General features: G+C 44.4%; 84 protein-coding genes and 1 tRNA gene (1 of these 85 running past the window's edge). 33 read left to right on the top strand and 52 right to left on the bottom strand.

Annotation, left to right across the window (positions count from 1 at the left end; translation table 11 throughout):
• Window positions 1–78 precede the first annotated feature (78 nt).
• Window positions 79–801 (bottom strand): hypothetical protein, encoded by a 723-nt coding sequence (locus K1Y79_RS25670; protein ID WP_220253073.1) that lies wholly within the window; start codon window positions 799–801, stop codon window positions 79–81.
• 306 nt (window positions 802–1,107) lie between these two features.
• Between K1Y79_RS25670 and K1Y79_RS25665 the strand changes: the two genes are divergently transcribed.
• Complete coding sequence (locus K1Y79_RS25665; RefSeq protein ID WP_220253072.1) at window positions 1,108–1,914, top strand: DUF5984 family protein; 807 nt, start codon at window positions 1,108–1,110, stop codon at window positions 1,912–1,914.
• An 82-nt stretch (window positions 1,915–1,996) separates the two neighbouring features.
• On the opposite strand, the gene K1Y79_RS25660 is transcribed toward K1Y79_RS25665, so the two are convergent.
• Window positions 1,997–2,476, bottom strand: a complete 480-nt coding sequence (locus K1Y79_RS25660; RefSeq protein WP_220253071.1) for an SMI1/KNR4 family protein — start codon at window positions 2,474–2,476, stop codon at window positions 1,997–1,999.
• Between the two features lie 241 nt (window positions 2,477–2,717).
• Between K1Y79_RS25660 and K1Y79_RS25655 the strand changes: the two genes are divergently transcribed.
• Both K1Y79_RS25655 and K1Y79_RS25650 read left to right on the top strand, forming a co-directional pair.
• On the top strand, window positions 2,718–3,065 hold the full coding sequence (locus K1Y79_RS25655) for a WYL domain-containing protein (RefSeq protein ID WP_220253070.1): 348 nt from the start codon (window positions 2,718–2,720) through the stop codon (window positions 3,063–3,065).
• Window position 3,066: 1 nt separating this feature from the next.
• Window positions 3,067–4,077: a Shedu anti-phage system protein SduA domain-containing protein gene (locus K1Y79_RS25650; protein WP_220253069.1), complete on the top strand. Its 1,011-nt coding sequence runs from the start codon at window positions 3,067–3,069 to the stop codon at window positions 4,075–4,077.
• A 163-nt stretch (window positions 4,078–4,240) separates the two neighbouring features.
• Here K1Y79_RS25650 and K1Y79_RS25645 read toward each other — a convergent pair whose 3' ends face one another.
• The 4 genes from K1Y79_RS25645 to K1Y79_RS25630 all read right to left on the bottom strand — a co-directional run bounded on the left by K1Y79_RS25645 (window position 4,241) and on the right by K1Y79_RS25630 (window position 8,155).
• The gene (locus K1Y79_RS25645; protein WP_220253068.1) at window positions 4,241–4,858 is read right to left on the bottom strand and encodes an NADAR family protein; all 618 of its coding nucleotides are present in this window, start codon (window positions 4,856–4,858) and stop codon (window positions 4,241–4,243) included.
• Window positions 4,859–4,879: 21 nt separating this feature from the next.
• Window positions 4,880–5,926, bottom strand: coding sequence for a phosphoribosyltransferase-like protein (locus K1Y79_RS25640; RefSeq protein WP_220253067.1), 1,047 nt, complete (start codon window positions 5,924–5,926; stop codon window positions 4,880–4,882).
• A gap of 595 nt (window positions 5,927–6,521) precedes the next feature.
• Window positions 6,522–6,595 (bottom strand) — tRNA-Pro (locus tag K1Y79_RS25635).
• Window positions 6,596–7,063: 468 nt separating this feature from the next.
• Window positions 7,064–8,155 carry an SDR family oxidoreductase gene (locus K1Y79_RS25630; protein WP_317197506.1) on the bottom strand — a complete coding sequence of 364 codons (1,092 nt, stop codon included), beginning with the start codon at window positions 8,153–8,155 and terminating at the stop codon, window positions 7,064–7,066.
• Between the two features lie 213 nt (window positions 8,156–8,368).
• On the opposite strand from K1Y79_RS25630, the gene K1Y79_RS25625 reads away from it, so the two are divergent.
• Complete coding sequence (locus tag K1Y79_RS25625; RefSeq protein WP_220253066.1) at window positions 8,369–9,715, top strand: glycoside hydrolase family 2 TIM barrel-domain containing protein; 1,347 nt, start codon at window positions 8,369–8,371, stop codon at window positions 9,713–9,715.
• A 49-nt stretch (window positions 9,716–9,764) separates the two neighbouring features.
• A complete protein-coding gene (locus K1Y79_RS25620; protein ID WP_220253065.1) occupies window positions 9,765–13,457 on the top strand; it encodes a glycosyltransferase family 2 protein in 3,693 nt (1,230 codons plus the stop codon).
• Window positions 13,458–13,581: 124 nt separating this feature from the next.
• On the opposite strand, the gene K1Y79_RS25615 is transcribed toward K1Y79_RS25620, so the two are convergent.
• The 7 genes from K1Y79_RS25615 to K1Y79_RS25585 all read right to left on the bottom strand — a co-directional run bounded on the left by K1Y79_RS25615 (window position 13,582) and on the right by K1Y79_RS25585 (window position 32,950).
• The gene (locus tag K1Y79_RS25615; protein ID WP_220253064.1) at window positions 13,582–19,080 is read right to left on the bottom strand and encodes a T9SS type A sorting domain-containing protein; all 5,499 of its coding nucleotides are present in this window, start codon (window positions 19,078–19,080) and stop codon (window positions 13,582–13,584) included.
• Between the two features lie 10 nt (window positions 19,081–19,090).
• A complete protein-coding gene (locus K1Y79_RS25610; protein ID WP_220253063.1) occupies window positions 19,091–21,172 on the bottom strand; it encodes a fibronectin type III domain-containing protein in 2,082 nt (693 codons plus the stop codon).
• Window positions 21,173–21,182: 10 nt separating this feature from the next.
• Entirely contained in the window at window positions 21,183–25,607 is a 4,425-nt protein-coding gene (locus K1Y79_RS25605; protein WP_220253062.1) for a hypothetical protein, read from the bottom strand.
• A gap of 80 nt (window positions 25,608–25,687) precedes the next feature.
• The gene (locus tag K1Y79_RS25600) at window positions 25,688–26,059 is read right to left on the bottom strand and encodes a hypothetical protein (RefSeq protein WP_220253061.1); all 372 of its coding nucleotides are present in this window, start codon (window positions 26,057–26,059) and stop codon (window positions 25,688–25,690) included.
• Window positions 26,060–26,067: 8 nt separating this feature from the next.
• Window positions 26,068–29,058, bottom strand: coding sequence for a hypothetical protein (locus tag K1Y79_RS25595; protein WP_220253060.1), 2,991 nt, complete (start codon window positions 29,056–29,058; stop codon window positions 26,068–26,070).
• Window positions 29,033–31,270 (bottom strand): fibronectin type III domain-containing protein, encoded by a 2,238-nt coding sequence (locus K1Y79_RS25590; RefSeq protein ID WP_220253059.1) that lies wholly within the window; start codon window positions 31,268–31,270, stop codon window positions 29,033–29,035. The genes K1Y79_RS25595 and K1Y79_RS25590 overlap by 26 nt, the downstream gene beginning before the upstream one ends.
• A 12-nt stretch (window positions 31,271–31,282) precedes the next feature.
• Entirely contained in the window at window positions 31,283–32,950 is a 1,668-nt protein-coding gene (locus K1Y79_RS25585; protein ID WP_220253058.1) for a hypothetical protein, read from the bottom strand.
• Between the two features lie 420 nt (window positions 32,951–33,370).
• On the opposite strand from K1Y79_RS25585, the gene K1Y79_RS25580 reads away from it, so the two are divergent.
• The 9 genes from K1Y79_RS25580 (at window position 33,371) to K1Y79_RS25540 (ending at window position 41,389) form a co-directional block, all read left to right on the top strand.
• Window positions 33,371–34,630, top strand: coding sequence for a dihydroorotase (locus K1Y79_RS25580; RefSeq protein WP_220253057.1), 1,260 nt, complete (start codon window positions 33,371–33,373; stop codon window positions 34,628–34,630).
• Window positions 34,631–34,644: 14 nt separating this feature from the next.
• Window positions 34,645–35,184, top strand: coding sequence for a DUF4199 domain-containing protein (locus tag K1Y79_RS25575; RefSeq protein ID WP_220253056.1), 540 nt, complete (start codon window positions 34,645–34,647; stop codon window positions 35,182–35,184).
• 50 nt (window positions 35,185–35,234) lie between these two features.
• Window positions 35,235–36,182: a glycosyltransferase family 2 protein gene (locus tag K1Y79_RS25570; protein ID WP_220253055.1), complete on the top strand. Its 948-nt coding sequence runs from the start codon at window positions 35,235–35,237 to the stop codon at window positions 36,180–36,182.
• A gap of 6 nt (window positions 36,183–36,188) precedes the next feature.
• Window positions 36,189–37,322, top strand: a complete 1,134-nt coding sequence (locus K1Y79_RS25565) for a glycosyltransferase (protein WP_220253054.1) — start codon at window positions 36,189–36,191, stop codon at window positions 37,320–37,322.
• Between the two features lie 162 nt (window positions 37,323–37,484).
• A complete protein-coding gene (locus K1Y79_RS25560) occupies window positions 37,485–38,504 on the top strand; it encodes a GHMP family kinase ATP-binding protein (RefSeq protein WP_220253053.1) in 1,020 nt (339 codons plus the stop codon).
• Between the two features lie 27 nt (window positions 38,505–38,531).
• Window positions 38,532–39,107, top strand: a complete 576-nt coding sequence (locus K1Y79_RS25555) for a D-sedoheptulose-7-phosphate isomerase (RefSeq protein WP_220253052.1) — start codon at window positions 38,532–38,534, stop codon at window positions 39,105–39,107.
• Window positions 39,104–39,799 carry a nucleotidyltransferase family protein gene (locus K1Y79_RS25550; RefSeq protein ID WP_220253051.1) on the top strand — a complete coding sequence of 232 codons (696 nt, stop codon included), beginning with the start codon at window positions 39,104–39,106 and terminating at the stop codon, window positions 39,797–39,799. Before K1Y79_RS25555 ends, K1Y79_RS25550 begins: the two co-directional genes overlap by 4 nt.
• 12 nt (window positions 39,800–39,811) lie before the next feature.
• Complete coding sequence (locus K1Y79_RS25545; RefSeq protein ID WP_220253050.1) at window positions 39,812–40,351, top strand: D-glycero-alpha-D-manno-heptose-1,7-bisphosphate 7-phosphatase; 540 nt, start codon at window positions 39,812–39,814, stop codon at window positions 40,349–40,351.
• A gap of 51 nt (window positions 40,352–40,402) precedes the next feature.
• Window positions 40,403–41,389, top strand: a complete 987-nt coding sequence (locus tag K1Y79_RS25540; RefSeq protein WP_220253049.1) for a hypothetical protein — start codon at window positions 40,403–40,405, stop codon at window positions 41,387–41,389.
• Between the two features lie 310 nt (window positions 41,390–41,699).
• Here K1Y79_RS25540 and K1Y79_RS25535 read toward each other — a convergent pair whose 3' ends face one another.
• Genes K1Y79_RS25535 through K1Y79_RS25520 form a run of 4 tightly spaced genes read right to left on the bottom strand, consistent with a single transcriptional unit; the run spans window position 41,700 to window position 47,444 of the window.
• A complete protein-coding gene (locus K1Y79_RS25535) occupies window positions 41,700–44,234 on the bottom strand; it encodes a DNA gyrase/topoisomerase IV subunit A (protein WP_220253048.1) in 2,535 nt (844 codons plus the stop codon).
• A 4-nt stretch (window positions 44,235–44,238) separates the two neighbouring features.
• The gene (locus K1Y79_RS25530) at window positions 44,239–44,637 is read right to left on the bottom strand and encodes a hypothetical protein (protein ID WP_220253047.1); all 399 of its coding nucleotides are present in this window, start codon (window positions 44,635–44,637) and stop codon (window positions 44,239–44,241) included.
• A 9-nt stretch (window positions 44,638–44,646) separates the two neighbouring features.
• Entirely contained in the window at window positions 44,647–45,507 is an 861-nt protein-coding gene (locus K1Y79_RS25525) for a DUF1835 domain-containing protein (RefSeq protein ID WP_220253046.1), read from the bottom strand.
• A 23-nt stretch (window positions 45,508–45,530) separates the two neighbouring features.
• Window positions 45,531–47,444, bottom strand: a complete 1,914-nt coding sequence (locus K1Y79_RS25520; protein ID WP_220253045.1) for a DNA topoisomerase IV subunit B — start codon at window positions 47,442–47,444, stop codon at window positions 45,531–45,533.
• Window positions 47,445–47,870: 426 nt separating this feature from the next.
• Here K1Y79_RS25520 and K1Y79_RS25515 point away from each other — a divergent pair, with 426 nt between their 5' ends.
• Entirely contained in the window at window positions 47,871–48,026 is a 156-nt protein-coding gene (locus K1Y79_RS25515; RefSeq protein ID WP_220253044.1) for a hypothetical protein, read from the top strand.
• A 31-nt stretch (window positions 48,027–48,057) separates the two neighbouring features.
• Entirely contained in the window at window positions 48,058–48,186 is a 129-nt protein-coding gene (locus tag K1Y79_RS29355) for a hypothetical protein (RefSeq protein WP_262903202.1), read from the top strand.
• A gap of 113 nt (window positions 48,187–48,299) precedes the next feature.
• Here K1Y79_RS29355 and K1Y79_RS25510 read toward each other — a convergent pair whose 3' ends face one another.
• Together K1Y79_RS25510 and K1Y79_RS25505 are read right to left on the bottom strand one after the other, a co-directional pair.
• On the bottom strand, window positions 48,300–48,932 hold the full coding sequence (locus tag K1Y79_RS25510; protein WP_044221676.1) for a response regulator transcription factor: 633 nt from the start codon (window positions 48,930–48,932) through the stop codon (window positions 48,300–48,302).
• Window positions 48,933–49,036: 104 nt separating this feature from the next.
• Complete coding sequence (locus K1Y79_RS25505) at window positions 49,037–52,150, bottom strand: ligand-binding sensor domain-containing protein (RefSeq protein ID WP_220253043.1); 3,114 nt, start codon at window positions 52,148–52,150, stop codon at window positions 49,037–49,039.
• Between the two features lie 157 nt (window positions 52,151–52,307).
• Here K1Y79_RS25505 and K1Y79_RS25500 point away from each other — a divergent pair, with 157 nt between their 5' ends.
• The 4 genes from K1Y79_RS25500 to K1Y79_RS25485 all read left to right on the top strand — a co-directional run bounded on the left by K1Y79_RS25500 (window position 52,308) and on the right by K1Y79_RS25485 (window position 57,711).
• On the top strand, window positions 52,308–53,366 hold the full coding sequence (locus K1Y79_RS25500; RefSeq protein ID WP_220253042.1) for a beta propeller repeat protein: 1,059 nt from the start codon (window positions 52,308–52,310) through the stop codon (window positions 53,364–53,366).
• Window positions 53,367–53,604: 238 nt separating this feature from the next.
• Window positions 53,605–55,998 carry a glycoside hydrolase family 31 protein gene (locus K1Y79_RS25495; protein ID WP_220253041.1) on the top strand — a complete coding sequence of 798 codons (2,394 nt, stop codon included), beginning with the start codon at window positions 53,605–53,607 and terminating at the stop codon, window positions 55,996–55,998.
• A 547-nt stretch (window positions 55,999–56,545) separates the two neighbouring features.
• Window positions 56,546–56,929 carry a KGG domain-containing protein gene (locus K1Y79_RS25490; protein ID WP_220253040.1) on the top strand — a complete coding sequence of 128 codons (384 nt, stop codon included), beginning with the start codon at window positions 56,546–56,548 and terminating at the stop codon, window positions 56,927–56,929.
• A gap of 113 nt (window positions 56,930–57,042) precedes the next feature.
• Window positions 57,043–57,711, top strand: coding sequence for a phosphatase PAP2 family protein (locus K1Y79_RS25485; protein ID WP_220253039.1), 669 nt, complete (start codon window positions 57,043–57,045; stop codon window positions 57,709–57,711).
• A 209-nt stretch (window positions 57,712–57,920) separates the two neighbouring features.
• Here K1Y79_RS25485 and K1Y79_RS25480 read toward each other — a convergent pair whose 3' ends face one another.
• The 17 genes from K1Y79_RS25480 to K1Y79_RS25400 form a co-directional block, all read right to left on the bottom strand.
• Window positions 57,921–58,532 carry a toxin-antitoxin system YwqK family antitoxin gene (locus K1Y79_RS25480; protein ID WP_220253038.1) on the bottom strand — a complete coding sequence of 204 codons (612 nt, stop codon included), beginning with the start codon at window positions 58,530–58,532 and terminating at the stop codon, window positions 57,921–57,923.
• Between the two features lie 211 nt (window positions 58,533–58,743).
• A complete protein-coding gene (gene glgB / locus K1Y79_RS25475) occupies window positions 58,744–60,681 on the bottom strand; it encodes a 1,4-alpha-glucan branching protein GlgB (RefSeq protein ID WP_220253037.1) in 1,938 nt (645 codons plus the stop codon).
• A 224-nt stretch (window positions 60,682–60,905) separates the two neighbouring features.
• Window positions 60,906–62,639, bottom strand: coding sequence for a DEAD/DEAH box helicase (locus tag K1Y79_RS25470; protein WP_220253036.1), 1,734 nt, complete (start codon window positions 62,637–62,639; stop codon window positions 60,906–60,908).
• A gap of 120 nt (window positions 62,640–62,759) precedes the next feature.
• A complete protein-coding gene (gene rimO, locus K1Y79_RS25465; RefSeq protein ID WP_220253035.1) occupies window positions 62,760–64,067 on the bottom strand; it encodes a 30S ribosomal protein S12 methylthiotransferase RimO in 1,308 nt (435 codons plus the stop codon).
• A 216-nt stretch (window positions 64,068–64,283) separates the two neighbouring features.
• Window positions 64,284–65,159 (bottom strand): cupin-like domain-containing protein, encoded by an 876-nt coding sequence (locus K1Y79_RS25460; protein ID WP_220253034.1) that lies wholly within the window; start codon window positions 65,157–65,159, stop codon window positions 64,284–64,286.
• Between the two features lie 292 nt (window positions 65,160–65,451).
• Complete coding sequence (gene ftsY, locus K1Y79_RS25455) at window positions 65,452–66,414, bottom strand: signal recognition particle-docking protein FtsY (protein ID WP_220253033.1); 963 nt, start codon at window positions 66,412–66,414, stop codon at window positions 65,452–65,454.
• A gap of 232 nt (window positions 66,415–66,646) precedes the next feature.
• Window positions 66,647–66,820, bottom strand: coding sequence for a DUF4295 family protein (locus K1Y79_RS25450; protein WP_162331139.1), 174 nt, complete (start codon window positions 66,818–66,820; stop codon window positions 66,647–66,649).
• A gap of 114 nt (window positions 66,821–66,934) precedes the next feature.
• Window positions 66,935–67,117, bottom strand: coding sequence for a 50S ribosomal protein L33 (rpmG, locus tag K1Y79_RS25445; RefSeq protein WP_012790733.1), 183 nt, complete (start codon window positions 67,115–67,117; stop codon window positions 66,935–66,937).
• A gap of 31 nt (window positions 67,118–67,148) precedes the next feature.
• A complete protein-coding gene (rpmB, locus tag K1Y79_RS25440; protein ID WP_220253032.1) occupies window positions 67,149–67,385 on the bottom strand; it encodes a 50S ribosomal protein L28 in 237 nt (78 codons plus the stop codon).
• A gap of 250 nt (window positions 67,386–67,635) precedes the next feature.
• Window positions 67,636–68,223 carry a carboxymuconolactone decarboxylase family protein gene (locus K1Y79_RS25435; protein ID WP_220253031.1) on the bottom strand — a complete coding sequence of 196 codons (588 nt, stop codon included), beginning with the start codon at window positions 68,221–68,223 and terminating at the stop codon, window positions 67,636–67,638.
• Between the two features lie 81 nt (window positions 68,224–68,304).
• Complete coding sequence (locus K1Y79_RS25430; RefSeq protein WP_220253030.1) at window positions 68,305–68,859, bottom strand: peroxiredoxin; 555 nt, start codon at window positions 68,857–68,859, stop codon at window positions 68,305–68,307.
• A gap of 989 nt (window positions 68,860–69,848) precedes the next feature.
• Window positions 69,849–70,580 carry a bacillithiol biosynthesis deacetylase BshB1 gene (bshB1, locus tag K1Y79_RS25425; protein WP_220253029.1) on the bottom strand — a complete coding sequence of 244 codons (732 nt, stop codon included), beginning with the start codon at window positions 70,578–70,580 and terminating at the stop codon, window positions 69,849–69,851.
• Window positions 70,581–70,619: 39 nt separating this feature from the next.
• Window positions 70,620–71,126, bottom strand: a complete 507-nt coding sequence (locus K1Y79_RS25420; RefSeq protein ID WP_220253028.1) for a hypothetical protein — start codon at window positions 71,124–71,126, stop codon at window positions 70,620–70,622.
• A gap of 94 nt (window positions 71,127–71,220) precedes the next feature.
• Window positions 71,221–71,844: a DUF4294 domain-containing protein gene (locus K1Y79_RS25415; protein WP_220253027.1), complete on the bottom strand. Its 624-nt coding sequence runs from the start codon at window positions 71,842–71,844 to the stop codon at window positions 71,221–71,223.
• Between the two features lie 1,018 nt (window positions 71,845–72,862).
• A complete protein-coding gene (locus K1Y79_RS25410) occupies window positions 72,863–73,867 on the bottom strand; it encodes an alpha/beta hydrolase (protein WP_220253026.1) in 1,005 nt (334 codons plus the stop codon).
• Window positions 73,868–73,933: 66 nt separating this feature from the next.
• A complete protein-coding gene (gene ccsA / locus K1Y79_RS25405) occupies window positions 73,934–76,444 on the bottom strand; it encodes a cytochrome c biogenesis protein CcsA (RefSeq protein WP_236059840.1) in 2,511 nt (836 codons plus the stop codon).
• 90 nt (window positions 76,445–76,534) lie between these two features.
• Complete coding sequence (locus K1Y79_RS25400) at window positions 76,535–76,927, bottom strand: cytochrome c maturation protein CcmE domain-containing protein (protein ID WP_220253025.1); 393 nt, start codon at window positions 76,925–76,927, stop codon at window positions 76,535–76,537.
• Between the two features lie 318 nt (window positions 76,928–77,245).
• On the opposite strand from K1Y79_RS25400, the gene K1Y79_RS25395 reads away from it, so the two are divergent.
• The 3 genes from K1Y79_RS25395 (at window position 77,246) to K1Y79_RS25385 (ending at window position 80,344) form a co-directional block, all read left to right on the top strand.
• Window positions 77,246–78,289, top strand: coding sequence for an agmatinase family protein (locus K1Y79_RS25395; RefSeq protein ID WP_236059839.1), 1,044 nt, complete (start codon window positions 77,246–77,248; stop codon window positions 78,287–78,289).
• A 108-nt stretch (window positions 78,290–78,397) separates the two neighbouring features.
• A complete protein-coding gene (locus K1Y79_RS25390) occupies window positions 78,398–79,000 on the top strand; it encodes a hypothetical protein (protein ID WP_220253023.1) in 603 nt (200 codons plus the stop codon).
• A gap of 48 nt (window positions 79,001–79,048) precedes the next feature.
• Window positions 79,049–80,344, top strand: coding sequence for a radical SAM protein (locus K1Y79_RS25385; RefSeq protein WP_220253022.1), 1,296 nt, complete (start codon window positions 79,049–79,051; stop codon window positions 80,342–80,344).
• A gap of 76 nt (window positions 80,345–80,420) precedes the next feature.
• On the opposite strand, the gene K1Y79_RS25380 is transcribed toward K1Y79_RS25385, so the two are convergent.
• A complete protein-coding gene (locus K1Y79_RS25380) occupies window positions 80,421–81,659 on the bottom strand; it encodes an MFS transporter (protein ID WP_220253021.1) in 1,239 nt (412 codons plus the stop codon).
• Between the two features lie 395 nt (window positions 81,660–82,054).
• Between K1Y79_RS25380 and K1Y79_RS25375 the strand changes: the two genes are divergently transcribed.
• The 3 genes from K1Y79_RS25375 to K1Y79_RS25365 all read left to right on the top strand — a co-directional run bounded on the left by K1Y79_RS25375 (window position 82,055) and on the right by K1Y79_RS25365 (window position 85,912).
• Complete coding sequence (locus tag K1Y79_RS25375; protein ID WP_220253020.1) at window positions 82,055–82,939, top strand: hypothetical protein; 885 nt, start codon at window positions 82,055–82,057, stop codon at window positions 82,937–82,939.
• A gap of 129 nt (window positions 82,940–83,068) precedes the next feature.
• The gene (locus K1Y79_RS25370) at window positions 83,069–84,538 is read left to right on the top strand and encodes a DUF5723 family protein (protein ID WP_220253019.1); all 1,470 of its coding nucleotides are present in this window, start codon (window positions 83,069–83,071) and stop codon (window positions 84,536–84,538) included.
• A gap of 87 nt (window positions 84,539–84,625) precedes the next feature.
• Window positions 84,626–85,912, top strand: a complete 1,287-nt coding sequence (locus K1Y79_RS25365) for a bifunctional folylpolyglutamate synthase/dihydrofolate synthase (RefSeq protein ID WP_220253018.1) — start codon at window positions 84,626–84,628, stop codon at window positions 85,910–85,912.
• A 194-nt stretch (window positions 85,913–86,106) separates the two neighbouring features.
• Here K1Y79_RS25365 and K1Y79_RS25360 read toward each other — a convergent pair whose 3' ends face one another.
• The 5 genes from K1Y79_RS25360 to fbp form a co-directional block, all read right to left on the bottom strand.
• Window positions 86,107–86,676 (bottom strand): NUDIX hydrolase, encoded by a 570-nt coding sequence (locus K1Y79_RS25360; protein WP_220253017.1) that lies wholly within the window; start codon window positions 86,674–86,676, stop codon window positions 86,107–86,109.
• A gap of 15 nt (window positions 86,677–86,691) precedes the next feature.
• Complete coding sequence (locus K1Y79_RS25355; protein ID WP_220253016.1) at window positions 86,692–87,234, bottom strand: YfiT family bacillithiol transferase; 543 nt, start codon at window positions 87,232–87,234, stop codon at window positions 86,692–86,694.
• A gap of 34 nt (window positions 87,235–87,268) precedes the next feature.
• Window positions 87,269–88,033 (bottom strand): ABC transporter ATP-binding protein, encoded by a 765-nt coding sequence (locus K1Y79_RS25350; protein ID WP_220253015.1) that lies wholly within the window; start codon window positions 88,031–88,033, stop codon window positions 87,269–87,271.
• 1,440 nt (window positions 88,034–89,473) lie between these two features.
• Window positions 89,474–90,004, bottom strand: coding sequence for a CAP domain-containing protein (locus K1Y79_RS25345; RefSeq protein WP_220253014.1), 531 nt, complete (start codon window positions 90,002–90,004; stop codon window positions 89,474–89,476).
• Window positions 90,005–90,104: 100 nt separating this feature from the next.
• On the bottom strand, window positions 90,105–91,109 hold the full coding sequence (gene fbp, locus K1Y79_RS25340; protein ID WP_220253013.1) for a class 1 fructose-bisphosphatase: 1,005 nt from the start codon (window positions 91,107–91,109) through the stop codon (window positions 90,105–90,107).
• A gap of 178 nt (window positions 91,110–91,287) precedes the next feature.
• Here fbp and K1Y79_RS25335 point away from each other — a divergent pair, with 178 nt between their 5' ends.
• The 3 genes from K1Y79_RS25335 to K1Y79_RS25325 are packed head-to-tail and all read left to right on the top strand — an operon-like array spanning window position 91,288 to window position 95,232.
• Window positions 91,288–92,553 carry an aspartate kinase gene (locus K1Y79_RS25335; RefSeq protein WP_220253012.1) on the top strand — a complete coding sequence of 422 codons (1,266 nt, stop codon included), beginning with the start codon at window positions 91,288–91,290 and terminating at the stop codon, window positions 92,551–92,553.
• A 59-nt stretch (window positions 92,554–92,612) separates the two neighbouring features.
• Window positions 92,613–92,810: a hypothetical protein gene (locus K1Y79_RS25330; protein ID WP_220253011.1), complete on the top strand. Its 198-nt coding sequence runs from the start codon at window positions 92,613–92,615 to the stop codon at window positions 92,808–92,810.
• A gap of 4 nt (window positions 92,811–92,814) precedes the next feature.
• Window positions 92,815–95,232 carry an outer membrane beta-barrel protein gene (locus K1Y79_RS25325; protein WP_220253010.1) on the top strand — a complete coding sequence of 806 codons (2,418 nt, stop codon included), beginning with the start codon at window positions 92,815–92,817 and terminating at the stop codon, window positions 95,230–95,232.
• On the opposite strand, the gene K1Y79_RS25320 is transcribed toward K1Y79_RS25325, so the two are convergent.
• Complete coding sequence (locus K1Y79_RS25320; protein ID WP_220253009.1) at window positions 95,229–95,669, bottom strand: CBS domain-containing protein; 441 nt, start codon at window positions 95,667–95,669, stop codon at window positions 95,229–95,231. The two genes, K1Y79_RS25325 and K1Y79_RS25320, sit on opposite strands and share 4 nt — an antisense overlap.
• Before the next feature lie 192 nt (window positions 95,670–95,861).
• On the opposite strand from K1Y79_RS25320, the gene K1Y79_RS25315 reads away from it, so the two are divergent.
• Complete coding sequence (locus tag K1Y79_RS25315) at window positions 95,862–96,992, top strand: glycoside hydrolase family 88/105 protein (RefSeq protein ID WP_220253008.1); 1,131 nt, start codon at window positions 95,862–95,864, stop codon at window positions 96,990–96,992.
• Between the two features lie 847 nt (window positions 96,993–97,839).
• On the opposite strand, the gene K1Y79_RS25310 is transcribed toward K1Y79_RS25315, so the two are convergent.
• From K1Y79_RS25310 to K1Y79_RS25280, 7 genes are all read right to left on the bottom strand, one after another.
• A complete protein-coding gene (locus K1Y79_RS25310) occupies window positions 97,840–99,645 on the bottom strand; it encodes a glycoside hydrolase family 35 protein (RefSeq protein WP_236059838.1) in 1,806 nt (601 codons plus the stop codon).
• 102 nt (window positions 99,646–99,747) lie between these two features.
• Window positions 99,748–101,163: a hypothetical protein gene (locus K1Y79_RS25305; protein WP_220253007.1), complete on the bottom strand. Its 1,416-nt coding sequence runs from the start codon at window positions 101,161–101,163 to the stop codon at window positions 99,748–99,750.
• A 2,177-nt stretch (window positions 101,164–103,340) separates the two neighbouring features.
• The gene (locus tag K1Y79_RS25300; RefSeq protein ID WP_220253006.1) at window positions 103,341–105,038 is read right to left on the bottom strand and encodes a GMC oxidoreductase; all 1,698 of its coding nucleotides are present in this window, start codon (window positions 105,036–105,038) and stop codon (window positions 103,341–103,343) included.
• Between the two features lie 54 nt (window positions 105,039–105,092).
• A complete protein-coding gene (locus tag K1Y79_RS25295; RefSeq protein ID WP_220253005.1) occupies window positions 105,093–105,668 on the bottom strand; it encodes a gluconate 2-dehydrogenase subunit 3 family protein in 576 nt (191 codons plus the stop codon).
• Between the two features lie 160 nt (window positions 105,669–105,828).
• Complete coding sequence (locus K1Y79_RS25290) at window positions 105,829–106,584, bottom strand: L,D-transpeptidase family protein (RefSeq protein WP_220253004.1); 756 nt, start codon at window positions 106,582–106,584, stop codon at window positions 105,829–105,831.
• A 522-nt stretch (window positions 106,585–107,106) separates the two neighbouring features.
• Entirely contained in the window at window positions 107,107–108,243 is a 1,137-nt protein-coding gene (hppD, locus tag K1Y79_RS25285; RefSeq protein WP_220253003.1) for a 4-hydroxyphenylpyruvate dioxygenase, read from the bottom strand.
• 433 nt (window positions 108,244–108,676) lie between these two features.
• Window positions 108,677–109,261 (bottom strand): TlpA family protein disulfide reductase, encoded by a 585-nt coding sequence (locus tag K1Y79_RS25280; RefSeq protein ID WP_220253002.1) that lies wholly within the window; start codon window positions 109,259–109,261, stop codon window positions 108,677–108,679.
• Window positions 109,262–109,496: 235 nt separating this feature from the next.
• Here K1Y79_RS25280 and K1Y79_RS25275 point away from each other — a divergent pair, with 235 nt between their 5' ends.
• Both K1Y79_RS25275 and K1Y79_RS25270 read left to right on the top strand, forming a co-directional pair.
• Complete coding sequence (locus tag K1Y79_RS25275) at window positions 109,497–110,093, top strand: TetR/AcrR family transcriptional regulator (RefSeq protein WP_220253001.1); 597 nt, start codon at window positions 109,497–109,499, stop codon at window positions 110,091–110,093.
• A gap of 26 nt (window positions 110,094–110,119) precedes the next feature.
• The gene (locus K1Y79_RS25270; RefSeq protein WP_220253000.1) at window positions 110,120–111,268 is read left to right on the top strand and encodes an FAD-dependent oxidoreductase; all 1,149 of its coding nucleotides are present in this window, start codon (window positions 110,120–110,122) and stop codon (window positions 111,266–111,268) included.
• Window positions 111,269–111,669: 401 nt separating this feature from the next.
• On the opposite strand, the gene K1Y79_RS25265 is transcribed toward K1Y79_RS25270, so the two are convergent.
• Together K1Y79_RS25265 and K1Y79_RS25260 are read right to left on the bottom strand one after the other, a co-directional pair.
• Window positions 111,670–112,662: an aldo/keto reductase gene (locus K1Y79_RS25265; protein WP_220252999.1), complete on the bottom strand. Its 993-nt coding sequence runs from the start codon at window positions 112,660–112,662 to the stop codon at window positions 111,670–111,672.
• A 261-nt stretch (window positions 112,663–112,923) separates the two neighbouring features.
• Window positions 112,924–114,081 carry a homogentisate 1,2-dioxygenase gene (locus K1Y79_RS25260; protein ID WP_220252998.1) on the bottom strand — a complete coding sequence of 386 codons (1,158 nt, stop codon included), beginning with the start codon at window positions 114,079–114,081 and terminating at the stop codon, window positions 112,924–112,926.
• An 864-nt stretch (window positions 114,082–114,945) separates the two neighbouring features.
• Here K1Y79_RS25260 and thrA point away from each other — a divergent pair.
• Window positions 114,946–115,343 carry the start of a bifunctional aspartate kinase/homoserine dehydrogenase I gene (gene thrA, locus K1Y79_RS25255; RefSeq protein ID WP_220252997.1) on the top strand. The gene runs 2,050 nt beyond the window's last position, so the window shows 398 of its 2,448 coding nt (coding positions 1–398); the start codon lies at window positions 114,946–114,948; the stop codon falls past the right edge of the window.

The following is a 115,343-nucleotide window of genomic DNA, read 5'->3' as shown; positions in this document are numbered from 1 at the left end:
TAGCTGCTATATCATGGTCAGTTACTATTGACATCAGCCATAACAACAAAGTTTTACTCAGCTCGCAGGCTGCACCATTTACAGTGATACCTGCTGTTTCATACCTCCTGTCAGCAGTTGTACGTCTGATAAGCACGTACCTTCCGCTGTAATAGTGGTATAATTAAAAATACATCTTCCGGTAGTATCCGCAGGCGTCAGTATCAACGTCTGCTCCTGTTCTTTGTCGATGCCATTATAAATCGCAACGCCTGCACATCCCGGCACACTTAGCATTGCTGTAATGACATCTCTGGTGAAGAAGAACGCTGCCGGCATTCCGGGGAACTGCTGTTGCCACGCTCCTACCATTATAGTAGCCTTTTCATAAGAAATGCTGCGGCCAATCTCTTTCATGTTCAGGGACGGATCAATCGGACGCCTCCAGAGATATGCTTGTCCGACAGGTGGTTCGTCACAAAACGGAGGACAAGGTACGCCTACATCCCAGATCGTATTATTGACCTGCACAGGACCGCTATCGGTCAGTAACTCATAACTTAAAATACTGGTTCCTGCTGCATTTACAGCAACGAAGACAAACGCCTGTTTATTTCCGGTGTTAATGCCGTTGAAAATGCGGATACCTACGCAATCCGGTGCTGCAAGTAGCTGGTCGAATAAATGCCGGCCATAAAGAATAGAGAAGATACCCTGAGGGTATGTTTGCTGCCAGTCTGCGATAAGAAATTGTGCCTGCTCGGCGTTAACGAAGCTTCCGGCATCATGGACTGCCGGCATTAGGGTTAATGTTTGTTCCATTGTGGTGGGAATATTAATGATTAACAAATAACGTGCTGTTACTAACGGAAGATAATAAATTTTTAAATGCGGAAATAAAATTATCCATGTACAACACAGAGACAGCTGCACGACGTCAGTGTGGAGTTAGGAGCTCTTCACTGCACAAGCTTGAAAAACTGGATTGCCTGTTAATAGAAAACGATTATGTGACGCTTACAACCACTGGAAAAAATATAGTTTAATCAAACCACTACCTGGCCTCTCAGTTCAGTTATTGTCACTTTTTGTACTACCTTGCCATCACTTTGACTTTTAATAATCTCTATGGCACTCATTAATTTCAAACTTAAACATCCAGATAACATCATTCCCTGGGGCGATGATACGGAAACTACCATGCATTGGTTTGGACTTACGGATGGTGAATACTGGCTCGATATAAACAAAGCTACGCTCTACGAATATACAGACGAGATACTGGCCGGCGGAGATCCAGATGATTCCAGATATGTAGCTTATCAGGTTGTGCGCCTGATTGAAGACTGGACCAGTATATTTGAATCTATCGCTGAACCTATTCCTGAAGGATTCTATGCAATTTCCCGCAATTGTAATTACCTATACCGGTTTTACGGAGCGGTGCAACAATGGCTGGAGAAGTTGTCTGAAGACCCTGCTATTGACATGGATGCATATTATGAGAAATACGATAAGACGATTGAGTGGGTCTATAGTAGGACGCTTGTCGCTACGCACCTCACCGGCGGACCCAGTATCAGTTTTTTCAGAAACGGAGATAATATCTCGATTGTCTGGAGAGCAGATCATCAGACAGCTAACGACATTCCTGTATGGACTGCGCAAAACGGAGAAGTTGAAATTTCATACAATCAGTTTGTGAGTGAAATGGAAGATTTTGGTAAGCGCTTCTTCAATGCAATGGCTACTCAGATACAACTAGCGATAGCAAAAGACTGGGGCGCAACCAACATCAACAAAGAAAGGCTGATGCAGGAACAGCAGGAAAGAAAAGCTGCCTTCGAGAAAAATTTGGAGATACTGAAAGGTACGCCAACTAAACATACAGATTGGGACGCTATTAATGTCTTGATCACAGAGATGTTTAGTTAGAAGTATTTTCTATCTATGATAATATTCAAGTGGCAGCTGGCATACTAATGGCAGCTGCCATATAAGATTAGCTGGCGATGAATCAGCCATTGCGTTTTGCAGCCCTATCCGTGAGATAAGCAAGATACCAGTCTTCAAGTTTAATAAACTCAGAAAGATTGTCTAATACTTTGACATAACTATCGGCAGGACTTTCATACATATACACAGGTGGGTCATCACCCTCATCTAATTTAAAGAACCAACATACGCTGGTAACTCCCCAGGCAGCAAAGACAAACACATTCTTATCCTCCAGGAAACTATGACCATCAGCCGATGTTATTTCTTTAGAGAACGCCCACATCTCTTCATATTCATCATATACAAAATCCATGACGGATCGGAATGCAAAAGCGCCAAACACACCTAATATCAGGTACAGTTCTCGGTAACATAATGGGAAACGAACGCCCAATCGCTGCTCTATTTTATCGACATCTTCCGGAGTGCATGCGCGTTTGAAACCGTAGTAGTCAACATATTCCTTGAGAAAACCAAGATATTTATAGTCAGTGTGCATCAGGTAAAAGGTTATTTACTTCAAAGATATAAACCGGTAGCATATATGTTATAAATAGCAAAGTAACATCTGCTAACTGCCCCAGTAAGGTTTTATATTACAGACCGCACATTGTGTCAACCCTATTACATTAACACCGCATTAACCTAAGTATCAATAAGAAAGACTACACTTGTAAAAATATAATTGCACTATGTAAAAGTGCATCACTTAGATTTTCAAACAGCTAATTATATCATCCATGAATGTTCTTGACATCTTAGCAAAGGCAATAAAAAACAGACACCAAATTAGTTTTCAATACAACAAAGAGGGCAAAACTGTAGGAAAACGAATAGGAAATCCTTATGCTATATTTATTTTTACCGCAAAAAACACGAGGATACAAAGTACTAAAGTCCACATTGTTCAAACATCTGGAGTTTCCGATTCGGCTGAAATAAAACCCTTTCCAAGTTTCCGAACGTACAACATAGAGGAATTGTCAGAAGTTCAGGTGCTAGGACAATTGCCTCAATTTACTCAACCATTTCATGAATCATACAATCCGGAATGGGATGGATACAAAGATGTAATTGCAAAAGTTTAATATGAGCATACAATACGACAAAGAGATACTTTCAAACAGCAATTATACACTAAAAGTAAATTTTAGTGGCATAAAGGATAGTATTGCCACTGCTGAGAATTTGAAGATGTCAATATATTCTTACAGTAAAACTGGCGCTCCCTTATTTTCTGAAACGTTGAACTATGATCAAATTAAGCTTTTATATCACCACCTTGAGCAAATATCAATAATTAGAGATTCGTCTTCAACTATTTCTGGAAAATTCATAGAATCTAGCAGTGAAATCGGGGAATTAGTAGCTAAGCTAGGTCTTAATTCTAAAACCAATCTATTAAAATCGCTTCTAATCACATTAGATAAAGATGAAAAGATTAGTAACATTCTATCAGCCTTATCTGACCTGGAAGTAGATACGCTATTTGCTTATCAAAGATGCCACGATTGGAAAAAAGAAATTGAGAATTTACAAAAACTTCTTGAGCTAGAGGACGCTGGAAATATTGTTCAGGAAATCAACAGACATCCGGATCTACATAAATATTCAGCTGGCCAGCCTGAAAAAATATTTCAAAATTGGATAGACAAAAATCACCTTTGGATATTCGGAGTAGAATATGTCAAGAAACATGATGTTCGACAAATTTCATTATATAGTGAAGGGGATTTACTTATGGAATCAATTGATGGTTTTTTGGATCTGATAGAATTGAAAAGACCATCCAACGCGATATTCGGAAAAGTGGATGTAAGCCACAAGAGTTATTATCCATCTTCAGATTTGTCGAAAGTAATTGGACAATGTCTATATTATCTACAAAAAATGGATGATATAAAATTAAATTTGGAGAAGGAATATAAAATCAAAATTATCCGACCCCGAATAAAAATAATCACAGGTAGAACCAATAATTATACGGACGACCAATATAGCGCTTTGAGAATGTTGAATTGTAGTTTAAATAATATTGAAATCATATCTTATGACTCCTTGATTAAATATGGGGAGAAAATGATAGCTTGTTACACCTGATAAATCCTAAAGATAAGACGCTGTAAAATTTCTTTATTACAACCACCTCCGCTGTCAATCCAGCTGATAACAATGCTGATTATCGTAAATTCCTCCTTTTCAGTTGGATACTATCCTTCCTCGTACATAAGAATGTATGTCACCTTCTGGTAATATTTCAGACTTAATATGCGTAGATTTCATCGAGATCATGAATAAAGTAGTCATCATTGTGCACTTCACTGATCTTATTGTTGAATAATAAAAAAGCTGGGATATCTAATGGATAAATGACACTTGCTTGAATAAGCGCGCCAGTTTGAATTTTTGCTCGCAACTCCATTAAAAGCCGTCCTAATGCATTAACTCCAACAAGTATTTCTTTAGATTGAGGAATAGCTCCCCACAATGAATCCTTAGTGGAATATTCGACAATTGGTTTATCACCGGTAGAAAGAAGCAATTCAGAAAATTTTGGGAAATTTTGAATCAATTTAACCTCAAGACACCATCTCATGATTCTAAATCTAACAATATCCCAATCTTGCCTGGTCAATGTAGCGTATTTTCTGCTTACTGATTTGGAGTCCATCGGATTTTGCGTCCTGATGAGTTCCTCTTGGATATGAGGAAATAAAGGGAATCTACACGCCTGATAAAGAATCTCTGAACTCTGAATATTAATTTCATTGACGAACAGATTATAACCGGGTGCCATATTGGAGAGTCCGCCAAACTTTCCATCAGTTTTAGCAAACGCTATTACATCTTGAAGTTTATATTCCCGTTGAGCCAAAATCATACTACAAAGTAACAAAATTTTCTAATTTCCTCTATTTGCTACCGAAAATAATGGCTGCCAATTGTGCCCGGGCACTTCCCACCAATAAACTAAGGGACTATTATTCGGAATATTTCGCCAGGTAAAAAAATGAGTTCCTAGTCCCAAAACTTTGTATCCTGGATTAATCAGTCCCAACGGCCTAATATTAGGGCGAACATCACCTTTAATCCTATTGATGATCTCGATCCCTTTCAATAACAAGATATTTTCAAATTTTATTCTGTTATCCGGACTACTGAAAAAAGTTTCCTGCGCTGGTGTGTTTAATTCTCTAAAAGCGTAATCTTCATACTTCGTGGCCGTCAGTGTACCAAAATATGTATTTACAATCGGATCTATACTTCTCATAGGCTTTGCAACATTTAGGCGCTGGTTGTTAAATTTCGCATGATTTTGGACCTCGTAATCCCATCGCCAGTTTATCCGATTGCTGAGTTTACTGCTGAACATTCTACTAATTCGATATTGTTGAAAAGACAATCCCCATGTATGGCAACAAAAAAGACTAATGGAAAATGTGATTTCACCATCCATGATTTTGTCATGGTTCGATCTCCCTTTAGCATCAACCGCTTGAAGCCATTGTACGGCATGATTTCCAATGGTGCTACCAGATGCCAAAAGGTCGTCAAAATATATAAAGTGTCTTTTGGGAAAGGTTAGATATTTAATGCGAGATTCACCATATTGCTCACCAAGAACCTCTTCCAATAAACTGAGGATAGCAGATTGACTTTTATGAGCTGCCTGCATATTCACAAATTCAGTGTCAGATAGAAAAGCAGCAATAGAGGAATAGCTATATTTTCTTACATAGTGATCTACATGCACTTTAATATAGTTCTTCGCTGTTCTTCGAGAAATATAGACTTGCGGGAGTAGATGTGATAACTCATTAAGCACAAACTCAGCATCATTTCCAAATTGCTCGCCCCAACTTATTATGTTGCTAGTACTTATATAAATGCCATCCTGATTTCTGTAATCTTGAATAACGTCATAGATACTTTGAGCGACTTCTTCCATTTTATTTGTTGTGTTGTCTTAATTGTTAGCCACTATTTTATTACCTGAGTGAATTGGGGGATATGCAAATGTACGAAACTTTAAATATTTTCTGCTGGGGCTGCTGGATGTAATTGAAAGTTTAATTGAATATTCGTCGATAAGCCTTTATTACTTAATAAATACAACTCTCAGCAGACTGGTACGAATTTAGAATTAAACAATTATTAGTTCTCATATTTTCCAACAAAAAACTAACCTGGATTCCATTACAAGTAAAGTACTTGGGCAATTGCTTATTTAACTCCAAAGTTAGGATATGAGCTGTATAACACCCTGATATCAACTCAAGAAAAGCAAACGTATATTATTGTGCATGTTGAATAAATTTATCTTATGCTAAATGGACATCTTTAAGAAAGTATTCATAAATCAGTCTCTCGGTATTTCTATCTCATGTTCAGACTTACACTACTAATTAACAACAATTACTCTCCCAAAATTACCATCAAATACATTGAAATGGGTAGGGGCAATAAAAAACCCGCAAACTCAATGTCTGCGGGCTTTCCGTAATACTTTAGTATAAAATAATATAAAGTATTTCGGCCTAAGGTCGGGACGACTAGATTCGAACTAGCGACCCCTTGCACCCCATGCAAGTGCGCTACCGGGCTGCGCTACGTCCCGAAAACCGGTGTCCGCCGTTAAAAACGACGGGATGCAAATGTAGTAATAAATTTCATCTTTCAAAATTTAAAAATACATATTTTTTAAATTTACTACACTCCATGCAAGCCTCATATCCAACTGATAATCATCTGACTATATCTTCCAGCTATGCGTATCATGTATCGCATTGTTATACATAGAGACACGTAGAATTATTGCCTTAATCAGGGCTAATGTTTCATACCATCTATCTCCCAAAAGGTCACTAAGAGGTCACCTCAATATCCCCGGGATATCCAAGTGACCTCTTAGTGACCTTTTGGTGCTGCGATCATATAAAAGTCAAACCGGGTATCAGCAGACAATCGAAGTAGCCTAGATAAATGACCATAGATCAAAGGCAGAAATACGCTGCCAGCATCCATAGGGTAATAACAAAAAGGGCCGGCGATGCCGACCCTTTAGAGATTTTTATCAGGTGATGATTTATGGTTGTCCACCTCCGCCGGCAGCGCCGAAAATCTGGCCGGTAGAATAACTGGCATCGCTGGCTGCAAGTTGCACGTAGATAGACGCCAGTTCTGCCGGTTGACCAGGACGTTTAAACGGAGTATCGCCGCCGAAGTTCTTCAGCTTTTCCATTGTCGCTCCTCCACTTACCTGAAGCGGAGTCCAGATAGGACCTGGTGCTACGCCATTCACACGGATACCTTTTTCTGCCAGCTGTTTAGCGAGCGATCTCACATAACTGGTCGTTGCAGCTTTGGTCTGTGCATAGTCGTACAATTCTGCAGAAGGATCTGTTGCCTGAACGCTGGAGGTAGCAATAATGACTGCTCCGGGTTTCAGATGAGGCAGTGCTGCTTTGATAGTCCAGAAAGGCGCGTAGATGTTTGTCTTCATCGTCGCATCAAAGTCTTCGCTGGTGATATCAAGTATGCTGGCCTTTGTCTGCTGACGTGCAGCATTATTTACCAGTATATCCAATCCTCCCAGCTGGCGAACAGCTTCTGCTATCATCTTCTGACAAAAAGCTTCCTCCCGCAGATCGCCAGGTATAGCTACTGCTTTCCGACCAGCTTTTTTAATCAGGGCAACTACTTCCTGTGCATCTTCTTCCTCTGCCGGCAGATAGTTAATCGCCACATCAGCGCCTTCACGTGCATAGGCAATAGCAGCCGCTCTTCCCATACCCGAATCTCCGCCGGTGATCAATGCTTTTCTGCCTGCCAGGCGATTAGAACCTTTATAACTGTTTTCACCGTGGTCGGGTCTGGGTTCCATTTTGGATGCCAGTCCCGGCCAGGGTTGTGTTTGTTCCTTGAAAGGAGGTTTTGGATATTTAGACACAGGATCCTCCATTCCTGCCGCTGCCACTCCTGCTACGGTACGCTCTCCCGGTGTGCCAAACGAAGGCGTCGCCACCATCAGAGAAGCCAATCCTGCACCAATGCCACCAATAGCCTGGCGGCGGCTGTATAAGTTATTGTTGTCCATGTTAACTACATTGAATTGATTAAGTGTTTTGTAAATAACATCAGGCAGATCTTCACCGCCTTCTGTTTCAGGGTTTATCATCCATAATCAAAATATCATACCAGTGGCCATGGGCTTACATCTCAGCAATGCGCCAGCTGATTCTGTAGAAAAGTGTACCTATATAACGTTTACAAGCAGCTACACTTCAACGGCCAGGAAAGAGCGGCCGCATGTATTTTTTTGTCCGGATTTTCATATATTTATAGTAACAGTGAATGTCCGAAGATGTTATAAAATTCCATCATCTACCTAATGGCTCCAGCTATTTCCAACAAGTACCTGGTTTTCGCCTGTTTCCTTATGCTATCCCTATACGCCTGTAAAGGCTCTCCTGCTACCAGGAGGGGGAAAGTCTATATTGCCAGCGAGAACGGCAAATACATATTATACAGAAACAATCAGCCCTTCCTGGTAAAAGGAGGCGCAGGTTATACATACATGTCCACGCTCAAAGCAATCGGCGGCAACACCATCCGTACGTGGGATACCACGTACCTGCAGGCAATCCTGGATGAAGCAGCCAACAACGGACTCGCCGTCATTGCCGGATTCTACGTACCTGAAAGCAAATATCTTTACGATTTCTATCAGGATGAAAAACAAGTGACCGCACAATACAACGCTTACAGAGACGTGGTAAAACGGTACCGTTCACATCCCGCCCTGCTCATGTGGTGCCTGGGTAATGAGGTCGATTTCCCTTACCGCCCCACTTACAACAGATTCTATACTGCATACAATGATCTTGTAGAGATGATACACGCCGAAGATCCCGATCACCCGGTCACTACTACCATGATCAATTACCAGTTCAGAAACATCCTGAACCTGCGCATGAAAGTACCCGGCATCGATCTTATCTCCTTCAATACTTTCGGCGATCTGAAACAGCTGGAGCAAAAGCTAACAGATAACAGCTGGTTATGGAACGGCCCATTCCTGATTACAGAATGGGGTATCTACTCTCCACAGGAATCACTTACCACTGCCTGGAGCGCACCCATAGAACCTACCAGCACTGAAAAAGCAAAGTATTATCATGAGTTTTATACCACCTTTCTGCCTGTCAGCAATCCCCGATTCCTGGGGGCTATGACCTTTTACTGGGGGAATAAAACGGAAGTAACGCCCACGTGGTACAGCATCATCGATCAAAGTGGCGCAAAGACTGCCCTCGTGCAGGAAATGGAAGCCTGCTGGACTAACCGCCAACCTGCACATCCGCCTCCGGCTGTTGAAAGATTGCTGGTCAACGGAAAGAAAGCCATGGATAATATCTTCCTGCGTCCTGATACTATACAAACAGCCACACTGCAACTGACAACTCCGGATACTTCGCAGTTACGTATATACTGGAAAGTAACTGATGAAGACTTCGATCCACGGAATATAGTAAGACCCCTCGAATATGAAACGTATATCACCCCTCATAACAGCGCGAAGATCACTTTTCGCTCGCCTGCCAAAGAAGGGCCATACAGACTGTATTCATGGGTCTATGACATATATGGTAATATCGCAACTGCCAATACACCTTTTTACGTAATTGGAACAAAGAGTAACACTAAGGAACCGGGTCACCCGGCCAACGCGCGCTGAATTATTTATCCTGCGGTTTATCATCATAGTCGGGATAATCAGTATGGGAATGCTCCTGTACAACCTCTTCAACCGTGCCAATATCGGGAATAAGATCCTGTACTGGCTGTTGATGTCGGGCATCATCTACTTTTGTCTGAAAGTACTGCATGAATGGTATCATTACTTCAATATCTCCATTCCGAAGCCGCCCACCACTGCCATCGCTCCTACTGTAGATATACTGACTACCTTCTGTGCCGGTGAACCGTATGAGATGGTCATCCGGACGCTCACTGCCATGCAGGCAATTACTTATCCGCACACCTCCTGGCTATGTGATGAAGCAGATGATCCTTATCTGAAAGCAGTCTGTCAGAAACTCGGCGTACGTCATGTAACAAGAGATAACCGTAAAGACGCCAAAGCCGGTAATATCAACAACGCCCTCCGGTTTGCAACAGGCGAATTATGTGTAGTGATGGATCCGGATCATGTTCCTACGCCCGACTTCCTCGACCGCGTAGTGCCTTATTTCGTTGACCCGGAGATAGGCTTTGTGCAGATTGTACAAGCTTATGGAAATATCGGTGATAATATCATCGCCAAAGGTGCGGCACAACAAACCTTCCAGTTCTACGGCCCGATGATGATGACCATGAATACCTATGGTACGGTACAGGCTATCGGTGCTAACTGTACTTTCCGCCGACGGGCACTGGATAGTATCGGCGGACATGCGGCAGGACTTGCAGAAGATATGCATACGGCCATGCAACTACACGCTAAAGGATGGAAGTCTGTCTATATACCTGAAGTACTTACGCTCGGACTAGTCCCCTCTACCCTATCTGCCTACTACAAACAACAGCTCAAGTGGGCCCGTGGTACGTTTGAGTTATTACTCGTTACCTACCCTAAACTATTTACTAAATTCACCTGGCGGCAGAAACTACACTATGCTACATTACCGTTTCATTACTTCTCCGGTATGATGTTCTTCCTCAACTTCCTGGTACCGGTATTATCTTTAACACTGGGTATTATTCCCTGCGAATATGACTTCCTGTCTTTCAGCATGCTTAGTATCCCGTTTATCGCCAGCACCATACTGGTACGCCACTTTGTGCAACGATGGGTGATGGCAGAAGATGAAAGTGGGTTTCACATTGTCGGAGGATTGCTACTAATAGGCACCTGGTGGATTTATATTCTGGGGCTGATATACACGATCATCCGGAAAAAGGTGCCCTACATCCCTACTCCGAAGGATGACAAAGAAGGTACCAGCTGGAAACTGTTTATACCAAATGCCATTATACTGCTTATTTCACTAACAGCAGTTATATATGGCCTATGGCTTGACTGGAATCCCTACGCATGGATCATGGCCGGTATCGCCTTCCTGAATTGCCTGATCATGTTGTTCAATATCCTCGCGGGTATCTGGAAAGGCCGTATCAGCAATCAGCAGCCAAAGACAACAATAGAATTTGTCTATCATCACTATTATGCTACCAAAATACGCCTGTGGAAATTCAGGCATAGCGTATATGTCATGATGCGTAAGTCCGCAATGTCACTGACTATTATTATCTGCGGATTTACCTCCTGGTTCATCTATGAAGATAACAGACCTCCCTCAGCCTACAGAGATGCACCGCAGGCAAAAGAAGCCATATTCTATTCCGGCTTATTCAGTCCGGCAGATACAACAGGCATTACTTCACTGTCCGACCTCCGGCATTTTAATAAGGTCAAGGGAACACCATTCAATATTATATCATTATACATCCCCTGGGGGGAAACAGCAGCTTGCCTGCCTGATGACTCGTTACTGCATGCTATCTACAATGCCAACGGCTTACCGATGATTACATGGGAGCCATGGGCAGCGCTCTTTACAACAGCTGCACAGCAGTCGCCAAAGGCAGTCGAACATAAAATGCTGGCCAGGATCAGTGAAGGGAAGTATAATAGTTACCTGGAAAGGTTTGTACAAAAAATCATATCCATACAACGGCCGGTGTTTATCAGGTTTGCCCATGAGCCGGACAATCCCGGATATCCCTGGTCAATGAGCGGTCAGAATACACCTGCGGAATATGTGGCCGCCTGGAGATATGTACATGACTATTTCGTCCGGGCAGGCGCGCGCAATGTTATCTGGATATGGAATCCCTGGAAGGCGAATACAGCAGACAGCTACTTCCCCGGTACAGCATACGTAGACTGGCTGGCGGTGAATGTATTGAATTATGGTAAGCGGCATCCCGACGGACAATGGTATAGCTTCCATCAGTTATATCAGCCTTTTCATCAGCTATCGCTGTTCCGTACGGGTATACCTGTGATGATAGCAGAAACAGGTTCGCTGGCAGATGAACCAGGACAAAGTGGCTGGTTGCAGGATGCATTTAATGCTATCGCAGATAGTTTCCGGGAAATACACGCGACAGTTCTCTTTAACAGCCGGTTCGATAAAAACACGATAGATCAGATGAAACCTGGTATGCTGAATTGGGAACTGCTGGATCCCTCGGCCCCATTATCACTGCTGAAACGCCTGGAACAACATAGCGCTATTCCGGTAAATGACACCTTGCTATTACCAACCGCTCCTGCCACAGTACGCCCACCAGATACCCTATTGAATAATACCATCCGGGGAGTGGTATATGCGAAGGGCATTCCCTGGTTCAGAAATCATCACACCCTCACGCGTAAAGAAGTGGTGAATGATCTGCAGGAGATGCGTAGTATGGGTATCAATACCATCCGGCGATATGGTCCCGGCGTATACGACCATAACATCTTCGCCGCAGCCGCAGCCCTGGACATGCAGATACAGTATGGATTCTGGATGCCGGCTCCTGAGCAGGAATATGGTTCAGAACAATGGCCGGAAAGCTTTATCCAGTCTGTAGTCCGTACTGTCAAAAAGTATAAAGACAATCAGCAGATCATTGGCTGGCACCTGGGACACAATTACTGGGAAGAGCTGGACAAGATGTATAGTAAGCCGTCACTGCTATATCACCAGGATCAATATATAGTGTGGTTAAAGAAACTGGTATTGCAGATAAAAGCAGCCGATCCTTCCAGACCGGTAACGCTTGATCTGCCAGCGGGCCCGCAATATACACTCGCAGCACAGACGATTGCAGCAGCTATTCCGGAGCTGTCTGCCATTGGTATCACCTCCCTGAAGGATAGTACTGCAGCAGCATTTACAGCTGGAAATATGCCTTGCTTCTTAAGTGGAGTCGATGTAGAGGCATATTTATCCGGAGATATAAAAGGTCCGGTATTCATAGATGCCTGGCAGGATATGCAGACAAGAGACGCTGTCACGTTTAACGGACTGACAGATATAAAAGGTCATTACAAACCGGCAGCGTTACGACTTGCAGCTCACTGGCATGCTCCGCTCAGCGGCCCTTCGCTTCCGGAGATAAAGATTCTGAAGCCCGCCAGGGTTACAGAACCGGGATCAGTACTTTCTTATCGTGCATTGGTACAGGAGAAAGGGCAATGGAACCTGGATGGCTATTTTGATCCATCTTTACAATTTAACTGGTACCTGTATAAGGTAGACAGGTGGGGAAATCCGATCTATATGCAGCACGCCGGTACGGGGGCAACATTGCATTTATCGATACCAGTATCTCCGGCGCATTACCGGTTATACCTGGTAGCCGGAAAAGATAAGTTTGTAACGACAACATCTGCTACATTAAATACCCCCTGGCGTAAGCAATAAAGCTCTCAAAGACATCCCTGATATTGCCGGCCGGCAGATACTCGCAGATCAATTAACCTGTAAAGACAGATTGCAATAAAATAAAAGAGGCGCTTCTTTGTGGTGAAGCGCCCTCTTTTAACCATTATATTTTCAGTAGTTTCCTGACAATGTATTCATCTTTGACTTGTATGCCTATCAGATATATACCCTGTTGTAATCTTTCAGCATCAAAGGATACCTGGTATTTGTCTGCTCCTCCGGACTGCTTCATGTCAACCACCTGACCATTATTGAAGCTGATCACACGCACCTGAACGTCTGCTGTTTTAGATAGCTTTATGTCAACCTTAAACTGGGACGAAGCAGGATTAGGAGACACTACTACATCCTTGATCAGCGACTCCCTGTAGCCTATCAGACTGTCAATATCTGCCTGTTGCTCCTTAGGCAGGATGGTGATCTCTTTGCTGCTGGATGCGGCACATTCGCCTAATCTGGCTACCAGATCAATACGGTAAGTACCCGGTTGATCAAAGATCATCTGGCGAATACTTCCATCAGCATTACTACCGGCATCACGGCCATCAGCAGGCAGGGACCAGGTTACACTTACCGGCTTCGGACGGGATACGTCCATGATAACAACAGTATCTCCGACAGCATTATAGGTAGATACCAGGAACTCAGCCGTTAGAGCTTCCAGGGATGTAGTCAGGGAGAAAGGCGTTTCAGTGAAGCAGCCATATTGGTCTGTCACCTTAAGCGTGTAGTTACCGGTTTCGCCTACAGTCGCCTGTTGGGATACAGAAGTGAATCCGGCGTCCGATTGCCACAGGTAAGTCTTACCAGGATTGCCAGCACTCAGATGCAACTGTTGTCCTACACATAGTACGGTATCGCGGAAGCCCAGGTTAACCAGTATTGCTTCCGGCATAGTAATAATCGTCTGATCGCTCAGCTCACAGCCTTTCGCATCCTTCATTACAACAGCGTAAGTACCTCCATTAAGTTTCTCTACACCGGCAGTAACGGCACCATTAGACCAGTTGTAAGTATATGGCAAGGTACCGCCGTTCATAGTGACAGTCACAGCGCCATCCTCCGAGTAGCTGCATACAGGCTGATGAACGGTCTTGGTATACGTCAGCAAAGCAGGTTGATTGATGCGGGGTGCCAGGTTTCCTGCACAACCATGCGCATCTTTGGCCTGTAGCAGGTACTCTCCTGCGGGCAGATGTTGAAATACCGGAGTGTTCTGCGGAGGCAGGTTGTTTAATGTATAGCTATATGGCAACGTACCACCATCAGCGGCTAAGGTAATAACACCTTCAGAACGACCAAAGCAGCTGACATCTTCAAGACTGGCAACGGCTAGTTTGAACGCCGCGGGCTGGTGGAGGTCTGTTGATAATGTCACCTGGCATCCCTGTATGTCGGTCACTTTCAGGTTATAGCTACCCTGGATAAGTCCGCCGAAAACAGGTGCTGTGCGCACTTCATTGTTTACCTGATAAGTATAAGGCTGAGTACCTCCGATGGCAGTCAGCGCTATACGACCATTGGCGTCGCCATAACAAGCCGGCTCTGATTGTTCGCTTACCCGTGCAGCAAGTATATCTGGCTGGTTGATAGTTAACGGTAACATAGTAATACAACCGTTCGCATCTTTTACATAAGTTGTATAGTTACCCGCAGTCAAGGCCTCAAATGTTGAAGCAGACTGATAGTTTGCTCCGTCGATAGACCATACATATGGTAAGACACCACCGGTAGCACCAATAGTTAGCTGCCCGTTTGCTTCACCAAAACACTTCACATGTACCCTATTAGTTAATGCCGGTGTAAGTTGCGTAGGTTCATTAACAGGTGTATTAATAACAATCCTGCAGGTATATGGTACATCCCGTATCTGCACAGGGTACACACCTGCTTTCAATCCGCTGAATAGCGGAGAAGACTGAAAGTTTATACCATCCACAGAATACTCGTATGTATTATTACCGCCGCTTACATCAGCCACAGTGAGTGTACCATTACTTCCGTTCTTACAAGATACGTCAGTAGCAGTCACACGTCCTCTGATAGTAACAGGGCCATAAGGAGATAACGTCCTGGTGATAGTACAACCGTTTACATCTCTGATATATACCGTGTAGTCGCCATTCAGCAACTGACCAAAAGTTGTCTCAGTAGTATACTGAACATCATCAAGGCTGTAAGCGTAAGGCTGAAGCCCCCCACTGGTACTATTGATAATGATAGCACCTCTGTCTTCGCAGGTAGCAGGTGGATTAGAGGTAATATCGACATGAAGCGGCGCATATAATTCCTTAACAGGCAGTACAAAGCCTGCTGTACAACCATTGATATCTTTGATATGTAGCTGATAGTTGGCAGCTGGCAGGGATGTCCAGTTGCTTTCAGATCTGTATCCTGCATTGTTAAAGTCAAAGGTATATCCACCCGCGCCGCCGTTAGCAGAAAGGTTGATAGCGCCGGTAGAAGTTCCTGCGCAAAGGATATCAGTGGTGTTGATCGCCTCAATGCCAATACTGCTGAATTGAGCAACCGTTTCATCAAGACTTGTTGTACACCGGTTGCCATCTCTGACAGTAATGTGATAGGTACCCGCAGTAAGTTGTTCAAACAGACCAGAGGACTGGTAAGCGCCATTGTTAATAGCATATTCAAATGGCGCTGTACCACCGGTAGCTATTACGGTCAGACTCCCGTTATTGCCGCCAAAGCAGCTTACTTTTACAGCATTGGTCAGCGACAGGATAAGTGGAGCAGGTTGTTCTATCAGGAATGATTTAGATAACTGACAAGCATTACCATCTTTGACAGTGATGGATTTACTGCCAGCAGTCAGTCCGGTTATTACAGCATTTGCATCAAAAATACTACCATCCAGGGAATATGTGTATGTACCTGTACCACCGGAGGCTACTATTTCTATACGGCCCGTAGCGCCACCATTACACAAAGCAGGATAGGCTGCAGCAGTAAAGTCTATGGCAGTTAATTGAGATACCGTAGCAACCGCCTGTGCCCGGCAATCTTTCTGGTCTTTGATGTAAATAGTATAACTATTGGCAGGTAGGTTCTCAAACCGGGCGTTATTGTTAAAGTTGACATTATCAATAGCGTAAGTATAACCGCCATTACCACCGGCTACATTATCCACGCGTACACTACCATTAGACTGTCCATAGCACAGTACATCAATTGATGAAGCCTGTGCAGTAATAATAGCAGGTTCAATTACTGTCGCCACAACACTTGCAGCACATCCATTATCGTCCTTCGCAGTGATGGTATAAGTACCAGCTGCCAGTCCGGTAAAAGTGCCATTAGTTGGTACCAATGGGGCCGTATTGATATAATAACGTACAGTACCAGTACCACCATTTGCAGATACCGTTATCCTGCCATCTGTGAATCCGTTACAGCTTACCGGAGTAATAGCATCCTGCTGCACGGTAAGCAGCGCTGGCTGTCTGACTAATACGTTCGTAACTGTATTCTCACATCCTTTTGCATCCCTGACAGCCAGTGTATAAGTGCCCTGTTGCACAGTAAATGATTCATTTGGCTGCCAGGTTCCACCCTCCAGGCTATAGGAGTATGGCGCAGTTCCGTTAGAGCCGGCAAGTGTAATTACGCCTGTGGCAGTACCGAAACAGGCTACATCCTTCACTTGCGGCGTAACAGCTACTTTCAGCGGCGGTTGCGTTACAGTGACAGCCGGCGCAGTTACAGAACAACCTTTGCTATCGTCTACACGCATGGTATAGACGCCTGCACTTACAGGGAATGTACTTGTTTGTCGTGGCAGACTATTGTTGATATAGTAAGTGTAACCGCCATTACCGCCACCTGCATTGACAGTTATAGATCCATCAGACATATCCCGGCAGATGACGTCTGTAACATTAACAGCGGTAATCACTAGCGGAGCAGGGGCAGCAATAACGGCCGGCTTATTCAGCGTAACGCCGTTAGCATCCTGTACCCATATGTTATAGTTGCCACCAGATAGTTGAGTAAATACAGCCTGGTCTCTGCGGTATGCATCGTTGTTTAAACGGTAAGAGTAGGGAGCAGCACCGCCGGTTACAGCAACGCTGATCTGACCATCAGCTATATCACTACAGGAAGCACCGGTGGTAGTAAAGGTAAAATCAAGCGCCTGCAAGGTTACGTCCAGCGTAACCGGAGAAATACAACCTCTGCTATCGCGCGCATACAACCGGTAGTTGCCAGCCGCCAGTCCGTTAAAAACATTTGACTGCTGCCAGTTGGTACCATTCAGGGAGTATTCATACGGGCCTGCACCACCTGACGCAGCGACAGTTATACTACCATTAGCATTTGTGCCGGAGGGTGCTACCAGGCCGGTGCGGCTGAGGGCAACAGCAGCAGGAGTGGTTACCTGGATGTTTTTGACACAGCCATTTGCATCAGTAACGGTGAATGTATAAAGCGTACCCGGATTAAGCCCGGTAAATGTATTGTTTGCCGGATTGACAGTACCACCGAGACTAAAATTATGTGGTCCCTTACCGCCTGTGGCAGATAAAGTTACAGCAGGCGCACCGTTCACACAGGTAAGTTGCGTAAATGGCATTATTTCAGCAGCAGGATCGATCTTTACCACACCACCGTATTTCCATATACAGGGAGTACTATTTTCCGTATCAGTACTTCTCTCTACCGCAATGGCATTATACTCTCCTACCGGCATGGAGACAGACAAATTTGCTCTGTCAATCATCACATTGGTAACAGCGCCAGTCGCCCTGTTCTCCAGTTTAATATAAAACACCGGACTACCTGTGAAGGGCTGACCGTTAGCAGTTCTTATATCATTGAAATTGACAGTGCCATTCTGATTAAAACAGGCAGGTACGCTTGTGGTAATAGTAGTTGGACGAGGTATATCCGCAGAGTAAGAGAATCCCGGAGCAGACGGTACATCTACTGAGATCTGCCCGTACTGTGCGGTAGCCGAGAATATCAGGTTAGCACCGGAGGGGTTGATACCCATAGCAGATACGAATGCACTTATCTCCTGGAAATTAACAGCCAGGGTTTTACCACCTGTTCTATAGTTAACAGCCCCCCTGCCATTTACATTCAATTTCCAGACTACAGAGGAAGGAGACCCCGGCAAGCCCAGATTGAAAGTTTCTGCAGGGCAGTATGCAGGTTTCAGGTTGTCATTAGCAATAACTACCTGGATAGTAGTATAACCTGCGTTCAGCGTAGATCCTACACGCATACAGTCCTCCCGGGTTGGCTCAATAACATTGTACGCCTTGCCGTTTCCATTTTCATCGATGGTAAAATCCATACTATTGCTAGTATGACCACCCAGGGTGATACTGATAGGTCTTGTCGATGAATAGATGTGATACTGCCCGTCAGTAGCAGCATACTGCCCGCCGAATGAATAGGTATATTCAGGAGTAGATCCCACGACCTGCACCCTGGCATTTACATTTGTCCGGGTACAACCTGAACCAGTAAGTCTTATGGTAGCCCCCCAGCCAATTTCATAGATCGTTTGTTGCGCATACGCACCAAATGATACGAATAACAGCGAAAGGGATAGGATAAATTGTTTATGCTTGAACATAAATTACGAGCTAGTAATTAAGGGTTATTTCTTCGGTAAACAGGGATGAACCATCCGCCTGACGTTGCAGTTTCACTTTATACCTGTATACGGTATTGATCAATAGATCAGTATCTATGTACTCTCTGGCATTACCATCCAGCGTTTTATAGAGTCGCATCGGCGTGGTATCTGCGGCACGGTACACCCATATGCGGGTTACACCTTCAGGCAGCTTCCATCGTAACCGGATGCTTTTATTATCCCGATCTATAGCTGCTTTCAAGGTACGATCTCCTTCAAGGTTACCCATATCGATACGCTGCATACTGAGTACTTTTGAAGTACCGGTCAGCTGACTATCATCGATGGCCACTACCTGGTATTGGTATTTTACCCCTCTTTCGCACGTAGTGTCTGTGAATGAAACAGCGCTATCGCGTAAAAGAAACATTTTAACCCCTACTGCACCTTCTATTGTACGCAGAAGCCTGTAAGCTACAACGTCATCGCTCGTACTTGGCTGCCATTGCAGGAAGATGCCCTCCGCAGAGGCATGGGCATTCGTAAATACAGGCGGTACGGGAGGTACCACGTCTGGGCGCTTCAGCTGTAATACTGCTGAGTATTCAGACGGGTTATAATGCGCATCTAATGCAACTATTTTGTAATAGATATACTTCGTCAGTGTCTTTACTTCAATTGTATCAGCAAAGTGGTTACTGCGTGCCGGAGTCCTTGTTACCTGGACAAATTCAGCGTCAGGACTATTTGCCCTGAACACTCTGTAACCGTATATATCTGCTTCCGTATTAGCTTTCCATGTTAATTGCACATACCCCGAATCACTGATCACCCCAGAAAGGCTATCAGGCACTGCCGGAGGAATACTATCCAGTAGCTGTACAAACTGTGCGAAGGAAGACATAGAGCGCCCATCTGCCAGGTAAGCCTTGACTTTATAGTAGTTGGAAGCTTTTGGTGCATCGTCCATAAATACAGTATCTGCCGGAGAAAGGAGTTGTTTATTGATCCTGACATACTTCTTTTTAAGGCTGCTGCTACGTTCAATGTCAAAGCCGCTGACCTTCACAGGCGAAGGTGGCATCATCCACTTAATAAGTATGCCGTTATTTAAGATCGCTGTACCAGTGATAGAAGGATGGGCATCAACAGCTTCCAGCACCATAGTATGGATAGTGTCAGAAGCCGCGCTGATCTGACCAAACGGCGTAATACCATATATACGGTATACTTTCGGCTGACCAGGTTTAGGCACTGTATCAATGTAGAAGATGCGCTGCTGTGGCTGATCATTTACACCCTTATCAGCGTTCACAATAGGTTCTTTTGTTACACGGGTAAAGGTCTTACCATTATCATCCGAGCGCTCAAGGATGTAGGCATTATAAAGGTTACTGAACATCACCTTATCCCAGCTGAGCATAACTGCCTTGGTTGTTTTTTCAGCACGGAGGTCTCTTGGTGCAGGTAAAGACTGTTTCTCCGCAATGCCGATAAAGGCAAATCCTGTATCCGCTTTTACACCATTGATATATACTCTATAGAGGTATTTTTCACTTTTAGTGACCTCTTTATCTACGAAAGCCAGCCCTGATGCCTTTGCCACTATCCATGACTGATCAGCAGAGAATAATGCGAAGCTGTAACGGTTATCCGCCTCCTTTGACTTCTGGTAGATAGACATCACACTACCACTGCCGCCGCCAGCAGCAGTCAGGTCGAAGTCTTTCCCATACAACGCCTGAGCAGCAATAGCACCCCACCGCTCATCTATTTGGACTATCTTCTCCCATTGTGGCAATGGCAATGGTTTGACAGGTTGTGCAGTCAGCAGTTTTTCTTCCGGCACTGACAATACTTTCCCGTCACGCAGGATGGTATACCGCTTAATTACATATCCCTGCATGTTGGCCTGCTGCCAGAAACTTGTATTGACCGGAGCCCAGCGCAGCAGAATAGAATCTTCTGCTGCAGAAGCCAGTAATGCTACACCCGTAGCTGCTTTTTTCTGTGCCTGCCCTTGTAAGGTAAGTAAACATAACAGCGCAGACACCCCCCATTGACACAAACGCCCAACTACTCTTATCATACTTATCAGTTTATATTCCTGAGAAAGGAATGGTGATTACTTTTTCTGATGTTACCGTATTGGTTCCGGGCAACACATACTTGATTTTAAACTTATAGCTACCAGCTGTAATACGCTTGTAAGGCCTGATCAGTATTTCCCTCATCCGTTCAGGCGCAGCGGCAGGATTAGTAGCCATGACATCAGCAACACGTGCCTGCATGTGTACATAGTCATATGCCATATAGTAAGGTAGATTATATACAAATACCGATGCGCCCTCGCGGATACGCTCATTACTATCTCCTAGCTTGAGCCCCGCAGGATGCTGTCTCAGGTAAATAGCTTTCACCGGTGGCACGCCCATGACAGCAGTATTTCTCCAGTTCAGTTCAAGTGCAGATGATACAGGGTACCCGGCATATACATAAGGATAGAAGTTGTCCATGTACCATGGAATACCTTCAAGTACTGCTTCAAATTGTAATACCTGGCTGTTACCATTCTCGTCTATTTCCTGCGCATCGAACAGCTCATTATTGGTTTGCATGAATCTAAGTTCATCAATACCATTATCGAGCGGCCAGCTGGTAGCAACAGCAGGCAAACGGTCTACCTTTTCGCTGAAGGTGCTGTATATCGAACTTCTAAACTGTAACGTATAGATTACTCTCTCCGTAAGATTATTCAAGGTACCTTCTGCTGTTTTAGTCTGCACAGTAAGACTTCCAGTACCTGCATTGCCGGCACTAGTTTTAGTAATAGTAACGTTCCTGTCTATATCTGCGTTTTCAACAGTTGGCACATGCAATAATTCAAGGGTGTATATCTTGTCATTTTTCAGATGCTGAGGCATAGAGAAACTCACCTTTCCGGTGGTGTAGAACAATGGGAACTCTTGCGGCGTATCACCTTCTGCAGTTAAGCGGCCTATCTGTTTAAAATCATTGCTCTTTGCAAAAAGGTTGTCCTGTCCTTTTTTCAGCAGGATGTATCCATTGCTGCTTTCGCCTTTGTAATAGTTACGCTGGTTAATAACCGGATAGGTGAAAGAGACGTTATCCGGGCGAATCACCAATGGCTCTTTGTCTGTAATGAAGTCATGGTCTATCACTTCAGCATATGGCGCGCCGTCTACCATATACGGCGTCCAGCTACCATTGCTCTCCTGCTCAAAGCTGATGCGCGCAGTCATTCTGAGTGTCTTCTCACCCGGGAGGATATTTGGCGTATGCAGGATTACTACGGTGTTATCGCTGTTCCATTCCATGGTCGCCGGGATATTATTAGCGCCTTCACGTATATTGAAGTATTCGAGTCTGGCGCGGAAGTTCAAGCGTTTGCCAATATCATCAGTAATGTTAAACACCTTTCCTACCGGCATATTAAAGACAATCTGTGGGGCTACGAATACGTCAACCGCGGTAGCACCTTTTGCTGGTGTATAGTCCCCGATCACCTGCACACCTGCTTCTGCGAAGATATTATTGCTAACGATCTTACACTCTTTACCCAGCGTAACTTCAAATTTACAATCGCCGCTGACCATACCGCCCAGTATACTAAACCGTCCACCTACAATACCGCGCATCCAGGTAGGATTAGGCAGTTTTGCCTGTAGTACAGCTGCTGCACCCAGATCAATAATATCAAAGTTGCCCTTCTTGAAGAACAGATTTACCCTGATACCGATCTTCCCCTGGAAGTATGCATATACCTGTCCGTTGGCAAACCAACCGTTGATACCGATAGGTCCGGATTTACCTTCACAATGGAAGTTATCTCCATAATCTTTCATCATCACGTCAAAGCCAAGTCCTGCGGCAAAACGTGCATAGAACATGAGGAAAGACATATCTCCTGTGTCAAAGTTCAGCCCTGCACCAAATGCGAACCCGGTACCACTACTCAGGGAGTTCATATCCCGCATGTAGTCAAGATCCATCCCGCCCAGGATGGACGATACGTTAGCAGGTGGCGGCGGACTACCAGGTAGGTCTTTCCCTACCATAAAATAGGATGATGCCTTTGCCAGATCAAGGATACTGATACTTACAGGATTATCCGGCGTGCCCATATACATATGCCATCCGTCAGGACCAGCATAGATCTCGCCTTCACCAGCTAGTCCGCGGTTACCAGTACCTTTTATTACGCCCGCCACATTGATGTATGCTTTCAGATTGGCATAGAAGATCTCATTTTCAAAGTCTACATCTACCATTAGTCCAACAGAGATAGCTCCTTCCGGCACAATCTGGTTAGGATCGTATTTATCTGATTGTCCGTCATCTGTCTTCAATTGCTTTTCGTACATCGTCTTCATGACATCTGTACCTGTAGCGATTGGAATACTGAGCACATTGCATTGTCCACGGAAGGTGATGCGGTTAACGCCACCCCCTTTATTAAAGGATATCTCAAATGCGACTAGTCCGTTAATAGCCTTTTCGCTGCCAGCAATAAACTTGATAGAAGCTTTGACACCAATGCCGGCGTTAGCATCCGGCTTGTACCTGACACCTGTAGAAGTCGCACCCAATTTATATTTTGAGGCATCATCAGAGAGGGCGATAGGCTTGACGCCATAGTAGAGTCCTCCGCCAAATCCTTTTGCAGCAATAGCCGGAGGAATGATGAGGAAGGCCGTTGGAAAATCAACCATGATATCGGCGTACCAGTATTTATGTTCCTGCACGGCACCAAATAATGCCATGGCATCCATCTTCAGGCTGCCACCGCACATATTGATACTGGCCGCGATACTACCTTTGAAACCATCACCATATACTTCATCGCTATCGAAGTGTTCAAGACTTCCTTTTAGGGCAAAGGCACCCTGGTTAACATCAATTGCAATCCTGCTTATTTTCACATTGCTGAACCGATAACGCTGGCGACCATCTTCCTGCTGCAATACTTTACCTAAGACAGCTAATGAGGCATCTGCAGAGAACCCATTTTTGCTATCCTTCGCATTCATCAGGTTTACGTTCACATCAAAGGAAATACCTCTCTTCTCACCGTCTTTTACAAAATTGATCTTATTAATCGAAATGCCGTATCCACCTATCTTTGGCATTTTCAAACTACCTGTCAGGGCAAAAGTACCACTATGGATAAAGGGTGCTTGTGTAGATACCACCAGCTGTTCAAATCTGATATCAGGAACAGAAAGCATCGTACCGGATTTACCTGAGCTATCGGCAGATGACTTTCCCAGAACAGACATGGTACCTGAAAGATTAGCCATCGCCTGAAACTTCCCATCTTTCACAGCCACCTCCAGGTAAGACGATGGTAGCAGCATGACATTGGCGGTGAAAATGTCGAAGTCTACACTATCTTTAGGTTTAATATTGAATACATACTCTTCTCCTGGGTGAAACACCGCATTATAGTCAAATCGTGTTGTGTCACCTGTAATAGGTACATTTACGCCGCCTACCAGGGAACCAGCCTTTAACTGATTAGCTACAAAGTCCAGCTTCACCTCATCTACAGAAAAAGACCATCCACCCAGATCTCCGTCTTCCAGTGGTATCAGGTGTTTGGCACTTATTTCACCACTAAACCCTTTTTCATCTATAAGGGCATTCCGGACAGCGAAGGCTTTTGCCTTTTTACTTTTTCTGTCTTTCAATTCTGGCGGTAACTCAACTGTAAATGCACGCAGGTAAAAGCCGCGCCAGAAAGACTTGTCATCAGCAGTATATTCCGTGGGGAATACCATGCCGGTACTGTTATTATCATCGCTGAGGTCAATTACTGCATCCTGCACAGTGAACGTTACGTTCTTTACACCTCTCACCTGGAAAGGCTCAATAGATACAGCTGCGAGAATATCATTGAGGTCAGTTACAGTAGTCTCAAACTTTGCTTTTACTCTGTCTTGAAGGTTCTGCGTACCGTCTGGGTTGAGCCTTACCAGCTTTTTAGTCATGTCAATCTCGGCTCCGATACCCAGCTTTTTAAAACCATTACAGTCAAATTCAATGTATGTCTTTCCGGGCATGAAGGTAATAGCAGTACTATCCCCAAATAGTCTTACTGGCACCTGGTTAACCAGCTCCATACGGGCAGTGCCTACTAATCCACCCTGGCTACTCAGGGGGACTCCTCGGGCGGCAAACATGAGTTCTTTATCGCTGCCCGGCAGGGTAACAACCATAAAAGTAGTGATCTCAGCATGGTCAGGCAGGAAGCGGATACTGTCTACGATGACAGGCGGCTTTCCATTATTGCCACCGCCAATACCCAGTGGCAGCTGAAAACCTCCGGAGGTATCTTTTAATTTGTCATAAAGAGATGTACCGTTGAGCGCTTCAGTCACCCTCCGTTCCTGGACAAGCTTCCAGCAGTCATGGATATGCTGTTCCAGTGGCGTGCGCTGCTGGGCAAAGCCAGGCAATGCAAAGCAACAAGCAATGATCAATAGGTATAGATGTCTTATCATAGGATAGGGATGGCTCGTAAGCCTGTATATAAGAATGTGCTTATTTAAATTATATTCAAAAGGCTTTTATAGCATCTGCACTATTTATTTCCAGAGACGCGTTTCTCAAAATCCGGATGTACAAGATATGTCTCGATCTCTTCATCACCATCCTGGATAACGGTATCTATACTATAGACGATACTATATTTTACGAAAACATCGGCCATGCGGGCAAGCAAAAGCTTGTAGTCTGCTTCTGTACCGAGGTACTTTGCCGACATGTAATAGTCATCGGTCTGGTGCTGGCCCGAAGGCTCTATCGAACAACTGAACACATTACCTTCAGAAAGCATAATAGTACCCGATTCAATGAAGCGACTACTGTTTTCCGGAAGTACTTCTTCTATCGTACTGCGTATGTCCTCTAATTTTCCGAGCAATGAAGCATATATGGAGATTTCGTTCGTCATATTTACTGTTATTTCGGTCTTGGTAATGACATGTTAGGTAATAAATCTACTGAGCCGCCCTTCACTTGAAAAGAGATATTTTCAATATTAAGATCAGGGTATGCTGCCTTCATTTTATGATATAAATCCTTGCCTCCGATTAAGATTTCATCATTGGTATAAGTACCAAACTTTCTATCCAGCATTGCTCTTTTAAAGCTCCAGGCCGTATTATTGTAATTACCACGATTGGCATCAATATCTCTGGCTATCTGCATCAATTCGTCCGTACTCTTACCTTCCAGCTGGAGCCCTTCGCCACTGATTTTATTCTTAGCCTTTCCACTGAATCGTTTAATAAGGATATCATTGAACTTCCCTTCTGAGATGATAACAGCAATATCTACATCCTGTGCCGCCTGAGTTCTTAAAGCGGAACCTTGTATAATGACTTCCGCATCGTCCAGACCTATTCCTTTCAGTCCATCATACATATCCTTTCCGAATGCTTCCAGTTCTTCCACACTTGTGAACCGTTCAGGGTATCCGCGTTGCTTGATCTTTATATGATGCTCCATTTGCTGAAGCATTTCTTCTGCACTCCTGGCCTTATCTTTTCTGCAACTTATATAAATAAAGTCTTCAATCAGCTCATCACTGAATTTCAACTCTTTCCCTTTCTGTATCATCCGCATCAATTCCTCGTCAGTATGAATAAGCTCAAAGCGTCCCTCCAGACCTTCCATTCTCTTCAGTAGTCTTGCTTTGAACTGCTGAGCTACTGTAGTCAGCTCAGCTACTGCCTTTCCTGCACCTTCAGTATCTTCCACAATACCCAGGATCGGTTCACCTTCTTTTTTAGCAATTTCTATTAAGCGGGCGGCATCCTGCGTGATGATCTTACTTCCTTCACTATCTGTCATGTAGCGTATAGCACGCCATTCCCCGCTCAGATCTACGGACGGTGGTACTCGTACATTCACAGGTACCCCATCCATCACCAATGCCAGCTGCGGCCAGTCTCCCCAGAATACCTTTTCCAGGTTACCCCCTAATGTTTCCAGAAATATCCTACCATCCCTGATGGTAAGCGAAAGGTAATACTTACCCCACGAATACAATGCCCTTCCACTTACATATACCACTTTGGCCATAAATGCCGTACCGCGCAATAACAGGGCGATAGGGTCTATCCAACTGATAATGTCAGCAATCTTTGCAACCTCTGCCACACCAGCCAACGGTGCTACCAGTATTAATATATTGAATACAATCTTTCCACCTGAGGCTGCATAGGTACAGGCATTTCCGCCACTGAAGGTCTTTTTAATTGCTTTGGCGATCATTGGTGCCAGACAACTACCCAGCTTCATGGCTCCCAGCTGTGGCATGACGATGGTGTATGTAAGTGAATTGGTATTGAGGTCACACTTATCTACGAAGGATGATATGGTTTTTGAAAAGTCGTCCCGTACACCATTTTCATTGGTCACCATCCTTACCATCCAGCCGGCAAGTTTAGGCAGTGACGCAATCATTTCCACGAGACCATTGTATGCTCCACACATGAACGCAAACTCAATCTGCGTCAGGTCAAAGCCGTCCATCTTAATATCTGTACCCAACGCCAGCTGAGCCAGAAACTCGGCTTTTAATATATAGGAAGAGCCGGCAGCCAGATATACATAGTATAATACGGGATTATAATCTTTTACGCCTTTCTCGTTCACCGAAGCAGGGTTGTAAAACCTCTCAGGTATCTCTGCTTTTGATATCAGATGAGACAATCCATCAAAGAACCCTGCGAGTGTAAAGTTAGTAGGAGCCAGTCCGAGTTTTTCCAACACACTGGCTGCTGCCCGCATAAACATGTTCACATGTTCCGGGTTCGGGATATCTTTTCCCAGTTTCAGGTCAGCATGTACTGTCTTATCTGCATCAAGGTACAGGTATAGCAAGATATCCTTCGGTGCAGGATTGCTCATGATGGCATTGATCTTCTCCAGCTTTTCCCTTGGGGTTTTGTAATTGGCGATAAATACACGCGCTGTGTAACCGCCGTTCTGTACCTCAAGGAAGCTATTGATCAGCTGTTGCAGTTCCGCTTTTGACAATACGCCGGCATAGTCATATACCAGGCTCTCAGATGTAGCTGCGGGATCGCCCTCAGGACTCCCCTGCTGGTCAATGCTTCGTTTTGCCAGATCATTCAGGAAAGAGCCCTCCCCTGGTTTATAATGATAGGGCAGTTCGGGATGTGGTGTTAGCACATCCTTGTTAAGCCATGCATTCTTTAATGCCTGCGGATAAGCGATCAGATACTTCTTTACATTTGCCATCGAGGGCAGATACGGATCTATCCTCTCGTTCATTGCCCGCAATTCACCTGCTGTCCAGGTCTCATCACCACGGGCATCCATGGTGACGCTCACATTGTACTTCTGGCCTCCCAGCATTACAATTACACGACCACAAACAATTCCTACCCTCTTCTGATAAGACTTAAAAGCTGCATTTTTAAAGATCTCCAGGTTCAGGGCCTTCATTTCACTGATGATCTTCGTGCGGATGTTGTCGTTCGTCCATGGCTGATAATTCGTCAGATATGAAAGATCAGCATTCTCCGGAATCTCCCTGGTGAGGTTGATATACCAGTTATTGAAAACTATTTCGTATACACCAAATTTATTACTGTCATTGACTTTTACCAGTTCATCATTGACTTCGGTCACCTCCTCGTCACTCAGCAATGGCAAGTCATCATTGATATTGCGCTGCTCAATGAATTTACCATTCCCATCCAGTACGATAACATACTTGTTCCTGGCAGAACGGTTATGCCGGTCATTGTAATCATTCTGTCGTATTAACCTATTTAATGCGATTACTCCTTCATGAATAACTTCCTCATTACCTGACGCAGTTGCTTCTCCTGCAGCAGATGCAGGAATAGCTACCAGCAAAGCCAACAACAGCTGTAGTATATGGACACGATTAATGTATCTTTTCAAGAACTTCATTTACCCAGTTTAATATGGATGTTTTCACATCCGGCAATATTTCTTCCTCTTTGCTGATCTTAAGTGCATTGCTGATAAAGGCGCTAAACGGCTGATCCTTTATTTTAAGCATGTCAACTACTTTCTTCTCATCCTGCTCAGACTTACTGTTGTCGAGAATTTTCACAATAGTCGCCAGGTCCAGTTTCTGTTGTGCAGACTGGAAAGCAGCAATGACATCTGGTAAGGTCTTCAACGCACTTTCCGTTACATCAACAACTTTTGTAACTGAATTATCGGTTTCATCTGAGATCTTGAAGCCTAATTGACTATTATGTTTATCTATAAATTCTTTCGCTTTATTGTATTTCTCATCAAAGTCTTTCCGCAGACTATCAATCTTCTCATCCGTGTATTCCTGGCGTAGTTCTTTCACTCCTCTACGGAACAGGCCAAGCAATTTCTTCACTTCATCCAGTGCTTGCCTGAGCATATCTTTGGCCTGTTCAGAAAGCTTTTTCAGTTGCTCAGCCACCTGCTTTGCCTTTGTCTGCTTTTCTTCAGGCGTGAGCTGCTGGTCTTCTTTCAACTGCTGTAACTCCTGGAGTTTAGTGCCTATTTCACCCAGCTTTTCAAGCGTAGCATTATCTAACTCATCCCAACCTTTCATCTTTTCCAGGTCAGATAACATTGCTGCGGCATCAATTGCTTTCAGACCTGCAGTATCTATCTTTGTGACAATATCTGTGATATTGTCCAGGTAGTTATCCAGCGCTTCATTCATATCCTTCGTCACGTCCTCGATATTCTCCCTTTGCAGCTCTATGACGCCAGCATACATTTTCTTGTCAGTATTCACGCTGATATTCTTAAACACTACCGGCAAGGTGACCATGTCCAAATAAGGCACCTTAATCTTACCTGTCCCGCTGAATGAACCATTAGCGCCTTCTGCTCTCTTAATAGATACTTTAAAGTCTCCCGCAGTGATGATGTCTCCTTCTTTTAGCTGTTCCAGTCCTTTCTGGTTAGTATTTTCTTTCTCAGTGACTACCTTTCCGCATACAAAATCGCCTTTCTCTAGGTTCTCATCAGGCATGTTAAATGACTGTATAGTCGAATAATCACCATATCCCCACATACATTGTGCATTCACCTGGTACTCGTACTTTTTCCCAGCTTTAAGTCCGGTAATAGTATACTGAGGCAGATAACTATTCTCTTCATACCACTGAGAAGGATGATCCCCAGCTTCTCTATACCTGATAGTAAAAGCCTGTTGCGACACACCGGGAGCCCAGGTCAGCTTTAATTCGTGCTTACCTGCAACAGCAGCAATGACATCTGCCGGAACACCACATTTCTCTCCATAGGTAAATCTTACAGCCTCGCTGAAACCGTCATTAATAAACATATCCTTCCCATCTGCTTCTATTGCCTGGATCTGTACTGCATAATTCTTTCCAGGGGTAAGCATGGGCTCTCCCGGGCCATATATCAGTATAGTCTGTGCAGTCATTGTTTCATACACAGGACGGGTAGTGCGTAAGGCATCATTAGGGTCCCGGTTAGCAGGGATTAACTCAACCATCCTGAATTTATAGGCTACATTAAACGCTGCATTAAAGGAAGCAGTATGACGTGGCACCCATTGGAACACCAGGTTCTGAGGTTCCATTGCATCGACTTTGCTGTTGGCCATAGGAAGGTTAATGATAGGTGGGTAGCTCAGGAAGGTAGAGACTACTGCATTTCCCTGATTGGATACCACTATATTCCTGGTGTAGTCCAATACTTCTACCGAAAACCGGTAAATACCTTCGGGCAACTTAGCCCCTTGTCTGCCAAATGCTTTTGTATCCATCCCCTGGATCAGCAGGTTCTGGGGATTGAGATACACAGCCAGGTCGGTACCACTGAGTGTCTGCATTTCTCCTCCCTGTAGCACAACCGGTACTGTATAAAATGCAGGTTTACTCTGCAGTGTAATACCAAACCCTTCAATCTTTATTCTGAGCCTGCACTTATAATTTGTTACTGCAATATCTTTTAGCAGCAGGTGAACCTGCATACGTTGCAGATCCGGCGCTGCATAGTCATTGAGGTACAGACTGTAAGGCGGATTGATCTGCATTGTCGCCATTACGGGATAACTCGTCTGTGCAAAAGCCGTATTAAAACATGACAATATGGTCAGCAGTAACCCAAGTATATATCTGGTACGTTTAAACAAGTTCACTCTGCTTTAAAAATTATAATTATATCCCAGTGTAGTGGTCAGCTCAGATACATTCCTGCTGCTGCCCCTGGTATTGGTACGGTCCAATGCTATAATATTCAGATTCAGGCTATGGACTTTCCTGATGGTATAGGCACTGCCAGCTCTCGCTGTCAGTATGCGGGATGTGTTCTCGCCATTGGTATAACTGCTGTTCCAGGAAACGGTTCCGCTAAGGCGCATTTTCTTCTCCAATATGGTTTTATTCACACCAATAGTTGGCCCCAGTGTAAGAGAAGACATTTCTGTGGAGGAGCTTCTGTTAGCGTTAAACCCCGCCATTACTGACATCTGCTTTGGTATAAGCTGAAGATTATAGGATGTATTAAGGTTGTAAAATGCTGCTCCGGAAGCCTGCTTTACGCCACCCTGCTTATCTGATGACTGCATATACGACAGGTTGCACACCAGCATCTGCATCTTTTCCTTACTGCGGGACAGATTATAATTAAAGCCTGCGGTCGCGTTACTAGACAACTGCGTATAGTTCAGCGTGTCCAGGTTCTCATAAGGGGTAAGCTGATTCAGGTAGTCAAACTCCGACCGTATATTAACGAACGACTGGAAGTTAGAGTAGCTGAGGTTCAGATTAAGCTTTTTGGTAGCTGCCATGCCGATATTCACCGCACCTACAAAACGGCGCATCGTACTCAGCTTATCATTGTTCAGGTTGTTTCTTTGCACACCTGCATTTACAGCGGCAGTCATTCTGTCTTTCAGCATACGTACCTGGAGATTACCAGTGATGTTCTCAAAGTCGTTGGTAAAATAGTATGCACCCAATGTTTTGTATTCCGGTGCCACCCATTCATACCCGATGCCCAGTGTATAATGATCGCCATTATATCCCAGACCTGCCTTGTAGGCGCTATATAAAGCAGTAGAACTGTTACTGCTGATAAGTCCAGCAGTGGGTACCTTTACAGTTCCGGCACTGTCTGTTGCCGCACGGGTGTCCCTGGTGAGGGCGCTTACTGCTACCTCGGCATTGAACAATAGCCTTTTAAAGACCTGCTTCGAGACATTGAGCCCCATAGCTATATTCTCCTGGGGTGTTAGTGTATATATCTCTGGTAGCGGACGAATAGAGTTTTCATCATCTTTCCCTCGGAACAGCATCACTTCTATATTATCTTTTCCTGTACTGTAGCCGGCTTTAAAGCCATAGCCCATTCGCCTGTAGGCAGGTATGATATCGCTTCGCAGCGTATCTGCCTCCACCGACTTTTGCAACCTGCCATACATAACACTGAACTTAAAGCGGCCCGGCGGAGCAAGGTCTACACCAATACCATTAAACAAGTGCCCTGCCAGTGTATAACTGGAGAAATTCATGCTGGAATAGCCGATATGCCCGGTGATCCACTTATAAGTGGGCGTCAGGCCATATTGATTGAAAGGCTGGGAAAATGCGATGTTGCTCTGATTTGAGTAATTAAAACTGAAAGGCACTGACCATCCATACAGGTCGATATTGAGGTTACCATTGAGAAAAAAGTTATAGGGATCCCTCCGTCCGTCGCCCAGTCCGGAGGACCAATAGGCTATCTGTTCCAGTCCGAGACCGCCAGTAATTTTCAATGGCTTTTCTTTGCCAATAGCATCTAACCGCTGTGCTGATAATGTATGACTCATACAGCACAGAACAGCAGTAAACAGGATCAAGGGCCGTAATTTGTTTACGATACGGGTATAGGTCGGGTAAAACTTACGCAACAGTTCGGGTTTTCATTTAAAATCAGGTCCCCAATCAAGACAACGGTATCAATTTTATGCAAATATATAGATAAAATATAATAAATCAGAACCAGTGATCTCTGTCAGCATATTAGAATTAGCTGACATCAGCAAGTATATAGCGCACAAACAAACCTGCTGGAATAAGTCTAAATATATGGTAATCATCTATATAAAGCCTGTATCAGATTTGTATCAGCAGAAGTATCTCTAAAGGAAAATGTACCTAATTGTGCGGCATCAGCCGAATTTCTATTACTTTTGCTGCCGGTATTTTTTCTCAGAAAAGGTATAGACACAGTTAGTACATAGTAAAGCATGCAAATATTACTCAAAAACGTTCAGGTAGTCGCACCATCGTCCCCATTTCACGGACAGCAGCAGGATATTTTAATTGAGAACGGTATCATCCGGCAGATCGGGAAAGGGATTTCCTCTCCGCAGGCACAGGTGGTATCAGGAGATAACCTGCATGTGTCCCTCGGATGGACAGACCTCTTCGCTCATTTCAGCGATCCTGGTCAGGAATATAAGGAAGACCTCCAGAGTGGAGTTAACGCTGCTGCAAAAGGTGGCTATACCACTGTGATGATAGTGCCTAACACCCAACCGGCCCTGCATACCAAAGCACAGATAGAATATGTACTAAGCCGTACCCGTTACGGGGCTGTACAGGTACTGCCTATCGGAGCTGTAACCAAAAACCTGGAAGGCACTTCGCTGGCAGAAATGTATGAAATGAAGCTTGCGGGTGCAGCTGCATTCTCTGATGGCCTCAAGCCTATTCAGTCACCAGGCATTATGCTCAAAGCCCTGCAGTATGTAAAGGCGGTGAACGGTACCATCATCCAGCTGCCAGATGATCATAGCATCTCCGCACATGGTCTGATGCACGAAGGCGTATACAGTACGCAGCTGGGCATGCCGGGAAAACCTGCTATCTCAGAAGAACTGATCATCCAACGTGACATCGAATTGGCTCAATATACCGACTCCCGTATCCACTTCACGGGTATCAGTACACGTAAATCAGCAGAACTCATCGCTCATGCAAAAGGTAAAGGTATCAAGGTTACCTGCTCTGTAACCCCTTACCACATCTCCCTGACCGATGCGCATCTGCTTACTTATGATTCAAACCTGAAACTTAACCCGCCACTGCGTAGCGCAGAAGACGTCCAGGCATTACGGGATGCAGTTAAAACAGGTGTTGTTGATTGCTTTGCTACTCATCACCTTCCGCAGGACTGGGATGCTAAACAAGTTGAGTTTGAATATGCCAAAAATGGAATGATCGGGCTGGAAAGTGCATTCGGCGTACTGCGTAAGCATCTCCCGGATGTATCTGTCGAAAGACTGATCGAAATGCTATCTGCACAACCAAGAAAGATCTTCGGTCTGCCAGAATTAACACTTACAGAAGGCTCAACTGCCAATCTGACTATATTCGATCCTGAGCAGGAATGGATACTCACCACAGCGCATCTGGCCAGCAAGTCTAAAAATTCAGCGTATATTGGCGCAGAATTGAAAGGCAGTGTGAAAGGAATCATCAACGGCCAATATGCCCAACTTTAAATAGTCATTTGTGTATGAGTAATGCAACATATCCTAATCCCGGTCTGAAATGGGGAGTGATCGCTGCTGTAGTAGTTATAGCTACCGGTATTGCCCTCTATTATACGGATCAGCCTACCTTTTTCAGCCTGAAATTCAGCTTTATACAACTTTTTATCTGCGCTATCATCGGTTTGCTTGCCGGTCTCGAAAAACGCAGGCATCTAGGTGGTTTTATTGGTTTTAAAGACGCTATCCAGCCAATCTTTACCACCTTTGTGATCGGCACACTGGCAGGTACCCTGCTTACCTATATCGTTTGTAACTATATAGATCCAGAGCTGCCCGCCCGTATGAAAGCCATGGACCTGAAGATGCTTGAAGAGATGCAGCAGTCCCATAATACCCAGGGAATAACTGATGCAGACCTCAATGATGCACTGACCAAGCTGAAACAACAAGACTATAGCCTGACTTTCGTAGCAAGCATGCTATCCTACTTTACCGGATTATTCCTTGACTTTGTGGTTGCTGCAATACTGGCGGTTATTATCCGTAAAAAGCGTATTGCATAGATTGGCACTTAATTAGATAGACAAGCATCCTAAACACATTGTTATAACACATGGATATTTCCGTAATCGTTCCCTTAAAAAACGAAGAAGAATCACTGCCTGAACTGGCCGCCTGGATTGACCGTGTCATGCAGGAGCATCGATACTCATATGAGGTATGGATGATAGATGATGGCAGCACTGATAATTCCTGGGATATCATCCAGCAAATCGCAGCCGCCAATCCTAACGTAAAAGGGATCAAGTTCCAACGTAACTACGGTAAATCTGCTGCCCTCAATGAAGGTTTCAGAGCCTCTCAGGGCGACGTAATCATTACGATGGATGCAGACCTGCAGGATAGTCCTGACGAAATTCCTGAACTCTACCGCATGATCAAGGAAGATGGCTTTGACCTGGTGAGTGGCTGGAAGAAAAAACGTTATGACAGCAGACTTACAAAAAACCTTCCTTCTAAATTATACAACTACACCACTACCCGGATGAGTGGTGTACACCTGCATGATATGAATTGCGGACTTAAATCTTACCGCCGCAAAGTCATTAAAAGCATAGAAGTATATGGTGAAATGCACCGGTATATTCCTGTTATCGCTAAATGGAATGGATTCAGAAAGATCGGTGAGAAAGTAGTTGAACACCGCGCACGTAAGTACGGCACCTCCAAGTTCGGACTGGAACGCTTCATCAACGGCTTCCTCGATCTGGCGTCCATCATGTTCATCAGTAAATTCGGAAAACGTCCTATGCACCTCTTCGGCGCACTAGGCACCCTTTCCTTCATCGTAGGTTTCGGCATCGCACTGTACCTGGCTATCCAGAAAATTGCCTACGCTCAGTACAAGATGACCGAACGCCCGATATTCTTTCTGGCACTGCTGGCTATGATCATAGGATCTCAGCTTTTCCTGACTGGCTTCATCGGTGAACTGGTTACCAGGAATGCACCTGAAAGGAACGAATACCTGGTAGAAACAATCCTTGATCGTACTAAATAACAGCAGATGGGTAAAAAGAAAATCCTTTTTCTCGGACCTGCCTGGCCTTACAGAGGCGGATTGGCTGCTTACAATGAAAGACTGGCAGAAGAATTACAGAAAGATGCAGAAGTAGAAATCTGGACATTCACGCTGCAATACCCTTCTTTCCTGTTTCCCGGAACCAGCCAGTACTCCGATGCTCCTGCACCAACTCACCTGCGTATCCGCAGACTGATCAACTCAGTGAACCCACTGAACTGGATCAAGGTTGGCCGCATGATCCGGAAATGGCAACCCGATCTCATTGTTACCAAATACTGGCTCCCTTTCATGGGGCCCTGTCTTGGTACTCTGCTGCGCCTGGGCAAAAGCAAAAAGACCAGGGTGGTATCCATCCTCGACAATGTAATACCGCATGAGAAGAGACCCGGTGATGTGCCCTTTACCAGGTACTTCCTCAAACCAGTAGACGCTTTTATCGCTATGAGTCAGTCTGTCCTGGATGATCTGCGCCAATTTGAACCAGGTAAACCCGCTTCTCTGATCCCCCACCCTATCTACGATAACTATGGTCCGGCGATATCAAAAACCGATGCCAGGGAACAACTGAAGCTGGAACAGGATAAAAAGTATATTCTTTTCTTCGGATTTATCCGTAAGTATAAAGGCCTCGACCTCCTGATACAGGCAATGGCCGATGAAAGGATTAAGGCAATGGACATACGGCTGATAGTGGCAGGTGAGTTCTATGGAGATGCTGCCCCTATCATGAAACTGCTGGAAGACCTGCAACTTGGTGATAAAGTGCTTATGCACAATGACTTCATTGCAGATGCAGCTGTGAAAAACTACTTCTGCGCAGCAGACCTGGTCGTACAGCCCTACAAAAGCGCTACACAGAGCGGTATTTCACAGATTGCCTATCACTTTGAAAAGCCAATGGTAGTTACCCGTGTGGGCGGACTGGTTGAAATGGTCCCAGATGATATTGTCGGCTTCCAATGTGAACCAGACCCTACTGATATAGCAACCGCGATCGTCAGATATTATGCTGATAACCGGGAAGCTGACATGTCAGCGGCTGTACGTACTGAAAAGAAACAGTATTCGTGGGAGCGGCTGGCAGGTGAAATTAAACGCCTGATCGCTAATAAGTAAGTTCATTTACACGCTATACTAACCGGAAAGATTTAACCAGATCTTTCCGGTTATTTTTTTGTACAGGCGATATATATAATATTTTAACTTCTTTTAAACAAGATCGCTAAATATGCATGCGCAATTGTTTTATCTTGCAGCACTTATAAAAACGGAATTACTGTGATCTATCGTAGCAAAGCACCATTACGCCTGGGCCTGGCCGGAGGCGGTACAGATGTAAGCCCCTATTCAGATATGTATGGCGGCGCAATACTTAATGCCACTATTTCCCTCTATGCCCGTGCAGCCATCGAACCTATCACTGAAAAGAAAGTGTACTTTGAATGTGCCGACAGGTGTGAAACACTGGTATGCGATGCTACCTTTCCGCTTCCCCTGGATGGTCAGCTGGATATACTGAAAGGCGTAATTAACCGTATCCACCAGGATTACGGTATTCCTTCCGGCTTCAAACTGACGACCTTCGTAGATGCGCCTGCAGGTTCCGGTTTGGGTACTTCTTCTACCCTGGTAGTAGCTGTTCTCGGCGCTTTTGCTGAGTGGCTGAAATTGCCGCTCGGGGAATATGATATGGCTCATCTGGCTTACGTAATTGAGAGAGAAGATCTGAAACAGGCTGGTGGAAAACAGGATCAATATGCAGCTACATTCGGTGGTGTCAACTTTATGGAGTTTTATCATGATGATAAAGTAATCGTAAACCCGTTACGCATCAAAGAGAAATACCTGGATGAACTGGAAAACAACCTGGTTTTGTACTATACCTCTACCAGCCGCTTATCCAGCAGCATTATCTCTGAACAGCAGAAGAACGTGCATGAGAAAAAAGAAGCGTCCATAGAAGCAATGCATCACCTGAAAGAACAGGCTGTTATGATGAAAGAAGCGCTTCTGCGTGGTAGTATTGACAAGATAGGTGATATCCTGGACTTCGGCTTCCAGCATAAAAAGAATATGGCCAAAGGCATCACCAATTCACAACTGGATGATATCTATGAAGCTGCAAAACGCGCAGGCGCTTCCGGTGGTAAGATCTCAGGCGCAGGCGGTGGTGGATTCATGATCTTCTATTGCCCGGGTAATACCCGCTACAGCGTAGTAAATGCATTGAATGGTTTCGGCGGACAGGTTAAACGTTATCACTTCACACATAACGGCATTAACAGCTGGAGCATGTAATTACTCAACTGACAACGACAACATTCTATGAACAATAATATCATTAAAACCATACAGGAAAGCATCGCTGTAAAACAGGCCATCTGTGAAGATGCTAACCTCATTAATACGATACAACAGGTAGCAAATGTTATTACCGGTAGTCTGCAACAAGGACATAAAATCCTTTTCTGCGGAAATGGCGGTAGTGCAGCAGATGCACAGCACCTCGCGGCAGAGTTTTCTGGACGCTTCTACAAAGACAGAACACCGCTCTACGCAGAAGCACTCCATTGCAATACCTCCTATATGACTGCTGTAGGCAATGACTATGGCTATGACCAGGTATACGCCCGTATACTTAGGGGTATCGGTCAGCCAGGTGATGTACTGGTGGGTATATCTACCTCCGGAAACTCTGTGAATATCCTGGAAGCATATAAAGTTGCCAAAAGCAAAGGAATGATCATTGTGAGCATGACTGGTCACTCTGGTGGTAAAATGAAAGACGGCAGCGACTATCTGCTGAATGTGCCCTCCAACGATACTCCGCGTATCCAGGAATCGCACATCACCGTCGGACATATCATCTGCGAAATCGTTGAAAACAACCTCTTCCCATGATTCAGGAATGTATTGTACTTGCCGGCGGCCTTGGTACCCGCCTGCGCAGCGTAGTGGCAGACAAGCCGAAATGTATGGCTCCGGTGAATGACCACCCTTTTCTACATTATCTGCTCCAATATCTGATAAAACAGGGCATTACGCATGTTGTACTGTCCCTCGGATATAAATCTGAACAGGTGATAGAATGGTGTGAACAGGCAAATCTTCCGCTCACACTTACCTATGCAACCGAACCGGAACCATTAGGTACAGGCGGTGCCATACTTAACGCAATTTCCCACATCAAAGGGAACGATTGCATCGTCGTAAACGGAGATACCTTCTTTGACGTTTCCCTAGCGGACTTACATACCTTCCATCAACAGACAGCCAGCAACCTGACACTAGCCCTGAAGCCTATGAGTGAGTTCGAGCGCTATGGCAGTGTACAACTGGATGCTCAGGGACGGGTGACCGCTTTCCTTGAGAAACAGTATTGTAAAGAAGGACTGATCAATGGCGGCGTATATCTGACCTCCAAAGCCTATCTGCAAAGCCTTGGATTGCCACAACAGTTCTCGTTTGAGAAGGAAGTGCTGGAGCCACAGGTGAATAATCAGCAGGTCTTCGGCTTCGTAAGCGACACCTATTTTATTGACATCGGGATACCAGCTGATTATGAGCAGGTACAACTGGATTTCCGCTCATAAGTAATAAGCAATATGCATATTGATGCTTCCTGGACATTGTTCCTCGACAGAGACGGCGTAATCAACAATGAGATCAAAGATGGCTATGTACTAAGCTGGGACATGTTCCAATTTGAAGAAGGTGTATTAGCTGCTTTAAATATCCTGGCGAAAAAGTTCAGCCGTATTGTGCTTGTAACCAACCAGCGTTGTATTGGCAGAGGCCTCCTCACAGACGTAGGGTTGCAGGAAATACATACTAAAATGCTGGAAGCAATTTCGGCGCAGGGTGGCAGGATAGATAGAATTTATTATTGTCCGGACGTTAATAATGACAGCCCATGCCGTAAACCGAATAATGGTATGGCACAACAGGCAAAGGCAGACTTCCCGGAAATAGATTTTACCAAAGCTATTATGGTAGGAAATACGCTGAGTGATATGAAATTCGGAAAAGACCAGGGAATGACGACCGTATTCATCCCTTCTACTAAACCTGAATTGCCATTCCCGCATCCGCAGATGGACTACCGCTGTAGTGGTCTGCTGGAATTTTCCGGGCTCATACAATAAATTTGTATTATATAACGTAATAAGCCTGTAGTTTCAATCTCAACTTAGATTATGATCAGAGTCTGTTTTCTATTGTTATGCTGTACATTTTTTACTACTGCAAGCGTGCGCGCTCAGAAAGTAAGAATCAGTGCTGATAACGAGGCTATTATGCGTGCACAGCAGGATACCCTGCAAATTCTGGCAGAGAAGATTGTCAGAGGACGGGACGAGGCTACCAGGCAGCAGGCCAATGACAGCTTCATTCCCAGGCTGGTACGCGCGCTGAAAACGCCTGCCTCTTTTTACTTCAGGTTTGACTCGCTGAAGACGATCTCTGTTCAATACCCGGCAGATAGCGCATTTCGTATTTTCTCCTGGGGTGTAGAGCAGGAAACTACCTTTTTCAGACACTACGGAGCTATCCAGATGAGGACTGAGGGTGGTGAGCTGAAACTGTTCCCCCTGTTTGATGCGTCGGACTATATCAATAATCCCGACACCATTACCAGCAATAAAAACTGGTATGGCTGCCTGTACTACAAAGTGCTGCACCGCCGCTATTTTAACAAAGACTATTATACCCTTTTCGGATGGGATGCCAACAATATACGCAGCCAGAAGAAAATGATCGATATGCTGACGTTCAAGGAAGGCGAGCCTGTCTTTGGAGGCCCTTTCTTCAGCTTCGCAGAAGATACCATTCCTAAAAAAGCCCGTAACCGCTTCATCCTGGAGTATAAGAAAGAGGCTACTATCAGTCTTAGCTACAATCCGGAAATGGACATGATCGTTTATGACCACCTGATCTCAGAAACCAATCAACCGTCTAAACCATCTACCTTTGTACCAGATCTGGACTACGAAGGATTCAAGTGGAAAGCAGGTAAGTGGGTACATATAGAAAAAGTTTTCCATGACGCGCTCCCCCAAGGTAAGGTTCCGGTAGATCAGCCATTGAATCAGCGGCAAAAAAGGATGACAAATCCACGTACTGCTGAAGAAATAAATGAGAGTATCCAGGATTCCAAAAAGCCGAAAGGCAAAAAGCAGAAATAGACACAATTTCCTGACTTTAATTGTTGCTACTTTTTCAGACATTTTTCCGTCTGATAAGGCTTTATGTTTCATATTATCCGTGCACCAATAGGTCACTAGAAGGGCACTTGGATATCCCGGGGATATTCAGGTGCCCTTCTGGTGACCTATTGGTACCCCGATGGTATAAGACATTAGTAAAGAAATAATCAAAGGAAACAGGTTGGCTCATGAAATCAGGAGAATGGATAGTGCAGGGTTTGATGGATGGTCCAAAAACAAAAAGCCGTTCTGTAAATAACAGAACGGCTTTAAAATCAATATGTTATAACTAGAACAATTGGCCCTGAACACCTTCTTCGTCTGGTTCTTCCTCTTCGGAAGCCAGCTCTGCACTGATCAGTTCTTCTCCGGCGATACGGGTACCGACGGTTCTGTAGTTGGTTATTTCTACAAATTCAGCCAGGTTTACTTCTTCCTCATCTGGATTCCGTTTCTTACCTGTACGCAGTAAAACCACTGGTTCTGAATGCGTTGTGATCATTTCTAGGTAATTGCCGGCACCTTCTTTAATGAACAGGAACTTGTTGTTCATGGTCTGCGTTTCTATCCGGAAACGTTTTGCATTGAACTGTTTCTTGTCGGCATCGAAGTAGATGGCGGATACGACTTTCTCAGGATTGAATTTCTCAATATAGATCAGTTCATTCTGGTCATAGCGGTTAGTGAGTTCAAAACTGGTCAGTTCGTATGATCCGCTTTTGAATGCAACTAATATCTTGTCATCTCCATCAAATGAGCCAATGTAAACGCCTCGTTCTTCTGTATTCAGACGACCGACTTCTGTATCGTACCAGATTTTCTGGCCGGACAGTGTGGAAACACCTTTCTCCTTAAATTTAACGTTACGGATCGGGTATTTGGTAACCTGGTTACCCTGGGAGTTACGTCCCTTGATAGCGATGGTTTCAAAATACAGGTCAAACTCCTTGTTACGTGCGGCACAGTTAGGGCTGAGACGAATGCTCACTACTTCCGCTTCACCGTTAGGGTTGGCTGAGAAGTAATGGACTTTGGAGTTCTTCTCACCTTTCACTGTCAGGTCATATTCTTTATCACGGGTAATACCTGTTACATTAAAGCGTTTGGCGTAACTCATACCAGTCTTGCCATCCACATATATCATGTTATAGGTAGTGCGTTCGTCATTCTTTCTGAATACATCTACATGGATGATATCTTTACCAACGAAGACCTTATCGGCCACTTTGGTGATGATCATTTTACCATCTCTTCTGAATACGATGATGTTGTCGAGGTCAGAACAGTCAGCAATAAACTCGTCTTTCTTCAGAGAGGTACCTATAAAACCGTCTGCTCTGTTAACATAGATCTTGGCATTAGCGATCGCTACCTGTTGTACCTGGATGGTATCGAAGGTTTTGATTTCTGTGATACGTTCACGGCCTTTACCATATTTCTTCAGCAGATTTTCATAGTATGCTACAGTGAAATCAACGATATTGGCGAGATCATGTTTTACGGCTTTGATATCAGCTTCGATAGATTTGATCTGTTCGTTCAGTTCGTTGATGTCTAGTCTGTAGATACGACGTACCGGCTTTTCTGTAAGTTTCAGGATATCCTCGCGGATAATCTCTCTTTTCAGGTTCTTTTTATAAGGGGCAAAGCCTTTATCGATAGCGACAATTACAGCTTCCCAGTCCTTATGTTTCTGCTCGAGTTCTTTATAGATTCCTTTTTCAAAGAAGATTTTTTCAAGAGAGGTATAATGCCATTTGTCCTGCAGTTCATTCAGTCTGATTTCCAGTTCACGTCTGAGGAGTGCCTGGGTAAATTCTGTTGAAGATTTCAGCAGTTCGCTTACTGTGAGGAAGCGCGGCTTATCTTCGATGATCACGCAGGCATTCGGAGAAATGGAGATCTCACAATCTGTGAATGCGTACAGTGCATCGATGGTGATATCCGGGGAGATACCAGGTGCCAGCTGTACTTCAATTTCAACATCTTTTGCGGTGTTATCAACTACCTTCTTGATCTTGATCTTACCATTGTCATTAGCTTTTACGATAGACTCCATCAGGGCGGTAGTCGTAACGCCATAAGGCACGTCTTTGATCAGGAGGGTCTTCTTGTCTTTCTCTTCGATATGTGCCCGTACACGCACTTTACCGCCGCGGCGACCATCGTTATAGTTGGCAACATCGATCATACCACCGGTAGGGAAATCCGGGAATATCTCGAATTTCTTTCCTTTCAGGTGTTTGATGGAAGCTTCCAGCAGTTCTACAAAGTTGTGCGGTAATATCTTGGTGGACAGACCAACGGCGATACCTTCTGCGCCCTGAGCGAGCAACAGCGGGAACTTCATTGGCAGTACCAGCGGTTCATTTTTACGGCCGTCGTAACTGAGCTGCCACTGGGTTGTTTTCGGGTTGAAACCGACTTCCAGAGCAAACTTAGAAAGGCGTGCCTCTATATAACGGGGAGCTGCTGCATCGTCGCCAGTACGTACATCACCCCAGTTACCCTGGGTGTCTATCAGCAGGTCTTTTTGTCCGAGGTTAACGATTGCGTCACCGATTGAAGCGTCACCATGCGGGTGAAACTGCATAGTGGAACCTATCACGTTAGCCACTTTATTAAAACGGCCATCGTCCATCTCCTTCATAGCATGCAGGATACGACGCTGAACAGGTTTCAGACCATCTTCAACGCTGGGTACAGCACGCTCCAGGATCACGTAGGATGCGTAATCAAGGAACCAGTTTTCATACATACCTCCAAGGTGGAGGATGTTATGTAATGATTCGTCTGTCGGTTGTGTATTATCGATGTCGCTCATAATCTTATTTATTGATCATCTTTACAAATTCATCTCTCCAGATACGTACTGAATCTTTGCGTACGTCGGCCAGAGAGTTCAGTTCGATGAAGCAGCAGTCTGTCACTGCTATCAGCTGATGCCAGACGTTTACCTGCACTTCTATTCTTGCGGGTGCTTCAATCTGAGTGGACTCTATTTTATCTCCGTCTAACGGGCACCAGTCTATGGTAGCCTTACCGGTAAGCAGGTAGAGTACCTCTGGATTTTTATAGTCAGCCTTTCCTTCATGGTAATGCTGGCCACTACTGCTACCTGCATTTCTGTAACAGAGAATGAAGTCTCCGCTTCTGTCGGTATTCCATTCATAGTTACTTCCTCTATCATCAGCTCCACTAAGTTGTACATGCGTTACTTTTACCATATCCGGATATTAGGCGTTAGCACCTTCTGAAGGTATTTTTACTTCAAAATCTTTGATTGTCTTCAGTTCACCTTTACTTTCCAGCTTACCCTGTCTGAGTAGCTCTTTAAGTCTCCAGCCCAGGAACTGGTCCATTACAGGATATTTCAGCTTGCCGGTTACGAGACCAACCACTTTAGAGGCTTTCTGAAATTCAGCAGTACTCTGCTGTAACAGGTCTTTATCATAAAAGTTTGCTGGTTCACCTTTGATCTTTTTACCACCTTCCAGCAAGCGAATACCTGCGTTTTCATTCATCATCCTGCTCCATTCATCCCCGTCGATCTCAAATTCAGCCAAAGACACTGGTCTTGCCAGTTTCTTTGCTTTGAGAAATTCCTTTGCCAGTATCTGATGAAGGTGAGTTGGATAGAACACGCTACCTTTTTCATTCAGGAAAGGCAGGTTGTTCAGATAGATGATATGTATGCGACCTGAGAAGTCATACAGCTGACTAATCAACCAGTAGTAACCACAAACATCTCTCGCATTCTGTCCTGCCCAGAGATAAACCTCCTGTTCGGGTGTTGTCTTTAACAAGGCTTTCAGCTGGCGGATTTTCGCCTGATCACCTTTCTCCTCTTCTGGTTCAGGCACAGCATTCTCTTCAGGAATAAGCTCAGGTACCGGTTGGGCAGGTACACCGGATAGCTGCATCCACCATTGCCTGCGGGCAATCTGACCGTCTTTTGTATCCAGGATAAAAAGAGGACCAACAGAAAGGTCATCTTCAAAGTAAAGTATATCTCCCTTCAGTTGCTCATCCAGCTCAAATGCAGCACCCAGTGCTGTAGCGGATGATTCACCGAAAACAATATGTAGCAGTGCCATTGATTGCTGTAATAATACTGATTTTATTTTTCGCTTTCCTCTTCTACCTTATCAATCAGGTCCTTCTCGTAGCGCAGGTTACTGATGATAAATTCCTGTCTGGTCTGCGTATTCTTACCCATGTAGTATTCCAGCAATTTTTGGATATGCGTGTCTTTAGACAGAATTACCGGTTCCACTTTCATATCCTCATTGATGAAATTGGCAAATTCGTCAGGAGAGATTTCACCCAGACCTTTGAATCGGGTGATTTCAGGTTTATTACCCAGCTTCCTTACTGCTTTCTGACGCTCTTCATCACTGTAACAGTAGATAGTCTGTTGTTTATTACGTACGCGGAACAAAGGCGTCTCTAGTATATACAGGTGACCATTTTTTACCAGGTCCGGGAAGAATTGCAGGAAGAAGGTGAGTAACAGTAAACGAATATGCATTCCATCCACGTCGGCATCTGTAGCGACAACGATCCGGTTGTAACGAAGTCCTTCCAGTCCTTCTTCTATATTCAGCGCGTGTTGCAGCAGATTAAACTCTTCGTTTTCGTAAACGATCTTCTTGGTCAGACCAAAGCTATTGAGAGGTTTACCGCGGAGACTGAATACCGCCTGGGTTTCTACGTTACGCGACTTGGTGATAGAACCACTTGCAGAGTCGCCTTCAGTTATGAAGATGGTCGTATTGAGTCGTTTAGTTTCCAGATCGTTTTTATCCTTTCCGGTCACCTCTTCATTCAGGTGGATACGGCAATCGCGCAGTTTACGGTTATGCAGGTTTGCTTTCTTTGCACGTTCATTAGCCAGCTTCTTAATACCGGCCAGTTCCTTACGCTCACGTTCGCTTTGCTCAATACGCTTCTTCAGTGCTTCTGCCGTAGTAGGATTTTTATGCAGGAAATCGTCCAGATGTTTGGACAGGAAGTCCAGCACAAATGCCTTCATAGAAGGACCATTCTCATATACTGTAAGTGATCCCAGCTTGGTTTTAGTCTGTGATTCAAATACCGGTTCCTGTACTCTTACAGAAATTGCTGCACAGATAGAGGCACGGATATCGGTTGCGTCGTAGTCTTTCTTATAGAAGTCACGGATGGTTTTCACGAATGCCTCACGGAAAGCAGCCAGGTGTGTACCACCCTGAGTGGTGTGCTGGCCGTTCACAAACGAATAGTACTCTTCACCGTACTGGTTTTCGTGCGTGATTGCTACCTCAATGTCTTCACCTCTGAGATGAATAATTGGGTAACGCAGCTCATCCTCATTGGTTTTTCGCTGCAAGAGGTCTAAAAGACCATTCTTTGATATGTATTTCTTTCCGTTGAAGTTGATGGTAAGACCAGCATTCAGGAAACAGTAGTTCCAGATCTGATTTTCAAGAAATTCCGGAATAAAACGATAGTTACGGAAGACGGTATCATCGGGTGTAAATGTTACCAGGGTACCATTGGACTCGCTGGTGCTCCCTTCTTTAAACTCTTTCTTGATAACCCCACGTTCAAACTCGGCGGCTTTCACACGACCTTCCCTGTAAGATTCTACCCGGAAATAGCTGGACAAGGCGTTTACTGCCTTGGTACCTACACCGTTCAGACCTACCGACTTCTGAAAAGCTTTACTGTCATACTTGGCACCGGTGTTGATCTTGCTCACCACATCGACCACTTTCCCTAATGGAATACCACGACCAAAGTCGCGGATACTTACACTGTGTTCAGTCACTTTAATGTCTATCTGTTTGCCGAAGCCCATAGTGTGCTCGTCAATACAGTTGTCAGCAACCTCTTTTAACAGTATATAGATACCATCGTCCATACTTGAGCCGTCGCCCAACTTACCAATATACATTCCGGGACGGAGGCGGATGTGCTCACGCCAGTCGAGTGACCGGATCGAATCTTCGGTATAGGCAGCAGAGAGATCTTTCTTATCCGTAGTAGCCATAGTTATATAGAAATTCCAATTTACAGTTGTTATAACAAGCGGACTATCAATACATCATTTATGCCAGTATTCCCCTACACTATAATGATGGGTATTTAGTCCGGGAAGCGAATTTACTAAAACTTTTAGCAAAATCCGGTTGCTGGCAAAAATACAGGTTTCGGCGTATCATCCCAAGTATTAGTTATGCACCATGCTTAAATAAATGAATGACAGTTATTTGAGGACCATGCTACTACACTGTCAGGTTGTCATCCGACCAGTCCGGTTTCGCCAAGATAAGATAAATATACTTTCTTCAGGATATTGCCAGGGCCACAAAATAAATTATCTGTAAAAGTTTAAGGTATGTGATAATTTATATAAACAAATAATCTATATTTACAGATAGTCATCTTTTTTGAATTATAACCTACGTCCTAAACTATGAAAACTACATTTTTTATTACACTGGCAACAGTGCTTTCCATTGCGCTCCTGATTACTTACATGGTAAAAAAAGAGCAACGCTCTATGAGTCAGCTCAGCGCAAGAGTCATCAAACTAGTTCAGAAATTTCATTCGTGGCAAACAATGAAATAGTCAATTTCCATCATCTATCTAATTATTTCCTATGAAAGCGGGTCTGCTATTTAAACTGGCCTGTTTACTGATCGCCTCTATGGTGCTGGCTGCTCATTTCGCGCGCAAAGCATTTCATAAATTGGCAACCAATCCTATTAAAGATAATCCAACAAACTAATTTTCATCAGTAAACAGGAAAAAGGGCGAAAGACATGGTGTCTCTCGCCCTTTTCAATATCGTTAGGATCTATATTCCTCTTTACTGCTTCGGAAACATATTACTATAATCGACTATCGGTTATAATATTTATTAACTGCATCAGTACGGCTTCTTACATGCAGCTTTTCATAAATATTATGTACATGCCTACGTACAGTCTCAATACTGATGAACAGGTTGCTGGCAATCTCTTTATATAGAAATCCTTTTGACAACTGGTCCAGAATTTCCTTTTCTCTGGATGTGAGTGCTTCCAGCGCAGGATTTGGTTTAGCCTGTTTCTGGAAATATGCTACTACCCGGCGTGCAATCTGAGAGCTCATAGGAGAACCGCCTTCATGAAGGTCTCTGATTGCGCTGAGGAGCTCACTGGGAGGAGTTTTCTTAAGAATATAACCACTCGCGCCTGCTTCAAGTGCCTGGAAGATTTTGTCATCATCTTCATATACGGTCAGCATCATAAAATGCATATCCGGATATTCTCCTTTCAGACGAGCTATACACTCGATACCATTCATACCGCCCGGAAGATTAAAGTCCATCAGCACTACATTTGGTAGTAAGCTAGGGATTTGTTCTACCGCAGTTTCCGCATTATTGAAAGCTCCGATACACGCATACCCGTCCGAGCCATTTATCAGCAACTCCATGGCTGTACGTATATCATGGTTGTCTTCTACAATCGCCACAGAAATAATATCCATGTTATCCTGAGATTTCTTTTTCGAGTATACAGTCATTTATAATCAGTTGTTATGTTTACAGAGGTCAACGTGACATCACATTTACGGAATCTTACAAATCTATATTAAATTAACGGGATATCTAGCAAAACTATCGTACCGTGATGGGACGTAATATCAGCTTGTCCTCCGACTGCCTGCATCCTCTTCTGTATATTTTTTAATCCATTTCCAAATAACCTTACTTTTTCCTGATCAAAGCCTTTGCCATTATCTTTTATCATAATCGTCATATTCTTATGCATCTCTATTTGTATTACTACTTCTGATGCCTGGGCATGTTTAACCACATTGTGCAAAGATTCTTTTACTGCCAGATATATATTACGTCTGGTACCACCACTCAGTTTAATGTTAGGGATACTTTCCGGTATATAAAACTGGTGCGTGATGTGGGCATGTTCAAGGAAATCGGCCGCGAAGCTGCGCATATATGCTATGAGGTTCTCGAGCGAGTCATTTGACGAGTTCATGGCCCAGATGATCTCGCTCATTTTATCTACCAGCTCTCCTGCTGCTTCAGAGATACGTTCCAGCTCTTTTGTCTGAGAGGTATCTGTAATCTTACGTTTGGCGATTTCACTCAACAGGCGGATAGTAGAAAGTCCGGATCCAAGATCATCATGCATATCACTTGATATTCTTGCTCTCTCCTGATCCACGGCTTGCTCTTTCTCCAGTTTCAACTTTTCATGACGGATTTTATAGTCGAGGTATAAAGTGGAGAAATAATAAGCTACTCCCAGCAGCAACAGCAATAACAGGAATCTGAACCACAGAGACTGCCAGAATGGTATTCGGATAGTGATCTCAAGCGTTGTAGGTGTTGAGTTCAGAATATCATCATTGTTGGAAGCACGCACATTGAAGGTATAAGTACCTGGGCGCAGATTAGTATACCTGGCCATTCTGAAAGCCCCTGCCTGTACCCAATCTTCATCAGCGCCATCCAGTTTATACTGTACTTTATTCTTAAGTGGATTAGTATACTCTAACGGCACAAATTCTATAGCAATAGTATTGTGGTTATAAGGTAATTCTATCCTTCGCAGTAAGGAAAGTGCAGTATCAGATTCATATGGTTTATCCAGCACCTCCATCCGCATGATAACCACTTTGGGTTTGGAGGTATTTTTCCTAAAATCTTTTGGATAGAACCCGTTTGATCCACGGATACCGCCAAAGAAAAGCTCACCATCTACCGACCTGAAGAAAGCGCCTGTATTAAACTCATTTGACTGTAACCCGTCTTCATAATTATAGGTAGTGATCTCATCATCTACAGGATTGATCTGTGACAGGCCCTTATTATGACTTATCCATATTTTATCCTTCTCATCCAGCAACACGCCATAGAGGTAATCATTGATTAATGCCGGATAGTCATAACTATTATAATGCTTCTTACGGTGATTATTATCATCCAGTACAAAAAGCCCTTTAGCTGTTGCTAACAACAGTTCCTTACCGGCTCTTTTACTAATGGATTTTACAATGGTACCTGGTGGCAGTGTAATGATCTCCCATCTTGCGCTACCGGTTTTCTTTACATATGCTGCCACCTTCGTTCCGACGTACTTATTCCCGAGCAGATCTTCATAATAAGTGGTCAGTATTTCGTCTGGAAACTCATGAACGATCGCCACCTTATAGCCGCCTCGTTCTGCAGGCATAATTTGCAACAGATACCGGCCGTAGTTAAAATATACTTCCCCGCTAGTGCGCTTGAACAGGAACGGGTAGCTATCTTCCTGTGGAGGCAGACCTAATGCGGTAACATATTTCGTAAGATTTTCAAACTTCCGGGTATGCACGTTGAATAATCCGATATGCATATCAGCGAAGTGGAACCATAAATGCTCAAAATCTTCTCTGCAGATAGCGTTCAGGTTCTTGGCCGGGAATACGCCCTTTCTTTCATCATTAGGAAGACGTTCCAGGAACTTCCCTCCTCTTTCGTAAATATCAAGGCCGTCGTTTAGTAGTCCGACGTATAGCTTACCGTCATCATGTTTGTACACGGCTCTGACCATATTGTGCGTGGTAGCAGGCGAGCGGTACAGGTTAAAGACCTTCTTATTAGGCGAATATTTTTTGATACCATCTCCGTCTGTGCCTACCCACATATTATCAGCGGCATCACGGTACAGGTAAGTGACTACGTTCCAGGAACGTGTTTCTGAGCCATTGAAACTAACGATACGTGTTACGATCTCATTACGCTTTAGGTTGTAGATCATAATACCATCAGTACCTCCGATCCAGATATTACCGTTCTGATCAAGCTCCAGGCAAAGCGGTGTAAAGTTTGCGTCTCTAGGGTCGCGCTGATCAAAGGGAATGTCGGTATATTTATTCTGTTTCTTATTGAAGATGATCAGGTGGCCTTTGCAGGCGATGATCAGTGAATCTTTGTTGAGGTTCTTAAGAACAGTATGAGAGGTAATGTTTGGAAGGCAGTAGGTAGTTAGGCGCAGGTTCTTTGTATTCATAGCCAGCAACTCACCGGATTCAAAGTTCAGCCAGATAGTATTGCCGTCTTTGTACATGGAGTTGGCGGCTATGCCCCGCTGCAACATGGCTTTAGGATAGAGAATAACGCGCTTTTTAGCATAAGTGGAATCATCAAGGATATAGAGACCTTTTGCAGGACGCCAAACCCAGAGGCTGTGGGTCAGCGAGTCTTCTCCGAGTATCCTGAATTTATTACCACTGTCACGTTCGCCATTATTTTCATATGTGGTATCTTCCAGCACCGTCTCGAATGAGTTCTTATACTCATCGTAGACACTGATGCCATAGTTATGCGTAAGCATCAGCTGCCGCCTTCTGTTACGGTATAGGGAATACCCTTTGTACCCTTTCAGAGCAAAGCGGTTAATCAATGCACGTCCCCCATTGTTGTTCCGGACTACCAGGCTTCCTTTGCCCTGTCCGGCACGTTCCTTTAAACTAGGATTGAATCTGTATTCATTGAAACCATATCCGTCGAATCTGTTAACGCCATCATGCGTAGCGATCCACATGAATCCCTGGTTATCTTCCAGGATATCGTAAACCGAGTTCTGAGATAGTCCCTCATTCACGCCATAAGAGTCGAAAATGTAGGGCTTATCCTGTGCAAAAAGCACAGATACGGATAAGGTACATAGGAAAATTAGTAATAAGGTCCTCGTCATCTGCGCCCGCGATTGCAATGCTTATTTAGTAATAGAGGTTATAAAAATACTGAGTTCACATAACGCAGTGCTTGCAAATATATAAATCTGCCGCACACTTTCTAATGATTTTGTATTTTTCTTGCTGCAACCTAACCCATTCAAACCAGAAAACAACATGCACAGCAAAACGACACCTGCTACAGTAAAGGTTTCCCACAGTAAAAGATTATTTTTCACCCTCTCCTGTTCATTTTTCTTTTTTACCGGCTTTGCCCAGTCGGGCTATCTGCTTCATCCTGAACAAGCTCCTCCTGTGAAGAGCATCAGAGGATTGAGCGTTGTCAACCATAACCTGATTTGGGTTGCAGGGACTGAAGGAAAGGTAGGACATACCAGCGGACAACAAGGTATCGAGTGGGAATGGACCCAGGTACCTGGGTATGATACCTGCGACTGGCGTTCTCTGGTTGCATTCAGTGATCAGCGAGCATTAGTACTTAATGCGGGAGAGCCTGCGCATATCATGCTGACTGAAGATGGCGGTAAATCGTGGAAGGAAGTCTACAGTAATCATACGAAAGGCATCTTCTTTGACGCTATGGCCTTTAAAAATGCAGCTGAAGGTATCGCTATCGGAGACCCTATAGATGGCAAGTTTACTATTATCAGAACGAAAGACAGTGGTAAAACATGGCAGGCAGACCCACCAGCCAGATTACCTGAAGCGAAAGAAGGTGAAGCGATCTTCGCTGCAAGTAATACCAGTCTGCGGATACTTCCCGACGGACAGGCATGTTTTGTAACAGGAGGCAAACACAGTCGATTCTTTAAAGGATGGGATAAATGGAAAGCTACTAACTGGGATTTCATTCAGGGAGAGGCTGGTCAAGGTGCTTTTTCTGTCGCGTTTGCTGATCACCTGAACGGGGTAGCTGTTGGGGGTGATTATACCAGAGATACGCTTACTACAAGAAACTGTTTGATTACAAAAGATGGCGGACGCAGCTGGCAAGCATCTGTTACACCGCCCTCTGGATATCGGTCCTGTGTACAGCATATATCAGGTAAAATTTATGTAGCCACAGGTACATCCGGAACAGACATTTCAGAAGATGGAGGCATTAACTGGACACGTATCAGTAAGGAAGGTTATCATGTTGCGGGTGTCGATCGTACACTTGTGTGGCTGGCAGGTAGTAAGAAATTAGGAATGTTCAGTATAAGACAAAAATAAGTAGCATCTATAAAAAGGGGTGCTGGAAAAGCACCCCCGGAAAAAATAGGTTAAAGCAAAAAGTACATTTGGCACTCAAGATAGGTTATACACGAATATGTTACATGGGCATTTTAGCGAATGTGTTAATTTTACGAGTAAACGGCTAAGAAACAGCCTCCACCGCTAAAGCGTGTTAAAACAATATTTTTTACCTATTTTGGGTGGTGACAGGGAAAGGGAAATTTAAAAGCGATTTATGCAAGTAACAACCTCATCGGGGAAATATTCGGCCAAGCACTATCCGGATACTATTAAAGAATGGAAAAAAGAAGGTAACTACTTCTACTTTTATACAACCGAAACCATACTGGAAGTAAGGATCATTTCAGACAAGATCATTCGTTTTCGCTATGCGGCGGATGGCAATTTCCAAAGGGACTTTTCATATGCAGTGAGTGACAGGCTGGAAGAGTCGCCTGTACACTTCGGTCTGCACGAATTTGAAGAGAACTTTGAAATATACACTGAAGCATTACGCATATACATCTCAAGAGACGATATGCGCCTCACTATTACAGACCTGGAAGGTTGTATCATCAACCAGGACGAGCTGGGCTTCCACTGGCAATATTATCTCCAGAAGGGCGGTAAAATAGTCTATTGCAGCAAGCAGATACAGGAAGATGAGTACTTCTTTGGTATGGGAGATAAACCAACTGACCTCAATCTGCATGGTAAGCGTATGGAAAACTTTGGTACCGACGCTTACGGCTTTCAGAAAGATACCGATCCATTATATCGCAATATTCCTTTCTATTACGGCTTACATCGGGGAAAGGCCTATGGTATATTCTTCGATAATACCTTCCGTACCATTTTTGACTTTGGTAAAGAAAGAGAAAATGTAACCAGTTTCTGGGCAAGAGGTGGTGAAATGAACTATTATTTCATCTACGGACCAGAACTAATGAAAGTAGCGGAAGGTTATACCAGTATCACAGGAACGGCAGAGTTACCGCCGCTTTGGGCGCTCGGTTATCAGCAATGCCGCTGGAGCTACTATCCTGATAAGCGTGTAAAAGAAATCGCAGCAGAATTTCGCAAACGTGAGATTCCTTGTGATGTAATACACCTGGATATTGATTATATGGAAGGTTTCCGCTGTTTTACCTGGAGCAAGGAAGGATTTCCTGAACCTGCGGGACTGATCAAAGAGCTGGCAGACCAGGGCTTTAAGGTAGTCGTGATTATTGATCCGGGCATCAAGGTGGATCCGGATTATAACATATACAAACAAGGTATTCAAAATAACTACTTCTGTAAGCGCCAGGATGGCGCATTGATGGAAGGAGATGTGTGGCCGGGTAAATGTGTGTTCCCTGATTATACCAATCCTGAAGTACGTAAATGGTGGGCAGGTCTGTTCAAAGACCTGGTAGATGTAGGTGTTAGAGGCGTATGGAATGATATGAACGAACCCGCAGTGTTTGAAATGGGAACGTTCCCAGAGGACGTACGTCATGACTACGATGGCGAAGCAGTAAGCCACCGTAAAGCGCACAATGTCTACGGGCATCTGATGAGCAAAGCAACTGCCGCAGGTATGAGAAAGTTCCTGATGCCTAATCGTCCTTTTGTCATCTCCCGTTCCTGCTACGCCGGCGCTCAACGCTGGACGTCTTTCTGGACCGGAGATAACGTTTCCAGCTGGGATCATCTCTGGCTGGCGTCCGTACAGTGCCAGCGCATGTCTGTATCCGGCATCTCGTTCGTAGGAAGTGATATTGGAGGTTTCATCGGTGAGCCTGACGGCGAACTATATGTACGCTGGATACAATTGGCAGTATTTCATCCGCTGATGCGTACACACTCTGCCAGCAATGAAACAGGCTTTAACCAGGAACCATGGAGCTTCGGAACAGCCTATGAAACTGTTGCCAGGAAATTCATTCAGCTGCGCTATAATTTGCTGCCCTACATTTATACCACTTTCTGGCAATACAGCCGCTACGGCACGCCTATGCTGCGCCCGCTGGCATTCGTTGCGCAGCATGATAAGCAGACATACGACCGCTCACACGAGTTTATGTTTGGCGATTCACTGCTGGTCAGCCATGTGTCTGAGCAAGGCATGAAAGAAAAGGAAATCTACCTTCCTGAAGGAGAATGGTATTACTACTGGAATGACGAATTATACACCGGCGGACAGGTCATTAAAATAGCCACTCCACTGGATGAAATGCCATTATTCGTGAAAGCCGGAGCTGTTCTCCCGAACTATCCGAAGATACAGCACGTGGAGGAACGCAACCAGGAAGAAATGATGTTGCATGTTTATTATTCTACGCAGGAAACAGGTAGCTTCTTGTATGAAGATGCAGGCGATCATTATGGTTATAAAAACGGTCAGTATAATGACATCCGGTTTAAGCAGGTGTCAGAAAAAGATCGTTTTGTACTTAGGAAAAAATACTTTGGCCAGTATAATGCAGCTTACAGAAAGCATAACATAACCGTACATGGTTTACCTTTCAAAGCGAAGGAAATTTTAGTGGATGGAGAAGCTGTAAAGCTTACTGCTGCTAACTTTGGAGAGAATACGGTAAATCTGGTTGTAGATAGAAAATTTGAAACACTGGTGATCCGATAAGATATAATAGCTTTTATCACTGACTATAAATCCCAAATTCTTCATCAGAATTTGGGATTTGTGTTTTAAACCCAACATTAAAAAAAAAGGGCACTGTAGATTGAGATCTTAGTGCCTTTTCATAACCTATGCCAACTTTAGAGTTATCTCAAAATTAGGATGTTATAACTTACACACAAAGCATACAAACGTCGTATAGGCAAAATGAACAAAATGAACGGGACAAAATTTACTGAACGGCTCAGCTTCTGTTAATGCTACGTTACAAACCGATTCTATCAGCCACCAATCTGACATTCGTTAACATTTCATTCACTTTTTACATTGTTTAATTGCCATTGGCGTTGTCACGCTACAGTTTGTCAATTCTACTCCACGTTACTACTAAAAAATGTGAGAAAATTAAACGTGTAAAGCTGTTATACAATAGGTTATACAAAGAAATGCCGATACGCGGCATAATAGTTGTGCCTACTTTCACAAATCGACTCAGTTTCCTACGTTAGTTACATGGAACCCATTTTTTAACCTTTCAAATTTATTTCTTATGGCTGCAGAACAAAGCAATCACTTCACAGAGCAGGAAAAACTGGAAAGGGAAGACCTCAATCAAGACCGTGAATCAAGAGAATCATCAGCAGAGAACAAATCAACTCCCTCAGAAGAAAAAACAACAACAAGCCGCAAAGATAAACGTGGTTTCGCATCCATGGATGCAGCAATGCAACGCGCTATAGCCAGTAAAGGCGGTCGCGCAGCGCATGCACAGGGTGTTGCTCACGAGTTTAATTCTGCCGAAGCCCGGGAAGCCGGACGTAAAGGTGGAGTTGCTGTCAGCAGAAACAGACAGCACATGGCTGAAATTGGTAAAAAAGGCGGAGAGGCTGCTCACAGAAAAAGACAGAAAGACAATTCAAATTCTTCGGTGTAAACTAATACACCAACTCTTTCCAATCACACAAACGCCTGGTAAGTATTATATACATACCAGGCGTTCTTTTTTATACTTTTGTGCGGTATCAATCGTTAAAACAATCATTGCCCTTGCAAACACTTACTGGTAACATCCGCCGCCTCTACCCATTTCTGCTTCCATACCTCCTGCTACTCCTGCTGGTGCTGTTGCTGAAAATCATACACTCCAGAGATGAGATCTATTTTTTTATTAATAGCCTTCACTTTCCGGCAGGTGATATATTCTTTCCCTACATGACTGAACTGGGCAGCCGTGTCACCGCTGTCACTGTATGCCTGTTATTGCTGTTTCTAAGCTATCGTAGCAGCATTTTGATGGCAACAAGTCTAATACTATCGGCAACCGTTAATTTGCTTCTTAAAATGCTCTTTAATGCGCCAAGACCAAGTGTCTATTTTGCAAACGAAACCCGCCCCATATACTACATACCTGATGTGGAAGTACTCTCTAATAACTTCAGCTTTCCATCCGGTCACACGGCCTGCGCTTTTACCATTGCCCTTGTGCTGACCTACATCACGCCCAATAAGAAATGGGGTTACATATATCTCCTCATCGCCCTGCTGGTAGCTTACTCCCGCATGTATATGAGCCAGCATTTCCTGGAAGATGTAACCGCAGGATCAATAGTGGCAACTGTTATTACCCTAATATGGCTCTCCTGGTTCGATAACAGACCGTTCTTCCGCGATCCTCGCTGGAATGCTTCGCTAAGTCTTAAGAAGAACGCTGCCTAAGATAAAAACCTAATATAAAAAGCGCCCTGGCCTCTATAGCCAGAGCGCTAAAAATATGCTCTTCAGATGATTGGTTCTTTGCGTTCAGTTGTAGTAACTCTCTGCTTATATTCTGCTGGCTGTGACTTTTTGCATTGCGCCAAAGTCTTTTCACCTTTCTCCTGCTGATAGCTATTCTTCTATTGAGACCCTTTACAGTACTATTTCAATTAATTCTTACCGCCTTTCTTTTTCTGCTGATGAGGTAAACCTGCTGGTGGAGGAGGTGTAGCTGGCTTTTCAGCTGCTGCTGGCTTTGCAGGTGTTCTGTTATATTCTTCTTCTGTTACTGGTTCTCCACGTCTATAATACTCTTTGATCATCTTGCCTTCTTCATCATAGATCTTCCACATGCCATTACGCTGAGAGCTCCCATCTCTTTTAATCTCTTCAAATCTTTCATCCCCGGTGATTGGATCTACTATTCTGAAATAGTCCACCTCCCCATTGATGTCCATCGCAATAAAAGCTCCTTCGGCGCTGATCCGGCCATTTGGATAGAAATAACGGGAATAGCCATTCAGTTGTCCATGTTTGAAGGTCTCTTCTGCAATCAATGCGCCGGATAAGGCGTACTTCTTCCATAGCCCCTCTTTCAGATTATCAACGTAGTTGCCTTCCCAGGTATAACCAGGTTCTCCGCGAACTTCAGGCATTTCCTCCTGCCATTCCCCCTGTTTGCGCTGCTGGTCATCGACTTTGTTCACCCGTATCTTCGGCATTTGTGCGAACGCAGCCAGCACCATGAATTGCAGCAGTAAAAATACACTCAGTTTTCTCATAGGATTAATTTGCACAAAAGTATGCATAAAAAAAAACCGGTACAACAAAGTTGCACCGGCTTATCAATACCTTATTTACTTATACTTTATTACTGATTCGGGTCGTTCAATTACTCCCGTTCGACTCTGCTTCCGGCTGCACCGGCTATGAGACCATTATCATAAGCACCCTTACCGTATTTTTACTTACCTGCCATCAGTAGTATTGTATCTACTTAGCTCTTTTAAAGATGGCAGCTCCAAGCGGAGGAACACGCATGCTGAGCGAATGGCTTTTTCCATTCAACGGCTCTTCCCGCGTTTGTAGCTTACCTGAATTGGTTACTCCGCTGCCAAAGAACGCAGTATCATCACTATTCAATATCTCTTTCCATCTTCCACCTCCATCAATACCCAGTTCGTAATGCTCATGAGAGACTGGCTTCATGTTCAAGACAATCAGAATATCTTCTTCTGGTTTATAACTTTTTCTGAGGTAAGCTAACACGCTATTATCATAGTCAGACACGTTCACCCACTCAAAACCATAGTACTCAAACTGTTTGATATACAATGCAGGTTCCGATGTATACAGATGGTTAAGCGCTTTTACGTATTGTTGCAGGCCCTGATGAGAAAGATGATCCAGCAGATGCCAGTCCAATTCTGACTTATAATTCCATTCTGTAGTCTGTCCAAATTCATCACCCATAAATAATAGCTTTGTTCCCGGATGTGTGAACATATAGCTGTACATCAGACGCACATTAGCCAGCTTCTGCCAATCATCACCAGGCATCTTGTACATCATAGGCGACTTGCCATGTACAACCTCATCATGGCTGAGCGGCAACATAAAGTTTTCAGTAAAGGCATAGGCAATACTGAACGTCAGCTGATCCTGATGCCATTTACGATGATTAGGGTCTCTTTTAAAATAAGCAAGCGTATCATTCATCCAGCCCATCATCCACTTCATGCCGAATCCTAGTCCGCCCATATAGACAGGCCTTGATACGCCATAGAAATTGGTAGACTCTTCTGCAATTGTCTGCACATCAGGGAATAGCCTGTAGATAGTCTCATTCATGTGCTTCAGGAAAGAGATTGCTTCCAGGTTCTCCTCCCCTCCTAGTTCATTAGGCTCCCATGCGCCGGCTTCACGTGAATAGTTCAGGTGAATCATCGAGGCGACTGCATCTACACGTAGACCATCTACATGAAACTTATCCAGCCAGAAGACTGCGTTACTAAGCAGGAAAGAACGTACTTCATTACGAGCGTAGTTGAAAATATAACTGTTCCAGTCAGGGTGATATCCTTTCCGCATATCGGCATACTCGTATGTATGCGAGCCATCAAAACGGTAAAGTCCATGTGCATCATATGGGAAATGTGAAGGCACCCAATCCAGAATAACGCCTATTCCTTCCTGGTGAAAGGCATCTACAAAGGCCATAAAGTCCTGCGGAGAACCATACCTTGAAGTAGGTGCAAAGTAACCGGTGCCCTGATATCCCCAGGAACCATCAAAAGGATGTTCCATTACCGGCATCAGTTCTACATGGGTGAAGCCCATATCCTTTACGTAGGGTATGAGCCTGGCTGCTATTTCAGCATATGTATAAAATACTTCGTGATTAGATTTATCAGGACGACGCCAGGATCCCAGGTGTACCTCATATACACTCATCGGACTCTCCAGGCTATTGTGCTTATTACGCTGTTGCATCCAGCGCTTGTCTTTCCATTTGTAGTCCAGCTGCCAGGTTATAGAAGCTGTCAGCGGACGCACCTCCCAGTAATTCGCATACGGATCCCCCTTTCTTAACTCTTCACCTGAATTGGAGCGAATAAAATATTTATACAGCGCTCCCTTTTTCACCTGGGGAATAAAACCCTCCCATACACCGGACTTGTCCCATCTGGGGTACAAAGTGTGACTATAATTATCCCACTCATTGAAGTCTCCGATCACAGAAACGTAGGCTGCATTGGGTGCCCAGACAGAAAAATAGGTGCCCTTGACGCCTTCATATTCCACCGTATGAGCGCCGAATTTCTCGTACAAATGCGGATGGACGCCATTCTGGAACAATTCTATATCCCTGGCTGAGAACAGCGAAAAGGGTACTACTGGTTGTATCTTCAACTTTTTTGTTGCTGCCATGTTAGGGTACTGGTAAGAGTAACAATATAGATTAAAAAGTAACACCAGCAAGTATCAGACCGGAGAAATATTATGATGGATAAATCTGAAAGCTGTCATCTGTTGGGGTAGACAGCGGAAGGGGCCGAATGGCTGATATATAGCCAAACCAGACAATAAAAAAAGCCGCCCTTTTACAAGGACGGCTTCTATAGAATCAGTTAGTTATTCCTGTTTCGTTTTGCTTAGTAGCGTTTTCTGAAACCACCAGGACGGCTGTTACCAGCTCCGCCACTGCTGCCTTCCCAACGTCTGCCACCGCTGCCACCTTCACGTGGAGGACGGCTACCGCCACCGGAACGACGTTTATCGCCATCCTGTGACATTTCGATACGTACGCTGCGACCGTTGTATTCCGCTTTCTTGAAAGTCTGCTGGAATTTCTCTACCACATCGTTTTCTACTTCAAAGAAGGAGTAAACACCTTTCAGGTCGATGCGGCCGATCTTGTTACCACGTACGCCACTGGTATCACACAGGTAACGCAGCATATCTCCGCGGGTGAAATCATCTACAGAACCCAGGTTGATGAACAGACGGGTAAATTTACCGTTATTTCTGCGTTCACCACCCTCAGCTGATCTTCTTTCTTCTTTCACGTTCAGATCAGGCGCATCCTGGTAGTACTCCAGGAACTGATTGAATTCAAGAGAAGCGAAGCGTTTGATGATCTCTTCCTTACTCATGGCTGCAAATTCTTCAAATATGCGTTCCAGGTATGGTTCGATCTGCTCTTCGTTTACAGTTACGTTGTGTACTTTATGAACAAGGCCGAACAGTTGTTTTTCACAAACTGCAAAGCCATCAGGTACTTCTACTTTGTTAAACTTCTTACCGATCACTCTTTCAATCTGACGGATCTTTCCAGTATCGCGGCCAGTGATAATAGCGATAGATACACCGGATTTACCTGCACGTGCTGTACGACCACTACGGTGTGTGTAGTTTTCTACATCATCAGGCAGTTCGTAGTTGATTACGTGCGTTACGTTATCAACGTCGATACCACGGGCAGCAACGTCTGTTGCTACAAGTACCTGTAATGATTTCTCACGGAAGCGCTTCATTACCTTATCACGCTGTTGCTGTGTGAGGTCGCCGTGCAGTGCGTCTGCGTTATAACCATCACGGATAAGTGATTCTGCTATTTCCTGTGATTCTATTTTCGTACGGGTGAAGATGATACCAAAGATCTCAGGGTTGAAATCCACGATACGCTTCAGCGCAGCATATTTCTCACGTGGACGTACCACATAATATTCGTGTTCGATATTAACGTTACCGCTGTTTTTATTACCTACGGTCAGCTCGAAAGGATCTGACATGTACTTCTGCGCGATGCGACGTACTTCCTGAGGCATAGTAGCTGAGAACAACCAGGTGGTTTTCTCTTCAGGCGTGTTGGATAATATATTGTTGATGTCTTCCTGGAATCCCATGTTCAGCATTTCATCTGCTTCATCCAGTACAACATAGCGTACATTGGCAAAGTTAACAGCCTTTCTCTCGATGATATCGAGCAAGCGGCCGGGAGTAGCAACTACGATGTGCACTCCTCTTTTCAGATCGCGCAGCTGCTGCACGATGCTGGAACCACCATATACAGCAACGATACTAACGTCGCCGAGGTGTTTACTGAAGTTTTTCAGATCGTTTGTGATCTGTAAACATAATTCACGTGTTGGGCATAAAATCAAACCCTGGGGGTGACGCTGTTTTACGTCGATCTGCTGTAACAGCGGCAGGCCAAAAGCTGCCGTCTTACCTGTACCCGTCTGGGCCAAACCTACAAAGTCCCTGTCTCCGCCCAATAATACAGGAATAGCTTTTTCCTGAATTGGCGTTGGTGCGATAAATCCCAGGTCCTGGATTCCTTTTAAAATGGGCTCCTGTAAGCCTAAAGTTTCAAATGTAGTCATTGATTTGCTTTGATCAGGCTCCGTCGGGAGCCTTGGTATACTATTCAGTTCTGTTAAAACTGATTACTCTTGAAATAATTTTTGTTGCCGGTCAACAATCTTAATGGACACTGGCTGTCATTACACCAGCTCACCTTCCAGGTCATAGTCGTATGCCTTGGTGATCATTACATTAACAAAATCTCCGGGTTTCAGGCGTTTGGTGGTATTGATGATCACCTCGTTATCTACTTCAACAGAATCAAATTCTGTACGCGCCAGATAACGGCCTGATTCTCTTTTATCGACAATTACACGGAACACCTTACCTACTTTCTCCTGGTTCTTCTCCAGTGAGATTTCCTGCTGTGTTTCCATAATATCCTGCGCCCTGCGCTCTTTTTCTTCAGCTGGAATATCATCAGCCAGGTCATGGGCGCTGGTGCCCTCTTCATGACTATATGTAAATACGCCTACTCTGTCAAGACGCATCTTTTCCAGGAAGCGTTTTGTCTCTTCAACATCTTCCAGCGTTTCGCCCGGATAGCCGGTGATCAGCGTAGTACGCAGACAGATACCAGGTACTTTCTCACGGATAGCCGTAATCAGCTCTTCCATTTCCACGCGTGTGATCTGACGTTTCATGGATTTGAGCATATTATCAGCTGCGTGTTGCAGCGGCATGTCAATATACTTACAAATATTCGGGTATTCATTCATTACGTCCAGCACTTCCATCGGGAACTTATGCGGATAAGCATAATGCAGACGAATCCATTCGAGACCCTTCACCTGTGCCAGCGCTCTTAAAAGCTCGGCCAGTTTACGCTGCTTGTAAAGATCCAGACCATAATAAGTCAGTTCCTGCGCTATCAGCATGATCTCTTTTACACCAGAATTAACCAGTTTCTCCGCTTCTGCCACCAGCTGTTCTATAGGACGGGATACATGTCCGCCGCGCATCAGAGGAATAGCGCAGAATGAACAGGTACGGTTACATCCTTCAGAAATCTTTAAGTAAGCATAATGCGTTGGCGTTGCCAGCAGGCGCTCGCCAATCAGTTCTGACTTATAATCGGCATCAAACTTTTTCAGTATCAGCGGCAATTCCATCGTACCAAACCATGCATCCACACCAGGAATCTCTGATTCCAGATCTCCGCGGTAACGCTCGCTGAGACAGCCGGTTACATACACCTTCTCCAGGCGGCCACGATTCTTTAATTCAATCTGCTCCAGTATCGTATTGATGGATTCCTCCTTCGCTTTATCAATAAAGCCACAGGTATTCACAACAACGATATTATGATCCTTTTTAGCGCTTTCATGCACTACATCAATGTCATTGGCCAATAACTGACCGCTGAGCACTTCTGAATCAACCATATTCTTGGAACAGCCAAGCGTAATAATATTAACCTTATCTTTCTTTAAAGTTTTTGTCTTCAAGCGCGAATATTTTAATCTGGCAAACAAGCCTGATGCTTATCTGCTTACCGCCACGAAGACATCCAGACACTAATTGAAGAGAACAGCGAGACTTACTGTTATGTGACTATGAGCCTAAGTGGGGGTTATTTAACTAAAGAATTGCAAAGGTAATATTTAATTGCGAATTGTCAATTACCATTTACGAATTGTATGTTAAAACAATCTTTCCTGCCCCTACCCGGCCACTTCGAGCATTCTATCGGCCCTTTTCCTCGCTACCTTCCTTTTATAGTGGTACCACCATTCCGGAGCCAGCCTGATGAGCAGGTTGTTCATGCCCCGTAGTCCAACCAGGTGATATAACCCGTTCAGCTTACCAGCCAGCGTTTCATCCAGCGCACGGAGACTCATAGCAAACCCGCTATCCATATATTCCATATGATGCCAGTAGCCGCCAGGCATAAACAGTGTATCTCCGTGTTCCAATACCGTTGTATAAGCAGTTGCCTTATCCAGTGCAGGAAACTGCTTCGTATCCAGCTGTTCATGCCAGTTTACGAAACTGGCTGCGCTTTCCACAGTAAACGGCATCCTGTAGATATAAGGAGCCTGGTTGTTTTCCAGCAGCAGCACCCTTTTACGTCCGATAAACTGGGTATGGAAAATATGTGACAGATCAATATCATAATGCATGTGTGCTACAGATCCTGCTCCACCGACAAACAGCATCGGGTATTTCTTCAGAAACCCCGAGGCCAGCTGGTCAGGCCAATAAACGTCTTTTACCAGCTGCGGTGCATGGTGGAAGATATTAAAAAGGAATATACGCAGTTGTACGGGGCCCTTCTTCACCATATCCAGGTACTCCCCGAATAAAATATAAGCGTCTGCCCCATTCACCAGGGTTTTTGCGCCCGCCCTTTCGTTGTTGTATAGTCCAACTGTCTGCTGACCAACAACTGACTTAAAGTAATCCCAGGTCCACTTTTCATAAGCAGGCCAGCTTCGGCTAAGACCTGTAATCACTATTGGCTTCCGCTGTTCGAAATACTGTTTTCTGAATACTTCCGGGGAAATACTCTCTACGCGATCTATGGAGGTTAATTGCATAAAGAAGGTCTGTTATAATAGATAAACAATAGATAGGTATCGGCCGTAACGCCATTCATGGAATATCGAGATACAGCAACCACCGCAATAATTATGCCGCTGGTAATGAATGAGTTGTCTTATAATAGTGTAGAGGAAGGAGAATTTATTTAGGGGCTAAACCGAAGAAAATGCAGCATAATGTATCTGATGGTTATAAGGCATAAGTCAATAACACCCACCAGGTAACCCTCCTGAAACTAAAAAAGAGACCCATCAGGCCTCTTTTCCGTATAACGAATCGATTTGTTTATTAACCTTTGATACTAAACAACGAGTCTACAAATTCTTCTTTTGCGAATACCTGCAGATCTTCCATTTTCTCACCGATACCGATATATTTCACTGGTATCTTAAACTGGTTAGCGATTGCCAGTACAACACCTCCTTTAGCGGTGCCGTCTAGTTTAGTGATTGCCAAGGCGGTAACTTCTGTGGCAGCGGTAAAGTGACGCGCCTGTTCCAGTGCATTCTGGCCGGTTGAGCCATCCAGTACCAGCAGTACTTCGTGTGGGGCTTCCGGCAGCACTTTTTTCATGACACGTTTGATTTTACTCAGCTCATCCATAAGGTGGGCTTTGTTGTGCAAACGACCTGCTGTATCGATGATAATCACATCCACATCTTTCGCAGCTCCGCTTTGTACGGTATCAAAAGCTACAGCGCCTGGATCTGAACCCATCTGTTGCTTAACGATGGGTACGCCTACGCGGTCGCTCCAGATGGTCAGCTGATCTACGGCTGCTGCTCTGAAGGTATCTGCTGCACCCAGTAATACTGACTTACCGGCTTTTTTATAGTTATAGGCCAGTTTACCAATGGTCGTTGTTTTACCTACTCCGTTTACACCTACGACCATGATGACATAGGGCTTTTTACCTGTTGGCGTCTCAAAATCACGGAACCCGCTATCCGGGGCATCTACCAGCAGACCGGCGATTTCTTCCTGCAGTATTCTGTTAAGTTCTGTAGTACCCAGGTATTTATCTTTCGATACGCGTTTTTCTATTCTGTCAATGATCTGTACGGTTGTATCCACACCAACGTCGGCAGATACCAGCGCTTCTTCCAGGTTGTCCAGTACTTCTGTATCAACGGTGGTTTTACCTGCGATGGCGCGGCCTATTTTGTTGAGAAAACTTTCTTTTGTCTTCTGTAATCCCTGGTCCAGGCTTTCCTTCTTTTCCCTTGAAAATAGCTTATTGAAAAAACTCATGGTTATTCTTTTGCGACCGACAGACTGGCATCAATTATATAATGTTGAATTGACTGTAGTCGATTGTTAAGGCGTTAAGTTACAGAAAATACTCCACAATCGCGGCGTATTGGCAATGGGGCTCAACAGTTATGTGACAGTCATATCGGCATACGACGATGTCTGTATACAACCAACACAAAAAGCTGTCCTGATAACGGACAGCTTTTATAGTATAATTGGTAAAGCCGAATTACTTCTGGTTAATGTGCTCCACAACTTTATCCTTGTGCACGATTGCCTCTTTGAAAGAGTATGCACCGGTTTTAGGAGAACGAACAGCTTTAATTACTTTAGTCCAAACTTTGGATTCAGCTGCTGCCTTCGCGTCTTTTACTTTCGAGTTCTTAGATGCTGCTTTTGCCATAATATTTTTAAATTAAAAGTTAAAGTGAATCGTCAAAAGTTACCTGTTAATTGCTAATCGCGACCGAATGCACCAACATGCTACCGATTAACGCTCAACATTAACGATCAATTACTACTTAATTTCTTTGTGTACAGTTACCTTTCTCAGGATTGGGTTGTACTTTTTCAGCTCCAGACGCTCTGGAGTGTTCTTCTTATTTTTGGTGCTGATATAACGGGAAGTACCAGGCTGACCACTGGTCTTATGCTCTGTACATTCCAATATCACTTGCACCCTGTTACCTTTCTTTGCCATTTTGTATACAATTAAAGTTGAATGCTAACAATTAGATTTTCTCTCCAGCTGCACGCAAGTCTTTAACTACCGCATACAAACCATTCTTGTTGATAGTTCTTAAACCATCAGCAGATATTTTCAAAGAAATCCAGCGATCCTCTTCCGCCAGGAAAAAACGCTTTTTCTGCAGGTTAGGCAGAAATCTTCTCTTTGTCTTAATATTAGAGAAGGAAACATGGTGACCCGTAATCGGCTTCTTTCCTGTCACCTGACATACTCTTGCCATGATAGAAAAATTTTGGATTGCAAAAGTCGCTCTTTTTTGTCGATTTTGCAAATAATTGTAATCCGAATTTATTAACAATCATGAAATGTGTAGCTGGAAAGACCCATATCACACCTCATAAAAGACTGAATATCAACGCAAATATTCGGTTTATTTGCTGAAATATTAAGATATCCACATTTTGCAATTTACATAAAATCAGCGATCTATTTTTACAACAGGACCGTTTTATGCCTTCGCTTTGCTGCCTTTACAGCAGTACTACCAGGCTTCTCAATACAGCACCCAATCTCACTCCTTCCAACACACGCTGCTGTGATGTACCATGTTTCAGTAACGCCTCTTCATGAGAAGTTACGCACATCTCACAACCATTCAGAGCAGAAACTACCAGGCTCACCAACTCAAAAAACTCTTTTCCTAATACCGGGTTAGCCATGATGCTCATACGGATACCTGCCGGTGTAGCAGTGTAAAATTCCTTATTCACAAAGTGACGGAAACGGTAATACACGTTGTTTGCATTCATCAGGGACGTACAACTGTAGATTTCGGCAATCTCCTTGTCCGTAGCGCCTTCCTGCGTAGCCAGCTTTTCAAAAGCCGCCTGCAACGCAACATGCTTTTCATTAGACGCTACTGACAGACCCAGCAGGTATGCTTCCTTCTTGGTCAGCGTAGACGCAGTTAATGAATTGGTTACATTGATTTTAAGATCTTTCAGATAACGGGCATCAGTGCTGGCCAGCGTACGTAAGCGATCAGAAAGATGCTCACTCGTTAACCCTACTACCTCCAACAGCTGTACCGCCGTATCTGTATTTGAAGTTGCGAACATAATAATTATTTTTGAAATACTTGTGGAAAATAAAAAATCCATAGTCAGACTACCTAAACAGACTGACTATGGACTAATAAATTAAGCGTTCAGCGTAGCTTCACCTTTCTCCCAGTTACAAGGGCACAGCTCATCTGTCTGCAATGCATCCAGTACACGCAGTACTTCCTTCACATTACGACCTACGTTCAGGTCATACAGAGATACCCAACGTACAATACCCTGTGGATCTACGATGAAAGTTGCACGGTAAGCAATTCTCTCGTTAGCTTCCAGGATACCCAGGTCTTCAGCCAGAGATTTGGAAGTGTCAGCCAGCATCGGGAACTGCAGTCCACGCAGATCATCGTGGTCTCTTCTCCATGCAGCATGCACAAACTCAGAATCGGTAGAAGCACCAATCAAGATCGCATCACGATCAACGAAATCCTGGTAAGCTTTGTTAAACTCAGCAATTTCAGTAGGACACACGAAAGTGAAATCTTTCGGCCACCAAAACATCACTAACCATTTACCGGAATTTCTCAGTTCCTCAGAGCTCAGTTCATAGAACTCTTTACCTTTTTCGATAGATACTACAGCCGTCTTCTTGAACTCAGGAAACTTTGATCCTAAAGATAATGTTACATTCTTCATTGTGCGTATATGATTTATGATTTACGTTATATCCTTTTTATATATCCATCAAGCCGGACCAATATTACATTCACCTGAATTACATATGTCCTTTATGGTTATCCGGGTGCAAAATTGCGGGTATGTTCAGGATTAATCAAATAGATTTTCAAAGAAGCCTGCATTGAAATTCTCTATATCGCCCTAAAAACCGCCCTCCTGCTGGCATCCCGTTAGATTTTTTCTAAAAAAATATCGCATTAATACAATCTTAACGCAAATTCATTCCAGCCGGAACAATTTGGCACGTTATTTAGTTATATAGGGTACAAAAAATCAAATAAAACAAAAAAAGACTGGCTATGAAACTGAAAAATATACTTCTGGTGATCGTTACGATTGGTATTGCACTCATCCCGTTAATTAAAAACGGTCTGGACAAACATGACGAATTTGATGCAACACAAGACCTGTTCATCTAATGGTTAACGTGCAGATGGTGCCGTATCCTGTAATTAAGGACTTTCCCCTCAGGAGAGCTGGTATCGCTGTGCAGGTCAATCAATCATTTCAGATGATCTCCATCTGTAAAACAATTGATTATCATTATATTCCTCTGCCTCTACACTAATAGCTGATTATTAGCTGTCGCGGAGAATATCTTCCCGCACAGTTCTCTGATATATGCGCTCCTTTTATCAAGGCTGATTTATTTGCGATTAGGAATTACGAATTATGGTTAATGAGTAATTCCTAAAGGCATGTCTGCCACTCTCCCCCCTCCTCATCATTTCCTTCATCTTTTTACGATATATCGCGTTATCCGTACTGGCCTATTACATTCAAAGTCCTTCCGGCACCCGCTGACTTACACAAGTATCTTTTTAAGCCCTTCAAAACAAAAAGGCCTCCGCCTGATAGCGAAAGCCTTTCTGAATATACATTGGCCGCACCTGATCTGCATCAATTCCACGGTCGGCTACAAATATTGTTGTCAAACTTCTACAGCATCAGGTAACGTTGTTAATCAAATCTCCGAAGCTACTGATACCTAACATCTTAACGGACTTAAAGCCCTCCGCATACGGCACTCCTACCATTCTGCCGAAAGTCGCATCCCGCGCTATCACTCCCTCAAAGAATGCTGGTGAAGAAATATACGTCTTCGGCTCATTATCCGCTGCCGGGGCCAGAAACTGTGTCTTGTATGCACGAATAGCCTCTTTCTTCCGCTCTATCACCGGTGTAATATCAACAACAAAATCAGGCTCCTCAAAACGGTCCTGCAGGAAATGAAATACCTGCTTCGGCCTCCAGGCTGCCTGCGGCTGACCATCTTCCATCGTCTCAATCCTTCTCAGCCCCGCCAGAAAACAACAATCCGCTATTAATCGGGCCGCTCTTCCATGATCCGGATGTCTGTCCTCAAACGCATTTGCCAATACTATCTCCGGCTGATATTTACGAATCGCCGCAATCAGCTTCATCTGCTCTTCTGTATCATTACGGAAAAAACCATCCGGCAACCCAAGATTGTCCCGCATGCTAAGTCCCATAACTTCCGCCGCATCTGCCGCTTCCGCAGCCCTGATCTCTGCTGTACCACGCGTGCCCAGCTCCCCTCTTGTCAGATCCAGTACGCCTACCTTCATACCCTGTGCGGCATGTACCATCAGTGCGCCGGCACAGGCCAGCTCCACATCATCGGGATGTGCAGCAATAGCCAGTATATCTAATTTCATCTAAAATTTTCTTCTTTTGTTGGAGTGCAAAGATAGCGCTTAGTTCGTTTTACTCACGATCACCACAACCGTCTTATTTTGCTGAGCAAAGATTTTAGCCCTGTCCGGTGTGGCTAATACCACGCTGTCAATGTTCTTCCGCTCCAATGCAGCAAGCATCTGCCCCCTGTTCGCCTCTATCAGCGCGCCGTCCACCACATATACAAAACTGCTGTCACTGCCCGCTTTTGCCAGTTGAGCTTTGTAATCGGCAGAGAAATCGCTGAACATACGTGTATAACGCTTATTAGCAAATGGTAATGTTTCAATAAAGATTACGCCGTTCTCTGCTTCCGGACCATACTTCTCCTTCAACTTTGAACCCCTTACCACATCTATCAGGGCAATGTTGCGAGGGTCTAATCCCTCCATTCCTTTCTTACTCTGCACACTGTCTACAAAGATCAGCGCATCTTGCGGTACACCAGGCACCGAACTCAGGTCTTGTGACATAGCGGCACTTCCACAGACAAGCAGGCATGCCATCATGAAAAATTTTATATGCATCTGTGAATTTACGGCAGATTTGTCAGAATAGACGTAGGCCTGGGGAGAAGGGCCTATTACAATGAGAAGAGGTAATTCATAATGATAAAGTGTGTCAATAGTTGTAAGCCCTGGAACCCCGGTACAATTCAATTTCCTGGACAATCACTTCAATATCCTTATCCTCCTGGGTATCATATTCACTTTTCAGATTGCCACCAAAGAAAAATGCAACCGTCTGCCACATCCGGGCAGAAAAGCCACCTTTCAACTCTTTGATGATCTCATAACAGTTCTGACCGGTTTCCCGGTTAATTAACTTCATCAACACCTTGCCCTGGTAAACAGACAGATTTTCCAGCTTATCGCCAAACTGTGCCTTCATCTTCTTTTCTATCTCCGCCAGGTACTTCTTTTTTTCCTTTTTATCATGCAAAGTGGCCAGATGGGCATCAACATCTTTCAGAATACGGGCAGCCGCCTTCGCATAGGGATAGGTCACATAGACCGCATTACGTAAACGGGTCCATGCCTCACGCTGCTTCCGGAATTTCTTCGGCAGCTTATCTACAACTTCGAAAATATGTAAGGTGATAGACGGCACTGTATCTGTACCTACGACGATAGCACTCACCGCAATGCTGTCAGCTCCATGGCGCACCTGGGCATGTACCCCATTGACGCCCAATACACAGAATATGCTGGCAAACAGGATGGTGAAAGCGGTGAGACGACGCATAAACTCCTAATCTAATCTGAAATTTATACTAAAGATATGCTAAATAATGATAGCAAATGGGGGGCTTTTTACGTGCTTTTCGCTGTTCAGATCCGCCTGTCTAATTGCCTGAAAAACATGCCTGATAACCTGGTCAATGTTCGCTTAATGTTTCAATTCATCAGCCTTCCAACAGGTCACTAAAAGGTCACTTCAATATCCCGGGGATATCGAAGTGACCTCTTAGTGACCTCCAGGTGACCTGTCTATACCGGGAAGATGTAAAACATTAACCCTGTTTCAACAGCTACCAGTTGTTGCATCTTGGTAACTACTCCGGCATACCTGAACATAATAATCCGCACCGTCCATGTATGTCAAACGACTACGCACACCTGTCAGCCGAACGCATCAGCAAAGAAAAATGCGCACTATAGGTACGGTTGGATAAACTGAGTAGTAAAACAGTAACAGGAGAGGCAAAAAACAAGTGCTTATGATTAAATCATCACTTTAAGTGTAGCTTACAATTTATTGTAAACCAATTATATCTGTGAAGTATTAATATTTTAAAAGGATATGTGAACTTTAATTACAAAACCTGGCATTAAGGGAGTATCAGATATCGCTGCCAATTAAAAGTGAAGTTCCGCGAGTCAGTTTCCTAACATGAACATGAAAAAATAATGCCAGGATACATAATATCTGAGTATACTGGTTTTCAATCTCTTAGGCTGTGTCAGCTAAGTATTTTAAACCGGCTCTGCCGGGTAAACGCTTATTCCCATAGCCATCTGCCAGCCAATCAATCATAAACAAAAGTGAGATTATTGTTTTAAGTATTTGATAAAGAATTAATTCTACGAAATTACTCAATAAATAACTCAACCATAATGCATAAAAAAGCCTGCTACATCCTAAAACGTAGCAGGCATCTTTTCACCTGGTCTTTAATTAAATAGTGGTGAGCGTCTTCAACCTGGTTATTAGGAAATGTATATGTTAGAAACGGTTGAATACTGAAGAAAAACTGAACTATTTATTTAACGGGCTGCAGGCCCAACTTATTTTGTACAAACGAATCAATTGCTCTCTCTACTGCAGGAACATCGTGGGAAGTAAGATAACTGCCTATTACATGTGCCTCTGCCTGCGGAATCGCCACCGCCTCTTTTTTATCTGCCGGCGTACCCAATTGCTCATGCATCTGTAATATTGCAGACACTTTCACTGTCTTGTCCTGATGGTCGGCATCCCGGAAATAATACAAATTCAATACCGGCTGCCGGATCGTATGAAACAGGCCGGGATCCATTGTTGACTCAAGCAGATTTTCCAGTTCAACCACCGCTTCCAGCCGGTACCTACTATACCAGAATTTAGCTATTTCCGGATTCTCGGGTACTGACTGCCTGTAGTTGCCTTTGAAGATCAACCGGGCTATCTGCAGCCCCCAGGGATTATTCGCCAGGAAAGCCATATCGTCATTAATCGCAACATTTGGCGACATATTAATAACGGCATAGACGTCATTCGGATAAGTAGCGGCCAGTTTCAGGCCCAGTGTTCCGCCGGTCGAGCATGTAATCAGGATCACCTTTTCCCCTATCGCCTTGCCGATACTAAGCGCTTCCTTTGCATCTTCCCATAAGCCGGTAGCGGTCATCGTCAGCAATGGCTCCGAAGTATCCAGTCCGTGAGCATCCAGGCGGGACAAATACAGGTTACACCCATACTTCTTCGCAAAGTCCTGATGTACCGGGTCGCCCTCTTCCTGGCTGGCAGAAAATCCATGAAGATACACCACACTGTAAGGCGTTTTCCTTCGCAGTGAATCATTCCAGATAATACGGGCCTGGTTGTCGGGTTTTAGTTTGTGGGAGTGTTCTTTTGCACTGATATATGCTTCCAGTTGCAAAGGTTGCTGAGGTACCGAAGGTAGTATCGGATCGTAGCGGGGAGTGGCAGGTCGCGGACCAAGGTAATACACAATTACCAGGGCGGCAACCGCAATCAGGGATATTCGCAGCCAGCTGCTTTTCATGGGAAGTGAATTGTTTTAATCCCGAAGGCAGAAGACAGCTGGTTCCTGCCTCCGGGATTAAAAGCGTTATGACTGAATCGTTTTAGATCTGTTCGCTTTCACACGCTGCACTATACTCATTATAAACCCGATCACCATCACCAGTATACCTAACCACAACACATTAATGAAAGGGAATATAAATGCCTTCATCACAATATAGTCCTTAAATGTATCAGATTCCTTCACCTGCAGCACAATTTTTTTCTCTTTCGGCAGGATCTTGCTAAACTTCACATACAAAGACAAAGGAGACACCGTATCAGGTACCACCACTTCATAACTGTTGTCACGCAGTGAATATACCGGCAACAGGTTATATTGCTCGTTATTCTTGGTGAATACCTTCAGCTGTGCGCCTACTGCCAGGTCATTCGGCTGAGCGGCATAGTTACGGTTCTGCGGTTGTGGTTGCAGGCCCTCCAGGATCATGTAGCCATTTGCAAAGAACACAGAGTCGCCAGGCGCAATCTCATGAGATTTGTACTGCGCAGTATCGCTGGCTTCATCCTTGATCGGCACGGCGGTAATATAAGTGAAGATATCTTTCGTCAGATAATGCCTGGAATCCGGATTAGGCGTCAGCTGCTGCTGCCCCTTATTGCTCAGGAAGGCGTCAGGATGAAGGGTGAACTTCTCCAGAATATTGCCATTGGCAGGGTCACGACGTTCGTACCGTACCAGGTAGTAAGTCTTGGCATCGCCGGGCGCAACAGAGTCTCCCGCATAGGTAACATGGTAGTCTCCCATCTGCACCGGGAAGTTCTTCGGCAACATCAGGTTCTCCCTGGAGTTCTCTTTACTTTCTTTTCCGAAGAAACCACCATCCAGCATTTTCATCCTGTCGATAGAAATGACTTCCTTCTTCGCAGAAGAGATCAGGATGCCCAACAGCACCATACCGAAACCAACGTGCGCTACGGAAGCGCCAGCTGCTCTCAGCTTACCTTTCTGTCCTATAAATATATACATCGCATTACCAACCACTGCATATACGCTGGCGAACAGCATTACATAAATGGCATATTGAAGGCCCGGACCGTATGCCACATAGTTCACATCGCCAAAGATGCCAATAATAATAGTGATGACGAGGCTGATGATAGTAGGAATAGCGATCTTTTTGGTAAAGAAGCCTTTAGGCGTGTCTTTATACTTCAGATACTGCACGATAGCCGTGAGCAGACCGATCACAATCGCAATCCAGATCTGGATCTGATTGAAGTGCAGCGCGCCATCAGCCGGTGGCGCAATATCCTGTTCAAGACCAAATAATTTCTTGATACCCAATCCGTTGATGATCTTATTCCAAACCGGGATAGATGTCGTGAATGTAATCTGGATAGCTGATATCATCAGAATCAGGGCTCCGATGAATAACCAGAACTCGCGGGAGTAAGTGCTTTCTTCTTTTACCACTGTCGGGATTTCTTTCCTTCTGATAATCAGCAGGGCAAAAGATGGTATAGAGAATACCGCCATGAGTACCAGCAGCTGTCCACTCATACCCAGATCTGTAAAGGAGTGTACGGAAGTATCGCCGAGCACACCGCTACGCGTCAGGAAGGTAGAATACAGGATGAGTACAAAGGTGATAAAGAAGAAAAAGAAGGTAGATTTCAACGCATGACCAGAGAATTTGAAGGCCAGCAGCGTATGTACACCTGCGACCAGCGTCAGCCATGGAACGAGCGAGGCGTTCTCTACCGGGTCCCATGCCCAGTAACCGCCAAAGGTCAGTGACTCATAAGCCCAGGCAGCACCCATCATAATACCGGTACCGAGGATCATGGCTGAAAACAGAGACCATGGCAATGCAGGCTTGATCCATTCTTTATACTCACGGGTCCAGAGGCCTGCGAATGCATATGCAAAAGGAATAATGGTAGATGCAAATCCGAGGAACAGTACTGGCGGATGGATCACCATCCAGTAGTTCTGCAGGGACAGGTTCAGGCCATTACCATCCTTGATGAAATCGAGATAATTGGCGTTTGCCACCCATGGCAATCCCTGGTTTTCTTCTGCAAGGCGCAGTAACAGGAAAGGATTACTGCCGACACGGTATCCTAATATGTAGATACCGATCAGCATACTACCCAGGAACACCTGTGCGAGTGACAGCGTTGCCATCACTGGCGCTTCCCATTTCTTACCAACACGCAGCAGTAATAAACCGATCACACTGTGCCAGATAGACCAGAGGAGGAAACTACCCTCCTGGTCGGCCCAGAAGCTGGCCAGCAGGTAACTTACCGGCAGGTCGCGGGAAGAGTTGCGCCAAACATATTTATATTCAAAATAGTGATTGTATAAAGCGTAGTACAGGCTGCCAAAGGTAGAGAATACCGCAATTGCCTGAATAATGAATGCCCAGCGGGCTATTTTTTTCCAGGAGTCCTTTAATAAATCCTCTTTGGACTGTACAGACATGAAATAGCTTACTGAAGCTACCATGGCTGCTACGAATGCCAAAACCGCCGAAAAATGTCCTATCTGTCCGGGTAACAGATGTTCCCCTATGTATTTTGTATCCAAGACCTGGTATTATTGAAAGCCCGCAGACAGACAGTCTGCGGACGTAAATTGAATAATGATATCTGTATATGGAATATGGTAGTTAATATATTATGCCTTTCCTAATGCCACCTGATCGTTTTTGTATTTTGAAGGACACTTCATCAGTATTTTACTGCATTTGAACTCGCCGTCTGCCATTTTACCGGTCAGCACTACGCTTTCTGCCTTCTCGAAATCGGTTGGTTTAGTTCCGTAGAATACTACCGGTCTGGTTTCGCCGGTCTTATCGATAACATGGAAACGGAAAAGGTTGGCATCCTTTACAGGATTGTATTCCATTGTCTTAGTGGTGTCAAGTTTACCAATTACCTGAAATTCCTTTCCTTCTTTCTGTCTGGCCGTAGCGAATGTCTCATAAGTACTGAAATCACCTGCTACTGTGACAATTACACCAATAGCTACAGCAATCAATACCAGCAGGACAATGTTAGATTTCTTCATATCGCAAATAATTCGGATTCTTCCTTAATGCATTCCTTGATCAAAAAAGTGCAGAACTGCACAAGTCGTTATGGTCTTATACAGTCTTTGTCGTAAGCAAAATTACAGCAAAATGAACTTCAAGCGTCTTTTTTTACATAAAAGAAGACATGATCTTTATCATAAAAAAAACCAAAAACGGTGCAGCCCCTGCTGTGACATGGATCTTATGGTCGAAGCATCATAAATTACTATCTTTGCGCCGGAAAATCGTTTTGTATGAACGGTTTGTCGCCGGGACCGCCGCAGGGTGGCCTCTTTTTATCAAATTACATTATCATGGCGGATTTATCTCAATTTGATCCCAACTCAGTGAGCCTGTTGTCCAACAACATTTTCGGCCTGCCTACAACAGAAGAGGATGCAAAACTGGTATTAGTGCCTGTTCCCTGGGAAGTTACGGTTTCTTATACGCATGGCACTGCCAGAGGGCCAGAACAGATTTTTAAAGCCTCTCTGCAGGTAGACCTGTACGATTCAGATGTAAAAGACGGGTGGAAACACGGCTTTTTCATGCGGGATATTGACAAACAACTCCTGTTACGCAGCGATTACCTGCGTAAAGAAGCAGAACTATACCTGAAATTCCTGACTGAGGGTGGAGATGTCTGTGAAAATGAATTTCTTAAGAAGACGTTGGTGGATGTCAACACAGGAACTGTTGCAATGAATGACTGGGTATACCGTCAAACGTCAGACCTGCTTAATGCCGGTAAACTTGTCGGGCTGGTAGGTGGCGATCATAGTACGCCATTGGGCTTCTTCAAAGCGATCGGTGAGAAAAAAGGTGACTTTGGCATTCTCCAGATTGATGCGCACTGTGATCTCCGTAACGGATATGAAGGGTTTCAGTATTCGCATGCCTCTATTATGTATAATGCATTAAAAGAGGTGCCGCAACTGACACAGCTGGTGCAGATCGGTATCCGGGATTACTGTGAGGAAGAAGTAGACTACATTAATAATAGTAACGGGAAGGTGAAAACCTTCTTTGACAGAGATATTAAAACGCGCCTGTACGAGGGCGATACCTGGAAGCAGATCTGCGATGATATTATTGCTACCCTGCCGCAACAGGTATACATCAGCTTTGATATTGACGGTCTGGATCCGAAGCTTTGTCCGCGTACCGGCACGCCTGTACCAGGTGGCTTTGAAGCCGAGCAGCTATATTACCTATTCAGAAAAGTACTGGAAAGCGGCCGCCAGCTGATCGGGTTTGACCTGAATGAGGTAAGTACCTCGCATGATGAGTGGGATGCGAATGTGGGTGCCAGAGTACTGTTCAAGTTGTGCAATCTGATGGTGAAGGACCAGCATTAATAATCAGGTACCGGTAAGCAGATTAGCGGCGTTGTACGCCCTGAACATGTTCCTGGTACTGACATGATGATAGCCGTTTAAGACGTTAATAATTATATTACTGAATCAATGACTGATAATACGACACAATACAGGATCAGGATACTGCACCCGAACGCTATGACACGTCTTCGTCTGCAACCGGTGATGCACGGACTGGCGGGCATTCTGTTTTTAATGAATGGCATAGGTACATACAATAGTCCTTCACCCAACTGGGCCATGGCTATCTTTTTTATAGTACTGGGTCTGGGAAGCCTGGCATTTCCCTTTGTTATGCGGAGGTTCCGGAATATTCAGTCCGCCAACAGCATGGCCAGACTAATTCAGGCATTCGTGAGCCTGACAGGATGCCTCTTCTTCCTGAGTCACATGCAGCCGTTAATTGGTATACTGTTGTTCCTGACCGGTATTGCTTCTGCCTATATCGGATGGGCGGAGTACAAAATCTTCCAGCCTTGTTATGTGAAGATTGATATGATGGGTCTGGCGTTGCCGGGGACCTTTTCAGACCGTACCATTGGCTGGAACCAACTGAATAACGTAATTTTGCGGAATGACCTGCTTACAATAGACTTTAAAAACAATAAGGTATTGCAGCTGGAAGTACTTGACGAGAGAGGTGCGACGACAGTGGACGAGATGAATCATTTCTTCAAAAGCAGAATCTGATAACGCACCGGACATTATTACAAATTCAACAAGAAACTATCTGAACATTTGAAACAGTCTCCATACATCCTTTACTCTGACGGTAAAGGCAACATCTTTGAAGATACCTCCATGCTGACGACTGGCCGTAGCGGCTGGGATGCATGGCCGATCGAACCGGAAGAGTGGATAGAATTGCCGGAAGGTGGTTCTTTGTACGAACTACCCGGACGCAGGGGCATTGGCCTGGATGCGAAAACAGGCGAAATGGGTCTGTGTGATAAAGGATGGGCAGTAGCCGCCTTCATTCCGCCGGCGCATACCGGATTTTATCTGGCAGCGTATGAGACAATGCCAGATGCTCCTACCCTGCCGCTTTTCTGCTATACCGCAGTAGGCTGGCTGGATGGTAAATTTTACGTACCTGCTACCCGTATTGAACAGGACATCCGTCAGGAATGTGCGGGTTTTGATGACAAAAAAGTAAAACAAGGCGTCAATCAGTTGCTGGAAGCATATCCGCATAACAGGCTGGTGAAACACCTGGCTGATAACTGTGCACTGACTTATCATTGTCCGGCAGCCCGTAACTATTTCATGGGCCGCTGGGAATGTCCTATACCTTCTTCACCTGCCTGTAACGCCAACTGTATAGGCTGTATCTCGTTTCAGCCGGAAGAAGAAAGCATTGTATCAACACAGGACCGTCTGCGTTTCAAACCGACAGCAGAAGAGATTGTGGAATATACCGTGCCTCACCTGGAAACAGCGCCTTTCCCGATAGTAAGCTTCGGACAAGGATGTGAAGGTGAGCCATTGTTGATGTGGGAGACTATCCGTGACTCCATCATTGAGATCCGTAAGCATACCCCGAAAGGCAGTATCAACATCAATACAAATGGTAGTAAGCCGGATGCAGTGCGGGAACTGTGTAAGGCGGGTCTGAACAGTATCCGCGTGAGTACCAACTCTGCACAGGAAAGGTTTTATACACCGTACTACCGACCTAACAACTATAAATTTGAGGATATCATTGAGAGTCTGAAAGTAGTGCGTGAATTTGGAGGATGGACGTCCATCAACTACTTCACCTTCCCTGGTATGACTGACAGTGAGAGTGAATACGAAGCACTACGCCAGCTGATCAGGGATACCGATCTGCAGATGATTCAATGGAGGAACTTCAACATTGATCCTGACTGGTATCTGGGACGTCTGGGTATTACCGATGTGGGCGATTGTCTGGGCATTAAACAATTACAGGACCTGATACATGAAGAGTTCCCTCACCTGAAATATGGTTACTTCAATCCGCCAATGGAAAGGATTAAAGGAGACTATGAGAATGACTTCGCTCATTATTAGATGAGTGGTTTACTATAAAAGACTACGGCGCTTCAGATGATGAAGCGCCGTAGTCTTTTATAGTAAGTAATGTGGATCAATGTTTTATCACGACTTCTACTTCCTTGTTAGCAGCGATCTTTTTGTACAGGAGATAAAAACCTGCTCCTGGCAGGAGGCATAATGCGCCGGCACAGTACCACCAGGTAGAGAAGCCGTAGTGTTCAACCGTATATGCACCCAGCGTTGGAGCCAGGATACTGGAAATAGAGAATGCCATTGTATAGAGACCGGCGTATTGTCCGCGGTTGTGCTCACCGCTTCTCATCACAAAAAACGAGTTCATGAACGGGATACTCAGCATCTCTCCTGCGGTAACGAGCAGGATGAAAAAGAGTCCGGTAGCAGCAACGGGCGGCAGCAGGTTGAAGCTCAGATAGCCGAGACCAGCCAGTATAGTACCCCTTGTAACGAACTGCAGACTATGCAGCTTGCCTTCCAGTTTGAATACCAGCACCATTTCGATAAAGGCAACGAGTAGTCCGTTCAGTCCCATGAGCATACCGATATTGGCTTCTTTCATATGGGCGACCGACTTAAGGTATAAAGGTACCATGGTAGTCAGTTGCAGGAAGCCGGTAGTGAAGACAACAATCAGCAGTACAAAGATGAGGTAGATACTATCAGCGTACACACTGGCGTTATCAGTAGGCAGCGCTTTATCGGGGGTAGTTGTTTCTTTGTGCAGAACCTTTGCCGGCGGCAGGAGTATCCGCATGATGGTAACAGCAGTGATACAACTAAGGCCGTCTACCCAGAACAGCAGATGATAACTATATCCAGCAAGTATACCGCCCACCGCCGGACCAATAGACCAACCGAGGTTGGAGGCCAGCCTGTTGAGGGAATAGGAACGGGTACGATTTTCGACAGAACTATAATAGGCAGTGGCGGCAACGTTGGCAGGCCTGAAGGTATCGCCTACGCAGCTGAGCACAAATATGCAGATACAAAGTTGCGTCAGCGTATGCATCTGGCCAAGTACAAGGAAGATGAGTCCTTGAAGTAACAGGCTCCAGAACTGTACAGGGTAAAAGCCGATCTTGTCAGTCAGGCGTCCACCAATGAACGACCCGCATATAGCGCCCGCGCCAAAGCAGGCCATAACAATACCGGTTTGTTCTACGGAGAAATGGAGTTGCTGTGTGAGGTATACCGTCATAAACGGTATGACCATTGCGCCGCTACGATTGATTAACAAAACTACCGCTAACAACCAGGTGGATGAAGATAAGCCCGCGTAAGCTTTTTTATAGAGAGATAGGATCGGTGACATTGTGATGCTCTAAAGAAGGAACGAAGGTAAATAAAGAATCAGCAATAAGAAATGAGGATTTGAGATTCGGGTTCCTGTAGAGGCGGTTAGCAGTTGGGCCTGGGGTAGTCAGGGTATAGGATGGCTAGTACGCCGGGATCAGTGCAAGGTGGTCATAAAAAAGGGGATCAACAAGAAAAGATCAGGATAAAAATATTGACGCAGTAATCCGTCGAACAGCTGTACAGCAGCCACTTTGCGGGTGACGGGACACTGCAGGAAAGTTTTGTAAATTTGAGGTAATTATCAGTGGATAATCAGTTGCTGTTGTGGGGAGAAAGCAGCGTACTGAAGAAGAATTGTAGAGGTGAGGATACTGACATTATACACTTTAAAAAATATCGTTACTTTTGGGTATGCCGAGAAAAGAAGACAATACAGATAAGAACTTAAAAGCCGCAGGTGCCACCATTGCAGTTCACGCATTAGTGTTAGTCGTGCTGTTGCTGGCAGGGTTTTCAACGCCGCCGCCTTTACCTGACCAGGACCTTGGTATGGAAGTAAACCTGGGTACCTCTGATGAGGGTATGGGTGATGAGCAGCCGTTGAATCCTAATCCGCCGAGCAGCGGAGAGGCCAGTGCGTCTACTCCTCAGAACGAGCCTGTACCTTCGGCTGACAATGCTACCCAAGAAGACATTGCCACACAGGATGATGAGGAAGCGCCTGAGATAACCAAACCGGAGAAGCCGGTAGAGAAACCGAAGGAAAACAAGAACCTGGAGTCTCAGCCAACGAAGACACCTCCTAAAAAGAACTCTGATAATCCACCTGCACCGGTACCTCCTGCACCGAAGCCTAAGGCAGTATATGCAGGCGGTAGTTCCAGCAGTTCCAATAGTGGCAATAATGCTCAAAGTAGTAATAACTCAACCGGCGAGGGTAATACAGGTAAACCTGGCGACCGTGGGCAGATCAACGGTAATCCTAATGGAGGCGGCTATACCGGCGGTGGACTTGGAGGAGGCCGGTCAGATTTCCGGCTGAACGGACGTACATTACTGAGTAAACCATCCCTGACATATGATGGAGATGAATCCGGTTATATTGCTATCAATATCAAGGTGGACAGGCAGGGTAATGTGATTGCTACTTCTCATTCGCTAAAGGGGTCTACCCTTAATAACCCGCGATTAATAGAGATTGCCAGGAGGGCTGCTTCACAGTTGAAGTACAATGGTAACAATGATGCTCCGGAGGTACAATTCGCACTTATAAGATTTTATTTTAAAGTACAATAATATATTTGAATATATTTGCATGGGAAAAGATCCGTGGTCTTTTCCCATTTTCTTTTGTAGGGACCGCCAATAAAAGGCTAGATTTTTGCGTTATTGCGGAGAAACCGAACTGCCAACTAATCACTGCATATGCCATTTAAAGTTAAGCTGCTAAGACATCTACGACTGTTATTTATTACTATCTGTTTTTTTGGGTCTTATAAGGCCAAAGCACAATTTACCCTGGGGGGATATTCCAACAGCCATTACGCCGGCATTCATGGAGTACCTAACAACCCGGCAATGGCAGCGGGTACACATTACAAATGGGACGTTAATATTGCCGGCATCAATGCTGCTGCCGGTAACACATATATCCGTTTTCCACGGTCTATATTGCTGCATCCGCCAGATTCGCTGGAGGGAATGAGAAAGAACCGCGACTACTTCCTGGATACTGCCGGTACGGGCAGGCAGTTTGCCTGGGGCAATGTAGATGTGATGATGCCTTCAGTACTTTATTCTATTGATGAACTGAGCGCAGTTGCATTTACATGGAGAGTACGCGCTATGGCCAACGGAGGTAATATTACCTCTGACGTGGCTAATTTCTTTGCACAGGACTTCCCTAATCCCGCGTTTGCCAACAAACGTTATGATATGGAATGGGGTAACGGTAGCTTTCATTGGTGGAATGAGTTTGGACTTACCTATGCCCGTGTATTAAAAGATGATGGTAACACCGTATTCAAAGCAGGAGCTACCTTAAAGTTGTTGTCTGGCATAGGAGCAGGTTATGCGCAGGTAGAAGGCGCTTCGTTTGTGATGAACTCCAGAACCGCAGGAGAGATCAGCGATGGTACCCTGAAGATGGGTTATAGCGATGCACTGGCAAGATGGGATCGTCCTAACCTGAGCAACTATAAGGTATTCGGTAATATGGGCGTAGGCATGGACGTGGGTATTACCTACGAGTGGCGTGAAGCAATAGATGGTCTGACCGGTTATGATGACTCGCAATGGAATCCGGAGGCAGATGATTACAGATTAAGGATCGGCGTATCGATTACTGACCTTGGTAGCATCACCTATAAAAAGGATCCTAACAGCAAAGACCTGGATCTGCGTACAGAAAATGTAAATACCAGCGACCTGAGACTGCGTAACAACGAGGGCTGGCAACAATATTACCGTCGTATCAGCACATACTTCAATGAGCTGCCGACAGAAGAGAAGTTTCGTATGAACACGCCGGCGGCGTTGAACATTACAGCAGACTATAACATCGACGGACGCTTCTTTGTAAATGCAGGAGGACGTATGGCATTAAATGCAGGTAAGTTTGATCCGAGCAAGACATATGTGATATCCTACTTCCAGGTAACCCCTCGCTATGATGCGCGCTTTGTTGGCGGTTACCTGCCAATGAGCGTAAACCGTAATGGTCAGTTTGATGCAGGTGTTGGTCTGCGACTGGGACCATTGGTAATTGGTTCGACTACCATGTTATCCAATCTCTTCCAGAAGAACAAGAACCGCCTGGATGGCTTCCTTGCACTACGTATCATTCCGATCAAACGTGGAGCAGACAAGGTAGGTTGCCCTGGTACTAACTTCTAATGATTTTTACCCGCGAAATTTATACTAGTTAATTTACATTTGGGGTCCGGAACAAATATGACGTTTGTTCCGGCATACCAAATGTATATGAACTACCAGGAAACGGTTGATTACCTCTATCAGCAGCTACCCATGTTCACCCGGGTAGGCGCCAGCGCCTTAAAAAAGGACCTGCATAATACGCTCGAGCTTTGCAAACAGCTGGGCGATCCTCAGCACAAATTCAAATCTATTCATGTTGCCGGCACTAATGGAAAAGGGTCTACCAGTCATATGCTGGCAGCAATCTTCCAGCAGGCAGGCTATAAGACAGGGCTGTACACCTCCCCTCACCTGCTTGATTTCCGTGAGCGTATCCGGATCAATGGAGAAATGATTTCCAAAGAGTTTGTAGTAGCATTTATTGAACAGATGAAGCCTACTATCGAAAGTCTCGAGCCTTCCTTCTTTGAACTGACCGTCGCTATGGCATATCAGTATTTCGTGCTGGAGCAGGTGGATATTGCTATTATTGAAGTAGGGCTTGGCGGCAGGTTAGACAGTACCAATGTAATTACACCAGAACTCTCACTGATCACTAATATCAGTTATGACCACATGCATATCCTGGGCAATACCTTACCGGAAATTGCAGCAGAAAAAGCAGGGATTATTAAAGAGAATGTGCCGGTAGTCATTTCACAGACGCAGTCAGAGATTGAGTCTGTATTCATTGACAAAGCGGCATTTTTGGGTGCGCCGATTCATTTTGCAGACCAGGAATGGCTGTTACAGGAAACTGACTTTACCGCCGGACGCCTTTCACTGGGCATCCAGCACACACATAGCGGAGACATGACCAGGATCCATACCGACCTGACCGGCCAGTATCAGATGAAGAATATTATGGGCGTACTTTCGGCGGTGAAGATTCTGCAGCAGGCAGGCTGGGAGTTGCCAGAGCAGACAGTACTCACGGCATTGTCGCATGTAAAGAAGCTGACAGGGTTGCGCGGCAGGTGGGAGATCATTTCCCATGATCCGGTAACAATCTTTGACGTGGGACATAATGAGGCTGGCATTACAGAGATTGTACAGCAGCTGCAGCATATGGTATACAGGCATCTGCATATCGTCACAGGCTTTGTAAAAGATAAGGAAGTGGCGAAGGTACTACCGCTGTTTCCCGCCGCAGCAACCTACTATTTCTGTAAAGCACAATTGCCCCGTGCGATGGATCAGGAAGAGCTGGCGGAACTCGGTAAGCAACACGGCCTGAGAGGACATGCATATGCATCTGTGCAGCAGGCCTATCAGGCCGCAAGGCAACAGGCCCACAAGGAAGACGTTATACTGGTATGCGGAAGCTTCTTTGTTGTTGCAGAGGTCATGTAGCTGCTACCATCAGGAATTAAGGGTGTTGAAAATGTCAACGGCCCTCCTTCTGATCATTTGAATAATTACCTGTTCTTATCAGATATCTGAATAAAAAGAGGCTGCCCAATATATATTGAGGCAGCCTCTTTGTGTTATATTTTATGTAGCGGGCTACATTGGTTACAGGTTTTTGACCTTTTAGATAATTCTACCTACCTGGCCTGTTGTTGAGACAGTTCCTTCAGCTTTGGTAAAGCGTAGAAAAGACAGGTAGCATGCAGGCTTTGAAGTATCTCATTGTTAAGCAGCAGCTTTTCGACTTCTGCAAGATCCATAAGTATTACTTCTAATTCTTCAGTTTCATCGAGATCCTGTTCCTGTACCTTTTTGCCGCCAACAGCCAGGAACATATGCGTCAGGTTATTGCTGGAAGCCGGATTGGGTGCTACAGCTCCCAAGGGAATCAGCTGCTCAAAGTCATAGCCTGTTTCTTCTAATAATTCACGACGCATGGCAAATTCAGGGGATGGATCTGTATCATCCATAGTACCTCCGGGTATTTCCAGTACAGTTCTTCCTATGCCCTGTCTGAACTGCCTGACCATGATCAGGCGTCCATCAGCAGTTACAGCCACGCAATTGACCCAGTCATTGTATTCAAGTACGTAATAGGCGTCAACAATTTTGCCCTGGGGTGTTTCACATTTATCACGACGGGCGGTCAGCCAGTTTGTTTTGATAAGGTATTCCGAGCTTAAAGTCTTCCACTCTAATGATGCCATAGTGCTGTATTTTGATTAGTGCCAGTTGTTCCGCTCTTTCAGTTTTTCTACGTGAGCCAGGTGATGTTTACCATGCCAGGAGTAGGTAGCTGCCATTGTACGCAGTGAAATTGTCTTTTTGCTTTCAGGGTGTACAAAAGTACGTTCCCATTGCTCGTCAGTCAGGTTTTCCATCAGGTTTACCCAACGTGCATGGAGCGCATGTAGTAACGTCATTGAAACATTTACAGGCGTCTTGAACACATCTGGCAATTCCGCCCAGGCTGCCTCATCGTATGCCTTGATAGTGGGATTGTCTTCCGTCAGCGCCCACTTAAAACGGGTCAAAGCCTGCGTATGACTGTCTACCAGATGATGTACGACCTGGGCGACTGTCCACCCTCCTGGCCGGTATGGAGTGGCTAACTGTGCCTCGTCCAGACTCTGTACAACGATTTCTATCAATGAAGGCAGATACCGTATATCAGTAATATACCCTTTCAGTGAGTGAACGGAAATAGTAGCAGGTGCTTCAAATCGTCCGATGGGATACTTCAATTGCTCCAGGTCCATGTCCATAGTGTCTGTTATGTTGAAGAGTTAAGAATTATAATTAGTCTTCACGCAACCCCTTCCCTGTCATGTGTATGAACACATCTTCCAGATTGGCCTTCTTTACTTCCTTTTTACGCTCGAATCCACCCGCCACCAGTTGGTCGATCAATGTATCTGGTGATTCCAGCGCAATGATGCGGCCACTATCAACGATAGCACAGCGATCACAGAGAAATTCAGCTTCGTCCATGTAGTGCGTAGTAATAACGACGGTCGTACCCTGGGAACGGACTTCCTGAATCAGGTCCCAGAGGTTGCGTCTTGCCTGAGGATCCAATCCTGTAGTTGGCTCGTCAAGGAATATAATCTTGGGCTTGTTGATCAGTGTAGTAGCGATGGAGAACCGCTGTTTTTGTCCACCGGAGAGCTCTTTATATTTTGCCTTCGCTTTATCCTCCAGGTTAAATGCGGCCAGCAGCTCCTTCGGATCTGCAGTCTGGTTATACAATCCGCAGAACAGGTCTATCAATTCAGTCAGGTTGAGACCAGGGTAGTAACCAGAGCTTTGTAATTGTACGCCTATCAGCTTCTTAATTGACTCGGGATCCTTATCGAGGTCAAATCCATCAACTATTACAGTGCCGGAGGTTTTTTCCCTCAGGGTTTCAATAATCTCTAAAGTGGTAGATTTACCGGCACCATTGGGACCTAATAAACCGAAGATCTCATTCTCGTACACATCGAAACTGATACCTTTAACTGCTGTAAAATCCCCGTATTTCTTAACGAGGTCTTTTACTTGGATAATCTTCCTCTTTTCCATAAAGCACAATATTACGGGAGAAATTAGGAATTAGGAATTAGAATTAGGAATTGAAGGGGAAAAGTGGGGGAAATTGCAGGATGAAGGGCAATAAAGGGCCGCCGTAGCAGTATCAGATTGATGGTGAGGAAGAAGTTAAAGTTGTTCTCGGCTCTATGAGGGGGCCTTTTAGGACGGGACAATTACGGATTGAGCCGATTGGCTCAACCAGAAGAAGGATATGGTTATTGGAATTGGAGACTTTTATTGGGTAAATAGTCAGTAAATGGTGCAAAATGTATTAATAGGGTATACTTATGGTTGCGCGATGTCAGCTTTAGGAGGAAAGATAAGGGCGTAACACCCTTCGAGGGCAGGTTCGGACCCAGGGACGGTTGTAATAGTATGTTCAATTGAGCTATTTTGGATTAACCAGTGCGTTAATGGTGCAAGTCCATGGGTGTATGGTGTCAGGGTTAAGAAGCAAAATGTACTAATAGGGTATACTTATGGTTGCGCGGTGTCAGCTTTAGGAGAAAAGATAAGGGTTAACACCCTTCGAGGGCAGGTTCGGACCCAGGGACGGTTGTAATAGTATGTTCATTGAGCTATTTGGATTAACCAATGCGTTAATGGTGCAAGTCCATGGGTGTATGGTGTCAAGGTTAAGAAGTGACCATGGGACATGGAAGGGTAAGCGTTAGCGTCATTGGGAGGCAGGTTCCTGCTCAGGATTCATTAAATAGTATATTCTAATTAAGATTGTTTCAGGTTAACCAGTGCGTTAATAGCGCAAGTCCATGAGTGTACGGTGTCAGCTTTAAGAAGTGCCCATTGGACATGGAAGGATCATTTTAGAACAGGTTCTGGCCAAGGAATGGCTGTTTAGTATGTTCAATTGATGCTATTTGGGATTAACCAGTGCGTTAATGGTACTAGTCCATGGGTGTATAGTATCAGCTTTAAAAAATGGCCATTGGACATGAAAGGATCATTTTAGAACAGGTTCTGGCTAAGGAATGGCTGTTTAGTATGTTCAATTGATGCTATTTGGGATTAACCAGTGCGTTAATGGTGCAAGTCCATGGGTGTATGGTGTCAACTTTAAGAAATGCCCATTGGACATGGAAGGACCATTTTAGAACAGGTTCTGGCCAAGGAATGGCTGTTTAGTGTATGGTGGGTGTCTAGGCTTATAGCTGTACGATGTTAGCTTTAAAAAGAGATCATTAGACATTGAATGGTAAGCGTTTGCTTCATTTAAGAGCAAATTCTAGCTCGGAGCAATATTAGCAACTCCGGTGCAATAGAAATAGAAGAACATAACTAAAGGCAAATTAGGTTAAAGGATGGAGCAGGCACAAATACTACGGGGTGTCTTCCGTTGGAAAACACCCCGTTATAAACTGGAAACTAATCGTTTAGTAGAAAACCAAGTAGCTTTCTAATCCCGATTACTTATTACTTTTTCACGAAAAACTGCGTGAAATAAATGATTTTACCTTTCTGGGCGGTTCCTATACCTATCAGATTGTAGTTGCCTAACATATTCTTGCGGTGTCCCGGGCTTTTGATCCAACCATCTACAACACCTTTCGCATCAAGGTTACCGTAAGCTACATTTTCAGCGACACCGGAAATACCTTTGAATTTAAGGGTAGCAGCATCATTACGGATTTCAAACTGATCGTGACCAAAGGCTACTTTACCAGTAGCCATGTTATTGCTGTGTTTCTGGGCCAGTTCAGAACAAAAGGATTCCAGTTTGAGAGGCGGAAGGCCTTTTGAGGCCCTGAACTCGTTAGTATAATAGAGAATGTCCTTAATCAATTTGGCATTTCCATCACCTCTTGGAGCTTCACTCACAGAGGTTGGTTTGTTAACTGATGTAGCAGACCCTTTTACTGGTGCAGCAGATCTGGAACAGGAAAATACGAATAGATGGAATGTCAGAAAAAAAGCAAATACGGCGAATGAGAGCTTGCGGTTCATAGTGTGTATGGTAATAGATAATAAATAATCAACATTAGACAAAGATAACTAGTGCAGGTTTAGCAATAGTTATACCAAAAGCTCATATTTGTCTTTTTTACTAACTATTTACTATTCGCTGCCAGACATCCATCATGTTTTTGGACCCTAAAAACACGGGTATCCGCTGATGTAATTTAGATGGCTTCAGTTCAAGCAGTCTTTGTCTGCCGGTAGCCATAGCCATCCCACCGGCTTTCTCCATGATAAAAGACATCGGATTGCACTCATAACATAAACGTAAACGTCCGCCAGCATATTTTCCAAACGCTGGGTACATAAATATTCCCCCTTGAATCAATGTGCGGTGTACCTCTGCCACCATACAACCTACAAAACGGTGGCGATAGATCTTACCGTGGTCGTCTTTCGCCAGGAAGTAGTCAATTGCATTACGGATCTTGTCTTCATACAGGTGATAGTAACCTATATTCACTGAAAAGATGTCACTTTCGGGAGGACATTTCAGGTTAGGATGTGACAGGCAGAACTCCCCAATAGAAGGATCAAGCGTAAAACCTTGTACACTTCGACGGGTTGCATAAACGAGCATGGTAGATGAACCATAGATGATATAACCGGCTGCTATCTGCACATAACCTGGCTGAAGGAAGTCTTCCAGCTCACATACGGTGCCAGTGGGAGTCAACCTGCGATATACAGAAAAGATAGTACCGATGGATACATTGACGTCGATATTACCTGAACCATCCAGCGGGTCGAGCAACACGACATATTTGGAGTTTTTGGAGTGCTCATCATCAAAAGCAATAAAGTTCTCCTCCTCTTCGGAAGCTACGCCACAGCAATAGATGCTGCTTCTGAGAGAACTAATGAACTGATCGTTAGCAAATTCGTCCAGCTTTTTGACCTTCTCCCCCTGTACATTGACTTTGCCTGCTTCACCAAGGATATCTGCAATGCCGGCTTTGTTCACTTCGACATTAACACGTTTAGCCGCAAGTCCTATATCACGCAGTAAACCAGACAACTGTCCTGTAGCGCCGGGGTAATTCCTTAACTCCTGGATTGTAAATTCATCCAGCGTCATAACTTTTCTGTTCATATATAATGGATTAGTTTTTTCATAACTCGAGCCGTCTCTGGCATTCTCTACGCGTCAGCTAATTTACCGAAAACAGTCTATTTTAATGAAACTGTCATTTTAGAGGAAAGAAATTTTAAAACAAATTCAAAGTTGTCTTACTTTGTCGCGTAATTTTTTCACGGAAGATTAAGCATATATGAAGGTTTTCAAATTTGGAGGTGCAAGTTTAGAAAGCGTTGAACGTATTCAACAGGCAGCTACTATCGTACAGTCATTCCCCGATCAGCAGATATTGATTGTTATATCGGCGATGGGTAAAACGACGAATGAACTGGAGAAGGTAGCCCAGAACTTCTATCTGCATAAGCGTGAAATAGCGTCCCAGTTACTGCATAATATTGAGGAGCAGCACCTTGAAGTGGCGGATAAACTACTGGGTACCCGTGAAAATCCGGTATTTGAGCAATTACAGCATTTCTTTACTGAAGCTGAATGGACCCTTGGTGAAGACCCGGGTCGTGCATTTGATTACTACTATGACCAGCTGGTAAGTCTCGGAGAATTGCTCAGTACTGCCATTGTAAGTGCATACTTCAATCTGGCGGGGGTTAACAATACCTGGCTCGATGTACGGGATGTATTCCGTACAGATGATACCTTCCGGGATGCAAATATCAACTGGGAAATTACTGGCCAGCAGGTACAGGATAAGGTTGTCCCATTGTTCAAAAAGACAAATATTGTAATTACACAGGGTTTTATCGGTAGCACTGATCAAAATGAAAGCGTAACCCTGGGTCGTGAAGGCAGTGATTACTCAGCTGCTGTATTTGCCAATCTGTTGAATGCAGATAGCCAGACGATCTGGAAAGATGTTGAAGGGCTAAAGAATGCAGACCCGAAACTATTCCCTAATACTATTAATATTCCGGAGATAAGTTATAGTGAGGTGATCGAAATGGCTTACTATGGAGCCCAGGTCATCCATCCGAAGACAATTAAGCCCTTACAGAACAAGCAAATCCCGTTGTATGTCAAAAGTTTCCTGAACAAGGATCTGCCAGGTACGGTTATTAAGGAAGAAACCGAGACCAAACAGTTACCGCCCATCATTGTACTCAAGAAAAATCAGGTATTGCTGACTATTACTTCGCGCAACTTCGACTTCATCACAGAAGATCGGATCAGCGATGTTTATGAGCGCTTCCACCAGCTGAAAATCAAGATAAATTTGATGCAAAATGCAGCAATTAGTTTCTCCTGCTGTATTGATAATAACCCTGAAAAGATAGAACAGCTGATGAAAGAGTTGAACGATGATTTTAAAATCTCATATAACGAAGGTTTGGAATTACTAACCGTGCGTTATAATCAGGACGGAATGTTAGAGGAATTAAGCAAAGACAGGACAGTCTTGTTGGAACAACGGTCACTCATCACAATTCAGCGTGTACTGAAATAAATTTTCCTACCTTTTTGCAACCTTTCGATTGTAGCATCGTCTTTATTTAAACAACCTGCATGAAAAAGGTATCCATATTTATCATTATAACCCTGGGTATCCTTGCCATTATTGCACTGGAGGGCAGGGCTTTACGTCAACTGCGAACGGAACATGCGGGCACAGGCCCTGAGATGCTCCCATTTTACCTGCTCTGTATAGGATCTCAGTGGGTAACCCCAGCAGCGACTCAGCCTTCTCCTCACTCTGAGATTTAGACTTATGAAAAAAATACTTTTAATTGTGATCCTGGCATTTGCCGGGTCGGGAACTATTTACGCCCAAAAAGTTTCAGGAAAGATCAACGTTAAGACTACGGAAACCAACGGGCAGCCAGTTCCTTTCGCCAATGTACTGTTACGTCATGCAAAAGACTCTTCTCTTGTAAAAGGAGAACTGAGCGGGCAGGATGGAACAATTTCCTTCGATCATATCAATGAGGGTAAGTACTTCATTGAAGCGACCCTTATGGGGTATACAAAAGCCAGCACCTCCCCTTTCACCGTTGATGCTAACCACAAACTAATCCAGCTTCCTGCATTGACATTATCACCGTCGTCAAAGACATTGCAGGGAGTAACCGTTTCGGCTCAAAAACCATTCATTGAAAGAAAGAACGGAGCTACCGTACTGAACGTAGAAAGCAGCCTAGCCGCTTCCGGGGGCACTGCACTGGATGTACTAAAGCGCGCCCCTGGCGTGCAGATAGATAAAGATGACAATATCATACTGCAGGGAAACCAGGGCGCGACAATCATGCTGGATGGAAAATTGACATATCTCTCCGGAGAGCAACTGGCCAACCTCCTGAGAAGTTTGCCGTCAGAGAATATCTCTACCATTGAGATCATTACCAGTCCTTCTGCCAAGTATGATGCAGCAGGCAAAAGCGGTATTATCAACATCAAAACGAAGAAAACAGTTATTACCGGCATGAATGGCTCCTACAATATTACTGTGGGCGCAGGTAAGTATGCTTTTTACAACACAGGTATCAATCTCAACTGGCGGACCGAAAAGTTCAATCTGTTTGGTAGTTATAACAATGGGAACCGGGGATTTTTCCAGACCAGGTATATTGAACGCCGTATTACCGGAGATGTTCCACAATTATTCGTCTCGGATGTATTCAATAGACGCCGTTTTAAGAACAATAACTACAAGGCAGGACTCGACTATTTTATCAATTCAAAACATACGATAGGAGCACTTGTAAGAGGATATGACAATCACTTCCAAAGTGATGGAATTAATACCAACCCTATTAGTACTAATGGTAAGGTAGATTCCACCTTATACTCTGGCACCAGAGTCAGAAACGCATTTTCCAACATCTCAGTCAACCTGAACTACAAAGGCCAGTTGGATACCTCGGGTACCGAAATTACATTAGATGCCGACTGGGCAAAGTTCAAGGATAATAACAACATGCAGTTGAATGACAGCATGACTTATTTTAGCAATCGGCCGGGTAATTATCAGTCTATTAAGAATATGCCGGTAAATGATGTGACTATCAGAAGCATTAAGGCTGATCTTATACTTCCTTTTAATAAGAGTACTAAACTGGAAACGGGATTTAAGATCAGTACTGTGAAGACAGATAATAACCTACGATATGATTCATTACTCAATGGAAAATATGAAAGGGCTATTACACAGAGCAATCAGTTCATTTATACAGAAGAAGTATATGCCGCTTATGCTATTTTCAAAAAACAGGTTAAAAACACCGATATACAGGCTGGTCTGCGTGTGGAACAGACAAGATCTGACGGTCATTCAGTGACCTTAGGCTCGCACGTAAAGCGTTCTTACCTCGACTTCTTTCCCAGCTTTTCGATTGATCAAAAACTGAGTGAGTCACATAAAATCGGGGCGAACTACTCAAAGCGTATTTCCAGACCGAATTATGGAGACCTGAACCCCTTCGTGTTTTATATTGATAAGTTTAATTATTTCAAAGGCAACCCCTACATGTTGCCTGAATACATGCACAAAGCCGAATTGAACTATACATTTAAGCAGAAATACGTATTGGCTGTTTCCTATGGACTGACTAAAAACGTAGTACTGGAATACATGATACAGGACGATTCTTCAAAGGTGACTACCTTCTTTGACAGAAACTTCGAGAAGAGTAATGTGTACGCAATTACGCTCACCATTCCGATAGATCCGTTTAAATGGTGGAACATCACCAATAACATCAATGCCAACCGAACTTCATTCGACATAAAAGATACTACTGTAAATCTTACTACCAGTACCTGGGGCCTTAACTACCAGAGTACGCATACCTTTACCCTTCCCAAGGACTGGAAACTGGAGCTGAATGGTTACTATGAAAGTCCGTTTACCTGGGGAGTATACAGAATACGGTCCTCCTTTGCCATTGGCGCAGGAGTACAGAAGTCTTTTATGAATAAAAAGCTGGTAACCAAGCTGAATGTCTCTGACATTACCAACAGAGAACAGTTCCGCGGTAGTGCCAGGTTTGACAATATTAATATGTACATCAATAATCGCTGGCAGAACAGGCGTGTAAATCTCTCCCTTACCTGGAATTTTGGAAATAGCAATATAAAGGCAGCCAGAGACAGGGAAGCAGGGTCGGAACAACAAAGAGTGGGCGGCTAACGCGTGCCTTTGATGTATCCTTCGAGGTTGTCGATAATATACCGTTGTTCGTCGATAATGTACTTTACAACATCACCAATGGAAATCATCCCGACCAATCTAAGCTGGTCGTCTGTAACTGGTAAATGGCGGATATGTTTATCCGTCATTTTTACCATACAATCCTGAATACTGTCCTCTTCCATAACAGTAAACGGATTTTCAGTCATAATTTCTCTGATGAGTGTTTCTTTGGAAGCCCTGCCCTTTAAGATAACCCGGCGGGCGTAGTCACGTTCGGAGAAGATACCTACCACTCTTTCATTGTCGCCGAGCACGACCAGTGCACCCACGTTTTTGTCTACCAATACGCTTAATGCGTCAAATACGGTATCATCTGGCTGAATAGCATATACTGCATGGCCCTTTACCCGCAGAATGTCGCGCACTGTTCCCATAACGAGGTAATTTAGGAGTTAAGAATGGAGGAATACAAACCCTTTCTTTCTAAGTTAACAATTTATGCCCAAATATCCCCTAACCTATATAAATTTTCAGGGCAGTTCTTGCATACAGAATATTTATATATTACTTTACAGATCATTGGTTAAAAATCTGTTACTATTTAGAACCCTGATAATAAGCATTGTATGCGCAAATTGAGAATACACCTGGCAATCATTGCACTGACAGGCTTACTGGCCCCCTCCAGTAATGCTTCTGCTCAGAAAATCTTTAAGGACTGGCCTATGGGGACTGAGCCAGCTGCAATCGGTTTATTCGTAGCAAATCACTATCTGGCAGGACTGTTTTCCAATTTCGGTAATCCAGGTCTTCCACAATCAATTACTTATCCGGAGGTTTGCACCTGGTATGGGGCACTTCAGTTTGCAAAAGCTTCTGGAAACAAGGAACTGGCGCAGAAGCTCACTTTGCGTTATGAGCCTTTATTTGCACAATCTCAAAGCCTGGTACCTAAACCAGATCATGTAGATCACAGTGTGTTCGGAACAATTCCCCTGGAACTTTATCTGCAGACTAACCAAACCAAATACCTGGAAGTGGGTAAGCCGTTTGCAGATGAGCAATGGCAATTGCCTGCCAATCCGCAGCCAAATCAGCAGGAATTACAAGCAAAAGGCCTTTCCTGGCAAACGCGCATGTGGATAGATGACATGTACATGATTACTGTTCTGCAGGTAGAAGCCTTCCGTGCTACTGGCAATAAGGAATATCTTGATCGTGCAGCAAGGGAAATGGTTGTTTATCTGGATGCTATCCAGCAGCCAGACGGACTGTTCTTCCACGCGGCAGATGCGCCCTTTCTCTGGGGTCGCGGTAACGGCTGGATGGCAGCCGGTATGACAGAACTGCTCAGTGCCCTTCCTAACAGCCACGCCGACCGTACAAGAATTATGGATGGCTATAAGAAAATGATGGCTGCATTGAAGAAACTACAGGATAAGAACTATATGTGGCACCAATTACTGGATGATCCTAATTCATGGGCAGAAACGTCCTGCAGCGGTATGTTTACCTATGCCATTGTTACCGGAGTGAAAAAAGGCTGGCTGGAGGAAAAAGAGTACGGGCCAGTCGCTAAAAATGCCTGGACTACCCTGGTAAAATATATCAATGAAAGCGGAGATATCAGAGATGTCTGTGAGGGAACCAATAAAAGAAATGATCAGCAGTATTACCTAAATCGCTCCCGTGTGACAGGGGATCTGCATGGTCAGGCACCTATTTTATGGGCTGCCGCTGCCTTATTGGCCAACTAGCCTATCACAACCCTAAACACATGATTTTCCACTTGAAATGAAACATCAAAGCCTGCCACTACAGGCAGCTTAATTTTCACCCTCCAGGGTGTCTACATCACAAAGACAGCATAGCATAGTTACAAGAACGGTATAATAACGGTAACATATTGGTTATGAATAGCTACAGCCTCACTTTGGATAAAAAAGGAGCAGACCTATGCGTCAGCTTATTACCATATAGGTTTTGATGAGAAAAAGAACACTTTATTGCGAAAGGAGAACCTGATAAAGGCAGACTATCGCCAGTGTTTGCGGGATGCATAGATGATTGCCTGACGAGTCAAAAAGTAGTGGCCTGGCTTCATAAATCTAATAACGCTGGGAGAATGGATGGTAGTCCCAATTACCTAGCTCTATCAATCTCAAGTAATCTCTATACATGGAGGGGATGTCGATAAATATGCATGGTAGAACTCGATAGCGGGCGAGTTTAAGAAATGTCCATCTATGGCTTTCAGAAAGGCAGGAGGTGTAAAGATAGGCGCTGGCGATAAATATTCATAATAGAACTCGATAGCGCACGAGTTTAAGAAAATGCTCATCTATGGCTTCAGAATGGCAGGAGGTATAAATATGGAAGGGCTGGCAATAAATATTCATAACAAAACTCGATAGCGGGCAAGTTTAAGAAAATGCTCATCTATGGCTTTCAGAAAGGCAGGAGGTGTAAATATGGAGGCTCATGGGGGTAAAAGGCTATATGACTAATCACTGTTTGCCAAGACGTCCCAGGTACGTAGTCAAAGCGTCGTCCGGATGAAGAAAAGAAGGCTGTATCATATTCAGATACAGCCTTCTTTCTTATTTATTCAAGCTTCTTCTCTCCTTTTACAGTAGCTGCTTCCACCTGATGCTGATCCAGTACGATAATTTCATTTTCCCCTTTCTTCAACCATGGTGCAGGACAGTATAAACGTTTCTGCGGACCAATTTCCCAGTATCTTCCGAGGTTATGACCATTAACCCAAACCATACCTTTTTTGAAGTTAGACATGTCCAGATAGGTATCCCCTGTATTGGCGAGGGTGAATGTTGCCTTGAAGAACTCACCTTCTTTCACATCACCCGTTTTGGAAGGCTGCAATTGCTGTACAAACTCACTTTTCATTGGTAGACCATACACATCCCAGTTCATCAGTGTCATACCATTTAATGTGACGCGATCTGTGATACCTTTACGATCAAGCATAGCTTGGGCGAAGTTAATCCGACCCATTCCTTCTACGAATATCTCCAGTATAGGATCTTTTACGTCAGACTTTGGTAGCTCAATACTGTGTTCTCCCAGCCTGCGATCAATCTTACCAATATACTTACCATTCAGGAAGACAGTAGCATAATCATGCAGCTCAAGGATGTCCAGTTTACCACTCTTATGTCCTATCAGCATGGTCTTATAAACCATGTAACCATAATCTTGGCCGTAGGCTTCAAACGTTTTGGGCTGGACAGATTTCACAGCCGGAGGCAGATTTTCCCAGATGCTTGTGAAAGGCTTGAGCTGAAATTCGGGTATAGTGATGGTTGGTATTGCTTTGGGGATAGCTGGCAGTTTCTTCTTACTATAAGAAGCGATTAACGAGCGTAAAGCCATATACTTGGCTGTAGTATCTCCCTGCTCATTAATTGGCGCATCGTAGTCATAAGATGTCAGATCTGGCTCATACCCTTTGCCACCGGAATTTGCACCTGCAGTGAAGCCGAAATTGGTACCTCCGTGAATAACATACAGATTAAAGGAACGTTTTGTATCCATGAGAAACTTCACCTCTTTCACAATACCTGCCATATCAGGACGTGCCCACTTCTCACCCCAGTGAGTCAGCCAGCCGGGATAAGATTCACTACTAAAGGATGGGACATCAGGATTTTGCTTTTCTGCAGCTGCAAAATCTCCCTCAGAACTACCGGAATCCAGTCCGATAGCAGCTCCCGGCACGCTACCCGCTTCCAGCAGTGCTGCGACTGGCCCGTCGGCCGTATAGAAAGGTACAGTTATCCCATTCTGCTCCCACAGTTCTTTGATTTTGAGCATATAATCTCTATCATTACCGAAGCTGCCGTACTCATTCTCCACCTGCACCATAATTATAGGACCGCCGTTGGTTATCTGCAAGGGCTTCACCTGTTCTGATATTACTTTGATGTAACGTGCTGTGGCTTCCATGTATCTTGGGTCCATACAGCGTACTTTAATATCAGGGATTCTCAGCAGGTAAGGTGGTAGGCCACCAAATTCCCACTCTGCGCATACATAAGGGCCAGGGCGAAGCATCACCCACATTCCTTCTTCCTGCGCTATTTTAACAAAAGCAACGATGTCTCTGTTTTCGGAAGTGAAATCGAATTTACCTTCTTCCTGTTCATGATAGTTCCAAAATACATAGGCAGCTATAGTATTACATCCCATGGCTTTAGCCATTTGTATTCGGTGACGCCAGTATTCTTTCGGAATACGAGCCGGATGTAATTCTCCGCTGATGATCTGGTAAGGTTTACCGTCGAGTAAAAAATCTTTCTTAGCAAGGGAGAAGGTGTGCCTGGACTGCGCTTCGGCATTGCCCATAATACCGAGCAAGGCCATTGCACTGATGAATAGTACCTTTTTCATTGAGCCTGTAACTTAAAGTGAAAGGGAAAAATAGGTAATGTAGGCCGGAAAAGGTAAGTAAAGGCAATATCGTAGGCACAGTGGAGAAAATAGTACTAATCCTCAGAAACTGTATCCCATTCGTAACTTTACCGGACTTCCCAATAACCTAGTATCACTTGCAAGAAGATCATATAATAGCATCAAGTTACCTTTCAGCCATGCACCAACAGCATATTGCTTACTGATCCCCAATAATACACTCCGCATCCAGCTCCCAGGCTCTATTGACTGGCCGGCACGCCTAATGACAGACATATAATGCTGCTCTACACTTCCATTGATAAAGAAAGTATTTCTTAGCCTCCAATCCACAAAAGCCCTAAGTCCTATGCCCTCCCGACTCAGGGCTATTTCATTCCATCCATTGCCTAGACCAGCTTTATATGCCAGACCCATACCTGCACTACCATTCCGATGAAACCTATAACCCAGCTGCCCTGCAATTTCAGCTACAACGGGAATAATACGACCCGACCGCTGAAATTGTACATTACCACCCATTTCCAGGCGTTGCCAGAATGGTTTTGTCCTAATAGCCTTTGGCTTAAAATCAGGCTTATCTCCTGCATTAATCAGCCCAGGAAATCTCTCTTTGAGATCATCCAGCTGCGCTTTTGCCTGGTCCATGCGCTGGCTAACTACTTGTGCTGCATCAGGATGTTTCCCGCCCTTCTCCTGTAATAGCAGGTGTACCTGTTTACGAGTCTGCAAGATTTGGAGGTCCATAGTGGCCTTGCTAAACTCAGGGTCCAAGTATCCGGTCAATCCGGAACAGCGCTGGCTGAACTTTTTGTAGGCTGGCATCTGCTGCACCAATGCCAATACTTCCTGCTCAAGTTTAGTACTTTCAGCTAGTCGGAGAAGATGTTCGTTCAGCTGCTGTGTGTAATAATAGGCCGCCTTATCCATCTTACACAAATAACCGCGCATGCTGATATACTTAGACAATTGTAGTTTTAATATCCGTTGACGCTCCCGGATATATCCACTTACTTCTTTTGCATGGTGTAATCTCATTTGCAAGACGTTTACAGCATTCACTGTAGAACGAACCTGCTGCGCTGGAACACCTGCAAAGGCTGACTCACTAGTAAGAAACTTCAGCACATTATTCATACTTTCCAAATGAATATTCTGCTTTAATAGCTTACTTACATTCTTATACATTCCTACATACTGAAGCTCAGATAGTCCGTTGATATCAGTTGTAAAAAACTCTTTAGCAGCCATACTATCTACCTTTTGTAAGTGTCGTTTTATGTTATACTCCTGCTTATACATGCGCTTTAAAAGCCTGCCATTAGAGCGGCTTATCCGGCGTTTAGTACGCAAAGACTTATGACTAACTACGGAAAAGTATCTGGCTGGTACTCTTTTCTGCAGACTATCAACAGGCGACGACGTATACTGGTAGTTTGTGGTAAAAATGCTACGCAGTGTCATTACAAGAATGCTTATAATCAGACTACAATTCATATCTCTGGTTAACAATTAAACAATGGATTTCTTACACATTAAAGACAAAACAGAACGCGCAAAACGATGAAAAAAATCAAAAATATTTGATGAAATTATTGGCTAATTAGTAGCAGTATAACCATACAATTAGCAGATCATCATTATGCGCTTTACCGTCAGGCAACAGTCACCCCTAGCAATAAAATCACCTTCAATACCGTCCGTTAAAGCTGCATTTCAACCTACAATATAATATACTAATTCTCATCCTATAAAGAACGAACCAATAAGCACTTAGCTATTATTGCTAGTACGAGGAAAAGCTGACCTGGTATACTTATCAGAGCGAAATGCATCTGATATACCCTAAGCATTTTGCATTGCATTTTGATCGCCTTTTCTACTTTTAGAACAAATGAAACAGCCATAAGGAAGCCATCAATTGCTACTATCGAAATTGGCTAATTAGTAGCACTATAACCATACAATTAGCAGATCATCATTATGCGCTTATCATCGCACAATAGTCATTCCTAGCAACAAAATCACCTTCAATAACCGTCCGTTAACGCTGCAATCCAATCTGCAATATAATATACTAATTCTCACCCTATAAATAACGAACCAATAAGCACTTAGCAATTATAGCCGGTACATGTAAAAGCTGACCTGGCGTACTTGTCAGAAATGCAGCCCATCTCATATACCCTGAACATCCGGCATTTCATTTTCATCGCCTTTTTTACTTTCAGAACAAATGAAACAGCCATAAGGAAGCCATTGATGGCTACTATCAAAATTGGCTAATTAGTAGCAGTATAACCATACAATTAGCAGATCACTATTATGCGTTTTATCATCAGACAACAGTCATTCCCAGCAATAAAACCACCTTCCATAATCATCCGTTAACGCTGCATTTCAATCTACAATATAATATACTAATTCTCATCCTATAAAGAACAAACCAATAAGCCGTTAGCTATTATTGCCAGTACGTGGAAAAACTGGCTTGGCATACTTATCAGAACGCAATCCATCTCATACACTTTGAACACCCAGCATTGCATTTTCATCGTCTTTTTTCTTTCAGAACGAATGAAACAGCCATCAATTGCTGCTACCTGAAATGCATAAGTCGAACATACTTGTCTTACATATATGTTGTGAAAGGCCTGATATGTCACGTCTAAACTTCATGAGAAAAATACAGCAACTGTCATCACTGGATATGTGACAACCGAAATAGTAATTTCGTGCTTATTGATCTAATCTCCCGGTTGCGTTATTAGACTAGCAGAAGGCTATTATCATCCTCCCATTAACGATACTTCGCCCTGAGAGCCTGCGTCTGTCTTACGCTTCCCACCGGTACAATATCAGGTGATAAGGCGCCGTTCTCCTCTCCTTCCAGGGCGATTACTTTCAATACGGTAGATAATATTAGTAGTCAGGTACAGTTTGCGGGTTTCGGGGACAATCACGAGCAGCATACCTCATCGCCTCCGCAGTGGCTGTATACTGGAACAGCTGCCAGGTTGCATTCTTTCTAGCAGATTTGTATATACAAGGCCAGAAGTTAGTATCTTAAGGGGGAGAAGATAATATACATTCACCATCATATCAACGGCTTCATAGCCTACCAGGTGCACACCTAATTATATCACAGGAGCTAATAAACACCCTCCATGACATGTTACCCGGCAGACCTATACTCCATATCACTAAACTCAAGCTCCCCCCTTGCTAGACGATACTAATACTAAGTCCGGAAAGGTAGTGTACATTATATTGAAATACCCTAATAGCTGCTTTAGACTAATCAGCCTCACTCCAATTACAGTACAGAAGCTAATAAATAATAGCTCACCCAGCAGCCCTAGATTCCATATCACCAAACTGATAAGGATGCTCTTTGTCATTCACCCAGTATTCCTGGGATAGCTTCATCAAAAGCGTAAGATCAGCGCTGTTTTCGGATAATTCTTCCCTATCTGCGGTTGTTGAAAAAAAGGGTTGGGCAAATACCCATGGGGGCGTTAATAGCTGTGGTGTGCATCAACGACAAGTGCTTCATAGGTATTTTCGTTCTGTGCGCTCATGTAGGCGTGCATCTTGTCTGATAAAAATTAATCAGGGAACCAGGCAGGAAGAATGATATCCTCCGCTGCCCGATTCCCTGATTGTCTATTCAATTAAATATTTCCTTTCTTCATCTCCTTCACTGCATAGTCCACTGCTCTTGCTGTCAGCGCCATATAAGTCAGGGAAGGGTTTACGCATGCTGCGGATGTCATAGCAGCTCCATCTGTAACAAATACGTTTTTCACTGCGTGCATCTGATTCCAGCCATTCAGGATAGACGTCTTCGGATCGCGGCCCATACGTGCTGTACCCATTTCATGAATGGCCATACCTGGATATGAACCATTGTCATAAGTGTGTACATCCTTGAATCCTGCTGCTTCCAGCATTTCTGCCGCATCATTCATCATATCCTTACGCATCTTCATTTCGTTCTCCTTGAACTCTGCATCAAACTTCAATACCGGCTGGCCCCAGTCGTCTTTCACGGAGTTATCCAGTGTTACCTGGTTATCTTCGTAAGGCAGACATTCTCCGAAACCGCCCAGTCCCATGCTCCAGGAGCCTGGTTCTGACAGCATATCTTTGAAGTCTTTACCGACACCCATTTCAGCAATACCACGCGCCCAGCTGCCACGGCCTGCACCACCCTGGTAACCGAAACCACGCAGATAGTCACGCTTGTCGCTACCGATATTCCTGTAACGAGGGATATAGATACCGTTTGCACGGCGGCCAAAGAAGTATTTATCATCAAACCCTTCTGCACGACCGGAAGCACCTGTACGGAAATGGTGATCCATCAGATACTTACCTAATACGCCACTGTCATTACCCAGTCCATTAGGGAAACGGGTAGAGGTAGAGTTAAGCAGTACAAAAGTGGTACCCAGTGTAGAACCATTTACAAAGATCACTTTCGCATAATACTCAGTCATCTGTTTCGTGTTCTTATCAATCACCCTCACACCGGTTGCTTTACCCTGTTTTTCATCGTAGATCACAGAGTTCACAATACTGTCCGGCTTCAATGTCAGATTACCTGTAGCAACTGCAGCAGGCAATGTAGATGACTGGGTGCTGAAGTAAGCCCCGAATGGACAACCTCTGCTACACAGGTTACGGAACTGACACTGCGTACGGCCAGGCAATGGCTTGGTAATGTTAGCCACACGACCCATTGTGATTTTACGTGTAGGGAAGGCCTGTTCTACTTTAGACTTCAGTTCTTTCTCTACACAGTTCATCTCCATTGGAGGCATAAATATACCATCCGGTAACTGCGGCAGGTTTTCGGCCTGACCACTGATACCTGCAAATTTCTCAACATAGTCATACCATGGTGCCAGATCCTTATAGCGGATAGGCCAATCCACGGCAATACCATCTTTCAGGTTGGCTTCAAAATCAATATCACTTAAACGGTAAGACTGACGGCCCCACATGATGGACTTTCCACCCACGATATCCGGACGGTACCAGTCAAAACGTTTTACCTCATTATATGGACTCTGGGAGTCATTAATCCAGTATTTTTCATTATGCTCACTGTATGGATAATCGCGGCTCAGTTTAGGGTGCGTCTCGCGCTGTTCTACAGTCAGACGGCCACGATGCTTAAATTCCCAGGGATCTTTAGTAGCTGTTTCGTAATCCTTAACGTGTTCTAATTTCTTTCCTCTATCCAGCATTAAAACTTTGAGACCTTTCTCGGTGAGCTCTTTTGCTGCCCATCCACCGCTAACGCCGGAGCCTACTACGATTGCGTCATACGTATTCTGCTCCTGAGCTTTCATATTAAGATTCATGGAATTTGTTGTTTTTGTGTTGATACATTGATTCTTCTCGCACGCCGGAGTGCCTTACACAGCCCATGCTTTTTCCCCTTTTGTGTAAGGGATACAGCCTTCATATTTACCTGGTACCGGCACATAACGGAGCGCCTTCGTAGCTCCAGCCTCCGAGGTGAAATAACCCGTCAGGGTCAGCTCCTTCAGGATCTGGAAGTAATGGGTCGGATCGCCCTCTTTTTTGTTATCACGCTTATTGTAATCAACGCGTTCCTTGTCAATAGCCGTCAGAATGGTTGTCTTCTGTTCAGCGGTCAGGTCAACAAAAGACTTCTTAAACTGTTGGTTACTTGCTTCATCGACTTTCTTCAGACCATCCAATACAACTTTCTGGTCCTCAGGCTTGTAACAATCATTCAGAATTGTAACAATGAACTCCTCCACCTTGGCGGCCTTTGCGCCCGGCGTGCTTGTCTCCGGAATAATCGTCTCTGCAATCTCGGCCAGCAGACTCTTTGTCTCAGGAGCCTGGAGTGCATAGTTATCAGGGCCTTTCGGGTTACAGCCTTCCAGGGCTGATAACGTGGACGCGGAAATAGCGCTACCCAGCAAAAGGGCAACGTTCCGGATGGCTTCTCTTCTATTCATAATAGTAAATTGATTTGACCTTTCGCCCTAAGTTTCAAAAAAAAAATGACTTTTCATAAAAAAATAATTAAACGGAAGTTCAAATATCCGAAAATGTAAAAAAACGAAAGGGCGTCCCGTCTTAAACGAAACGCCCTTTCTATCCATTTTGTTGAGATAACTACATAATGTACTTCCCTTTTTCATCTACCAGTATCACCGGCAGCTTATGATGAGTCTCAAAATAATCGTACGCATACTTCAGATCCACCCAGAACTTCTCAGAAGAATTATCCTTCAACGCAAAGTTACCCAGGTAATCCAACGAACGAATATTACCAAACTTCACCGGGAAGACGTGCACCGGAATAAAATCCTGTCCGGAGTTTTTGGCATTCACTGCCAGGATATACACCTCTTCTATAAAATCGTCCGTCAGCGGTATACAACCTATCGTCAGACAGCTACCATGGATATAGATATCACCGCCCGGCTTTTTCGGGTCACTGAGGATCTTATCTGCAAAATTCGGATAGTTGATACCTAATGACAGATGGTAACTACTATTCGGATTGAAATCGTTGATATAATAAAACCCTTCCGGCACCTGTCTGTCTCCTTCCTTGCGCTTCGGCCCCATCTTGCCAGACAAGGTACATACCCGGTAAGATTTGAACAGGCGGAACGTATCGGTTACCTTGTTCTTCACCCATATTTCCAATTCACTGTCGAGCTTAAAAGAACGCACAAAAATGTACTTCGCCGGATAATCCAGCCCTTTCTTCTTAAACTCTTCCTTCAGTTGCTCTTCCTTGTCCCGGAATGCTGCGCCTACCTTCGGGAACATCTTCTGATTATCCAGGAAGGATTGTTGCTGCTGGGCCTGCACTTTCCCCATTCCCAGCAGTATCAAAACTGCTAAAACGACCTGTTTCATAGATATTTTAACACAATTTTACAAGTTCACATTATCATAAACCTATCTTACGGAAGCACTTCCTGCCGGTTGCATGTTAAAAGTCCAATATGCAAGAAAGAACAATAACAGAGAAAACAACGCATATATGACCATCCCTACTTTACGATTAGCAAACCTTAAAATGTAGTGGCGCTGGCCCTGGTAGATCAATACAGCGGTAATCATCTGAAATATTCCTCCCAACAAAAATAATACTCCGAACAAAGTTTGTACTCTCATAAGAAAACGATCTCTTATGCAAATTATTTTAAATTCCTGAACATTTACAATACCATGAAAAGGTCAAATTTGATGGTCAGCTAAGATGGAGGAAGAAAGAAGCTAACTGCCAGGCAGAGCGAAGCGAGCCGTAGCGGGAGGTAAAACCATAAAAAAGGAACTAAGAATAAGCATAGTTTCTCCAACGGAAGTCGCTATCCCTTATTCTTAATTCCTTATTTCTATGTAATGCTTATATAAGCGCTATAACAAAGATGCTCATTACAGATTACCTCTGAGTGCCTGTTCTCTTTCGATAGACTCAAACAATGCCTTGAAGTTACCCTTACCGAAAGATTTAGCGCCCTTACGCTGGATGATCTCGAAGAATACGGTCGGACGGTCCTGTACCGGTTTGGTGAATATCTGCAACAGATAACCTTCGTCATCCCGGTCAACGAGTATGCCCAGTTGTTTCAGTGGCAGCAGGTCTTCATCGATCTGCCCTACCCTGTCCAGCAGCGTAGCATAATAAGACTCAGGTACAGTCAGGAACTCCACGCCCCTGTTCTGCAGCTCGGTAACGGTATGAATGATATTGTTAGTAGCAATGGCTACGTGCTGTACACCCGGACCGCGATAGAAGTCAAGATACTCTTCGATCTGAGACTTCTTCTTACCTTCTGCCGGCTCATTGATAGGGAATTTCACCCTGCCATTGCCATTACTCATCACCTTACTCATCAGTGCAGAGTATTCAGTAGATATATCCTTATCATCGAAAGACAGCAGGTTACGGAAGCCCATCACCTGTTCGTAGAAATCTACCCAGGTATTCATCTCGTTCCAACCCACGTTGCCTACACAATGATCCACGTATTGCAGGCCTGTTTCTGCAGGCTGATAAGCAGGATTCCATGCTTTAAAACCAGGGAGGAAAGGACCGCTGTAGTTTTTACGCTCTATGAACAAGTGCACAGTTTCTCCATAGATATGAATACCACTGCGTACGATAGTACCAAATTCATCTTCTTCTACAACAGGTTCCATATAAGGTTTAGCGCCTCTTTTCACAGTCTCTTCAAATGCCGCACGCGCGTCATCTACCCACAGCGCTAATACTTTCACACCATCTCCATGCTCCTGGATGTGGCGGGCCATGTCATTGTCCGGTTGCAGCGGCGTAGTCAGCACAAAGCGCAGCTTGTTCTGCACCAGTACATAAGACACCCTGTCTTTTACACCTGTCTCCGGACCAGCATATGCCAGCGACTGAAAACCAAAGGCTGTTTTATAGTAGTGCGCCGCCTGTTTGGCATTACCTACATAAAACTCCACGTAATCTGTACCATTCAATGGTAAAAAGTCCTGCGCGTTAGCAGGAACAGCCGCAACGGCCGCATCTGATGTTGTATGCATGATGGATTGGTTTTAGAAGTTTTGGTGTATGATCAATATTTGCAGATCAATACGTAATAGTATGTTAAAACAATGCGCCTGCGCATTAATAATATGACAGGCATAACCACTGAGATGGGCGCGAAAAGACCAATAAGTAAAAAGGAAAATAATAACAGAACGCCCGTAAAAGGCAGTGTCATACCTGCGCTCAGGATCGAGCAGAATCCATAGCCAGCGTTGCCATCAGGAAGTAGTACTTGCTGTGACGCTGATCGGAAATTTTATGGTATGTATGCAGGTGAAGCATAAATTAGTTGCTAATGCAATATTAGCATTTCAGAATATGAAATCCAAATAAATATTGAGGGGTAACAGTACCTCCGGGAATCCTCAGCATATGCCCGGAAAAGCACTTATCTGACTATACAAATAGCCCTGGCAACCGGCCTGTCTACTTGCGGATATACTGACCGAAATAGTCAGTAAACTTGTCATTGCCATAGTCTGCCGCTCCCTCCTGCCGGTATACCACCTTACCACTCTTGCTGATGATCACCGTGGTAGGAATAGACTTGCCTAGTAGTTCCCCGGGTATCCTGCTATCTGCCACATACACCGGCAAATCATACTTATGTTTGGTAATAAAGTGCTTCGCCTTTTTATAGTTTCCGTCCGTATCTACCGTCAGAAATACGACGTTCTTATCGTCCTTGTACTTCTTATACAAAGTATTGATAGATGGCATCTCTGCCCGGCATGGCGGGCACCAGGTTGCCCAGAAGTTCAGAAACACCACCTTTCCTCTCAGCGAAGACAGGGTGAAACTATTCCCGTTTCCATCTGAAAACGCCATATCCGGCGCTGCCTCCATCTCTACTGTTTCCGCTTCCGTTACCCCTGGCTGAAACAGTCCCACCTTCATCAATCCCTGCATCACCGCTGCTTTGACGGAAGGATTAACCAGCATCAGCACCAGGAAAATAGTCATGATACCAGACATGATGTTAGACAAAGAAAAGAAGCGTTTTATACCCATACGTTTATTTATGCTTGTTACCGTAAAAATACGACTTTTCAGCAGCAACCACATCTCAGCCTGTATACCCCTCCCCTGGCTGTTCCCGGCAGATTTTCGCCGGAAACCGGCCAGCAATATTATACCATCATGCTTATCACCTCAGCATAAAAACACCCTACAATGAAAAAATAATTAGTAAGTAAATGAATGTTTACTTACTTTTGTCTTGCCGAACAGGAAAAAGAATATTGTCATGAGACCAAAGAACCTGGAAAAAGAAGAAGCCATCCGTTCCATTGCCCTGCAGATCATCGCAGAAGAAGGCCTGGAAAACCTGAGTATGCAGAAGCTGGCAAAAGCCGCCAACGTATCGCCACGAACCATCTACATCAAATATGAAAACAAGGAAGACTTCCTGATAAAACTGTTTATTGACGAAGTACTTGGCTCATACGAGAAAGCTGTGATGGAAAAATTCAATCCGGATATGGGGTTTGCTGAAGGTGTTAAGAAAATATGGACCAACAGCTTCCGCTACTTCAAAGAGAACCGGCATTACTATGTACTCATGCAATACGGGAAATCCTCTCCCCTACTGAATAAAGCATACCAGGACCGCGATATCAAAGAAGGTGATTTTTTCACGCCGATACACCAGTTCCTGCAACTGCATATGAAAGCCGGCAATATCATCAAACTACCTGTTGCTGCGTACAGGGCCATCCTCTTTGCGCCGCTGTTTGACCTGATTAACGAATACTTTGAACACACAACGCGGCCTAAACAAATCATCACGGATAAAGTACTTGCAGATAGCTGCGAGGCTGTGGTCAACGGACTGCTGGTGTAAAAACCTCCTACTTTAAAACATATCATATGAACAACATTTTCAACAAGAAAATTGCTATCGTCGGTGGTGGCCCGGGTGGCCTTACCCTGGCCAGAATACTACAGATGCGGCATGCAACCGTTACCGTGTATGAAAGAGACGTGCATAAAGACGCCAGGGCGCAGGGCGCTACGCTGGACCTGCATTATGAATCAGGGCTAAAAGCGCTGGAGGTTGCCGGACTAATGGACGCTTTTAAAGCAAACTTCCGTCCGGGTGCAGATAACATGCGCATCTGCGACAAAGACGCTAATATCATCCAGGAGTACGCCAACGCTGATGCCGGCCCTGTAAAAGGTTACCGCCCGGAAATAGACCGCGGACCACTAAAAAAAATACTGCTGGAATCTCTTCACCCAGACACGGTTGTATGGAATAGCCAGCTTGTTTCTTTAACGCCCATCAATGATTCCTGGCAGCTTAACTTCAAAGATGGCACTACTGCTTTTGCTGATATCGTAATCGCTGCTGATGGTGCCAATTCGCGTATCCGCCCATACATCACGCCAGTAAAACCATTCTATGCAGGCATCACCATGGTGGAAGGAACGGTATATGACTCGGCAAAGAATAGTCCGCAGATACATCAGCTGCTAAACAATGGTAAACTCTTCATCTTGGGAGAGGATAAATCACTGATTGTAAGTTCCAAAGGTGACGGAAGTCTGGTGTTTTATACGGGCTGTAAAACTTCGGAAGACTGGGTAAAAACATCCGGCATAGACTTCTCAGATAAGTTGCAGGTACTGGCCTGGTTCAAAGCAACCTTCCCGGGATGGCATAACATCTGGCATGAACTGTTTGAAAATGCTGCGGCTCCTTTTATCCCACGGCCGCAATACTGCATGCCGTTAGATCAGACCTGGGAGGCGTTACCTAACCTGACTATGATTGGAGATGCTGCTCACCTGATGCCTCCGTATGCCGGTGAGGGCGTGAACATGGCAATGTTAGATGCACTGGAACTGGGCCTTTGCCTCACAGATGAAATTTATACGGATACCCGTAGTGCCATTGCAGCTTATGAGATAAGTATGCGCACCCGTGCGGCTGCTACAGCTGAACTGACCATCGAGTCAACCAATGCATTACACGCCCCTGATGCCTTGTCGTACCTCCTGCAAACTGTCAGCTGATAGCTGACATGTACTACCCTTTTCCGGCTGCAATACCTCGGTATGCCACTTTGCGACCTGCATATTCATAAAGAGCTTACAGGATTTTTCACACATTGCTCTTCTTACTATTCGTGCGCGTAGTACATCTCTTTCCAGCTGTATATGCGCAACGCTTATATGTAAGATACAGCGAGTGTGTGGCCCGGTCTATCAGTTCTTTCAGGAAGGACTGTAGTGACCTAGCTATACTGCATATAATCAGAAAGGGCCGCTCTTACTGAACGACCCTTTCTTTTATACTGTTACAACAAACTGCAACAACTGGTATTATCTGTATTTCTGATAACGGGCAAAAGCCTTTGTTATAGCAGGGCCAATCCTCGTTCACTATTACATAAAATGGCAATAGTGACTGTTATCTATACAAGCTGTAGCTGGTACAATTTATCGTTGATATACTTTATTTCTTCAGCGCTCAGTTTAACGTTGATAGCTCTGGCGTTCTGAATAGCCTGTTCTGCATTACGAGCGCCTACTAATGCAACCGTAATACCCGGACGATCAATTGTCCAGCGGATAACCAGCTGTGCCAGCGACACGCTTTTACTTTCTGCCATCGGCCTGATGTGATCAAGGAATGCATTGATACGGGTCAGATTATCTGCCTGATAGAATTTAGATCCTGCACGTGTATCTCCTTCCCCGAACTGATGGCCGGGTTTGATCTTACCGGAAAGTATACCTCTTTGCAGCGGACTGTAAGCCAGTATAGCCTTCTTCTGCTCGATGCAATAAGGCACCAGTTCATTTTCGATATTCCTTTCCACCATACTGAACGGCACCTGGTTAGAGGCAAGTTTCACAACTGCATCTGCTTCTTTCATCTGAGCAACATTATAATTGCACACACCAGCTTCACGGATTTTACCCTGCTCCTTCAGACGTAGCACTGCCTCAAAGGTCTCTTCAATAGGGGTAGTCACATCCGGCCAATGTATCTGCAGCAAGTCGATATAATCGGTGCCCAATCTTTTCAGACTGTTCTCACACTCTTCAATCACACTTTCCTTGCCTGCATACTTGTAGATATCAATAGCATTGCCTGCGTTATCTTTACTGTTAAAGGCAAGGGAGCCTTTAGCTAGATCCCAGCGCATACCGAATTTTGTCAGTATCTGTACTTTAGATCTGTCCAGTCCTTTAAGCGCTTCTCCCGTTAACTCTTCGCTTAGTCCTTGTCCATAGATCGGTGCGGTATCAATAGCAGTAACGCCCTCGTCTATAGATGCACGGATTGCCTTAACTGCATCATTTGCTTCTGTACCACCCCACATCCAGCCGCCGATAGCCCATGCGCCAAAGGTAATGGCCGATACTTTCAGATCACTGTCGCCTAATTGCCTGTACTCCATTTTTGTATTTATTTTTCGCGTTTAAACATTGGTGAATACCGGTATATAAGAATGAGCCATCAGTTGCTGATAAGACTGTTATAACTGTCTCCCCTGTTTGCTATTGCTTCATCATACCGATATACCTTCGTGGTATGAAGATAGTTCATACCCGCCAGTAGTCGCTACTATGGTTTAAGATAGTTGTGCTATGCCTGACATTGCTCACCTTCTTCAAGCGCTATTTTTTATGCTTTATGAGTGCCGGTGAATGTTTACTGCTTAACTTTTCCAGCTCATGGTATATGCTTCATCCTCTATTCCCAGGGCCTCTTCGGTGATCTGTAGGGGATGAAACGTATCGACCATCACTGCCAGTTCTTTTGTTTCTTTTGCACCAATACTCTTTTCTACAGCGCCCGGGTGAGGACCATGGGGAATACCGCCCGGATGAAGTGTGATCATGCCCCTGGTGACGTGTTTACGACTCATAAAGTCGCCATCAACATAATAGAGTACTTCATCACTGTCTATATTGCTGTGATTGTAAGGGGCTGGAATTGCCTGTGGATGGTAGTCGTACAACCGCGGACAAAACGAGCATACTACAAAATTGTGTGCTTCAAAGGTCTGGTGTACCGGAGGTGGCTGATGTACACGGCCGGTGATAGGTTCAAAGTCATGAATGGAAAATGCGAAAGGATATTCGTAGCCATCCCATCCTACTACATCAAACGGATGGTGTGCGTAATGAATGGGATACATCACTCCTTTCTTTTTTATGCGGATCAGGAAATCCCCGGCTTCATCGATCGTTTCGAGGTTCTGTGGCTGACGAATGTCACGTTCGCAATAAGGCGCATGTTCCAGCAACTGGCCGTATTGACTCAGGTATCGCTTTGGATAACGGATAGGACTGAACGATTCAACAATAAACAGCCTGTTGTCAGCCCCAGTAAATTTCATCTGGTAGATGGTGCCTCTGGGAATCTGCAGGTAATCGCCGTATCCGAAAGATAGCTGACCATATTGTGTATGGAGCACTCCTGCGCCTTCGTGTATGAAGATCAGTTCATCAGCATCTGCATTTTTATAGAAATAGTCTGTCATACTCTGCCGTGGCGCAGCGAGTACGATATGGCAGTCGTTATTAACCAGTACTGGTTTCCTGCTTTGCAGAAAGTCATCTTCCGGTTGGATACTGAATCCCTGAAAGCTGCGGTGTTTCAACATTTTTTCTTCCGCCACTTTGGGTGCTACGCTATAGGGCTCATCTACTTTCATGATTTCTGTAGGTGGATGGCAATGATATAACAATGTTGAATTGGAAGAGAAGCCTTCTGTCGAAAACAATTGTTCTGAATACAGGGTACCGTCAGGCTTACGGAATTGCGTATGGCGTTTGTGGGGAACGTTTCCCAGTTTATGATAATGCGGCATGATGGATGGTTTTTCAGACAGTTATCCCGGATGAGTGAACGCGGAATACCGTCTGACAATTTTGTGACAATATATTGTTTTGGTGAGGTCCGGGGTATTAACCTGCGGATCTGAGGTTTGTAGTGAGGCAGGACAGTCACACACCCTTTGTTGCTGATAGGCTTATAAGGCGGTAGCATATCCTGAAACGCTCTACCGGCTTACGATTCCCTCCAGCAGGAAGCAGTACTTCCAGCGGCGCTTATCTATGTAATATGTGAAGTTGCGGAAATAAGGCATGTCTAACGTGGTTATTACAAATATAGGGATAATCAGGATCTTTTGGTTGGTATGCCGACTTCTCCCGGACTTTGCCTGGAGGTCGCTTGGAGGTCGCTTGGACTACCCTTGGACTACCCCTGTACTATGCATATCATTTAAAACAAGGTAGGCTTAAGATTCCGTGTACGTTCCGTCTTTGTTCGGGCCAGTGTGCGGTACCGTCTTCAGGACTGGTGCCGGCCTACAGCAGTATCTATGTAATAAAAGACCGGAAAGTTGTCCGGTACAGCCTTATACCCGGAAAATTTCTCAAATTCACCCGATCTATTTTAAATAATTTCAAAACTTTGACAATTCATTTGTTAATCTGAAAGTATTTGTGCACTTTTGTTTGCGAAAAGTAAATTGTTTTAAATAGTGCTACCAATAGTTACATACTTCACTTCTGCAACTCGCGCCATCTCCGGGGCGGGAATCAGCACTATTACAATTACATCTATTACAACCCCGCTGCGGGGTTAATATTCACATATCATCCAACGACCACTTCGGTGGTACACCCGGTAAGGGATCAGGCATTTTTTCGTATTAACATCTTCTCACATGCAAGTATTAAAATTCGGCGGAACTTCCATGGGAAGCGCCCAGTCTATAGAACAGGTTTGCAATATCATCCGTAACAAACAACCCAACGGAAGATTTACCATTGTTGCATCTGCCATGAGCGGCATTACTGACAAACTGATACAATGTGGTCAGCTGGCAGGACAAGGACAGGAACAATACAGAAACGTATTAGCGGAGATTGAGTCCAGGCACCTGGAAACAATCCGCACCCTCTTCCCTATTACCGTACAAAGTGGCATCATCAGCCAGGTAAAGAAACGCCTGAATACCCTTGAAACCCTTTGCGATGGAATATTTCAGGTGGGAGAACTGAGTGCCCGGTCGTTGGATAAAATTATGAGTTTCGGAGAACTTGTCTCCTCTTATCTGCTGGC

This window comes from Chitinophaga rhizophila (assembly GCF_019492185.1).
Taxonomy (GTDB): Bacteria; Bacteroidota; Bacteroidia; order Chitinophagales; family Chitinophagaceae; genus Chitinophaga; species Chitinophaga rhizophila.
This window is presented reverse-complemented; position numbering and strand designations above follow the sequence as displayed.

Bases quoted from the DNA above. Each gene is read 5' to 3' on its own strand.
- K1Y79_RS25460 (WP_220253034.1), bottom strand. From the start codon at position 65,159: ATGCAATTAACCTCCATAGATCGCGTAGAGAGTATTTCCCCGGAAGTA.
- K1Y79_RS25615 (WP_220253064.1), bottom strand. From the start codon at position 19,080: ATGTTCAAGCATAAACAATTTATCCTATCCCTTTCGCTGTTATTCGTA.
- K1Y79_RS25655 (WP_220253070.1), top strand. From the start codon at position 2,718: ATGAATGTTCTTGACATCTTAGCAAAGGCAATAAAAAACAGACACCAA.
- K1Y79_RS25360 (WP_220253017.1), bottom strand. From the start codon at position 86,676: ATGGCATCATTAGAGTGGAAGACTTTAAGCTCGGAATACCTTATCAAA.
- K1Y79_RS25265 (WP_220252999.1), bottom strand. From the start codon at position 112,662: ATGGAGTACAGGCAATTAGGCGACAGTGATCTGAAAGTATCGGCCATT.
- K1Y79_RS25365 (WP_220253018.1), top strand. From the start codon at position 84,626: ATGAACTACCAGGAAACGGTTGATTACCTCTATCAGCAGCTACCCATG.
- K1Y79_RS25545 (WP_220253050.1), top strand. From the start codon at position 39,812: ATGCATATTGATGCTTCCTGGACATTGTTCCTCGACAGAGACGGCGTA.
- K1Y79_RS25600 (WP_220253061.1), bottom strand. From the start codon at position 26,059: ATGACGAACGAAATCTCCATATATGCTTCATTGCTCGGAAAATTAGAG.
- K1Y79_RS25595 (WP_220253060.1), bottom strand. From the start codon at position 29,058: ATGAAGTTCTTGAAAAGATACATTAATCGTGTCCATATACTACAGCTG.
- K1Y79_RS25295 (WP_220253005.1), bottom strand. From the start codon at position 105,668: ATGAATAGAAGAGAAGCCATCCGGAACGTTGCCCTTTTGCTGGGTAGC.
- K1Y79_RS25380 (WP_220253021.1), bottom strand. From the start codon at position 81,659: ATGTCACCGATCCTATCTCTCTATAAAAAAGCTTACGCGGGCTTATCT.
- K1Y79_RS25630 (WP_317197506.1), bottom strand. From the start codon at position 8,155: ATGATAAACCCTGAAACAGAAGGCGGTGAAGATCTGCCTGATGTTATT.
- K1Y79_RS25275 (WP_220253001.1), top strand. From the start codon at position 109,497: ATGAGACCAAAGAACCTGGAAAAAGAAGAAGCCATCCGTTCCATTGCC.
- K1Y79_RS25325 (WP_220253010.1), top strand. From the start codon at position 92,815: ATGAAAAAAATACTTTTAATTGTGATCCTGGCATTTGCCGGGTCGGGA.
- K1Y79_RS25415 (WP_220253027.1), bottom strand. From the start codon at position 71,844: ATGCGTCGTCTCACCGCTTTCACCATCCTGTTTGCCAGCATATTCTGT.
- ftsY (WP_220253033.1), bottom strand. From the start codon at position 66,414: ATGAGTTTTTTCAATAAGCTATTTTCAAGGGAAAAGAAGGAAAGCCTG.
- K1Y79_RS25490 (WP_220253040.1), top strand. From the start codon at position 56,546: ATGGCTGCAGAACAAAGCAATCACTTCACAGAGCAGGAAAAACTGGAA.
- K1Y79_RS25430 (WP_220253030.1), bottom strand. From the start codon at position 68,859: ATGAAGAATGTAACATTATCTTTAGGATCAAAGTTTCCTGAGTTCAAG.
- K1Y79_RS25355 (WP_220253016.1), bottom strand. From the start codon at position 87,234: ATGGACATGGACCTGGAGCAATTGAAGTATCCCATCGGACGATTTGAA.
- K1Y79_RS25555 (WP_220253052.1), top strand. From the start codon at position 38,532: ATGAACAATAATATCATTAAAACCATACAGGAAAGCATCGCTGTAAAA.
- K1Y79_RS25575 (WP_220253056.1), top strand. From the start codon at position 34,645: ATGAGTAATGCAACATATCCTAATCCCGGTCTGAAATGGGGAGTGATC.
- K1Y79_RS25515 (WP_220253044.1), top strand. From the start codon at position 47,871: ATGAAAACTACATTTTTTATTACACTGGCAACAGTGCTTTCCATTGCG.
- rpmB (WP_220253032.1), bottom strand. From the start codon at position 67,385: ATGGCAAGAGTATGTCAGGTGACAGGAAAGAAGCCGATTACGGGTCAC.
- K1Y79_RS25290 (WP_220253004.1), bottom strand. From the start codon at position 106,584: ATGAAACAGGTCGTTTTAGCAGTTTTGATACTGCTGGGAATGGGGAAA.
- K1Y79_RS25500 (WP_220253042.1), top strand. From the start codon at position 52,308: ATGCACAGCAAAACGACACCTGCTACAGTAAAGGTTTCCCACAGTAAA.
- rpmG (WP_012790733.1), bottom strand. From the start codon at position 67,117: ATGGCAAAGAAAGGTAACAGGGTGCAAGTGATATTGGAATGTACAGAG.
- K1Y79_RS25625 (WP_220253066.1), top strand. From the start codon at position 8,369: ATGGCTCCAGCTATTTCCAACAAGTACCTGGTTTTCGCCTGTTTCCTT.
- K1Y79_RS25585 (WP_220253058.1), bottom strand. From the start codon at position 32,950: ATGAGTCATACATTATCAGCACAGCGGTTAGATGCTATTGGCAAAGAA.
- K1Y79_RS25420 (WP_220253028.1), bottom strand. From the start codon at position 71,126: ATGCATATAAAATTTTTCATGATGGCATGCCTGCTTGTCTGTGGAAGT.
- K1Y79_RS25510 (WP_044221676.1), bottom strand. From the start codon at position 48,932: ATGGATATTATTTCTGTGGCGATTGTAGAAGACAACCATGATATACGT.
- K1Y79_RS25580 (WP_220253057.1), top strand. From the start codon at position 33,371: ATGCAAATATTACTCAAAAACGTTCAGGTAGTCGCACCATCGTCCCCA.
- K1Y79_RS25480 (WP_220253038.1), bottom strand. From the start codon at position 58,532: ATGAGAAAACTGAGTGTATTTTTACTGCTGCAATTCATGGTGCTGGCT.
- K1Y79_RS25650 (WP_220253069.1), top strand. From the start codon at position 3,067: ATGAGCATACAATACGACAAAGAGATACTTTCAAACAGCAATTATACA.
- K1Y79_RS25565 (WP_220253054.1), top strand. From the start codon at position 36,189: ATGGGTAAAAAGAAAATCCTTTTTCTCGGACCTGCCTGGCCTTACAGA.
- K1Y79_RS25610 (WP_220253063.1), bottom strand. From the start codon at position 21,172: ATGATAAGAGTAGTTGGGCGTTTGTGTCAATGGGGGGTGTCTGCGCTG.
- K1Y79_RS25350 (WP_220253015.1), bottom strand. From the start codon at position 88,033: ATGGAAAAGAGGAAGATTATCCAAGTAAAAGACCTCGTTAAGAAATAC.
- K1Y79_RS25540 (WP_220253049.1), top strand. From the start codon at position 40,403: ATGATCAGAGTCTGTTTTCTATTGTTATGCTGTACATTTTTTACTACT.
- K1Y79_RS25660 (WP_220253071.1), bottom strand. From the start codon at position 2,476: ATGCACACTGACTATAAATATCTTGGTTTTCTCAAGGAATATGTTGAC.
- K1Y79_RS25530 (WP_220253047.1), bottom strand. From the start codon at position 44,637: ATGGTAAAAGTAACGCATGTACAACTTAGTGGAGCTGATGATAGAGGA.
- K1Y79_RS25620 (WP_220253065.1), top strand. From the start codon at position 9,765: ATGCTCCTGTACAACCTCTTCAACCGTGCCAATATCGGGAATAAGATC.
- K1Y79_RS25260 (WP_220252998.1), bottom strand. From the start codon at position 114,081: ATGCCGCATTATCATAAACTGGGAAACGTTCCCCACAAACGCCATACG.
- K1Y79_RS25395 (WP_236059839.1), top strand. From the start codon at position 77,246: ATGGCGGATTTATCTCAATTTGATCCCAACTCAGTGAGCCTGTTGTCC.
- K1Y79_RS25270 (WP_220253000.1), top strand. From the start codon at position 110,120: ATGAACAACATTTTCAACAAGAAAATTGCTATCGTCGGTGGTGGCCCG.
- K1Y79_RS25390 (WP_220253023.1), top strand. From the start codon at position 78,398: ATGACTGATAATACGACACAATACAGGATCAGGATACTGCACCCGAAC.
- K1Y79_RS25370 (WP_220253019.1), top strand. From the start codon at position 83,069: ATGCCATTTAAAGTTAAGCTGCTAAGACATCTACGACTGTTATTTATT.
- K1Y79_RS25520 (WP_220253045.1), bottom strand. From the start codon at position 47,444: ATGGCTACTACGGATAAGAAAGATCTCTCTGCTGCCTATACCGAAGAT.
- K1Y79_RS25410 (WP_220253026.1), bottom strand. From the start codon at position 73,867: ATGAAAAGCAGCTGGCTGCGAATATCCCTGATTGCGGTTGCCGCCCTG.
- K1Y79_RS29355 (WP_262903202.1), top strand. From the start codon at position 48,058: ATGAAAGCGGGTCTGCTATTTAAACTGGCCTGTTTACTGATCGCCTCT.
- K1Y79_RS25300 (WP_220253006.1), bottom strand. From the start codon at position 105,038: ATGAATCTTAATATGAAAGCTCAGGAGCAGAATACGTATGACGCAATC.
- K1Y79_RS25645 (WP_220253068.1), bottom strand. From the start codon at position 4,858: ATGATTTTGGCTCAACGGGAATATAAACTTCAAGATGTAATAGCGTTT.
- K1Y79_RS25345 (WP_220253014.1), bottom strand. From the start codon at position 90,004: ATGAACCGCAAGCTCTCATTCGCCGTATTTGCTTTTTTTCTGACATTC.
- K1Y79_RS25470 (WP_220253036.1), bottom strand. From the start codon at position 62,639: ATGACTACATTTGAAACTTTAGGCTTACAGGAGCCCATTTTAAAAGGA.
- K1Y79_RS25315 (WP_220253008.1), top strand. From the start codon at position 95,862: ATGCGCAAATTGAGAATACACCTGGCAATCATTGCACTGACAGGCTTA.
- K1Y79_RS25305 (WP_220253007.1), bottom strand. From the start codon at position 101,163: ATGAATTGTAGTCTGATTATAAGCATTCTTGTAATGACACTGCGTAGC.
- glgB (WP_220253037.1), bottom strand. From the start codon at position 60,681: ATGGCAGCAACAAAAAAGTTGAAGATACAACCAGTAGTACCCTTTTCG.
- K1Y79_RS25535 (WP_220253048.1), bottom strand. From the start codon at position 44,234: ATGAGCGACATCGATAATACACAACCGACAGACGAATCATTACATAAC.
- K1Y79_RS25495 (WP_220253041.1), top strand. From the start codon at position 53,605: ATGCAAGTAACAACCTCATCGGGGAAATATTCGGCCAAGCACTATCCG.
- K1Y79_RS25665 (WP_220253072.1), top strand. From the start codon at position 1,108: ATGGCACTCATTAATTTCAAACTTAAACATCCAGATAACATCATTCCC.
- K1Y79_RS25435 (WP_220253031.1), bottom strand. From the start codon at position 68,223: ATGTTCGCAACTTCAAATACAGATACGGCGGTACAGCTGTTGGAGGTA.
- fbp (WP_220253013.1), bottom strand. From the start codon at position 91,109: ATGAACAGAAAAGTTATGACGCTGGATGAATTTACAATCCAGGAGTTA.
- K1Y79_RS25505 (WP_220253043.1), bottom strand. From the start codon at position 52,150: ATGACGAGGACCTTATTACTAATTTTCCTATGTACCTTATCCGTATCT.
- K1Y79_RS25310 (WP_236059838.1), bottom strand. From the start codon at position 99,645: ATGAAAAAGGTACTATTCATCAGTGCAATGGCCTTGCTCGGTATTATG.
- K1Y79_RS25550 (WP_220253051.1), top strand. From the start codon at position 39,104: ATGATTCAGGAATGTATTGTACTTGCCGGCGGCCTTGGTACCCGCCTG.
- K1Y79_RS25640 (WP_220253067.1), bottom strand. From the start codon at position 5,926: ATGGAAGAAGTCGCTCAAAGTATCTATGACGTTATTCAAGATTACAGA.
- K1Y79_RS25335 (WP_220253012.1), top strand. From the start codon at position 91,288: ATGAAGGTTTTCAAATTTGGAGGTGCAAGTTTAGAAAGCGTTGAACGT.
- K1Y79_RS25280 (WP_220253002.1), bottom strand. From the start codon at position 109,261: ATGGGTATAAAACGCTTCTTTTCTTTGTCTAACATCATGTCTGGTATC.
- bshB1 (WP_220253029.1), bottom strand. From the start codon at position 70,580: ATGAAATTAGATATACTGGCTATTGCTGCACATCCCGATGATGTGGAG.
- K1Y79_RS25375 (WP_220253020.1), top strand. From the start codon at position 82,055: ATGCCGAGAAAAGAAGACAATACAGATAAGAACTTAAAAGCCGCAGGT.
- K1Y79_RS25450 (WP_162331139.1), bottom strand. From the start codon at position 66,820: ATGGCAAAAGCAGCATCTAAGAACTCGAAAGTAAAAGACGCGAAGGCA.
- K1Y79_RS25525 (WP_220253046.1), bottom strand. From the start codon at position 45,507: ATGGCACTGCTACATATTGTTTTCGGTGAATCATCCGCTACAGCACTG.
- K1Y79_RS25605 (WP_220253062.1), bottom strand. From the start codon at position 25,607: ATGATAAGACATCTATACCTATTGATCATTGCTTGTTGCTTTGCATTG.
- K1Y79_RS25400 (WP_220253025.1), bottom strand. From the start codon at position 76,927: ATGAAGAAATCTAACATTGTCCTGCTGGTATTGATTGCTGTAGCTATT.
- K1Y79_RS25320 (WP_220253009.1), bottom strand. From the start codon at position 95,669: ATGGGAACAGTGCGCGACATTCTGCGGGTAAAGGGCCATGCAGTATAT.
- K1Y79_RS25330 (WP_220253011.1), top strand. From the start codon at position 92,613: ATGAAAAAGGTATCCATATTTATCATTATAACCCTGGGTATCCTTGCC.
- K1Y79_RS25570 (WP_220253055.1), top strand. From the start codon at position 35,235: ATGGATATTTCCGTAATCGTTCCCTTAAAAAACGAAGAAGAATCACTG.
- hppD (WP_220253003.1), bottom strand. From the start codon at position 108,243: ATGCATACAACATCAGATGCGGCCGTTGCGGCTGTTCCTGCTAACGCG.
- K1Y79_RS25670 (WP_220253073.1), bottom strand. From the start codon at position 801: ATGGAACAAACATTAACCCTAATGCCGGCAGTCCATGATGCCGGAAGC.